This is a genomic window from Halomonas koreensis (assembly GCF_031451675.1).
GTDB lineage: Bacteria > Pseudomonadota > Gammaproteobacteria > Pseudomonadales > Halomonadaceae > Halomonas > Halomonas koreensis.
The window spans coordinates 112,471-198,874 of sequence record NZ_JARWAK010000007.1 but is presented as its reverse complement, the minus strand read 5'-3'; the positions used below and the strand labels follow the sequence as shown (position 1 = coordinate 198,874).

Here is an 86,404-nt window from a genome sequence, read left to right as displayed (position 1 = left end):
AGGTGCTGCGCCGCCAGCTGCGCGATGAGGATCCCCGGCAGGGCGACGCCTGACCGGGCGGATCGGTTGCCCAAGACGCCATCGTGTTCAGCAAGGTGCTGCGCCGCCAGCTGCGCGATGAGGATCCCCGGCAGGGCGACGCCTGACCGGGCGGATCGGTTGCCCAAGACGCCATCGTGTTCAGCAAGGTGCTGCGTCGCCGGCGGCGCGATGAGGGGCCCCGGCAGGGCGACGCCTGACCGGGCGGATCGGTTGCCCAAGACGCCATCGTGTTCAGCAAGGTGCTGCGCCGCCAGCTGCGCGATGAGAAGCCACGTCAGGGCGACGCCTGACCGAGCGGCAGGCGCGTGACGGGCGGCCATTGGCCGCCGGCTCGCTCCCGGCGTTACAATGGCCGATCCGCATCGCCGCCGCGGTGCGGATCGTCGCCGTTTCCCTGATCGATCATCGGAGCCCTCGAGTCCGCCGTGAGTACCCTGACCCCAGCCCCCGACGCGCCTTCCGCCGATGCCGCCGCCCTGGATGCCCTCAGGGGCGAGCTCGAGGACGCGTTGCTGCGCGACGCGCCCCGCCTGCGCAAGCGGCTCGACGGCCTGGCCCGGCGCTGCCGCCAGGGCAAGCCGGTGGATCGGGGGCTGGCCGAGGTGCGCCGCGAGGTCGAGCGCTCCCGCGCCCGGGTCGAGGCCCGGGCGGCGCGCCCGGTCACCCTGACCTATCCCGAGGAGCTGCCGGTCGCCGAGCGCCGCGAGGACATCCTCGAGGCCCTGCGCGATCACCAGGTGGTGGTGGTGGCCGGCGAGACCGGCTCGGGCAAGACCACCCAGCTGCCCAAGCTGTGCCTGGAGCTGGGGCTCGGCCGGCGCGGACTGATCGGCCATACCCAGCCGCGGCGGCTGGCCGCCCGCTCGGTGGCCACCCGCCTGGCCGAGGAGATGGCGGTGCCGCTGGGCGAGCAGGTCGGCTACCAGGTGCGCTTCACCGACCACACCGATGACGCCACCCTGGTCAAGCTGATGACCGACGGCATCCTGCTGGCCGAGACCCGCCACGACCCGGACCTGCGCCGCTACGAGGCGATCATCATCGACGAGGCCCACGAACGCAGCCTCAACATCGACTTCCTGCTCGGCTACCTCAAGCGCCTGCTCGACCGGCGCCCCGACCTCAAGGTGATCATCACCTCGGCGACCATCGACGTGGAGCGCTTCGCCGAGCACTTCGCCCTGCCGGGAGAGGACGGCACGCCGAAACCGGCGCCGGTGGTCGAGGTCTCGGGGCGCACCTACCCGGTGGAGGTACGCTACCGCCCGCTGACCCGGGAGGCCGAGGACGAGGAGGACCGCACCCTGCAGGACGGCATCCTGCATGCCGTGGAGGAGATCCAGGCCGCCGAGCGCGAGAAGGGCTGGTTCCACGGCCCCCGGGACATCCTGGTGTTTTTGCCCGGCGAGCGCGAGATCCGCGAGGCCGCCGACACCCTGCGCCGGGCCGAGCTGCGCGACACCGAGATCCTGCCGCTCTACGCCCGGCTGTCCAACGCCGAGCAGAACCGGGTCTTCGCCCCGCACCGCGGCCGGCGCATCGTGCTCTCGACCAACGTCGCCGAGACCTCGCTGACGGTGCCCGGCATCCGCTACGTGATCGATCCCGGTCTGGTGCGCATCAGCCGCTACAGCTACCGCGCCAAGATCCAGCGCCTGCCGGTGGAGCCGGTCAGCCAGGCCAGCGCCGATCAGCGCAAGGGCCGCTGCGGCCGGGTGGCCGAGGGCCTGTGCATCCGCCTCTACGACGAGGAGGACTACCTCGGCCGGCCCGAATTCACCGATCCCGAGATCCGTCGCACCAACCTGGCCTCGGTGATCCTGTCGATGCTGTCGCTGAAGCTCGGCGACATCCAGGCCTTCCCCTTCGTCGACCCGCCCGACTCGCGCTTCGTCACCGACGGCTTCCGGCTGCTGTTCGAGCTCGGCGCGGTGGACGCCGGCCAGCGCATCACGCCGCTCGGCCGCAAGCTGGCGCGCCTGCCCATCGACCCGCGCCTGGCCCGCATGCTGCTGGCCGGGGCCGAGCAGGGGGGGCTGCGCGAGGTGCTGATCGTGGTCTCGGCGCTGGCCATCCAGGATCCGCGGGACCGCCCGGCGGAGAAGCGCCAGGCCGCCGACCAGGCCCACCGCCGCTGGCAGGACCCGGACTCCGACTTCGTGGCCCTGCTCAACCTCTGGCACGGCTTCGAGGCCGCCCGGGAGGAGCTGTCCGGCAACCGGCTGCGGCGCTGGTGCAAGGACAATTACCTGAACTACCTGCGCCTGCGCGAGTGGCACGACACCTTCCGCCAGCTGCGCCAGCTGCTGCGCGACATGGACATCGAGGTGCCGCCCCCGTCCCCGCGGCCCGCCGCCGGGGACGACGGCGAGGCCGCCAGGCAGGCTCGCCGCGAGAGCGCCGTGCGGCTGCACAAGGCGCTGCTGCCGGGGCTGCTCTCGCACCTCGGCCACTTCCTGGAGAACCGCGAGTACCAGGGCGCGCGCAACCGCAAGTTCATGATCCATCCGGGCTCGGGGCTGGCCAAGAAGACGCCGAAATGGGTGATGGCCTTCGAGCTGGTCGAGACCTCGAAGCTGTTCGCCCGCACCGTGGCCAGGCTCGATCCGGCCTGGATCGAGCCGCTGGCCGGCCACTTGGTCAAGCGCAGCTACAGCGAGCCGCATTGGGAGATGAAGCGCGCCCAGGTGGTGGCCTTCGAGCAGGTGACGCTGTTCGGCCTGGCGATCGTCAGTCGGCGCAAGGTGCACTACGGCCCGATCGCCCCCCAGGAGGCCCGGGAGCTGTTTATCCGCCGGGCGCTGGTGGAGGGCGAGTTCAGGACCCGCGGCGAGTTCTTCGCCCACAACCGGGCCCTGGTGGAGGAGGTCGAGGACCTGGAGGACCGGGCTCGCAAGCGCGACATCCTGGTCGACGAGGAGGCGCTGTTCGACTTCTATGACGCGCGCATTCCCGAGGACGTGGTCAATGGCAAGGGCTTCGAGGCCTGGCGCAAGCAGGCCGAGCGCGACGACCCGGATGTGCTCAAGTTCGACCGCGCCGCGCTGCTGGCCCGGGAAGCCGAGGAGGTCACCCAGGCCGACTACCCGGACGAGCTGGTCGTCAACGGCGTGCGCTATCCGCTGAGCTACCACTTCGCCCCCGGCGCCGACGACGACGGCGTGACCCTGACGGTGCCGGCGGCGATGCTGCCGCAGCTGTCGGCGGGGCGGCTGGAATGGCTGGTGCCGGGGCTGCTGCGCGAGAAGTGCATCAGCCTGATCAAGTCGCTGCCCAAGTCGATTCGCCGCCAGGTGGTGCCGATCCCCGACTGGGTGGACGCCGCCCTGCAGGCCATGACCCCGGACGACACCCCGCTCACCGAGGCGCTGGGCGAGTTCCTGCGGGTCAAGACCGGGGTGCGGCTCACGCCCGACGACTGGCGGCTCGAGGCGCTCGAGCCGCACCTGGTGATGAACCTGCGGGTGGTCGACCACGAAGGCCGTGAGCTGGGCCAGGGTCGCGACATCCGCGCCCTGGAGCGGCGCTTCGAGGCCGCCGCCGGGGAGGGCGCCCGGGCGCTCGCCGCCGAGGCTAGCGAGGCCGAGAGCCTCGACACCCTGCCCGAGGCGGCGCTGCCCGAGTCCCGGGTGACCACCCAGGCGGGCATTCGCGTGGAGGCCTATCCGGCGGTGGTGCCCGAGGGCGAGGCGCTCAAGGTGGAGCTCTTCGACCATCCCGACAAGGCTCGGGAGGCCCACCGGCGCGGCGTGGTGCGCGCGGCCATGGCGCGGCTGCCCGACCAGGTGCGCGCCATCGAGCGCCTGGCCGGGCTCAAGCCCTGCGCGCTGCTGTTCGCCAAGGTGGGCAGCCAGCGCCAGCTGGCCGATGACGTGGTCGCCGCCGCCTTCCGCCAGGTGGTGGCGGTGGAGCCGCTGCCGCGCTCCCGGGAGGCCCTGGAGGCGCGGCTCGAGGCGACCCGGGCGGACCTGGTGCCGCGTGCCGAGGCGCTGCTCGCGACCCTCAAGCAGGCCCTGGAGGGCCACCTGGCGGTGACCAAGGCGTTGAAGGGCAACCTGAACCTGTCCCTGGCGCTGGTTTACAGTGATCTCAAGGCCCAGATGCAGCGCCTGGTGCACCCCGGCTTCGTCAGCGAGGCCGGCGAGTGGCTGGCGGAGTATCCGCGCTACATGGAGGCGGCGCAGATCCGCCTGGAGAAGGCGCCCCGGGAGCGCATGCGCGATCAGATGCACATGCAGACCCTGCAGGACTTCGAGGCGCGCCTGGCCGCCCGCCGCGAGAGCGAGCGGCGCGGCGAGGTGGAGGACCCGGCGCTGGTCGAGTTCGGCTGGTGGATCGAGGAACTGCGCGTCTCGCTGTTCGCCCAGCAGCTGGGCACCCGGATGCCGGTGTCGGCCAAGCGCCTGGAGAAGCGCTGGCAGGAGCTGACGGGGCGCGCCTGAACACAGGCCCGCCGTGGCGGGCCAAAGGGAGACCATCGAGCATGACCGACGTGGTGATCACCGGCACGGGGCTCTACACGCCGCCCCACGCCATCGACAATGCCGCCCTGGTGGCCGGCTTCAATGCCTGGGTGGAAGCCGAGAACGCCCGGCGCGCGGCGGCCGGCGAGCCGGCGACGCTCGAGCCCTCGAGCAGCGACTTCATCGTCAAGGCCTCGGGCATCCACAGTCGCTACGTGCTGGACGCCGAGGGCATCCTCGACCCCGAGCGCATGCGGCCCCGGTTGCCGGCCCGCGACAACGACGCGCCCTCGATCCAGTGCGAGATGGGCCTGGCCGCCGCCCGGCAGGCCCTGACGACGGCCGGCGTCGAGGCCGGGGAGATCGACCTGGTGATCGTCGCCTGCTCCAACCTGGAGCGCGCCTACCCGGCGGTGGCCGTGGAGCTGCAGGCGGCGCTGGGCGCGGGCGGCCACGCCTACGACATGAACGTCGCCTGCAGCTCGGCGACCTTCGCCATCGACGCCGCCGCCAACGCCATCCGCGCCGGCGGGGCGCGCCGCGCCCTGGTGGTCAACCCGGAGATCTGCTCGGCGCACCTCAACTTCCGCGACCGCGACAGCCACTTCATCTTCGGCGATGCCTGCACGGCGCTGGTGCTGGAGGACGCCGATGGTGCCCGGGCCGGCGGCCTCGAGGTGCTGGGCACCCGGCTCGTCACCCGCTTCTCGAACGCCATCCGCAACAACGCCGGCTTCCTCAACCGGGTCACCGACAGCGATCCCCTGGCCGCGGACAAGCTGTTCGTCCAGGAGGGGCGCCGGGTGTTCAAGGAGGTCTGCCCGATGGTGGCGGCGCTGATCGGCGAGCACCTCGCCGAGCTGTCGCTGAGCGGCGACGACCTGTCGCGGCTATGGCTGCACCAGGCCAACCGGCACATGAACGACCTGATCGCCCGCCGGGTGCTGGGCCGCGCGCCGGCGCCCGACGAGGCACCGGTGATCCTGGATCGCTATGCCAACACCAGCTCCGCCGGCTCGATCATCGCCCTGCACCTGCATCACGCGGACCTGGCGCCGGGCGCGCTCGGGGTGGTGTGTTCCTTCGGCGCGGGCTACAGTGCCGGCAGCGTCGTCGTGAGGCGAGGCTGATCCCGATGGACAACGAACATGATGCGTAGGGAGACCGCTCGAGCAATGACTCCGTTTATTCCGACCCGCCAGGCCGGACGCGGCCTGGCGGCGCTGTGTGCCCTCGGCCTGCTCACGGGCTGTGCGACGACCGGGACCGGCGAGCGCTCCCACCCCGACGACCCCTGGGAAGGCTTCAACCGCGGGGTCTTCGCCTTCAACGAGACCGTGGACCGCTATGCCGTGAAGCCGGCGGCCCAGGGCTACCGGTTCGTGACCCCGGACCCGGTGGAGACCGGCATCGGCAACTTCTTCTCCAACCTCGGCGAGGTGAGCAACGCCCTCAACAGCCTGCTGCAGGGCAAGGGCGCCAATGCCGGCATCGCTTCCGGCCGCTTCCTGATCAACTCCACGGTCGGCGTGCTGGGCCTGTTCGACGTGGCCACGCGCCTGGACCTGGTCGGCCGCGAGGAGGACTTCGGCCAGACGCTCGCCACCTGGGGGGTGGGCGAGGGGCCCTATCTGGTGCTGCCGCTGCTGGGCCCGAGCACGGTGCGCGACACCGCCGGGCTGCCCGTGGACTGGTACACCGATCCGGTCTCGCACGTGGAGGACGACACCGTCCGCTATTCGCTGCGTGGCCTGGAGATCGTCGACACCCGGGCCGGCCTGCTCGACCAGGAGCAGCTGATCCGCGGCGATCGCTACAGTTTCATCCGCGACAGCTGGCTGCAGCGGCGGCGCTTCGAGGTCAACGACGGCGAGCTGGGCGAGGATCCCTTCGCCAGCGACGACTTCGACCTCGAGGGCGCCGATTTCGATGACGCCTTCGCCGAATGAGGCCCTGACAGCATGCCTGGAGCCAACGAGCTGGTCGGCCTGATCGATGTGCCCGGCCCCGAGCGCGACGCCCTCGCCCAGACCATCGCCCGGGACGGCCTGGCGGTGGTGGCCGTGTCGTGTCCCGACGAGCTGCCCCGCGACGCCGCCCTGGTGGTCGCCCATGCCCGGGCGGTGCCGCCCGAGGACTGGGCCGGGCTGGCGCGTCGCCTGCCGACCCTGGTGGTCAGCGACGATCGCCAGGACAGCGACCTGCTCCAGGCGGTGGATGCCGGCCTGGTCGACTACGTGGTCGAGCCGCGCCGCCATGGCCACCTGCTGAGGCGCATGATCCGTCGGGTGATCGACCTCAATCGCCTGGCCCGGGAGCGCGAGCACGACCGGGAGCGGCTGTCCGAGCTCAACGAGCGGCTCGAGACGCACCTGGCCATGCTGCGCCTGGACCAGCAGGCCGGCGGCCAGATCCAGCGCAAGCTGCTGCCCCCGCGCCCCCAGACGGTGGGCGGGGTGCACTGCGACTACTGGCTGGCGCCGTCGCTGTACCTGTCCGGGGACTTCCTCGACTTCCAGCGCTTCGACGAGCGCTACACGCTGTTCTACTTCGCCGATGTCTCCGGGCACGGGGCGTCCTCGGCCTTCGTCACCGTGCTGCTCAAGTACCTCTCCAACCGCTGGCAGCACGAGTGGGACGGCCAGCATCCGGAACGCCTGGCCCCGCGCTGGCTGGGCGAGCTCAACCGCGAGCTGCTGGACACCGGCATCGGCAAGCACGCCACCCTCTTCGTGGGCGTGATTGACCGGGAGCACCGCTATCTCCACTATTCGCTCGGTGCCCAGCTGCCCATGCCGCTGCTGGTGGCCGACGGCCGGGTCGCGCCACTGAGCGGCGAGGGCATGCCGGTGGGGCTGTTTCCCGGGGTGGAGTTTCCGCAGCTGGGCTGTCCGCTGCCCGACGCCTTCCGGCTCTGGCTGTGCTCCGACGGCATCCTGGAGTGCCTGCCCGGCGAGACCCTGGAGGCGCGGCTCGCCGAGCTGGAGCGGCGCGTGCTGGCCAGCGATTCCGTCGAGGCGCTGCGCGACGGACTTGCCCTGGGCGACAAGATTTCCGACGATGATCGAGAGATCGCCGAGAATGGCCCTGGCCACGACGAGCTGCCCGACGACCTGACGATCATGATGTTGAGCGGATTTGGCAATGATGATGCATGAGGGCCGCATCAAGGCGGCGTTCGACTCCGGGGTCTTCGTCCTCAAGCTGTGCGGCGACGTGCGGCTCACGCTCTGCGCCACCCTCGACACCCAGGCGCAGCGGCTGGCCGAGACCCCGGGCCTGGAGGCGGTGATGGTGGACCTACGCGAGGCCACCAACGTCGACTCCACGGCGCTGGGCTTCCTGGCCAAGGTGGCCATGGCCCTGAAGGGGCGCCTGCGGCAGCCGCCGACCATCGTGGTGGACAATCCCGACGTGCGGCGCATGCTCGACGTCATGGGCTTCGCCCACTACTTCACCCTGGTGGAGTCCCCGCTCACCGAACCCCACGAGCTGCGCGACCTGCCGGAGGTGCCCGCCGACGAGGCGGGCCTGCGCCATCGCATCCTCGAGGCGCATCGCATCCTGATGCACATGAATGAGCACAACCGTGAGCAGTTCCAGCCGCTGGTCGAGATGCTCGAGGCCCAGGAGGCCGACGACGCCCAGCGACGCTGAGCCGGGCCGCGGCGGGGGAGGGCGCCGCGGGCGGCCTCCCCCCGCGCCTCACCCCTGGCGGAGCTCGCCCAGCAGGGTCTCCAGCTTGCGCTGATCGGCCATGAACTTGCGGATCCCCTCGGCCAGCTTCTCGGTGGCCATGGCGTCCTCGTTGAGCGCCCAGCGGAAGTCGGCCTCGCACTGCGGCTCCGGCGCCCGGGTCTCGGCGCCCAGCGGCGTCAGGCGGCGCTCCAGGGTGCCCTCGCTCTCGGCCAGCTCGCCGAGCAGCGCCGGCGAGATGGTCAGCCGGTCGCAGCCGGCCAGCGCCTTGATCTCGCCGCTGTTGCGGAAGCTCGCGCCCATCACGATGGTCTCGTAGCCGTGGCCCTTGAAGTGCTCGTAGATGCGCTTGACCGATCGCACGCCGGGGTCCTTGTCGCCCTCGAAGTCGGCCTCGGGCTCCCGGGCCCGGTGCCAGTCGAGGATGCGGCCCACGAAGGGCGAGACCAGGGTCACGCCGGCGTCGGCGCAGGCCCGGGCCTGGTCGAGGTTGAACATCAGCGTCAGATTGGTGTGGATCCCCTCGCGCTCCAGGACCCGGGCGGCCTGGATGCCCTCCCAGGTGGCGGCCAGCTTGATCAGGATGCGGCCCGGGTCCACGCCGTGGGCCTGGTAACGCTCGATCAGCGAGCGCGCCCGGTCCAGCGAGGCCTGGGTGTCGAACGACAGCCGGGCGCTGACCTCGGTGGACACGTAGCCGGGCACCAGGGCGCTGATCTCGCTGCCGATCTCCACCGCCACCGCATCCAGGGCGTCGTCGAGGTCGGTGGCCTGGCGGGCGATCTCGGCCAACCGCTCACGGCGGCCGTCCAGCTGGGCGGCCTGCAGGATCAGCGAGGGGTTGGTGGTGGCATCGGTCGGCTGGAAGCGACGGATCGCCTCGATGTCGCCGGTGTCCGCCACCACGGTGGTCATGCCTTTGAGTTGCGTCAGCAGGTCGTCTGCCATGGGTCGGGAGTCCTCCGTCGAATCCGACCTCCACTCTAGCAAGCCGGACGGGGCGAACATAGTCGCGACCCGGCAGCGATCGCCCGCTTGCGTTACCATTAGCGTCCTACTGGACATCCTTTCGGAGGCAGCTTGACTCTCGACGCACGCCGCGTGGCCTTCCTGGTCGCCGCCAACACCGCCCTGGCGCCCTTCGCCATCGATGCCTACCTGCCGGCGATGCCGGCCCTGGCGGCCTCGGTGGGCGCCAGCATCCATCATACCGAGCTGTCGATCAGCCTCTTCCTGCTGGGCTTCGCCCTGGGCCAGCTGTGCGGCGGGCCGCTGTCCGATCGGCTGGGCCGGCGGCCGGTGCTGCTCACGGGGCTGGTGATCTTCCTGCTCGCCAGCCTGATGATCCTGCGCGTGGACGCGCTGTCGGAGCTGCTGGCCTGGCGCTTCGTCCAGGCGCTCGGCGGCGGGGCCTGCGTGGTCAACTCGGCGGCCATCGTCCGCGACTGCTTCAGCGGGCGCGAGGCGGCCAAGGTGATGTCGACCATGGCCATGATCCTGATGTTGGCGCCGCTGGTGGCGCCGGCGGTGGGCAGCGGCCTGCTGTACCTCGCCGACTGGTGGCTGATCTTCGTCTTCCTGGCCGCCTATGCGGCCTTCCTGCTGTGGTTGATGGGCACCCGGCTGCCGGAGACCCGGGCCGCCGACGCGCCGGTGGCATCGCCGCGCCAGGTGCTGCGCAACTACGCCAGCGTGCTGCGCCACCGGGAGGGCATGGGCTATGTCTTCTCGGTGGCGGCGACCTTCTCGGGCATGTTCGCCTTCATCACCGCCTCGCCCTTCCTGTACATGACCCATTACGGGGTCTCGCCGGCGATCTATCCGCTGCTGTTCGGCGCCAACGTGGTGGTCATGGCGCTCTCCAACCGGGTCAACATCCGCCTGCTGCGCCGGCGCACGCCCCAGCAGAACATGCGCCTGGGGCTCGGCGTGCAGTTCGGCGTGGCCCTGTGCCTGGTGGCCCTGGTGGCCACTGGGCGGGACTCGCTGGTCACGGTGGTGCCGCTGATCATGCTGTTCATGGGCATGGTGGGGCTGATCACCCCCAATGCCATCGCCTCGCTGCTCGAGCACTTCAGCCATATGAGCGCCACCGCCACGGCGCTGCTGGGCTGCGTCCAGTTCAGCTGCGGGGCGCTGGCCGGTGTGGTGGTCAGCGCCTTCGAGATCGACAGCGCCTGGCCCATGGTGCTGACCATGCTGAGCGTCTCGCTGGCCGGCAACCTGGCCCTGCGCGGCCTGGTGGGGCGGGCCGGGCGCGAGGGGGCCGCCTCGACGCCGGGCTAGTCGGGGCCGGTTCGGGGAGAGGCGCCCCCTGTCATGAAGCTGTCATTTTCATGGGGCATCTTGTGTCTCGCGAAGGATGATCACTTCCCTGAACAGGAGCTCTCTCCATGAACCGCATCCTCAAGACCACTGTCATCGCTGCCGCCGTCATGGGCGTGGCCGGTGTCGCCCAGGCCCGCGACCAGGTTCGCATCGTGGGTTCCAGCACCGTCTATCCGTTTGCCAGCTACGTGGCCGAGGAGTTCGGCGCCACCACCGATTACCCGACCCCGGTCATCGAGTCCACCGGCTCCGGTGGCGGCCTGCGCCTGTTCTGCAACGGCGTCGGTGACGACACCCCGGACATCACCAACGCCTCGCGCCGCATGAAGCCCTCCGAGTTCGAGCGTTGCGAGGAGAACGGCGTCACCGACATCACCGAGGCCTTCATCGGCTACGACGGCATCGCCTTCGCCCAGTCCAACGCCAACCAGGCCATGGACGTGACCCGCGAGCAGATCTTCCTGGCCCTGGCCGCCCAGGTGCCGGTGGATGGCGAGCTGGTCGACAACCCCCACACCCAGTGGAGCGACATCGACGCTTCCCTGCCGGATCGCGAGATCGCCGTCTACGGTCCGCCCACCACCTCCGGCACCCGTGACGCCTTCGAGGAGCTGGTGATGGAAGCCGCCTCCGAGGACATGGCAGCCTACGGCGGCGAGGGCTACACCGACATCCGCACCGATGGCGCCTTCATCGACGCCGGCGAGAACGACAACCTGATCGTCCAGCGCCTGGCCGAGAACACCGACGCCTTCGGCATCTTCGGCTACTCCTTCCTCGAGGAAAACGCCGACACCCTGATCGGCTCCAGCATCGACGGCGTCGAGCCGACCCCGGACGCCATCGGCAGCGGCGAATATCCGGTGTCCCGCTCGCTGTTCTTCTACGTTAAGAACCAGCACGCCGACGACGTGCCGGCCATGTATGACTATGCCGAGATGTTCATGAGCGAGCAGATGATCGGTGACCTGGGCTACCTCAAGGGCATCGGCCTGATCCCGGCTCCCGAGGACATGCGTGCCGAGGCCCGCAGCGCCGTGGAGAGCCACGAGCCGCTCGAGCTGGCCGACCTGAAGTAAGCGGGGCACGCAGTCCGTCCCCACCGGCCGGCAACCGAGGTTGCCGGCCGGCGCGCGTTCCGGCAGGGAGGCCGACAGGACGCCCCTGCGGATCCATTCCTTCGAGAGACACCTATGCAGACCAACCAATTTCTCGCCCTGTTCTGCGGCACCCTGCTGGTGCTGGGTCTGATAGCCTTCTTCCTGGGCCGGGCCAAGGCCGCCAAGGTGCGCGCCGCCGGCACGGCCATGTACGCCCAGCCCGACCAGTACGGCTGGTTCAGCGTGCTGTCCACCGCCGGTCCGGCCGTCCTGGTGGGGGCGGTGGGCGCCTTCTTGATGCTGCTGCTGGGCGCCGAGATTCCGCCGCTCTACCTGCTGGCCGCCAGCCTGGTGGTGGCCTGCGCGGGGCTCGTCACCGGCATGCGCCTGGTGCGTCCCGACTTCCATGCGCGCAAGGCCATCGAGCGGGTCATCCGCTTCATCCTGGCCGGCGCCGCCCTGATCTCGATCTTCACCACCTTCGGCATCCTGCTGTCGATCGTCGGCGAGGCGCTGCGCTTCTTCCAGATGCAGAGCTTCTGGGACTTCATCACCGGCACCACCTGGAACCCGGGCGCCAGCTTCCTCGAGGCCGCCGGGCGCGCCGAGGAAGGCGCCAGCGCCGCCCAGTTCGGCTCGGTGCCGCTGTTCGCCGGCACCTTCATGATCACCGCGATCGCCATGCTGGTGGCCATCCCCATCGGCCTGCTGGCGGCGATCTACATGGCCGAGTTCGCGCCCCGCCGGGTGCGCACCCTGGCCAAGCCGGTGCTCGAGGTCCTGGCCGGGATTCCCACCGTGGTCTACGGCTTCTTCGCCGCCATCACCGTGGCGCCGATCATCGTCGACGTGGCCGGTGTCTTCGGCCTGGACGCCTCCTTCAACAACGCCCTGGCTCCCGGCGTGGTCATGGGCATCATGATCATCCCCTTCATCTCCTCGCTGTCCGACGACGTCATCAACTCGGTCCCCGACAGCATGCGCCAGGGCTCGCTGGCGCTGGGGATGACCAAGGCCGAGACCATCCGCGACGTGGTGGTGCCGGCGGCGCTGCCGGGCATCATCTCGGCCTCGCTGCTGGCGGTTTCCCGGGCGCTGGGCGAGACCATGATCGTGGTCATGGCGGCCGGCATGCGCCCCAACCTGACCGCCAATCCGCTGGAGGACATGACCACCGTCACGGTGCGCATCGTCGCCGCCCTGACCGGCGACCAGGAGTTCGCCAGCGCCGAGACGCTCTCGGCCTTCGCCCTGGGCCTGGTGCTGTTCGTGGTGACCCTGTCGCTGAACCTGGTCTCGGTGATCATGATTCGCCGCTTCCGGGAAAAGTACCGGATCAACAACCTCTAACGCCTTGGAGCCAACACCATGAGCCAATCCTTCGACGAGATCAGCGCCCAGCTCCGGGGTCGTCATCGCAAGTCCGCCCGCCTGAAGTGGATCTCCATGGGGGCCCTGGGCCTGGCCGGCCTCTTCCTGGTGCTGTTCTTCGCCGACATGCTGGTCAAGGGCCTGCCGGCCTTCCAGCAGGCCCAGATCCAGGTCGAGGTCGACTACAACGAACGCGCCGCCGAGCTGCCCCTGGCGGCGGTGAACGAGGACGTGCGGCCGCTGGTCAGCCGCGGCTACCTGCGCCTGATCCCCGGGCGCATGGAGGACAGCCCCGAGCTGCTCGGCACCAGCCGCCTGGAGTGGGTGCTCGCCGACGGCCAGGTCGACCAGTACCTCAAGGGCCATCACAGCAAGCTGAGCGGCGCCGAGCAGGCGGTGGTCGATCGCCTGGCGGAGCAGGGACGCGCCGAGCTGCGCTTCAACACCACCTTCTTCACCAGTGGCGACTCCAAGATGCCCGAGCTCGCCGGTATCGCCTCGGCGGCCATGGGCACGATGATGACCCTGCTGGTGACCCTCGCCGTGTCCTTCCCGATCGGCGTGATGACGGCGGTATATCTCGAGGAGTTCGCCCCCGACAACCGCTTCACCCAGCTGATCGAGATCAACATCAACAACCTGGCGGCGATTCCCTCGATCCTGTTCGGCCTGCTGGGGCTGGCGATCTTCATCAACTTCTTCGGCGTGCCGCGCTCCTCGCCGGTGGTCGGCGGCCTGACGCTGGCGCTGATGACCCTGCCGGTGATCATCATCGCCACCCGCACGGCGCTGCGCAGCGTGCCGGACTCCATCCGCCACGCCGCCTTCGGGGTGGGCTGCTCGCGCTGGCAGGTGGTCCGCGACCACGTCCTGCCGCTGGCCCTGCCGGGGATCATGACCGGCTCGATCATCGGCCTGGCCCAGGCCATGGGCGAGACCGCGCCGCTGATCATCGTCGGCATGGTGGCCTTCATCCCCGACGTCACCGCCTCCCTCACCGAGGCCGCCACCGTGCTCCCGGCGCAGATCTTCACCTGGGCGGGCGAGCCGGACCGGGCCTTCATCGAGAAGACCTCCGGCGGCATCCTGGTGCTGCTGGCCGTGCTGATCACCCTCAATGCCACCGCGGTGGTGCTGCGCAAGAAATTCGAACGTCGCTGGTAAGCCCGGCGGCCCGACACAGGAACTGCCATGATGAATATTCACGTTGCCGAGCGGAGCATCCCTGCCATGACTGGACACAGTGCCGGCGCCCCGGCGGCCGGCGCCCCGGTGACCCGCAACGAGGACGCCCACCACGAACTCTCGATCCGGGTCCGCGACCTCAATCTCTGGTACGGAGACACCCAGGCCCTCAAGGGCATCGACATCGATGTCTACCAGAAGAACGTCACCGCGCTGATCGGCCCCTCGGGCTGCGGCAAGTCGACCTTCCTGCGCTGCCTGAACCGCATGAACGACCTGATCCCCGGCGTGCGCCTCGAGGGCCTGGTGGAGATGGACGGCCGCGACGTCAACGAGGCCAGGATGGACGAGGTGGCGCTGCGCCGCCGGGTGGGGATGGTCTTCCAGAAGCCCAACCCCTTCCCCAAGTCCATCTACGACAACGTGGCCTATGCCCCGCGCATGCACGACCTGGTCAGCCGCAAGGCCGACGCCGACGAGCTGGTGGAGCGCGCCCTGCGTGACGCCGGCCTCTGGGAGGAGGTCAAGGACAAGCTGCACCAGCCCGGCACCTCGCTGTCTGGCGGCCAGCAGCAGCGCCTGTGCATCGCCCGGGCCATCGCCGTGCAGCCCGACGTCATCCTGATGGACGAGCCGACCTCGGCCCTGGACCCGATCTCCACGGCGACCATCGAGGACCTGATGGACAAGCTCAAGCAGCAGTTCACCATCATCACCGTGACCCACAACATGCAGCAGGCGGCACGGGTGGCCGACTACACGGCCTTCTTCCACCTGGGCGAACTGGTCGAGTACAACGACACCCAGACGATGTTCTCCAACCCGGCCACCAAGAAGGCCGAGGACTACATCACCGGGCGTTACGGCTAAGGACCGTCGGCGGTCCCGTGGAACGGGGAGGCGAGCGATCGCCTCCCCGTTCGCGTTTGCAGCCCCGTCACCGGGCCGTCATCTGTCTCGAGTATATATGAAATACCATATATACTCGGGAGCCGGCGACATGGCCAGGCGACGCGTCCTCTTCCTGTGCAATGCCAATTCGGCCCGCTCGCTGATGGGCGAGGCGCTGCTGAGGCACCTGGCCGGCGAGCGGTTCGCGGCCTTCAGCGCCGGCACCGAGCCCGACAGGCCCCAGGCGCTCGCCCTGGCGGCCTTGAGCAAGCCGGGGGTACCGACGGAAGGTCTGGCTAGCCAGTCGCTGGACGACGTCGCCGGTGAGCACTTCGACGCGGTGATCGTGCTGTGCGACAAGGCGCGGCAGGCCTGTCGCGACTGGCAGGGCAGCAGCGACGAGCATCTTTACTGGGATATCCGCGACCCGCGCCTGGTCGGGCGCGAGAACGCCTACGAGCAGGCGCTTCAAGAGATCCGACGGCGCCTGCTGCTGTGGCTGGATGCCCAGCGCTGAACCGGTCGGGTCGTCCATCCACGCAACCACGAAGAGGCCCCCATGACCCTACGCATCGGCATCAATGGCTTCGGCCGCATCGGCCGTCTCGTGCTACGCAGCCTCTGGCCCCATGTGGAGGCCGGCGAGGTCGAGATCGGCGGCATCAACGACCCGGGCGGCGACGCGGCCACCTTCGCCCACCTGCTGGAGTTCGACTCGGTCCACGGGCGCTGGGAGCCGGGCCGCGGCATCCGCGCCGAGGCCGATGCCCTGATCATCGACGGCCGGCGCATCCCCTTCGGCGCCCATGCCGAGCCGGCCGCCTGCGACTGGTCGGCCTGCGACCTGGCCATCGAATGCTCCGGCAAGATGAAGACCAGGCAGACGCTGCAGGCCTACCTGGATCAGGGCGTCGAGCGGGTGGTGGTCTCGGCGCCGGTCAAGGAAGCGGGCGTGCTCAACGTGGTGATGGGCGTCAACGACGATCGCTACGACCCCGCCGTCCATCGGATCGTCACCGCCGCCAGCTGCACCACCAACTGCCTGGCGCCGGTGGTCAAGGTGATCCTCGAGACCTTCGGCATCCGCCACGGCTCGATGACCACGGTGCATGACATCACCAACACCCAGGTCATCCTCGATGCCCCCAGTTCTCCAGGCAAGCCCGACCTGCGCCGCTCACGGGCCTGCGGCATGAGCCTGATCCCCACCACCACCGGCTCGGCCAGGGCGATCACCGCCATCTTCCCGGAACTCGAGGGCAAGCTGAACGGCCACGCCGTGCGCGTGCCCCTGGCCAATGCCTCGCTCACCGACATGGTCTTCGAGCTCGAGCGCGAGGCGACCGCGGAGGAGGTCAATGCCGCCCTGAAGGCCGCCGCCGAGGGCCCGCTTGCCGGCATCCTCGGCTATGAGGAGCGCCCGCTGGTGTCCATCGACTACCGCACCGACCCGCGCAGCGCCATCGTCGACGCGCCCTCGACCATGGTGGTGAACGGCACCCAGCTGAAGCTCTATGCCTGGTATGACAACGAGTGGGGCTACGCCAATCGCACCGTGGAGCTGGCGCTGAAGGTGGCCCGTGGCTGACGCAAGCGCGCTCGCCGGTCGCCTGCGGGCCCTGCCCTTCGAGGTGCGCCAGTACCTGCTGGTCACCGGCAACTACTGGGCCTTCACCCTCACCGACGGCGCCCTGCGCATGCTGGTGGTGCTGCACTTCCACCGGCTGGGCTACTCGCCGCTGGAGGTGGCCATGCTGTTCCTCTTCTACGAGGCCTTCGGCGTGATCACCAACCTGGTGGGGGGCTGGCTGGGCGCGCGCCTGGGGCTCAACCGCACCATGAACATCGGCCTGGGCCTGCAGATCGTCGCCCTGAGCATGTTGATGGTCCCCGCCGCGGCCTTGTCCGTGCCCTGGGTGATGGCCGCCCAGGCGCTGTCGGGCATCGCCAAGGACCTCAACAAGATGAGCGCCAAGAGCGCGGTCAAGGTGCTGGTGCCCAAGGACGGCCCGAGCGCCGGCGGCGCCCTGTATCGCTGGGTGGCGCTGTTGACCGGCTCCAAGAATGCCCTCAAGGGCGCCGGCTTCTTCCTGGGCGGCCTGCTGCTGACGCTGATCGGCTTCCGGGGCGCGGTGATCGCCATGGCGCTGATGCTGGCGGCGGTGCTCGGGCTGTCGCTGATGCGGCTCCGGGCCGACCTGGGGCGTCAGAAGCGCAAGCCGGCCTTCACCGAGGCGTTTTCCTCCTCAAAGGCGATCAACGTGCTGGCGGCGGCGCGGCTGTGCCTGTTCGCCGCCCGGGACGTGTGGTTCGTGGTGGCCCTGCCGGTGTTCCTGTATGACCAGCACGGCTGGAGCCACTGGACGGTGGGGGGGCTGCTGGCCCTGTGGGTGATCGGCTACGGCGGCGTCCAGACCCAGGCGCCTCGGTTGACCGCACGCCTCGGCGCCGGCCCCCGGGGCGTCACCGCGGGGCTGGCGGCGCTGCTGGCCGGTTTGCCGGCGCTGCTCGCGCTGCTGCCGCTGGCCGAGGTGGCGTGGCTGGTCATCGGCCTGCTGGCCTTCGGCGTGCTCTTCGCGGTCAACTCCAGCTGGCACAGCTACCTGATCGTGCGCTTCGCCCGTGCCGACGGGGTCTCCCTGGACGTGGGCTTCTACTACATGGCCAATGCCATGGGCCGGCTCGCGGGCACGCTGCTCTCGGGCGGGGTCTACCAGCTATACGGGCTCGCCGCCTGCCTGTGGATCTCCGCGGCGCTGGTGGCGGCCAGCGCGCTGATGGCCCTGGCGCTGCCCCGGGAGGCGACCTGATGCCGGCGGACCCGAGGGCGGGCGACAATGGCGGCCCGACGCGAGGAGACGAGTGCGTGACGTCACCGGCCCCCGTCCAGGTCTTCAAGTGCCTGGCCGACGACACCCGCCTGATGCTGATGCTGTTGATCCGCCAGCAGGGGGAGCTCTGCGTCTGCGAGCTGACCGCCGCCCTCGAGCTCTCCCAGCCGAAGGTGTCCCGGCACCTGGCGCAGCTGCGTCGCTGCGGCCTGCTCGGTGACCGCCGGGCGGGGCAGTGGGTGCATTACAGCCTGGCCGAGGACCTTCCCGACTGGGTGGGGGCGACGCTGGCGGCGGCCGCCGAGGGCGAGCGAGCCCGGCTGGTGCGTCTAGAGCGGCGGCTGGCGGGGATGGGCGCCCGTCCGGAGCGGCGCACGGCGCTCTGCTGAACCAGTTCGCTTTGGCCCACGCGCTCCCGTCGAGACGCGGCGGTCACCGGATGCCCCGGGGGCGAGGTTGATGGCTGCCGGCCGGCAGCCCCTCAGGCGGCGGGGAAGCGGTCGCGGGTGGCGTTGGCGATGCGCACCAGGGCGAGCATGACCGGCACCTCCACCAGTACGCCCACCACCGTGGCCAGCGCCGCCCCGGACTGCAGGCCGAACAGGGCGATGGCGGCGGCCACGGCGAGCTCGAAGAAGTTGCTGGCGCCGATCATCGCCCCGGGCGCGGCCACGCAGTGGGGCACCTTCCAGAACTTGGCCCAGCCGTAGGCGAGGAAGAAGATCAGGAAGGTCTGGACGATCAACGGCACCGCGATCAAGGCGATATGCAGCGGCGCCTCGAGGATCACCTCGCCCTGGAAGGCGAACAGAAGCACCAGGGTGATGATCAGCCCGATGGGCGTGATGGGGCCGATGCGTTTCATGAAGACATGGTCGTACCATTCCACGCCGCGGCGGGCGATCAGCGCACGGCGGGTCACGACGCCGGCCGTGAGCGGGATCACGATGTAGAGCACCACCGACAGGGCCACGGTGTCCCAGGGCACCCGGATGTTCGAGACGCCCAGCAGGAAGACCACGATGGGAGCGAAGGCGAACAGCATGATCAGGTCGTTGAGCGAGACCTGCACCAGGGTGTAGGCGGCGTCGCCGCGCGTCAGGGTGCTCCATACGAAGACCATGGCGGTGCAGGGCGCCGCGCCCAGCAGGATGGCGCCGGCCAGGTACTGCTGGGCCAGCGCCTCGGGAATCCAGGGGCGGAACACCACCATCAGGAACAGCCAGGCGATGGCGAACATCGTGAAGGGCTTGATCAGCCAGTTCACCGCGGTGGTGATGAACAGCCCCTTGGGCTGGCGGCGCACGCCGAGCACGGCGGCGAAGTCGATCTGGGCCATCATGGGGAAGATCATGGCCCAGATCAGCAGCGCCACCGGGATCGAGACCTGTGCCACCTCGAAGCGCGACAGGGTTCGGGGAACGATCGGCGCGAGTTGGCCCAGCAGCACGCCGGCGACGATGGCCAGCGCCACCCACAGCGACAGGAAGCGCTCGAACCGTCCCATGTCGGCGGACGCGGTCTGGGGAGAAGCCTCGGGGGCAGTGGTCATGGGGTGACTCCCGTGGGATCGCATGTCGGGCGGCACCGGCGTCATCGACGCGAGGCCTGGATCGGGAATATATATGCAAAGCCATATATACACAATGCGCCGGCCCCGGGGGCTGGTATGATCGGTGACCGTCGAGTCACACGAAGGAGGCCGTCTTGCCCGCCACGGATGCCCTACGCCTCGAGGCTCTCGCCATCGGGGCTCTCGAGGCGATCGACCTGACCCTCGCCCCCGGCGAGATCCTGTGTCTCTCCGGCGCCAGCGGGGCGGGCAAGACCCGCCTGCTGCGGGCTATCGCCGACCTGGAGCCGCACGGCGGGCGGGCCTGGCTGGGCGAGGTGGCCCAGGAGGACGTGCCGGGCCACGAGTGGCGTCGGCTGGTGCGGTTGGTGCCGGCGGAGAGCCAGTGGTGGAGCGAGCGGGTGGGCGATCACTTCCCGGCGGGAAATGCCCCCGGACTGGCGGCGCTGGGCTTCGACGGGGCGGTCCTCGACTGGCCGGTGAGCCGGCTGTCCTCCGGGGAGCGGCAGCGCCTGGCGCTGTCGCGGGCCCTGTCGCCGGCGCCCGGAGCGCTACTGCTGGATGAGCCCACCGCCAACCTGGACGACGCCACGACCCGGCGGGTGGAAGCCTGGCTGGCGTCGGCCATCCGCCAGGGCGGCTGGCCGACGCTCTGGGTCGCCCATGCGCCGGCGCAGATCGCCCGGGTCGCCACCCGGCACTTCGAGCTCGTCGATGGTCGCCTGCGCCAGGCGGAGGAGGGGCCATGCAGGTGATCCCGCTAGCCTGGTGGCAGCTGGCGCTGGCCGCCCTGCTGGTGGTGGCGCTCGCGGCCTGCACCGCGGCCGCCCGTCTGGGCATGGGGCGCAGCCTGCTGGTCGCCGCCGCGCGCACCACGATCCAGCTGGCCCTGGTGGGGCTGGTGCTGGAGGCGCTGTTCGCCGCCGCGCGCCTTCACTGGGTGGCGCTGATGGCGCTGGGCATGCTGCTGATCGCCGGCCGCGAGGTGGTGGCCCGCCAGAAGCGTCGCCTGCGAGGCGGCTGGGCCTTCGGGGTCGGCACCCTGGCGATGTTCCTGTCGTCGTTCAGCGTGGCGGTGCTGACGCTGACCGTGATCATCGGTCCCGAGCCCTGGTATCGCCCCCAGTACGCCATCCCCCTGCTGGGCATGATGCTCGGCAACACCATGACCGGCGTGGCCCTGGCGCTGGATCGCCTGACCGACGGCGCCTGGCAGCAGCGGGCGGTGATAGAGAACCGCCTGATGCTCGGCCAGAGCTGGCGGGAAGCGATCGGCGAGATCCGCCGCGAGGCCATGCGCAGCGGCCTGACCCCGGTGATCAACGCCATGGCCGCCGCCGGGGTGGTCAGCCTGCCGGGGATGATGACCGGCCAGATCCTGGCCGGCTCGCCTCCCGCCCTGGCGGTGAAGTATCAGATCCTGATCATGTTCGCCATCACCCTGGGCACCGGCTTCGGCACCCTGGCGGCGGTGGCACTGGCCAGCCGGCGCCTGTTCGACGGCCGCGAGCGGCTGCGCCTCGAGCGCCTCTCGGCGCCCCGGACATGAGCGCGCCCGCCGTCGAGGCGGGCGCGGAGGGGGGAGCGGGCGTCAGTCGACCAGTTCGACCGCCACCGCGGTGGCCTCGCCGCCGCCGATGCACAGGCTGGCGATGCCGCGCTTGCCGCCCTTGGTGCGCAGGGCATGGATCAGGGTGGCGATGATCCGCGAGCCGGTGGAGCCGATGGGGTGGCCCTGGGCGCAGGCGCCGCCGAAGACGTTGACCTTGTCGTGGGGCAGGCCCAGGTCGTCCATGGCCATCAGGGTGACCACGGCGAAGGCCTCGTTGATCTCGAACAGGTCGACGTCGTCCACGCCCCAGCCGAGCTTGGTCATCAGCGTCTCGATGGCGCCCACCGGGGCGATCGTGAACTCGCTGGGGTGGCGCGAGTGGGTGCTGTGGCCCAGCATGCGGGCGATGGGCTTGGCGCCGGCGCGCTCCGCCGCGGCCTGGCTGGCCAGGATCAGCGCCGAGGCGCCGTCGGAGATGGAGCTGGCGTTGGCGGCGGTGATGGTGCCGTCCTTGGCGAAGGCCGGTCGCAGGGTGCGGATCTTGTCGAGCCGGGCCTGGAAGGGCTGTTCGTCGTGCTCGACCACGCTGTCGCCCTTGCGGCCGGACACCGTGACCGGGGCCATCTCGGCGGCCAGGTGGCCGGCGTTGGTGGCCTCCATGGCGCGCTCCAGCGAGGCGATGGCGAAGTCGTCCAGGCGCTCGCGGGAATAGTCGCGGCGGGTGGCGATCTCCTGGGCGAAGCCGCCCATCAGCTGGCCGGTCTCGGCGTCCTCCAGGCCGTCCAGGAACATGTGATCCTTCAGCTCGCCATGGCCCAGCCGATAGCCGCTCCGGGCCTTGGGCAGCACATGGGGCGCGTTGGACATGGACTCCATGCCCCCGGCCAGCAGGATCTCGCCGGCGCCGGCGCGGATCAGGTCATGGGCCAGCATGGTGGCCTTCATGCCCGAGCCGCACAGCTTGTTGACGGTGGTGGCGCCCACGGCGTCGGGAATGCCGGCCTGGCGCATGGCCTGGCGGGCCGGGCCCTGCTTGACGCCGGCGGGCAGCACGCAGCCCAGGATGCCCTCGTCGATGGCATCGGCGGCGAGGCCGGCCCGCTCGATGGCGGCGCGGATGGCGGTGGCGGCGAGCTCCGGTGCGGCGAGGCTCGACAGGCTGCCCAGCAGGCCGCCCATGGGGGTGCGGGTCGCGGAGAGGAAGACGATGTCCTGGGACTGGCTCATGGGATTCTCCCTGGTCGGTACTTGTGATTGTGGATGGGCCCCGGTGTCGCGTTGACCTGCCGGCGGGGCTATGGTTTTCTCAGGGTCAACCAAGCAAGCGCTAGTGTAAACGTCGATGAATGTAATGAATGACTCGCCGCGCCGCAAGGAACTCACCCGCCAGGCCGCGCAGCTCTTCGTCCAGGAGGGCTTCGATCGGACCACGGTGCGCATGCTGGCCCAGGAGATGGGCATCAAGTCGGGCAGCCTCTTCCATCATTTCCGCGACAAGCAGGAGATCCTCGCCGCGGTGATCGAGGCGGGCACCGAGAATGCCCTGAGCCTGGCGCGCGCCGCCCTCGACCACTGCGACAGCGATCCCGAGGCGAGGTTGCATGCCATGGCGCGGGCCCACCTGGAGACCCTGCTCACCGATCGCAACGCCCATGTGGTGGCCCTCTACGAGTGGCGCCGCCTCGACCCCGAGGCTCGGGCGCACCTCAGCCACCTGCGCGATGCCTACGAGGCGCTGTGGGAGACGGTGATCGACGAGGCCCTGGCCGCCGGCCTGATTCGCGGCGATCGCTTCCTGGTCTCGCGCTTCGTGATGGGCGCCCTGAACTGGACGGTGCGCTGGTACGACCCGGACGGCGAACGCTCCCCGGAGGACCTGGCCCGGGAGCTGGTCGCCATGATCTCCCGTACCGGCGGCTGAGATCGTCCCCCTCAAGGCCCGCCGGCCGGCGGGCTCGACCATCGTCTAGCCGTTTCCCGCTTCCCAGCCCTTGCCCCGTTCCGTCGAAGCCTCTAGCTTGTACCTAGCGCTTGTTAGGTTGACGCTTACGTCAACGACATCCCGCCACCGGAGGGCGGGTCGCGAGCGCCCCGCGCTGGCCGACAGCCGATTGCCGACAACAAGCACAAGAGGTCGCCGGACCCGAGGGGCCGGGGCCGATCAGCAGAGAGGCAGCTTATGAGCACAACCCAGAGCCTTCCCGACTATCGCGCCTATCTCGAGCGCTTCTCCATCGAGGACGTCATCGCCCGGCTGGACGATGGCCACGATGGCAAGCTCAATGCCTTCGAGGCCTGCTGCGGCCGCCACCTGCGCCAGGGACGTGGCGAGCGGGCGGCCCTGGTGCAGGAGGACACCCGGGGCCGGGTCACCACCCTGAGTTACGCCGAGCTGGCCGCCGAGAGCGAGAAGCTGGCCGGCTGGTTCGCCAGTCGCGGGCTGGGGGAGGGCGACCGCATCGCCTGCATGCTGCCGCGCTCTCCTCAGCTGCTGATCGCGGTGCTGGCCACCTGGCGGATCGGCGCCGTCTATCAGCCGCTGTTCACCGCCTTCGGTCCCGACTCGGTGGACTTCCGGCTGGGGCGCGCCGACACCCGGCTGGTGATCACCGATCGGGACAATCGCGGCAAGTTCGACGGCCTGGAAAGTTGCTCGCCGGTGCTCGCCGTGGGCGGACCGGACGACGCGCACGGCGACGACCTGGACTGGGAGGCCGCCCTGGCCCATGCGCCCATCGCCGGCGAGCCGCCGCGTCAGGCCCCCGAGGCGCCCTTCCTGCAGATGTTCACCTCCGGCACCGTCGGCAAGCCCAAGGGCGTGGCCGTGCCGCTGTCGGCGATGCCGGCCTTCGCCCTCTATATGGAACTGGCCATCGGGCTGGAGGACGCGGACCGCTTCTGGAACATGGCCGACCCGGGTTGGGCCTACGGCCTCTACTACGCCATCGCCGGCCCGCTGCTGCTGGGCGTGACCACCCACTTCTGCGAGGCCGGTTTCAGCGCCGAGGGCGCCCTGGCCTTCATGCAGCGCCACCGCATCACCAACTTCGCCGCCGCGCCCACCGCCTACCGGCTGATGAAGGCCTCGGGGCTGTTCGACGACGCCCACCGGAGCCTCGAGCTGCGCCGCGCCAGCTCCGCCGGCGAGCCGCTCAACACCGAGGTGGTGACCTGGGTGGAAAGCGCCCTGGGTTGCCCGGTGATGGACCACTACGGCCAGACCGAGACCGGCATGACCTGCTGCAACCATCATGCCTTGGACCATCCCAAGCACCTGGGGGGCATGGGGGTGCCGATACCCGGCTACCGGCTGGCGATCCTCGATGCCGAGTACAAGGAGCTGCCTCCGGGCGAGCCCGGCGTGCTGGCGGTGGACATCGCCAACTCCCCGGCGCATTTCTTCGCCGGCTACACTTGGCAGGAGAAGCATCCCTTCGCCGAGGGCTACTACCTCACCGGCGACGTGGTGATGCGCAACGAGGACGGCAGCTTCCAGTTCGCCGGCCGCGACGACGACATCATCACCACCGCCGGCTACCGGGTGGGCCCCACCGACGTGGAGAACTCCGTGCTCACCCATCCGGCCGTGGCCGAGTCCGCCGCCGTCGGCCAGCCCGACGAGATCCGCGGCGAGATCATCAAGTCCTACGTGGTGCTGCGCGAGGGCGTCGAGCCCAGCGACGCACTGGCCGACGAGATCCGCCGGCAGGTTCGCGAGCGTCTCTCGACCCACGCCTTCCCCCGGGTGATCGAGTTCGTCGACACCCTGCCCAAGACCCCCAGCGGCAAGATCCAGCGCTTCAAGCTGCGCGCGGACGCCGCCGACAAGGCGGAGACCCCTGCCGCCCCATGATCGTGGAGATCCATCGATGCAAGTGAAGGACAACACCTTTCTGATCACCGGCGCCGCCTCCGGACTGGGCGCGGCCACCGCCGAGCGCCTGGTGGCCGGCGGCGGCCGCGTGGTGCTGTGCGACCTCAGCGACGCCGTGGAGGGCCATGCCGAGCGTCTGGGCGAGGCCGCCCGGGCCGTGCGCGGCGACGTCACCTCGGCCGACGACATCCAGGCCGCGGTGGATGCCGCCGTCGCCCTGGGCGGCGAGCGGGGCCTGGCCGGGGTGGTGCACTGCGCCGGCGTGGTCAGCGTGGCCAAGGTCCTCGACCGCGAGGGCCATCCCGCCGACCTGGAGGCCTATGCCCGCACCGTGCAGATCAACCTGGTGGGCACCTTCAACGTCATGCGCCTGGCCTCGGCGGCCATGGCGGGCAACGCCCCGGGCGAGGACGGCGAGCGCGGGGTGCTGATCAACACCGCCTCGGTGGCCGCCTTCGACGGCCAGGTGGGGCAGTGCGCCTACAGCGCCTCCAAGGCCGGCGTGGCGGGCATGAGCCTGCCGGCGGCCCGGGAACTGTCGCGCCACGGCATCCGGGTGATGGCGATCGCCCCGGGCGTCTTCGAGACGCCGATGATGAGCGATATCCCCGACGACGCGGTGGCGGCGCTCTCCGCCGCGGTGCCCTTCCCCAAGCGGCTGGGCAAGCCCGACGAGTTCGCCCGCCTGGCCGAGCAGATCGTCACCAACCCCATGCTCAACGGCGAGGTGATCCGCCTGGACGGCGGCATCCGCATGCAGTAACCGCAGGAACGAGGTTCGAGGAGCGAGGTTCAAGGCGAAACTTGCCCTTCGTCCCTCGTCCCTCGTCCCTCGTCCCTCGTCCCTCGCCCCTCGCCCCTCGCCCCTCGCCCCTCGCCCCTCGCCCCTCGCCCCTCGCCCCGGAATAAAACAAACGCTTGACTGCTGGCGGTGGGTGGCGCTAATTTCAAACACATGTTTGAAAGCGGCCGCCGCCGCCCCGCGATTCCGAGGAGAGACGAGATGCCCGATTACCAGGCCCCGCTGCGCGACCTGCGTTTCGTGATGGACGAGCTGCTGGACTACCCGGCCCACTACGCGCGCCTGCCCGGCGGCGAGGAGGCCGATCCGGAGGTGGTCGCGGCGATCCTGGAGGAGGGCGGGCGCTTCGCCCGTGAGGTGCTGGCGCCGCTCAATCTCAGTGGCGACCAGGAGGGCTGCCGCCTGGAGGGCGGCGAGGTCAAGGCGCCCAAGGGCTTCAAGGAGGCGTATCGGCAGTACGTGGACGGCGGCTGGCCGGGCCTGGCCGCGGACCCGGCCCATGGCGGCCAGGGCCTGCCGCATTCGCTGGCCATGGCGCTCAACGAGATGATCGCCTCCGCCAACCTCGCCTGGGGCATGTACCCGGGCCTCTCCCACGGGGCCGCCGACGCCCTGCGCCATCACGGCACCGACGACCAGAAGGCGACCTACCTGGCCAAGCTGGTGGAAGGCGTCTGGACCGGCACCATGTGCCTGACCGAGCCCCATTGCGGCACCGACCTGGGGCTGATCAAGACCCGTGCGGTGCCGACCGACGGCGATGCCTACGAGATTTCCGGCACCAAGATCTTTATCTCCGCCGGGGAGCACGACCTGGCCGAGAACATCGTTCACCTGGTGCTGGCCAAGCTGCCCGACGCCCCCGAGGGCTCCAGGGGGATCTCGCTGTTCGTGGTGCCCAAGTACCTGCCGGACGAGGCGGGCCGGCCGGGCGAGCGCAATGGGGTGAGCTGCGGCGCCCTGGAACACAAGATGGGCATCCACGGCAACGCCACCTGCGTGATGAACTTCGACGGCGCCCGGGGCTTCCTGGTCGGCGCGCCCCACAAGGGGCTGGCCTGCATGTTCACGATGATGAACGCGGCGCGCATCGGCGTCGGCATCCAGGGGCTGGGGCTGGCCGAGACCGGTTTCCAGAACGCCTTGACCTATGCCCGGGACCGCCTGCAGATGCGCTCGCTGGCCGGCGCCAAGGCCGCCGACAAGCCCGCGGATCCGATCATCGTCCATCCGGACGTGCGGCGCATGCTGCTGACCCAGAAGGCCTTCGCCGAGGGCGGCCGAATGCTGGTGCTCTACACCGCCCAGCTGGTCGACGTGGTGGAGCAGGGCGGGGATCCCGCCGAGCGGGAGCGGGCGGAGACGCTGCTCGGCCTGCTGACGCCCATCGTCAAGGCCTTCCTCACCGAGACGGGGTTCGAGGCCACCAACGAGGCGGTGCAGGTCTTCGGCGGGCATGGCTACATCCAGGAGTGGGGCATGGAGCAGCTGGTCCGCGATGCCCGCATCACCCGCCTCTACGAGGGCACCACCGGCATCCAGGCCCTGGACCTGCTGGGACGCAAGATCCTGACCAGCCAGGGCGAGACCCTGAAGGTCTTCACCAAGGAGATCCACAAGTTCTGCCAGGCCGAGCAGGCCACCCCGGGCATGGCCGAGTTCGTGCGCCCGCTGGCCAAGCTCAACGCCGAGTGGGGCGAGCTGACCATGGGCGTGGGCATGAAGGCCATGAACGATCGCGAGGAGGTGGGCGCGGCCAGCGTCGATTACCTGATGTACGCCGGCTACGTGACGCTTGCCTACCTCTTCGCCCGGGCGGTCCGTCAGGCGCGGGCGGCGCTGGAGGCCGGCACCGGGGAGGCGGCCTTCTACCGCACCAAGATCGCCACCGCGCGCTTCTACTTCGAGCGGCTGCTGCCGCGGACCCGGGGCCACCGGCAGGCTATCGAGGCCGGCGGCGATTCGCTGATGGCGATCTCCGCCGACGACTTCGGCCTGGGCTTCGAGCCCTGAGGCCCGGCATGCCCTCGACCCGGCCGGCGTGGCCGGAAGGCCCGCGGCGGATGCCGGTCCGCCGCTCTCTTGTCATGAGGGCGGCGGGGCGTCACGAGGACGCGAGGGCCTGAGCCCCGTCACCAAAGTCGATATTGACGCCGGGCCTGGCTCGGTTACGATTCGTTACGTGTCGCGGGCCTCGGCGCGCGACCGTGAATCTCGGAGCACAGCCGGCACGCGTCACCTCGCCCCTGTCCTCTAGCGACATCGAGTGGCGGCCCGGACGCGTCGGGCCCGGCGCGGGACCGATATCATGCGACAAGCGATCTGGAACCGGCTCGCTCGGCCGGACGCCGGCGAGGCCTCCCTCAGCGAGGATCTGCAGAGCCTGCTGTATAGCCTGCGGCGCCATCTCGGCATGGACGTCGCCTTCATCTCGGAATTCTGCGAGGGGCGACGGGTGCTGAGGGTGGTGGATGCGGGCGGCAGCGCGGAATGCCCCAAGCAGGGACACTCCGATCCCCAGGAGGCGAGCTACTGTCGGAAGATCGTCGATCACGACCTGTCCGGGATCATTCCCGACGCCTCCCTGCACCCCGTCACCCGCGCCATGCCGGTGACGCGGGAGCTGAACATCGGCGCCTACCTCGGGGTTCCACTGCAGGATGCCTCGGGCGAGGTGTTCGGTACCTTCTGCTGCTATCGCCACCTGCCCGACGCCTCCCTCGACCGGCGAGACCTGGCGCTGCTGCGCATCGTCGCCGATATCGCCGGCCGGCAGATCGAGAAGCGGTTTCGGGAGCGCCGGGAGGAGGATGCGATCCTGGCGCGGATCGAGCAGGTCCTCGAGCGGGAGGCGGTCGCCATCGTCTATCAGCCCATCTATCACCTCGGCCAGCGACGGGTGGTGGGCTACGAGTCCCTGGCCCGCTTCAGCGCCGAGCCGTATCGAACGCCGGATGTCTGGTTCGCCGAGGCGAGGCGAGTGGGGGCCGGCGAGCGGCTGGAGATGCTGGCCCTGAGGCAGGCCCTGGCCGCGCTGGAGGCCTTCCCCGAGTCGCGCTACCTGGCCTTCAACGTCTCGCCCGACCACGTCATCAGCGGGGCGGTGGCGCGTGCCCTGGCGGGGCGCGAGTCGTCGCGCATCGTGCTGGAGGTGACCGAGCATGACCGGATCGAGGACTACGCCGCCTTCCGGGAGGCCGTGGCGCCGCTTCGCGCGCGGGGCGTGCGCCTGGCCATCGACGACGCCGGGGCGGGGTACGCCTCCTTCCAGCATATCCTCGAGCTGGACGCCGATATCCTCAAGCTCGATATCAGCCTGATCCGCGAGCTCCACCGGGACCGGCGCCGTCGCGCCCTGGCCGCGTCGCTGATTGCCTTCGCCCGGACGATCGGCTGCGAGGTCATCGCCGAGGGCGTGGAGTGTCGGGAGGAGCTCGAGACCCTCCGGGAACACGGCGTGAACAAGGTCCAGGGCTACCACATCGGCCGGCCCATGCCGCTGGAGGCGGCGCTGGGCTTCGCCCCGGCGGACGGCTGAGGCGCTATTTCCACTTGATGTTGCAGCCCATGGAAGGCTTCTGGTCCGGGCTCGGCGAGCGGTCCGCCAGCACGGCGTCGGCGGCGGCCCGCAGGTCCTCGCCGGTCACCGGGGTATCCTTGCTGGGGCGACTGTCGTCGAACTGGCCGCGGTAGGCGAGCCGATGGTCCCGGTCGAAGAGGAAGAAGTCCGGGGTGCAGGCGGCCTGGAAGGCGCGGGCGACCTCCTGGGTCTCGTCGACCAGGTAGGGGAAGGTGTAGCCCCGCGTCCGGGCCTCCTCGACCATCCTCTCGGGGCGGTCGTCCGGGTGAGCCTGGAAGTCGTTGCTGTTGATGCCGACCACCGCCAGGCCCTTGGCCTGGTATTCCCGGGCGAAGGCCGCCAGGGCATCCGCGACGTGCTTGACGAAGGGGCAATGGTTGCACAGGAAGATCACCAGCAGCGGCTGGCCGAGGTAGTCGTCGCTGCCCGTCTCCCGGCCCTCGGCGTCCGGCAGGCGGAAGGGCGGCAGCGGGCTGCCCAGCGCGAGCATGCGGGAAGGGGTGAGCGTCATGGGGAACCTCCGGATCGCGGGGTGGCTACCCTTCAGCCTATCAGAGCGGCGGCGGCCGGCGGCGATCGCGGGGCGTCAGGCATAGCCCAGGGCCTCGCGGAGTCGCCCGGCATGCCGGGCGACCCAGTCGGGATCGATGGGCCCCCAGTCGCGGATCACGTAGTGGCCGATGTTGTGGCGCTGGCCGGGCTCGGGCTCGAACTCGCAGCGGATATCCAGCTCGGCCAGGGCGGCGAGGGTATCCTGGGCGGTGCGTCGGGGCATGCCGGTGGCGGCGGTGATGGCCGGCACGCTGGCGGTGCCGCTGGCGATCAGGTGCGCCACGTACAGGCGTCGATAGAAGCTGGTCTGGGTCTTGCTGAGGGGCATGGGCGTGGTCCTGGGCCGTCGATGTTCCCAGAGGCTGACATCCCCGGCCCCGGGATGCCAGCCGGGCCCTCAGCCTTCCAGGAACCAGGCCTTCATGGTGCCGGTGATGCAGCGCATGTCGTCTTCGCCGGTGATGTAGGCCGGCATGGTGTATAGCCAGCGCCCGAAGGGTCGCAGCCAGACGCCGCGCCGGCGAGCGAAGTCGGCCGCTCCCGTCAGGGAGGCGGCGTCGTGGACCTCGATCACCGCCGTGGCGCCCAGCACCCGCACGTCGGCCACCTCCGGATGGTCGCGCAGCGCCGCGTCGTCGCGGAGTTCCTCGCGCAGCACGCCGTTGAGCGCCTGGATGCGGCCCAGGTAGTCGTCCTCCTCGAACACCGCCAGGCTCTCCAGCGCCACCCGGCAGGCCAGCGGGTTGCCCATGAAGGTCGGGCCGTGCATGAAGGCGTGCAGCTCGCTGTCGCCGATGAAGGCGTCGTGGATCCGGTCGGTGGCCAGCGTCGCGGCATGGCCCAGGTAGCCGCCGGTGAGCCCCTTGGAGAGCACCATGATGTCCGGGGTCACGTCGGCGTGGTCGGCGGCGAACATCCGGCCGGTGCGCCCGAAGCCGGTGGCCACCTCGTCGAACACCAGCAGTACGTCGAACTCGTCACACAGGGCCCGGGCGCCGCGCAGGTAGTGGGGCGAGGTCATGTTGAGGCCGCCGGCGGCCTGCAGCAGCGGTTCCATCAGCAGCGCGCCGATCTCGTGATGGTGCGCCTCGAGCACTTCGCGCAGGGCGTCGAGGTCGGCCTGCACTTCGGCCTCGTCGGCGTCGTAGGGGGCGGTCGGCGCGGGGGCGAAGTGATGGCGGGGCAGGAAACCGGTGAACAGGGAGTGCATCCCTTCCTCCGGATCGCAGACGGCCATGCAGCCCGCGGTGTCGCCATGGTAGGCCTTCATCAGCGTCAGCATGCGGTGCTTGGCCGGCTTGCCGCGCAGGTAGTGGTACTGCACGGCCATCTTCATGGCCACCTCCATGCCCACCGAGCCGCTGTCGGAGAAGAAGACATGGTTCAGGCCCGCCGGCGTCACCCGAACCAGCTCCCGAGCCAGGCGGTCGGCGGGCTCGTGGGTGAGGCCGCCGAGCATGACGTGGCTCAGGGTGTCCGCCTGGCGCTGGATGGCCTCGACCAGGCGCGGGTGACGATAGCCGTGGATCATGCACCACCAGGAGCAGGTGGCGTCGAGCAGCGACTCGCCGCCGTCCAGCGTGAAGCGGGGGCCGTCGCCGCCGACCACCCGGGGGGCCGGCGCCTGGGTCTTGAGATGGGCGTAGGGGTGCCAGAGGGGGGACGTCATCGGGCCTCCTGGATCATGGGTGGGCGTCGGCGCCCCACCTTACATGTAAACCGCATTGCGGCGAAAGTGTTTACAAGAAGGGCGTCATGGCGCGCGGCCGGGCCCTCGGGTAAGGTGAGCCGGGACTAGGCAAACTCGAATGAGGCTCGGGGCGTGGCAGGGAACGCAGGACATCGCGCGGCGCAGGGCGCCGTCGCCTCGTGGGAGGCCGATTACCTCGCCGCCCTGGCGCTGGGCGGCCGGGCCCTGATGGAGGCCGACAACTGGGCGGAAGGCGTGGACCGGCTGCTGGCCGAGATCGGTCGAGTCACCGGCGCCAGCCGGGTCTGGGTGTTCCAGCTGCTCGAGTTCCAGGAGCAGGCCGTCATCCAGGACTATGTCTTCGAATGGGCGGCCTCGCCGGCCTATCGCCAGCTCCGACAGCGCCGTTTCCGCTTCTTTCGCTCCGGCTTCGGGGATCCGGCCTATCGCCGCCTGGTGGAAGCGCGCCGCAACGGCGAGCGGCACGACATCTGCGTGCCGTCGATGCCCGAGGGCCCGTTGCGGCGCCACCTGGAGAGCCAGGGCATCCGCTCCATGGCCACGGTGCCGCTGTTCGTGCACGGCGAATGGTGGGGCACCCTGGGCATCGACGACTGCGAACGCGCCATCTCCTGGGCCGGCCCGGGACTCGATCTGCTGTCGGCGGCGGGGCAGCTGATCGCCGCCGCCCTCTATCGCCACCAGCTGTGCAGCCGCTCAAGGCAGCTCGAGCTCTTCCATCAGGTCGCCGACTGCGGGGTCTGGGAGGTGGCGTTGAACAACGGGCGCGTCTGGTGCTCCCGCGCCCTCAAGGTCCAGCTGGGCTACCCGGCGACCTACCCGCGCATTCCGTTGCGGCGCATGCTGGCCCGGCTGCATGGCGACGATCGGCGGCGCCTGTGGCAGGAAGTGCGCGACTGCCTGGCGGGGCGCCGGCGCCAGTGCCGGCTGGATGTGCGCCTGGTGCGGGGCGGTCAGACGGCGTGGTACGAGATCCTGGCCGACCTGCGGCAAGACGCATCGGGCCGCCCCCTGACCATCGCCGGCATCCTGGTCGACATCCGCCGCCGCAAGCAGGACGAGGAGCGGGCGAGGGTCGCGGCGGAGTCGGATGCCCTGACCGAAACCCTCAATCGCCGCGGCCTGCGCCACTGGCTCGAGGCCCGGGCCGAGGCGGCGCCGGTCCACCTGGTGTTGCTGGATGTCGATCACTTCAAGGCGATCAACGACCGCCATGGCCATCCGGCGGGTGACGAGCTGCTGAGCCTGCTCACCCGCCGGCTCCGCCATGAGCTGCGCGAGGGCGACGGCCTGGCGCGCCTCGGCGGCGAGGAGTTTGCCGTGCTGGTCGAGCGTCGCGACGATGCACAGGTGATGGCCCTGGCCGAGCGACTGCGGCGGGTCGTCGTCGACGCCCCCTTCCACTTTCGGCTTCCCGGCCAGGGCGCCGCGCTGTGCGTCGAGGCCTCGGTCAGCCTGGGCGTGGCGCGGCTGCCCGACACGGGAGAGTCGCTTGCCCGCCGCGAGGCCCTGGCCCTGGCACGGGCGGACGAGGCGCTCTATGCCGCCAAGCAGGCCGGACGCAATCGCGTGCACAGCCACGCCGGCGTGTCCGACTCGCCGGCCATGGAGGCTACCCGGCGCTGAGCGCCGCCCTCCCGGGAGCCTCTCAGGCCCGCCATGGCGCCGCTCGGGGCTTGCGACGGCGTGACGCCGCTGGCATGATATGGGCCCTGTTCGGGCAACCGCCCGCTGCGTCGGTGGTGGAATTGGTAGACACGCGAGGTTTAGGTCCTCGTGCCTCCGGGTGTGTGGGTTCGAGTCCCACCCGACGCACCATGCTCATCGCCGCTTCCCCTCCCGGCCCGTCGATCGCGACCGGCGCGGCGACGTCCCGCCCACCGAGGCATCCCGACACTCCCCGCTGAGACGCGCCTCCCCCCTGCGCGAGCTGCGTGCCCTTGGGCCGCCGATGGCCTCGTCGCCTCCTCCCGTCCCGACATCGCCCCGTGCGACGCTCGGCTCAGCGCCCGTCGGCGTCGGGCAGCACCAGGTGTCCCGTGGCGGCCTGCGCCCGGGCCGCCGGCGATTCGCCCGACAGGCGCGGGATCACCCCCAGGCAGGGCGCCTTCAGGCTCGCCGCCAGGGTGTCGAGGTTGTCCCGGTAGAGGGCCTCGTCGGCGGCGAAGTCGGGATCGATCAGGTTGCCCGCCCAGCCGGCCAGGCGCAGGCCGTCGGCCCGCACCGCCTCGGCGGTGAGCCGGGCATGGCTCAGGCAGCCCAGCTTGAGCCCGATCACCAGGATCACCGGCAGTTCGAGGCGCACCGCCAGCCCGGCGAGGTCCTCGGCGTCGTTGAGGGGCACGCGCCAGCCGCCGGCGCCTTCGACCAGGGTCAGGTCGCGGCCCTCGGCCAGCGGGCCGGCGAGGTCATCGGCCAGCGCCGCCAGGCTTGGCGCCTCGCCGGCGCGTCGCGCGGCCAGGTGGGGCGCGATGGCCGGCGCATAGGCGCAGGGGTTGATCGTCGCATAGGCGGTGTCCGGCACGCTCTGGGCCTGGAGGGTCAGGGCGTCGACGTTGCGCAGCCCCGCCGGGGTCGCCTCGCAGCCGGAGGCCACCGGCTTGAGGCCCAGGGTGGTCAGCCCCCGCCGCCGGGCCAGGGCCAGAAGGCCGCTGGCCACCAGGGTCTTGCCGGCGTCGGTGTCGGTGCCGGTGACGAAGTAGGCGGACATCTCAGCGCTCCAGTGTCAGGGTCAGCAGGTGATAGGAAACCGGCAGGCCCGCAGGGGTGCGCAGGGCCTCGTAGCGGCGCCGGGCGCGCGCGACGTCGGTCCGGGTGAGGCGTGCCCCGGGGCGTGCCACCTGGGCGCCCACGCCCTTGATCGAGGCCATCACCGCCTGCAGATCCGGGTAGTGGAAGCGTTCCAGGCGCGACTCGACGGCCACGCCGGCGAAGCCGGCCCGATGCGCGGCCAGCCGGTGTCGGGCGGCATCGCGGAAGCCGAGCAGGCCTGCCGGCCGCGCCCAGGCGCGGCCGACCTCGTCGAGGGTGCCGGGCCCCAGGGTGTTGATCAGCGCGCGGCCGCCGGGGCGCAGCACCCGATGCAGCTCGCCGAGCACCGCCTCCAGGTCGGGGCACCACTGGATCGCCAGGTTGGAGACCGCCAGGTCGATCCCGGCCGTCGCCAGCGGCAGGGCCTCGGCATCGGCGCACAGCCAGCGGATCGTCGTGCCGTGACGGCGGCGCGCCTCCTCGAGCATGCCCGGTGCCAGGTCGAGCCCGGTGACCGCATCGCCGCCCGCGTAGCGGCGCGCCAGCTCGGCGGTCATCTCGCCGGGCCCGCAGCCCAGGTCCAGCACCCGCTCGGCGCGCGCCGGCAGCCCCGCCAGCAGGCGTTCGCCCATGGCCTGCTGGGCCCGGGCGCGCGCCTGGTAGTGGGGGGCGGCTCGGGAGAAGGCGTGGGCGACGCGGTCGCGCCAGTCGCGATCGGAGCGGCTCGGCTCGGCGCTCGGCAGGGCGGTCATGACGGGGTCTCCTGCACGGTCGGACGGCGCTCGGGGGCGGCGGCGATGGCGGCCAGCGCGCCGGCCAGCGCCTGCGGCTGACTGAGCATCGGCGCATGGCCGGCGTCGGCGATCCGCCGGTCGGCCCCGGCGCGGAGGGCGGGGGTCAGCAGCGGGTCGGCCTCGCCGGCCAGCCGGTGTACCGGGCAGGGCGCCGCGGCGAGCCGACGCGTGTTGTCGAGCCGGGCGAGCTGGGCGAGCCCCGCGGCCAGGGTGGTGGTCGGGGCGGGCGCCTGCTCCCCGAGCAGCGTCAGCAGGCGGCGGTGCGCCGCCCGGGGGGCGGGCTCGCCGCGCAGCTGCCAGCGCAGGAAATGCGCCCGGGTGGCGTCCGGGTCGCGGCGGAAGGCGCCGCGGAAGGTGGCGAGGGCCGCCTCGTCGACGCCCTCGGGGTGGCAGAAGCGCGCGTCCATGCCCAGCAGCACCAGGGCCCGGGGGGCCGGTAGCCGGTCGAGCAGGGCGCCGGCCAGCAGCCCGCCCAGGGACCAGCCGACCCAGACGGCGTCGGCGGGCAGGTCGTCGGCCATGGCCTCGGCCAGGGCGCCCAGGGCGGCCGGGTCGCGGAGCTCGGGGCGGGCGCCATGGCCCGGCCAGTCCGGGGTCCGGACCTCGACCGCCTCGGGCCAGTGGTCCGCCAGGTCGCGCCAGATGCGGGCGTCGCAGCCCCAGCCGGCGAGCAGCACCAGGCGACGCCGGGACGTCGGTTCGCTCATGCGTGCTCCTCCCGGCGACAGGCGGCCAGCCCCTCGAGCAGGGCGTCCAGGGCGTCGTCGTCGTGGCCCGCGGAGAGCGTGATGCGCAGTCGCGCCTCGCCCCGGGGCACCGTCGGCTCGCGGATGGCGCCGACCCGCAGCCCGGCGTCGCGCAGGCGTGCGGCCCAGCGCAGGGTCCGCGCGCCGTCGCCCAGCAGGATCGGCTGGATCGGCGTGGCGGAGTCGGCCAGCGGCAGCTCGAGGGTGGCGGCCTCGCGGCGAAAGCGCGTGATGCGTGCCTGCAGCCTGGCTCGGCGCTCCGGCTCGGCGGCGAGGAGGTCCAGGGCGGCCAGGGTGGCCGCCGCCACGCCCGGCGGCTGGGCGGTAGTGTAGACGTAGGGCCGGGCGAACTGGATCAGGTGCTCGATCAGCGCCTCGTCGCCGGCCACGAAGGCCCCGGCGCTGCCCAGCGCCTTGCCCAGGGTGCCGACCAGCACCGGCACCTCGTCGACGCCGTGGGCCCGGCCCGCGCAGCCGTCGCCGTGCTCGCCGAGCACGCCCAGGCCGTGGGCGTCGTCGATCATCAGCCAGGCGGCATGCGCGCGGCAGGTCCGGGCCAGGCCGGCGATGTCGGCGACGTCGCCGTCCATGCTGAAGACGCCGTCGCTGACCACCAGCCGCGGGGCGTCATGCGGGGCGCGGGCCAGCAGGCGCTCGAGGTCGGCGAGGTCGCGATGATGGAAGCGCCGCGAGGGGGCGCCGGCGAGCCGGGCGCCGTCGAGCAGCGAGGCATGGTTGAGGCGATCCTGGAAGACCGGGGTATACCGGTCGCACAGCGCCTGCAGGGTGCCCAGGTTGGCCATGTAACCGGTGGAGAACAGCAGCGCCCGGGGCCGGCCTGTGAGCGCGGCCAGGCGCCGCTCGAGGGCCTCGTGGACCTCCAGGTGGCCGCACACCAGGTGCGAGGCGCGGGCCCCGGCGCCACAGCGCCGGGCCGCCTCGGCCTGAGCCTCGGCCAGTCGCGGGTCGGCGGCCAGGCCCAGGTAGTCGTTGCCGGCGAAGTCGCGCAGCGCCTCCGCGGGCGACAGGGTGGGCCGGGTGCGCCACAGGCCACGGGCCCGGTGGCTGGCGGCCCGCTCGGCCAGACGCTGCGACCAGGGGGCGGTCATGGCCTCAGGCCCCGGCGGCGTCGTAGAACAGCTCGCTGCCCTGGCGGTCGCGGATGGCGGCGTCCAGGGCGGCCTCGGCGCCGGCGTCGTCGGCGCAGGTCTCGCGGCGCTCCGGGTGCAGGCCGAGCTTGTCGAACAGCGCCCGGTCGCGCTCCACCTGGGGGTTGCCGGTGGTCAGCAGGGTGTCGCCGTAGAAGATCGAGTTGGCGCCGGCCAGGAAGGCCATGGCCTGGGTCGACTCGTCCATCTGCTCGCGGCCGGCGGAGAGCCGCACATGGCTCTTCGGCATCAGGATGCGGGCCACGGCGATGGCGCGGATGAAGTCCAGCGGGTCCAGGTCCTCGACGTCCTCCAGCGGGGTGCCGGGGACCTTGACCAGCATGTTGATGGGCACCGATTCGGGATGCGGCTCGAGGCGCGCCAGCTCCTGGAGCAGGGCGGCGCGATCGCGGGGCGCCTCGCCCATGCCGAGGATGCCGCCGGAGCAGACCTTCATGCCCGCCTCGCGGACGTTGGCCAGCGTCTCCAGGCGGTCGGCGTAGGTGCGGGTGGTGATGATCTCGCCGTAGTAGTCCGGCGAGGTGTCGAGGTTGTGGTTGTAGTAGTCGAGGCCGGCGTCGGACAGTCGTCGGGCCTGCTCGGTGTCGACCATGCCCAGGGTCATGCAGGTCTCGAGGCCCAGCGCCTTGACCCGGGAGACCATCTCCATCACCACCTGCAGGTCCTTCTCCCGGGGGCTGCGCCAGGCCGCGCCCATGCAGAAGCGGCTGGCGCCGGCCGCCTTGGCGGCCCGGGCCTGTTCCACCACCTTCTCGATCTCCAGCAGCTTCTCCTTGTCGAGCCCGGTGTTGTAGTGGCCGGACTGCGGGCAGTACTTGCAGTCCTCCGGGCAGGCGCCGGTCTTGATCGACAGCAGGGTCGACACCTGGACGGCATTGGGGTCGAAGTGGGCCCGATGCACCTGCTGGGCGCGGAACAGCAGGTCGTTGAAGGGCAGCGCGAACAGCGCCTGGATCTCCTCCAGCGTCCAGTCGTGGCGAACGCCGCCGACGGCGTCTAGGGTCAGGTCATCCAGGGGCGTTGCGGAGGCATGGGCAGGCATGGCGGGCTCGCTTTTGGTCAACTGGTCGCGAATATCGAGGTTGACCGATAGGGTACGGGGACGCGTCGGCATGTCAACCGTCGGGCATGCCGAGGTTGACGGCTGGCTGCGCCGGATGCTGCCCGGGCGCTGCGCCTTCTGCCTCGGCCCCTGCCAGGGCGGCGCGCCCTGGTGTCGGCCCTGCCTGGCGGCGCTGCCCTGGAACCGGCCGGCCTGTCCGGGCTGTGCCGAACCCCAGCCGGGCCAGGCGCGGGGGCGGATGTGCGGCCGCTGTTTGCGGCACCCGCCGGCCTTCGATGCCGCCCGGGTGCCGCTGCGCTACGAGGCCGAGATCGCCGTGCTGATGCGCCGCTTCAAGTTCCAGGCCTCGCCCCGGGCCGGCGGCGTGCTCCTGGCGTTGCTGCTGGAAGGCCTGTCGAACGCGCCGCGCCCGGAGGCCCTGGTGGCGGTCCCCCTGCACCCGCGGCGGGCGAGGGCGCGGGGCTTCGATCAGGGACGCTGGCTGGCCGAGCGCCTGGCACGGCGGCTGGGGGTGCCGCGCCGGCGAGCCGAGCGATGCCGCGACACGCCGAGTCAGCGCGGGCTCGACCGCCGCGGCCGGCGGGGCAACCTGCGCGGCGCCTTTCGGGTGGCCGGGCCGCTGCCGCGGCGGGTGGTCCTGCTCGACGACGTGATGACCACCGGCGCGACCCTGGACGCCCTGGCGCGGGCCTGCCGCCGGGCGGGGGCCGAGGAGATCGAGGCCTGGGCCCTGGCGCGCACGCCCGCCCGGCTCTGGTAGCATGCGGGCTCGACGATCGAACAGGAGCGCCCATGCACGACGCCATCCATCCCTTCGCCCGTCTCGACCCCGCCCGGGTGGTGGCGGCGGTGGAGTCGCTGGGCTTCTGGCTGCCCGGCGAGCCCTTCGCCCTGAACAGCTACGAGAACCGGGTCTACCTGGTCCACGACGACGAGCGGCGACGCTGGGTGGTCAAGTTCTACCGTCCCGAGCGCTGGGCGGATGCCCAGATCCAGGAGGAGCACGACTTCCTGGCCGAGCTGGCGGACGAGGGCGTGTCGGTGGCCGCCCCCTGGCGCGACGCCGCGGGCGCCAGCCTGCATCACCACGACGGCTTTCGCTTCGCGGTCTTTCCCCAGCTGCCTGGCCAGGCGCCCGAGCTGGAATCCCCCGAGCACCTGTTCGCCCTGGGCGAGGTGATCGGCGCGGTGCACGCGGTGGGCGAGCGCCGGGCCTTCGCCCAGCGTCGGACGCTGGCGCCGGCGGCCATGGCCGAGGAGGCCGTGCAGGGGGTGCTGGACAGCGGCCGGCTGGACGCCCGCCAGCGCCGGGCCTACGCGCGGGTGAGCGAGGCGCTGCGCGAACACCTGGCCGACGGTGCCGTGGAGCGGGCGAGCTTCCTGCGCGCTCAGGGAGACTGCCACCTGGGCAACCTGCTGGGCCGCGACGGCCACTTCGCCCTGGTGGACTTCGACGACTGCCTGATGGCGCCGGCGATCCAGGACCTGTGGATGCTGTTCACGGCCCAGGACGAGGGCGAGCGCCAGATGCAGCTGTCCGAGGTGATCGAGGGCTACGAGCAGCACCGCGACTTCGACCGGGCCGAGCTGGCGCTGGTGGAGCCGCTGCGGACCCTGCGGTTGCTGCGCCACAGCGCCTGGCTGGTCGATCGCTGGGAGGATCCGGCCTTTCCCCGCGCCTTCCCCTGGCTGGTGGACGCCGGTTACTGGGACAGCCACATCCGCCAGCTCGAGCAGCAGCGCCAGGCGCTGGAGGCGGCCCCGCGCTGGCTGGCCGGCGGCCCCTGAGGGGGGAGCGGGACGCCGGTCGGCGCCCCCGCGGGCTACTCGCCGGCGGCCTCGGCGCCTTCCTCGCCGTGCCGGCGGCGGCGCTCGTTGATCTCGGCGGAGGGGTTGGCCTGCTGCTCGATGCTCACGGGCCGGGTCAGGGTCAGCACGAAGCGGTCGTCCGGCGTCAGCCGGCAGCGGTCGGCGTCGCAGGCGGCGATGCCGAAGTCGCCGTCGGTGTCGTAGGCGCCGGCGGTGAGTTCGCCGCTGTAGATCTCGCTGTCGCCGCCCTCGGCTTCGATGCAGGTCAGGGCCTCGGTGGTCACGCGGATGCGGTCGCCGTCGCGCTGGGCGTCGCCGACCACCACGCAGTAGTCGGGCAGGTCGTGCGATCCCCGGCCATCGGCCACGGGATGCATGACCACGTCATTCAGGCGCGGGGTCTCGGCGTCGAGCACGAGCTCGTCGACCAGCGCCATCTCCACGCGGGCATCGGCGGGCAGCGACAGGGTGTCGGCCGCGGCCAGGCCGGGCAGCGTCAGGGCGGTGGCCATCAGCAGCAGGGTAGGGGTCTTGATCATGTCGGGTCTCGGCAGGCTTGGGCACTGGCATGAAACTGGTCTCAACTCTACCACAGGCCGCGTCGGCGAGCAGCCGGCCCGGCGGCTGGCCGCGCGCGACATTCTGTCACTGCGCGGGCGGCGGCGAGACTGCGTCCGGCCGGGGCTTGCGCTAGAATTGGGGCTTCCCTGGCATCTCTCCTTGTACAAAAAAGAAATTTTGCATAATTTAAGTATAAGGGTGTGTGGCCGGGCCATCGCCGACGCACCGACATAACGACTCTGCATGGGGCCTGACCATGACCGAACATCTCGCCAATCACTATCGCCGCATCATCGAGGAGCTGGGGGAGAACCCCGACCGCGAGGGGCTTCGCGATACCCCGAAGCGGGCCGCCAAGGCCATGCAGTTCCTCAACCACGGCTATCACCAGTCCCTGGAGGAGATCGTCAACGGCGCGGTCTTCGAGTCGGATACCGACGAGATGGTGCTGGTCAAGGACATCGAGCTCTACTCGATGTGCGAGCACCACCTGCTGCCCTTCATCGGCAAGTGCCATATCGCCTACCTGCCCCGCGGCAAGGTGCTGGGGCTGTCCAAGTTCGCGCGCATCGTCGACATGTACGCCCGGCGCATGCAGATCCAGGAGAACCTGACCCGCCAGATCGCCGAGGCGGTGCAGCAGGTCACCGAGGCCCGCGGCGTGGCCGTGGTCATCGAGGCGCGCCACCTGTGCATGATGATGCGCGGCGTCGAGAAGCAGAACTCCAGCATGACCTCCTCGGTGATGCTCGGCGCCTTCCGCGAACTGCAGAGCACCCGCCAGGAATTCCTGACCCTGGTCCACGGCCGCTGAAGGAGATCGAGATGCCATTGCATGCCCTGGGCGACGAACACCTCGACCACGACCTGGCGACGATCCGCATCAAGGATCTGCGCCTGCGCACCCACGTCGGCATCAAGGAGGAGGAGATCCAGAATCGCCAGGACGTGGTGATCAACGCGGTGATCCGCTACCGGGCCGACAAGGCGGTGGCCTTCAACCACATCGAGGAGGCCCTCAACTACCGGACCATCACCAAGCGGGTGATCGCCCACGTGGAGGACAACCGCTTCCTGCTGCTGGAGCGCATGACCCGGGAGGTGCTCGACCTGATCATGAGCTTCGATCAGGTGCTCGCCGCCCAGGTGGAGATCGACAAGCCGCATGCCCTGCGCTTCGCGGACTCGGTGTCGATCACCCTGTCCGACTCCCGGGAGGCGCGTCGCCCGGCCTGAGTCCGGGGGCGGTACGGTTGGCGCGCCGGGGCCCTTGCGCTTAGCATGAGGATCAACCCTCATCACGAGCCCCACGCCAGGAGTCGACCATGGAAGCCCTGAAGGAAACCCAGCTCTACTGTCCCTTCGCCTATATCGACGGGAGCTGGGTCGCCGCCGACAGCGGCGAGCAGATCGAAGTGATCAACCCGGCCGACGGCGAGACGATGGGCAACGTCCCGCGGCTGGGACGCGCCGAGACCGAGCGGGCCATCGACGCCGCCGACGCCGCCCTGCCGGCGTGGCGGGCCCTGACCGCCCAGGAACGGGCCGACATCCTGATGAAGTGGCACGACCTGATGCTCGAGCATCGGGACGACCTGGCGATGATCATGACCCACGAGCAGGGCAAGCCGGTCAAGGAAGCGGCCGGGGAAATCGCCTACGCGGCCAGCTTCCTGCGCTGGTTCGCCGAGGAGGCGCGGCGGGTCTATGGCGAGACGGTGCCCGCCGCCAAGCCGCACCAGCGGATCCTGGTGACCAAGCAGCCGGTGGGCGTGGTGGGGGCCATCACCCCCTGGAACTTCCCGGCGGCGATGATCACCCGCAAGGCCGGCGCCGCCCTGGCGGCCGGCTGCACCGTGGTGGTCAAGCCGGCCAGCCAGACGCCGTTCTCCGCCACCGCCCTGGCGCTGCTGGCCGAGCGGGCCGGGGTGCCGCGCGGGGTGTTCAACGTGGTGCCGGGGCGCGCCTCGGAGATCGCCGCGGCGCTCACCGAGTCCTCCGCGGTACGCAAGATCACCTTCACCGGCTCCACCGAGGTGGGGCGTGAGCTCATGGCCCAGGCTTCCCGCCACGTGCAGAAGATCTCCCTGGAGCTCGGCGGCAACGCCCCCTTCATCGTCTTCGAGGACGCCGACCTGGACGCCGCCGTGGAGGGCGCCATGGCGGCCAAGTTCCGCAATGCCGGCCAGACCTGCGTGTGCACCAACCGCTTCCTGGTGCAGTCCAGCGTGGTCAACGCCTTCTGCGAGAAGCTGGCGGTGGCCATGAACAGCGAGCTCAAGGTGGGGGCCGGCACCGAGGCGGACGTCAACATCGGGCCGCTGATCGACGACCGGGCGGTCGCCAAGGTCTCCGAGCACGTCCAGGACGCCGTGGACCACGGCGCCGAGCTGCTGTTGGGCGGGCATCCGCACCCGCTGGGCGGCAACTTCTTCACACCGACCCTGATCAGCGATGCCAACGCCAGCATGAAGGTGGCCAGCGAGGAGACCTTCGGTCCCCTGGCGGCGGTCTTCCCCTTCGAGGACGAGGAGGACGCCGTGGCGATGGCCAATGACACCGAGTACGGCCTGGCCTCCTACTTCTACTCCCGGGACCTGGGGCGAGTCTGGCGCGTCGCCGACGCCCTGGACTACGGCATGGTGGGCATCAACACCGGGCTGATCTCCAACGCCGCCGCGCCCTTCGGCGGGCTCAAGGCCTCCGGCCTGGGTCGCGAGGGCGGCCACCAGGGTATCGAGGAGTTCCTCGAGACCAAGTACCTGTGCATCGATCTGGGATCGTAGGTTCGAGGTTCGAGGTTCGAGGTTCGAGCGGAAGCGGCAAGAGCGGTGCTTTACGCCTGGAAGCCGGAAGCGTAAAGAACAACACCCCTGCAGCCTGGCTGCAGGGGTGTTGACGTTTCGGGGTGCGAGCTTATGCTGCCTCGCGCCTCGCGCCTCGCGCCTCGCGCCTCGCGCCTCGCGCCTCGCGCCTCGCGCCTCGCGCCTCGCGCCTTAGTGCCTGAAGTGGCGCATCCCGGTGAACACCATGGCGATGCCGGCCTCGTTGGCGGCGTCGATCACCTCCTGGTCGCGCATCGAGCCGCCGGGCTGGATGACCGCGGTGATGCCGGCCTCGGCGGCGGCGTCGATGCCGTCGCGGAAGGGGAAGAAGGCGTCGCTGGCCATCACCGAGCCGGGCACCGAGAGGCCCTCGTCGGCGGCCTTGATGCCGGCGATCCTGGCGGAGTAGACGCGGCTCATCTGGCCGGCGCCGACGCCGATGGTCTGGCCGTCCTTGGCGTAGACGATGGCGTTGGACTTGACGTACTTGGCGACCTTCCAGGCGAAGGCCAGGTCGCGCATCTCCTGCTCGGAGGGCACGCGCTCGCTGACCACGGTGAGCTCGTCGCGGCCGACCATGCCCAGGTCGCGATCCTGGACCAGCAGGCCGCCGGTGACGCGCTTGAGGTCGTGGGCGTGCTGCCGCTCGCCGGGCCAGTGGGCGCCGATATCGAGCAGGCGCACGTTCTTCTTCTCGGCGACGATCTCGGCGGCCGCGGCCTCGACCCCGGGGGCGATGATCACCTCGACGAACTGGCGGTCGATGATGGCCCGGGCGGTCTCGGCGTCCAGCGCCCGGTTGAAGGCGATGATGCCACCGAAGGCGCTGGTGGGGTCGGTGGCGAAGGCCTTGTCGTAGGCCTCGACGGGGCGGGCGCCCACCGCCACGCCGCAGGGGTTGGCGTGCTTGACGATCACGCAGGCGGTGTCGGTGAAGCCCTTGACGCATTCCAGGGCGGCGTCGGTGTCGGCCACGTTGTTGAACGACAGCGGCTTGCCCTGCAGGGTCTCGGCGGTGGCGACGCTGGGCTCGCGGCAGTCCGGCTCCACGTAGAAGGCGGCGGACTGGTGCGGGTTCTCGCCGTAGCGCATGGCCTGCTTCTTGACGAACTGCAGGTTGTAGGTGCGCGGGAAGCCGGCCTCGCCGCCGGGAGCCCGCTGGCCGAGATAGTCGGCGATGGCGGCGTCGTAGCCGGCGGTGTGCTCGAAGGCCTTCACCGCCAGGTCGAAGCGGGTGGCCTGCTGCATGCCGCCCCGGGCGACTTCCTCGAGCACCCGCTGGTAGTCGCCGGCGTCGACCACGATGGTGGTGTAGGCGTGGTTCTTGGCGCAGGCGCGGACCATGGTCGGGCCGCCGATGTCGATGTTCTCGATGGCGTCCTCGAGGGTGCAGTCGGGGCGCGCCACGGTGGCCGAGAAGGGGTAGAGGTTGACCACCACCATGTCGATGGCGGCGATGTCGTGCTCGGCCATCACCGCGTCGTCCTGGCCGCGCCGCCCCAGGATGCCGCCGTGGATCTTGGGATGCAGGGTCTTGACGCGGCCGTCCATGATCTCGGGGAAGCCGGTGTGCTCGGAGACCTCGGTGACCGGGATGCCGTTTTCCTGCAGCAGGCGGAAGGTGCCGCCGGTGGAGAGCAGCTCGACACCCTGGTCGCTGAGGCCGCGGGCGAAGTCGACGATGCCGGTCTTGTCGGAGACGCTGATCAGGGCGCGACGGACCGGGGGGGTGGTGGAGGCTTGGGACATGAGCGTCACTCTGTTGCGGGCGTGGACAAGGAGGTCGGACGAGAGCGCGCGAGGGCGCCAAGAGGCGCCCTCGCGAGGGTCAAATCAGGCCGTAGTGCTTGAGCTTCTTGCGCAGGGTGCCTCGGTTGAGGCCCAGCATCTCCGCGGCGCGGGTCTGGTTGCCCTGGGCGTGCTCGAGGACCGCGGCGAGCAGCGGCGCCTCCACCTCGGCCATCACCATGGCGTGGAGGTCGGTGACGTCGCCGCCGTCGAGGTGCGCGAAGTAGCGGCGCATGGCGTTGTCGACGGCTTCGCGCAGCGGCATGTCGCCGGCGGCGGGGGCGGTCCGTTCGGCGAGCTCGCGGGCGTCCAGCTCGGGGTTGGGATCAAGGGCTTGGCTGCTGGTCATGCGGCACAGGTTCCGTCCGGCGTCACGGCCCGGGCGACACGGTCGGCGGCCGTGGCGGGGTCGTGACGAAAGAGTTCGTCGATGAAGCGGCACTGGGCAGCGGGGCTGTCCAGGCCATTGAAGGTGGCACGCAGGGCGCGGCGGGCGGCATCATCGAGGCGGGCGTCGCCGGCCAGGTACCAGCCGAGATGCTTGCGGGCGATGCGCACGCCCATGTGCTCACCATAGAAGTCGTGCAGGGCGACCAGGTGGCCGCGCAGCGCCGAGGCACGTTCGGCGTCGTCGGGCGCGGCCAGGCGGCGGCCGTGCTGCAGGTAGTGGTCGATCTCGCGGAAGATCCAGGGATTGCCCTGGGCGCCGCGGCCGATCATCACCGCATCCGCTCCAGTATAGTCGAGGACCCGGCGGGCCTTCTCGGGCGAGTCGATGTCGCCGTTGGCGAAGACCGGCAGGTCCACCGCCGCCTTGATGGCGGCGATGGTGTCGTACTCCGCCTCGCCGCCGTAGCGCTGCTGGCGGTGGCGGCCGTGAACCGCCAGGGCCTGGATGCCGGCGTCCTCGGCCAGCCGGGCCACCCGCACACCGTTGTTGCTCTCGGCGCACCAGCCGGTGCGGATCTTCAGCGTCACCGGCACCTCGACCGCGGCCACCACCGCCTCGAGGATCTCGGCCACCAGGGCCTCGTCCCGCAGCAGGGCCGAGCCGGCGGCCTTGTTGCAGACCTTCTTGGCCGGGCAGCCCATGTTGATGTCGATGATCTCGGCGCCCATCTCGGCGTTGAGGCGCGCCGCCCGGGCCAGCATTTCGGCGTCGCCGCCGGCGATCTGCACCGCGCGGGGCCCCGGCTCGCCGCGGTGGTCCATGCGCAGCCGCGACTTGCGGGTGTGCCACAGGCTGGGATCCGAGGTCACCATCTCGCCCACCACCAGGCCCGCCCCCAGCCGGCGGCAGAGCGCGCGGAAGGGGCGATCGGTGACGCCGGCCATGGGAGCCAGGATCACCCGGTTGGGGAGGCGATGGCGGCCGATGCGCGGCAGGGGGCGAGAGTCGGTCATGATCGGGATCGATGGCTCGAAGGGGGACATATCATACGCCCCCCGAGGGATTGGGTGAAGCCGGTCGAGGGTCGCGTCAGTCGGGGCGGCCTTCCGCGGGGCGGCCTTCCGCGGGGCGGCCTTCCGCGGGGCGATGCCCGGTGAGCCGCACCCAGCCCTCGCGCACTGCCGGCTCGTCCATGACCAGCCCCTGATCGCGATAAGCCTCGAGGACCTCCTCGGCCTGGGCCTCGAGGATGCCCGACAGCGCCAGCCGCCCGCCCGGCGCCACACGGCCGGCGATCTCGCCGGCCAGCTCGATCAGCGGCCCGGCCAGGATGTTGGCGATCACCAGCGGGAAGCGCGCCGAGGCCTCCAGCTGCTCCGGGTAGCAGAGCCGGAAGTCGGGCTCCGCCACGCCGTTGCGCTCGGCGTTGTCGCGGCTCGCGGTGAGGGCCTGGGGATCGATATCGGTGCCGGTCGCGGCCGCGGCGCCGAGCTTGAGGGCGGCGATGGCCAGGATGCCCGAGCCGCAGCCCACGTCGAGGGTCTGGCGATCCGCCAGCTCGCCGGCCACCGCCAGGCCGTCGAGCCACTCCAGGCACAGGGCGGTGGTGGGATGGGTGCCGGTGCCGAAGGCCAGGCCGGGGTCCAGGAGCAGGTTGACGGCGTCGGCGTCGGGGACCTCGTGCCAGCTGGGCACGATCCACAGCCGCTGACCCATCTTCAGGGGCTGGAAATCGTCCATCCAGGCCCGCTCCCAGTCGCGGTCGTCGAGCAGTTCGTGGTCGATCGTGGGGCAGGGCTCGCCGGGCATGGCCTCGGCCCAGGCGGCGGCCAGGCGCTCGAGCATGGCCGGCAGGCCCTCGAGGTCGTCGTAGAGGCCGGTGAGCACCGTCTCGTCCCACAGCGGGGTGGTGCCGCGCTCGGGCTCGAACAGCGGGTCGTCCTGGGCGTCCTGGAGGGTGATGGCGGTGGCGCCTTCGGCCAGCAGCAGGTCTTCGAGCAGCTCGGCCTGTTCCGGGGCGATGTGCGCCTTGAGTTGCAGCCAGGGCATGATGACTCCCGGGAATCGCGTGGGGAAACGACGGCGGGGCGGTCAAGCCGCCCCGCGCCGGTGGAGTATCGGCCGGGCTTAGGAAAGCGCTGATTTATGCCGCGAGCGAAGATAGATTGACTGCCGCCGGAACGGAAATACCGGAGTTTACACGCCAGTAAATGAGGATATTGAGTACCGCCGGTAGCCAAGATATCGAGCGCAGCAATAAATCAGGGTTTCCTCAGAGCCCGAGCTTCTTCTCCAGGTAGTGAATGTTGACGCCGCCCTGCTGGAAGTAGCCGTCGCGGACCAGATCCTTGTGCAGGTCGGTGTTGGTCTTGATGCCCTCGACCAGCAGCTCGTCCAGGGCGATGCGCATCCGCGTCAGGGCCGTCTCGCGGTCGTCGCCCCAGGTGATCAGCTTGCCGATCAGCGAATCGTAGTGCGGCGGCACCGAGTAGCCGGTGTAGACGTGGGAGTCCATGCGCACGCCCAGCCCGCCGGGCGGGTGGTAGAGCGTGACCTTGCCGGGGGAGGGCATGAAGGTCCGGGCGTCCTCGGCGTTGATGCGGCACTCGAAGGCGTGGCCGTTGAGCTCGATGTCCTCCTGGCGTACCGACAGCGGCAGGCCGGAGGCGATGCGCAGCTGCTCGCGGACGATATCGACCCCGGTGACCATCTCGGTGACCGGGTGCTCGACCTGGACCCGGGTGTTCATCTCGATGAAGAAGAACTGGCCGTCCTCGTAGAGGAACTCGAAGGTGCCGGCGCCGCGGTAGCCGATCTTGAGGCAGGCGTCGGTACACGCCTTGAGCACCTGGGCGCGAGCGTCCGGATCCAGGGCCGGCGCGGGAGCCTCCTCGATCACCTTCTGATGGCGACGCTGCAGCGAGCAGTCCCGGTCGAAGAGGTGGATGGCGTTGCCCTGGCCGTCGGCCAGCACCTGCACCTCGACGTGGCGCGGCTTCTCGAGGAACTTCTCCATGTAGACGGTGCCGTCGCCGAAGGCCGAGTGGGCCTCGGTGCGGGTCACGGTCACCGCGGAGAGCAGGTGGCCCTCGGTGTGGACCACGCGCATGCCGCGCCCGCCGCCGCCGGCGGCGGCCTTGATGATCACCGGGTAGCCGATGCGCCGCGCGGTGGCCAGGATCTCGCCCTCGTCGTCGCCCAGCGGGCCGTCGGAGCCGGGGACGGTGGGCACGCCGGCCTCCTTCATGGCCTCGATGGCGCTGACCTTGTCGCCCATCAGGCGAATGGTCTCGGCCCTGGGGCCGATGAAGGTGAAGCCGGAGCGTTCCACCTGCTCGGCGAAGTCGGCGTTCTCGGACAGGAAGCCGTAGCCCGGGTGGATGGCGCTCGAGTCGGTGACCTCGGCTGCGCTGATCAGCGCCGGGATGTTGAGGTAGGACTGCGCCGAGGAGGCGGGGCCGATGCACACGGCCTCGTCGGCCAGGCGCACGTGCATCAGCTCGCGGTCGGCCTGGGAGTGAACCGCGACCGTGCGAATGCCCAGCTCCTTGCAGGCGCGCAGGATGCGCAGGGCGATCTCGCCGCGGTTGGCGATGAGAACCTTGTCCAGCATGATGGGGTCCGCCAAGTGGGTGAAAAGATCAGGAGATGACGACCATCGGCTGCTCGAACTCGACCGGCTCGCCGTCCTCGACGAGGATCGCCTCGATGACGCCGTCACGGTCGGCTTCGATCTGGTTCATCATCTTCATCGCCTCGACGATGCAGATGGTCTCGCCCTTCTTGACGCTCTGGCCGACCTCGGCGAACGGCTTGGCGCCCGGGGCGGGGGCGCGGTAGAAGGTGCCCACCATGGGCGAGAGCACCTCGTGGCCCTGGTAGCCGGGGCTCGGGTCGGCGGCCGGCTCGGCCGGGGCGGCGGCCTGCGGGGCCGGGGCGGCCGGCTGGGCGGGCGCCGGTGCTGCCGGCCAGCCGGCGGCCGGCGCCTGGGGATAGGCCGTGCCGTTGGGGTGGCGGCTGATGCGCACCGATTCCTCGCCTTCCTGGATCTCGATCTCGCTGATGTTCGACTCTTCCAGCAGCTCGATCAGCTTCTTGACCTTGCGGATATCCATATGACGTCGTCTCGATGGGGTGGGTTCGGGGGTGTCGGCCGGCGCTGTCAACCTCGGCCAACTCACCATAGATCGCGGCAAGATGCCGTGTCTTACCGCCTCTATCGGCCTTGAAAGCGATGTCGGCGGAGTTTGCCGAAAATCGATCTCGATGTCCAGCGGCGGCATCCGCCGCCGCTCAGCCGCGGCCGTCCGCGAGCCAGTCCTGAACGCCCCGGAGATGGCGCGCCAGGCCGTCGGCGTTCACCTCGCCCTGGATGCGGGCATCGCGCAGTTCCCGACCGTCGTCGAAGAATAGCAGGCTCGGCGGGCCGAACAGCGCGTAGCGCTCCAGCAGGGTGCGGCTGGCGGGCCCGGAGTCGGTGACGTCGACCTCGATGCGCGTGAAGTCGTCCAGCGCCTCGGCCACGGCCGGGTCGGGGAAGACCTCGCGCTCCATCACCTTGCAGGAGATGCACCAGTCGGCGGTGACGTTGACGAAGGCGGGGCGCGTGGTCTCGGCGAGCGCCGTGTCCAGACCCCGGAGGCTGGTCACCCGCCGGGCGTCGGCGGCGGCGTCGCTGCCCGGCGTCGCCGACGGGGGCGGGCCCGCCAGGGGGCGCAGCGGATCCTGGCCGCCCCGGGAGGCGCCGATCACCAGGCTGACGCCCCAGACCAGCAGCAGGATGCCGGCGGCCTGACGCACCCGGGGCCAGCCCTGGGGCTGATTCCAGGTGAGGGCGCCCAGGGCCAGGGCCGTGCCGATGGCCAGCGCCGCCCACAGCAGCAGGGCGGCCGGCGCCGGGATCAGCCGCTCGATCAGCCACACGGCGATGCCCAGCATCAACACGCCGAAGGCCGCCTTGACGCCGCCCATCCAGGCGCCGGTGCGCGGCAGCAGGCTCGGCCCGAAGGTGCCGACCAGCAGCAGCGGCACGCCCATGCCCAGGGCCAGGGCGAGCAGGGCGGCGCCGCCCATCAGGGCGTCGCCGGTGGAGGAGATGAACACCAGGGCGCCGGCCAGCGGGGCCGAGACGCAGGGCGAGACCACCAGCACCGAGAGGGCGCCGGCCACGGCCAGGCCCGCCGGCCCGCTGCGCTGAGCCCGGGCCTGCCAGGCGTCGATGCGGGTCGCCAGTCCCGGCGCCAGGCGCATCTCGAAGGCGCCGAACAGGGCCAGGGCGAAGACGGTGAACAGCCCCGCGAAGCCGATCAGCACCGGCGCCGACTGCAGGCGCGCCTGGAGGTTCAGGCCCGCCCCGAACAGGCCCATCAGTACCCCGACCGTGGCGTAGGTCAACGCCATGCCGGCCACATAGCTGGCCGAGAGCGCCAGGGCCCGGGGGCGACCGGGCTGCTGGCCGACGATGATCGACGACAGGATCGGCACCATGGGCAGCACGCAGGGGGTGAAGGTCAGGCCCAGGCCGGCGAGGAAGAACAGCCCGAGCACCCAGGGGACGCTGGCGTCGCGCATCAGGGCGCTGAAGCGGCCGTCCTCGCTGCGCGGCGCGCCGGTTGCCGCCGGCTCGCTGGAAACGGTGGTCCGCTCGCCCGCGGCGAGATCGGCGAAGGCCGCCGGTGCGGGCCCCTCGGGGGCCTCCAGGGCGACCGTCTCCGGGGGGTAGCACAGCCCGGCGTCGGCGCAGCCCTGGAAGGTCAGGGTCAGCGGCAACGGCCCCGTGGCCTCGCCCTCCAGAGGCACGGTGAAGACCGTGCGGTCGTAGAAGACCCGGACCTCGCCCAGGAACTGGTCGGTCTTGGCCTCGCCGGCCGGCAGTCGCGGCTCGCCGAGCGTCACGCCGGCGGCGTCGCTGGCCAGTGCGAAGCGATGGCGGTACAGGTAGTAGCCTTCGGCGTTCTCGAAGCCGACCACCAGGGTCTCGCCGTCGTGCCAGGCGCTGGGCTGGAAGGCCTCGTTCACCGGCAGGAAGTCGGCCCCGTCGTCGCCGAACCATTGCGCCTGGGCGGCCAGGGGCAGCAGCAGGAGGAAGGCGAACAGGGCGAGCAGGCGGCGGGCTGGCAACACGGGGCATCCTTTCATCGGCGTCGACACGGGGCGCGTTTGTGACTCCTGGACGGCGCTGGGGTTCCGCGCCCGGTGTCGCTATGATCAGAGGTCAGCATATCGCAGCGACGGGACGCTGTGCATGCCCGCGGTCGAACGACGGGGCGTGCCGTCGCGATCGGGCTCATCATCGTCAGGGACACGGAACATGAGGAAGCGACAGGCGACCGAGAAGCGTCGCAAGCGGGTCGAGGCGCTGGAGCGTCCGCAATACGGCTGGATCTGGAAGCCGCTGCTGTGGCTGGCGGGGCTCTACCTGCTGACGACCGTCGGCCTCGGCATCTGGTGGAGCCGCCCCCCAGCGGTGGTGCCGTCGCCGGCCGAAGACGCGACCGCGCCGGGCAGTCAGGCGCCGGCCGCCCTGCGCGGGCTGGTCACGACCCTGCTCGACAAGCCGGGTGGCTATCTGCGCAACGATATCGCTCCGCCGGGCCTGTGGCTGGACAACATGCCGGCCTGGGAGCTCGGCGTGCTCCACCAGGCCCGGCGGCTGGGGCGGGCGCTGCCGGCGGTGACCGGCGACGAGGCGGCGGCGTTCGAGGCGGTGCGCGCGCGCCTGGAGGGTGACGGGGACGACTGGTTCTATCCCTCCACCGAGCATCGCCTGGAGCAGGCGCGGGTCGCGCTGACGGGGTACCTGGAAGCCGCCGACGGGGCCGCGGCCCCGGGCGGTGTCGCCGGGCTGGCGCCCTGGCTGTCCGGGGTGGCGGACGATCTGGACGAGCTGGGGCGGCGGCTCTCGGCCAGCGTCGGCAACCCCGAGGCCCTGGCCGATCTCGACCTCGAGGCCCAGGGGCTGCCCCGGGAGACGCCCTGGTATCGCGTCGACAACGTCTTCTTCGAGGCCCGTGGCCAGGCCTGGGCGACGGTGCGGCTGCTCGAGGCCGTGCGGCGCGATCGCCGCCAGGCCCTCGAGCGTGCCGGGCTGCTGCCTCGCTGGGAGGCCCTGGAGGCCGAGCTCTCGCGCAGCCAGCGACGGCTGTGGAGCCCGGTGGTGCTCAACGGCTCCGGCTTCGGCCTGTTCGCCAATCATTCCCTGGTGATGGCCAATCACGTGCTGCGGGCCCGGGATCTGGCCCGGGCACTGGCCGACGCCAGCGGTGCGGCCGAAGACCGGGGGGCGGTGGCGCCGGCCGAGGAGGTGGGAGCGGCAGCCCCGGAAACGACGTTTGAGCCCGAGGAGACGGCGTCAGCGGCCGAGGCCTCCGGGGAGGGCGTTCCGGCATCATCGGCCGAGGGGGCCGAGGGGGCCGAGGGGGCCGAGGGGGCCGAGGCGGCCGAGTCGGCGTCGGCCGCGACGCCTTCGGCGGGGGAGGCGGACGAGGCCGGCCTCTCGGCCCCCGCCTCGCCCTGAGGGCGGAACGCGAAGGGGCTGCCCCGGCGGGCGGCCCCCGATGACAGGCTCCGCAGGCGCTTCAGGCCTTGTCGTGGGCGGCGGCGGCCTTCTCGATGGCCTTGCGGGCGGCCTCGACGCCTTCCCAGGACTCCACCTTGACCCACTTGCCCTTCTCGAGATCCTTGTAGTTCTCGAAGAAGTGGGCGATCTGCTGACGCAGCAGCTCGGGCAGGTCGGTGACTTCCTGGACGTCGTCGTACAGGCTGGACAGCTTGGGATGCGGCACGCACACCAGCTTGGCGTCCTCGCCGGCCTCGTCGGTCATGTTGAGGATGCCCACCGGGCGGGCTCGGATGACGCTGCCCGGCTGCACCGGGTAGGGCGTCACGACCAGGGCGTCGAGGGGGTCGCCGTCGTCGGCCAGGGTGTGCGGGATGAAGCCGTAGTTCGCCGGGTAGAACATCGGCGTGGCCATGAAGCGGTCGACCAGCAGGGCGCCCATGTCCTTGTCGATCTCGTACTTGACCGGGGTGTGGTTGGCCGGGATCTCGATCGCCACGTAGACGTCGTTGGGCAGATCCTTGCCGGCGGGAATGTTGTCGAAGTTCATCAGCGGATCCTTCTCTGGCGGGTGACCGGGTCGGGTGGAAAATCCGGCGAATTATACGAGCCGTCCCGGGCGATTACCAATCCGACCTTGGGGGCTGCGCGCGCTCGGCCTGCGGCTTTGGTGGACGAGCCAGGGCCCGGCCCGAGGGTGTATCATGGCGTGCCGGAAGCGGGCCTGCCGGGCCCGGCAGGCATCGCCGACACAAGGAGCGCGTCTTGGCATCTCCCCAGCTGTCATTGAGTCATGGTCAGGCCTTCGTGGCGCCGGAGCGTCGCCGGCATCGCAGCTCGATGGCGGTGCGCCTCCCCGAGGCTCCGCTGCTGGCGGCCAAGGGGGCCTGCGCGCTGATCAGCGACTCCACCTCCCGCAATCCGCTGGCCAAGCAGGCCGGCGACCTGAGCGTCCAGGGCTTTCTGGCCGACTACTTCTCGACGCCCGACCATTGGGACGTCAAGGCCTCGGCGACCCGGGTGCTGCGGGCGCTGAACGGCTGGTGCTTCGGCCAGAGCCGCCAGGTCAGCGACGGCGGCTATGTCAGCTCGCTGTCGGCGATGGTCTACCGCGACCAGCAGGCGCACCTCTTCCACATGGGCGACACCCTGGTGTTTCGCCTGCGCGGCGCGGAGTTCGAGCAGCTCACCCGGGATCACGTCACCGACCTGGGCGGCTATCGCTACCCGTCCCGGGCGCTGGGCATGGACGCCAGCCTCGACATCGACTACGCGAGCCTGCCGCTCAAGCAGGGCGATATCTTCCTGTTCACCACCCAGGCGGTGCGCGGCACCCTGATGCCCTCGGACTACGTGCGGCTGATCCGCCAGGATGCCAGCGACCTTGACGCCGCCTGCGACCGGCTGGCCCAGACCGCCGCGGAGCGGGCCCGGGAACGCGGCTACGGGGGCGATCAGTTCTGCTTCCAGCTGGTGCGCATCGACGCCCTGCCCGAGGCCCGGCCCGACCACCCCGGCAAGGCCTACGGCGACCTGCCGATCCCGCCGGAGCTGGACGTCGGCGAGCGGCTCGACGGCCTGGAGGTGCTCGAGGTGCTGTCGCGCACCGCCCAGTCCCGGGTCTACCGGGTGCGCGACGTGCACGGCGGCCGCGAGATGGTCATGAAGGCGCCGAGCCCGGAACTCTCCAGCCGCAACGCCTATCTGGAGCACTTCCTGCTCCAGCAGTGGATCGTCGAGCGGGTCCATTCGCCCTTCGTGGTGCGGGTCATGGAGCCCTCCCGGCCGCGGCGCTACCTCTACTACCTGATGACCCACGTGGCGGGGGAGACCCTGAGCGAGTGGGTGCATCGCCACCCCCGGGCCGGCCTGTCGCAGCGGCTGGATATCGCCATGCAGCTGGGCAAGGCCGTCCAGGCCCTGCACCACCGGGATCTGCTGCATCAGCGGGTGCATCCCGACAACGTGCTGATCGATCGCCATGGCCAGGTGGTGCTGGCCGACCTCAGCGCCTGCCACCTGCGGGACGTGGACGGCCACCGGCGCTCCCGGGGGCTGCTGCGCCAGGTGGGGCTGACCGAGCACAGCGCGCCGGAGTATGCCCTGGACGACGAGGTCGGCCGGCGCAGCGACCAGTACTCGCTGGCCTCGGTGGTGTACTGGCTGCTCACCGGGGCGCTGCCCTTCGATCGGCCGGTCAAGGACCTGGTCCGGCACACCGACCTGGAGCGCCTGCACTATCGCAGTGCGCGGTCGCTCAACCCCGAGGTGCCCCCGGCCCTGGACGCGGCCCTGCGCCGGGCGCTGTCGCCGCAGCGGGCGCTGCGCTTCCGGCGGCTCACCGAGTTCCTGCAGGCCCTGCGGGCGCCCGAGGCGACCCCGCGCCGGGAGCCGGTCCGGCTCTGGCAGGCGGTGGCGGCGGTGCTGGCGCTGCTGCTGGCGCTCTCCTGGTTGCTGCGCTAGGCCCGGCGGGCGGGGAGGGGCGTAAGGAGCCCTCGACCCTCGACCCTCAGATCTCGAAGGTCGGCAGCTTGCGCTCCACCTTGTGCAGCGCCAGGCGGGCCACCTTGGGCAGGCCGCCCTCGAAGGGGGGGAAGTCCTCGCCCTGGATCAGCGGCGCCAGGTAGCGGCGGCACTCCTCGGTGATGCCGAAGCCGTCCTCGCGGATGAAGTCGCGGGGCATGAACTTCTCGCGGTTGGCCACCTCGGCCAGCGGGGCGGCCTCCACGGTCCAGTCATAGGGGGCGTCGGCGGTGCGCTTGATGGCCGGCATCTTGGCGTTCTGGCCGTCCAGCGCCAGCTCCACCGCCTTCTCACCCACCGCGTAGGCCTGCTCGACGTCGGTCTTCGAGGCCAGGTGGCGGGCGGCGCGCTGCAGGTAGTCGGCCACCGCCCAGTGATACTTGTAGCCCAGGTCCTGCTTGATCATGCCGGCGAGCGTCGGCGCCACGCCGCCCAGCTGGCGGTGGCCGAAGGCGTCGGTGTTGCCCGAGTCGGCCAGGAAGGTGCCGTCCTCGTAGCGGGCGCCCTCGGAGACGACGATCACGCAGTAGCCGTATTCCTGGACCGAGGCCTCGACCCGCGCCATGACCGCGGCGCGGTCGAAGGCCACCTCGGGGAAGATCACCAGGTGGGGCGGCTCGCCCTCGCCGCGGCCGGCCAGCGCGCCGGCGGCGGCGATCCAGCCGGCATGGCGCCCCATGACCTCCAGCACGAACACCTTGGTGGAGGTGGCGCACATCGAGGCGATGTCCAGTGAGGCCTCCAGGGTCGAGGTGGCGATGTACTTGGCCACGCTGCCGAAGCCCGGGGAGTTGTCGGTGATCGGCAGGTCGTTGTCCACGGTCTTGGGCACGTGGATGGCGGTCAGCGGATAGCCCATGGTCTCCGACAGTTGGGAGACCTTCAGGCAGGTGTCGGCGCTGTCGCCGCCGCCGTTGTAGAAGAAGTAGCGGATGTCATGGGCGCGGAAGACCTCGATCAGCCGCTCGTACTGGGCCCGGTGGGTCTCGATGTCCTTGAGCTTGTAGCGGCAGGAGCCGAAGGCACCGGCCGGGGTATGGCGCAGCGCCGCGATGGCCTCGTCGCTCTCCTGGCTGACATCGATCAGGTCCTCGGTCAGGGCGCCGATGATGCCGTTGTGGCCGGCGTAGACCTTGCCGATGCGGTCGGAATGGCGGCGGCAGGCCTCGATGACGCCGCAGGCGCTGGCGTTGATCACGGCGGTGACGCCGCCGGACTGGGCGTAGAAGGCGTTGTGCTGGGCCATGGGGCTATCCTGTTGCTGGTCGCGTCGAGGGGCGTCGCGGGGGACGCATTCGATGGGGTATCGGTTCCGGGAAAGGCCGCGATTCTAGCGTATCCCCGGGCCGGCTGCACCCCGTGGGCCGGGCGCTGGAGCGGCCACGGGCGCCGTGCTAGGCTGCCGCTTTCGCCGGGCGCCGGAGGCAGGCCCCGGCCGACCTCAACGGCAGCGGAGTTGGCATGCACCTTCACATCCTCGGCATCTGCGGCACCTTCATGGGCAGCCTGGCCCTGCTCGCCCGGGAACTGGGGCATCGGGTCAGCGGCTCGGACGCCGGCGTCTATCCCCCCATGAGCACCCAGCTCGAGGCCGCCGGGATCGCCCTGAGCGAGGGCTACTCGGCCGAGCACCTGGCGCCGTGTCCCGACCTGGTGGTGATCGGCAATGCGCTGTCCCGCGGCAACCCAGAGGTGGAGGCGGTGCTCGACCGGGGGCTGCCCTATGTCTCCGGGCCCCAGTGGCTGGCCGAGCACGTCCTGCCCGGCCGCCGGGTGATCGCCGTGGCCGGCACCCACGGCAAGACCACCACGGCGAGCCTCGCCGCCTGGCTGCTGGAGTCGGCGGGGCTGTCGCCGGGCTTTTTGATCGGCGGCGTGCCGCGCAACTTCGGCGTCTCGGCGCGGCTGGGGGCACCGGACGCGCCCTTCGTGGTGGAGGCCGACGAGTACGACACCGCCTTCTTCGACAAGCGCTCCAAGTTCGTCCATTACCGCCCCGAGATCGCGGTGCTGGGCAACCTGGAGTACGACCATGCCGACATCTTCCCCGACCTGGCGGCCATCGAGCGCCAGTTCCACCACCTGGTGCGCACCGTGCCGGGCAAGGGGCGGCTGCTGGTCGCCGACGGCGAGCCGGCCCTGGAACGGGTCCTGGCCCAGGGCTGCTGGACGCCGGTGCAGCGCTTCGGCGGCGCCGCCGACAGCGACTGGCGGCTGGTCCTCGAGCGCGAGGACGCCAGCCGCTTCCGGGTCGAGCACGGCGAGGCCGACGCGGTGGTCGACTGGGGCCTGACCGGCGACTACAACGCCCGCAATGCCCTGGCCGCCCTGGCCGCCGCCGATGCCTGCGGCGTCGACCTGGCGCGGGCCTGCGCGGCCCTGGCCCGTTTCGAGACGCCGCGGCGGCGCCAGGAGGTGCGCGGCGAGGTGGCCGGCATCCAGGTGATCGACGATTTCGCCCACCACCCGACCGCCATCGCGGCGACGCTGGCGGGGCTGCGGGCCGCCACCCCCGCGGGGCGGCTGCTGGCGGTGGTCGAGCCACGCTCCAACACCATGCGCCTGGGGACCCTGCGCGAACGCTTGGCCGACAGCGTGGCCGGCGCCGCGGCCGCCTACTGGTATCGGCCGCCGGAGCTCGACTGGGCGCTGGCCTCGGTGGTCGAGGCCGCCGGCCTGCCGGGGGGCGAGTACGACGACCTGGACGCCCTGGTGGCGGCGGTGGTCGCCGAGGCCCGGCCCCGGGATCGCATCGTGGTGATGTCCAACGGCGGCTTCGGCGGCATCCACGAGCGGCTGCTGGCCGCCCTGGAGGTGGCCCATGGCTGAGGCCTTCGGCGCCCCGGTCACCGTGGCGCTGACCGGCGCCTCGGGGGCCCAGTACGGCCTGCGGCTGATCGAGGCCCTGGTGGCCGCCGACCGCGAGGTCTGGGTGATGATCTCCAAGGCCGCGCATCTGGTGATCGCCACCGAGACAGAAGCCGAGCTGCCGGCCCGCCCCGAGCGCCTGGCCGAGGCGCTGGCCGAGCGCAGCGGGGCCCGGCCCGGGCAGATCCGCTGCTTCGGCCGCGAGGACTGGATGGCCCCGGTGGCCTCCGGGTCCGGGGCCAGCTCGGCGATGGTGATCTGCCCCTGCTCCACCGGCACGCTCTCGGCGGTGGCCTGCGGCGCCAGCAACAACCTGGTCGAGCGCGCCGCCGACGTGGCCCTGAAAGAGCGTCGCCAGCTGATCCTGGTGCCCCGGGAGACGCCGCTGTCGGCCATCCACCTGCAGCACATGCTCGACCTGACCCGGCTGGGGGCGGTGGTGATGCCGGCGGCGCCGGGGTTCTACCATCGGCCGGCCACGCTGGAGGACCTGGTCGACTTCATCGTGGCGCGGATCCTCAATCAGCTGGGCATCGCGCATCGCCTGATGCCTCGCTGGGGCGAATAGCCGCGCCGACTCTCGACGGCCAACGCGACAAGGAGGTCGCCCGGTGATCGAATTCTCGTTGCTGTCGGTCTTCGTGCCGACCTTCCTGCTGGTCTCGCTGACGCCGGGGATGTGCATGACCCTGGCCATGGTGCTGGGCATGACCCAGGGCGTGCGGCGGGCGCTGTGGATGATGGCCGGCGAGCTCCTCGGCGTCGGGCTGGTGGCGGTGGCCGCCGGCGCCGGGGTGGCCGCGCTGATGCTGCGCCAGCCGGCGCTGTTCGCGCTGTTCAAGTGGCTGGGCGGCGCCTACCTGGGCTACCTGGGGGTGATGATGTGGCGCTCCCGGGGCCGCATGGCGATCCCCGATGCCCTGGAGGACGTCGGCCGGGCCGGGCGTCGGGCGCTGGCCCTTCAGGGCCTGGTCACGGCGGTGGCCAACCCCAAGGGCTGGGCCTTCTTCATGGCCCTGCTGCCGCCCTTCCTCGATGCCGGCCGCCCCCTGGCGCCGCAGCTGGCGGGGCTGGTCGCGGTCATCCTGAGCATCGAGTTCGCCAGCCTGCTCGCCTATGCCGCCGGCGGCCAGACCCTGCGTCACCTGCTGGGCCAGGCGGACAAGGTCCGGCTGCTCAATCGCCTGGCGGGCACCCTGATGGTCGGCGTGGGACTCTGGCTGGCACTCGGCTGACCCGGCTCCGCCGGGAGCTATAAGCCATAAGCTGTAAGTCCCCGGCTTTGCCGGGAGCTGGAAGATCGTCCGCTTCGCGGTCGTAAGCTGGAAGCTCGAGGATAAACCCCTTGACTCGGCCTCTGGAGGTCGCATGTTGCCTTCCAGCTTCCAGCTTCCAGCTTCCAGCTTACGGCTTACGGCTTACGGCTTACGGCTTACGGCTTACGGCTTACGGCTTACGGCTTACGGCTTACGGCTTACGGCTTACGGCTTAAGGTTCCGCCCGGCTAGGCCGGCCCCAGCCAGGCGATCCGCGCGGCGACCAGCCCCACCGAGGCGGCGCACAGCATCGGCCAGGGGCAGGGGCGCAGCGTCTCGCGGGAGCGGCGCTGCCAGCTCAGCTGCACCAGGGCGCAGACCACCAGCCCGAGCAGGGCGCCGCCCACCAGGTCGCTCAGCCAGTGCACGCCCAGCACCAGGCGCGACAGCGCCATGGGCAGCACCAGGGCGATGGCGCCCCAGTAGGCCCAGAAGCGTCGCCGCAGGGGCAGCTCCCGGGCGACGAGGGCGGCCGCCAGCCCGAACAGCACCACGGCGGTGGCGGTGTGGGCGCTGGGGTAGGACAGCGAGTCCGCCAGATGCGGCGGGGCCGCCGGCCGGGCGCGGCCGATGACCGCCTTGCCCAGGGCGTTGAGGGCGGCGACGCCGAGCAGCCCACCGGCGAGGTGGCCGAGCGCGTCGGCGCGGCCGCGGGTCAGCCACCACAGGCCCCAGGGCAGGGTCAGCACGAGCACTCCGTAGAGGTCGCCGATGTCGGCCAGGCCGCGGCTCAGGCCCGTCAGGCCGGGGACGGCCAGGGCCTCGAGGGCGGCATGGAGTCGTCGGTCCATGGGCAGCGGGCCGTCGTGGTGCAGCACCAGCAGCGTCCAGGCCGAGAGGCCGGCCAGGGCGCCGAGCAGCAGCAGCCAGGTACCCAGCGGCGGCTCCCGGTCCGGAGACTGCGTCAGCCGGCGCCACAGCAGGCGGCCGCGGGGATGGCCGCGCAGCAGCCGGGCCAGGCCGCGGTAGACCAGGCCGTCGTGGTGAGTCTGGTGGCGCAGCCAGGAGAAGGCCAGGGCGAGGGCCACCACCAGCGCCCCCAGGGCCGCGAGCCAGGGCCGCAGGGCCTCGGGCAGGCCCGGCAGCCGCTCCCAGGTGCGCCCCAGCAGGTAGCCGGGCAGCACATAGGCCGGGGCCCACAGCGCCGCAGAGGCCAGGTTGGCCCAGGCGAAGGCGCGGGGCGGCATCTGCAGCATGCCGGCGATCAGCGGGACCACCGGGCGGACGGGGCCCACGAAGCGGCCCAGCAGCACCGACAGCGGGCCGTGGCGGCGGAAGAAGCGCGCGCCCCGGGCCAGCCATTCCGGATAGCGGGACAGCGGCCACCAGCCGGTGATGCGCTCGCGCTGGGCGCGGCCCAGCCAGTAGCTCAGCCCGTCGCCGGCCACGGCGCCGAGGAAGGCGGCGCCGGTGACGGCGACCAGGCCCAGCTGCTGATGGCCGGCCATGGAGGCGGCGGCGGTGATCAGCACCACGCCGGGCACCAGCAGGCCGACCAGGGCCAGGGACTCGGCCAGGGCGATGGCCGTGATCAGCATCAGCAGCAGCGTCGGGGAGGGCGTCAGCTGCTGGAGGAGGTCTGCCGGATGCAAAGAGGCTCTCCGTGTTCTGGGCGCATGGGTGAAGGGCCTGAACCATGGCGCCGCCCCGGGAGCCGGGGCCGCCACGCTCCCGGACCAAGCCGCTAGTCGGTCGCCAGGGTCTGGGTGGTCGCCTGCAGGCGTGCCACGAACGCCGGCCAGGGCTCGCCGGGGCGCGGCGCCGCCAGTCGCAGCCGCACCTCGAGGGGGCCGGTTTCCACCAGCACCCGCTGCGCCAGCGCCTGGGCCAGGCGCTGGCGCAGCAGCAGGGCGCCGCTCTCGGTGGTGTCGGGCAGGAGCAGCCAGAAGGCGGCGTCGTCCTCCCGCCCCAGGGCATCGAGGTCGCGGCATTGCTGGATGATCTCCCGGCAGGCGGCGTCCAGCATGGCCCGGCGAGCGGCGTCGCCGAACTGCTCGCGGGCCATGTCGAGCTGCGGCAGGTCGATCAGCAGCACCGCCAGTGGGCGCTCGAGCAGGCGGGCGCGCTCGAACTCGCCGTGCAGCCGCTCATGCAGGCTCGCGCGGGTCAGCGCCGGGCACTCCGTTTCCCAGGGGTCGGTGGCGCGCAGCAGCGCGCGCTGGCGCAGCCGGTCCCAGAGCGCCAGGGTGGCGACCGCGACCAGGGTCAGGTAGCCCGCGGCGAGGCCCGGCTCCGGCGCCCCCTCGCCGAGCAGGGCCAGCCAGACCGGCGTCAGCGCCAGGTTGAGCAGCACCGCCGGGCCCAGGGGCAGCAGCACCAGGGCCAGCACCGGCGGCAGGCCGATCCACAGGGTCGGGGCTCCGGCCCGGTCGGGCAGCTCCACGGCGATGAGCAGGAAGCCGCAGATCAGCGTCAGGTAGGCCGAGACCCGCGACGTGGCGGGCTCCGCGGCGGCGATCAGGGTGGCCACGGCCATCACCAGCGAGAGCAGGGCCGGCAGGGCGATGCGCTGATAGTGCCCCATCTGGTAGAACCACAGCGCCTGGCCGACCAGCAGCAGGGTGCCGACGCCCAGCACCAGCAGGAACAGGCGCGGCCGCGCCAGGCGACTATCCGGCATGATCGGCGACCTCCTTGATCTCCAGCGGTTGCGCCTGGCGGGCCAGGGCGCGGCGCTCGCGGCTCACGCTGCCCAGGCGCGGCAGGGCGACCACCCGGGCGCGCGCCCGATCGCCCAGGGCGTCCAGCAGGGCCTGGCGCCGCGCCGCGGCGCCCTGGGCATCGGGGCTGATCAGCAGCACGCCCAGGGTGCGGCGGTCCAGGCGATAGCAGTGCTCGAAGGCGCGGGTGAGGGCGCAGAGGCGCTCCGCCAGCGACCACAGCCGCCAGCGGCTGGTGCGCAGCAGCAGCAGCTCGACGTGCACCCTCTCCAGGCAGGCGCGCTGGCGCTCGCGCTGCACGTCCTGAGGCAGCTGCTGGCCGGGCCACAGCGGCAGGCCCGGTATCAGGCGCGCCCGGTGGCGGATGCGCCGGCGCATGGCCTGCAGGGCCAGCGACCGGGACAGTCCCAGCAGCATCAGTCCCGCCAGCAGCAGCCCGGCCAGCGCCCATTGCTCGGGCCCCAGCAGCTCGAGCAACTGCCACCAGCTGGCGGCGGCCAGCACCGCCGTGAGGCCGAGCATCCAGCGCGGCTGCGGCAGCATCAGCAGCACCGCCCAGGCCCAGAACCAGGTCAGGTGCCGCGCCGGGGTCACCCACAGCAGGGCGGCCAGCAGCAGGCCGGGCAGCAGCTGCCAGGGAATCGTCGCCGGATGGCGGTGGCTGAACTCCACCTGGGTGGCGGTCACCGCCAGCCAGAGCGCGGCGAGGCCCAGCAGCAGGGCGTCCTGGAGGGTCGCGGCGGTGCTGGCGAGATAGCCGGTGAGGCCGGCGGCCACCAGCAGGTTGGCGCGCATCAGGCCGACTTTGTACATGCTCTGCATGGTGTCTTAGTATGGGCTCCTTCCCGTTTCGACTCGAGCCTGGGGCCTGGCCTGACGCCGCGGCCCTCCTCATTGGAGACACTCTACGGCATGACAGCGCACGCCACACACTCCGACGACGCCATCGCCGACGTCGACGCCTACATGCAGCGTCTCGGGGGCCAGGCCCGCGAGGCCGCCACCCAGCTGCGCCGCTGCGAGACCGCGGCCAAGAACGCCGCCTTGCTGGCCATGGCCGCGCGGCTCGATCGCGCCCGGGACCGGGTGCTGGCGGCCAACGCCCGGGATCTCGAGCGCGGCCGGGACAACGGCCTCGACGCGGCCCTGCTGGATCGCCTGGCCCTGGACGCGGCCCGGCTGGACGCCATGATCGAGGGCCTCCATCAGGTGGCGGCCCTGCCGGACCCGGTGGGCGAGATCGACGGGCTTCGCGCCCGGCCGAGCGGCATCCAGGTCGGCCAGATGCGGGTGCCGCTGGGGGTGATCGGCATCATCTACGAATCCCGGCCCAACGTCACCCTCGAGGCGGCCAGCCTGTGCCTGAAGTCCGGCAACGCGGCCATCCTGCGCGGCGGTTCCGAGGCCCGCGAATCCAATGCGGCGATCGCCGAGTGCATCCGCGACGGCCTCGCCGACGGCGGCCTGCCGGCGGGCGCCGTCCAGGTGGTGGCGACCACCGACCGGGCCGCCGTGGGGCGGCTGATCCAGATGCCCGAGTTCGTCGACGTGATCATCCCCCGCGGCGGCAAGTCGCTGATCGAGCGCATCAGCCGCGAGGCCAGCGTGCCGGTGATCAAGCACCTGGACGGCGTCTGCCACGTCTATCTGGACGCCACCGCGGACCCCGAGAAGGCGCTGGCCATCGCCGTCAACGCCAAGACCCAGCGCTACGGCACCTGCAACACCATGGAGACCCTGCTGGTCGACGCCCCGGTGGCCGAGGGGCTGCTGCCGCGGCTGGCCGCCGCCTACGCCGAGCACGGCGTCGAGCTGCGCGGCTGCGAACGCACCCGGGCGATCCTCGCCGATGCCGCCCCGGCCGCCGAGGCCGACTGGGCCGCCGAATACCTGGCGCCGGTGCTGGCGGTGCGGGTGGTCGACGGCATCGACGCCGCCATGGCGCATATCGAGCGCTACAGCTCCCGTCACACCGATGCCATCGTCACCGAGAGCTATACCCTGGCCCGACGCTTCCTGGCCGAGGTGGATTCCAGCTCGGTGATGGTCAACGCCTCCACCCGCTTCGCCGACGGCTTCGAGTACGGCCTGGGCGCGGAGATCGGCATCTCCACCGACCGCCTGCATGCCCGCGGCCCGGTGGGCCTCGAGGGGCTCACCACCCGCAAGTACGTGGTCTTCGGCGACGGCCAGGTCCGGCAGTGAGCGGGGGGGCGCCCGCCCCCCGCATCGCCATGCTGGGGGGCACCTTCGATCCCGTCCATCTGGGGCATCTGCGCAGCGCCGTCGAGCTGCGCGAGGCCCTGGGGCTCGACCGCGTGCACATGATTCCCGCCGCCCGGCCGCCGCTGCGCGGCGAGCCCCGGGTGACGCCGGAGGAGCGCCTGACCCTGCTGCGGCTGGGGATCGGTGACACCCCGGGGCTGGTCGCCGATCCCCGCGAGCTCGAGCGCGACGGCCCCTCCTACAGCGCCGACACCCTGGCCGAGCTGCGCGCGGCCTATGGCGTCGAGGCGCGGCTGGTGATGGCGCTGGGGCACGATGCCTTCCTGCGCCTGGCCGACTGGCATGCGCCCGAGCGACTGTTCGCCGAGGCCCACCTGGTGGTGGTGGATCGCCCGGATCACGAGGCGGCGCTGCCCGAGCCCCTGGCCGAGCTGATCGCCGGCCGCGAGGTCGAGGACGCGGCGGCGCTGATGGCGGCGCCGGCCGGGGGGCTGCTGCGCCTGCGGCTGCCGTCGCGGATGGCGATCTCCGCCACCGCGGTGCGCCGCCGCCTGGCCGAGGGGCGCAGCGTGCGCTACCTGCTGCCCGAGGCCGTGGAGGCCCGGGCGCTGGCCCTCGGGCTGTATCGCCGGGGGGCGGAGGCGGGCGGCTGAGATTCCCGCCGCCGGGCGCTGCCAGCGCGCGCCTGAACCGGTACAATGGGAGGCATTCCATTTCCCGTTCAGAGGGGCTGATACGAAGGGTATGCACATCGACGCACTCAAGACGCTGGTGCTGGACGCACTGGACGAGCTCAAGGCCCGGGACGTGGCCGTTCTCGACGTGTCCTCGCTGACCAGCGTGACCGACCTGATGGTGGTCGCCAGCGGCACCTCCAACCGTCACCTGGCGGCGCTCTCCCAGAAGGTGATCCAGGCGGCCAAGGAGCAGGACGTGCCCCCGCTGGGCGTCGAGGGCGAGGCCGGCGCCGACTGGGTCCTCGTCGACCTGGGCCAGCTGGTGGTGCACATCATGCTGCCCGAGACCCGCGAGCTCTACGACCTGGAGCGCCTCTGGGCCGACCTGCCCGCCGACAACGCCGCCCTGGAGGAAGAGGCCCACGACGCCTCATGAGGGTACGACTGCTGGCCGTCGGCACCCGGATGCCGGACTGGGTGACCCGGGGCGTCGAGGAGTATCGCAAGCGCCTGCCCCGCGACTTCGCCCTGGAGCTCGAGGAGATCGCCCCGGGGCCCCGGGGCAAGAACGCCGACACCCGCCGCGCGGTGAGCCAGGAGGCCGAGCGCATCCGGGCCCGGCTCAAGGGCGACGAGCGCCTGGTGGCCCTGGAGGTCGGCGGCAAGGCCTGGAGCACCGAGCAGCTGGCTCGCCAGGCCGAGGACTGGCGCCTGGAAGGGCGCGACGTCGCGTTGCTGGTGGGCGGCCCGGACGGCCTGGACCCGGCCCTGTCCGCCGCGGCCGACCAGCGCTGGTCGCTGTCCCCGCTGACCCTGCCGCATCCGCTGGTGCGCATCCTGCTGGCCGAGCAGCTCTACCGGGCCTGGACCCTGATGGTCGGCCATCCCTACCATCGCTGAGCCCCGAGGTCTTCGCCGAGCATGCGCCCGCCACGCGACCCCCTGAAGAATCCCGAGCAGGAGCTGCGCGTCTTCCGCCTGCGCGCCTTGCTGGCCGTGGTGGTGGTGATCGTGCTCACCGCCCTGCTGTCCGGCCGGCTGGTCTACCTGCAGGTGGTTCAGCACGAGGTCTACAGCACCCGGTCCGAGAAGAATCGGGTGCGGGTGGAGCCGCTGCCGCCCACCCGGGGGCTGATCTACGACCGCAACGGGGTGCTGCTGGCGGAGAACCGGCCCACCTACAACCTGACCCTGGTCCGCGAGCGGGTCGACGACCTCGACGCCACCCTGTCGCTGCTGGTGGAGCTGCTCGACCTGCCCGAGGCGCGGCTGGAGGCCTTTCGCGAGCGCTCGCGCCAGCGCCAGCGGCCCTTCCAGCCGGCGCTGCTGATGAGCGACCTCGACGAGGAGCAGATCGCGCGGCTGGCGGTGAACCGCCACCGCCTGCCCGGCGTGGAGGTCGAGGCCCAGCTGCTGCGCTACTATCCGGATGCCGAGGTGATGTCCCATGTGCTGGGCTACGTGGTGGGGCGCATCAACGCCGAGGAGCTCGAGGGGCTGGATGCCGGGGACTATGCGGGGACCCACTTCATCGGCAAGACCGGCGTCGAGCGCTACTACGAGGATGCCCTGCACGGCCAGGCCGGCCTGCGCAAGGTGGAGACCAATGCCCGGGGGCGGGTGCTGCGCGAGCTGGGGCGCACCGACCCGGTGCCTGGCGAGACCCTGACCCTGACCCTCGACACCGGCCTGCAGCGCCTCGCCGTGGAGCTGCTCGACGGCCGCCGCGGCTCCATCGTCGCCATCGCCCCGCAGAGCGGCGAGATCCTGGCCATGGCCTCGGTGCCGGGCTTCGACACCAACCGCTTCGTGACCGGCATCGACGTGGCCTCCTACCGGGCGCTGCAGCAGGACATCGACCTGCCGCTGTTCAATCGCGCCATCCGCGGCAGCTATCCGGCGGGCTCGACGATCAAGCCGTTCATGGCCATCACCGGCCTCAAGGAGGGCGAGATCACCCCGGACGAGGTGATTTACGACCCCGGCTACTACCAGCTGCCCAACGACTCGCGGCGCTATCGCAACTGGCTTCGCTGGGGGCATGGCCGGGTCGACCTGGAGCGCGCGCTAGCGGTGTCCAACAACACCTACTTCTACTCCCTGGCCCATGACCTGGGCATCGACCGCATCCACGACAGCCTGTCGCGGTTCGGCTTCGGCCGGCGGGTGGCCGCCGACGTGGCCGGCGAGAGCTCGGCGTTGCTGCCGTCCCGGGAGTGGAAACGAGGGCGCTTCAACCAGCCCTGGTATCCCGGCGAGACCCTCTCGGTGGGCATCGGCCAGGGCTACCTGCAGATCACGCCCCTGCAGCTGGCCACCGCCACCGCGGTGCTGGCCAACCGGGGCGACTGGGTCAAGCCGCGCCTGGCGCTGGAGGTCGGCGACGAGCCGGTGCCCACCGAGCTGCCGGATACCCCGGCGGACATCGAGCTGGACAATCCCGGTTGGTGGGATCGCGTCTACTCGGGCATGGAGAAGGTCCTCTCGGGGCGCGAGGGGACCGCGCGGCGGGCCGGGGCGGGGCTCGAGTACCGCATGGCCGGCAAGTCGGGGACCGCCCAGGTGTTCTCGCTGGGCCAGGACGAGAAGTACAACGCCGAGGAGCTCAAGGAGCGGCTGCGGGATCACGCGCTGTTCATGGCCTTCGCGCCGGTGGAGGACCCGCGGATCGCCGTCTCGGTGATCGTCGAGAACGCCGGCGGCGGCAGCAGTCACGCCGCGGGCCTGGCCCGGGCGATGACCGATTACTGGTTGCTCGAGCGCGGGCACGGCGCGTCGCCGGACGCGGACGAGGCGGCAGCGACCCAGGGAGGCGACTAGCATGACGATGGTCGAACGGCTGCGCCGGGGGCGCCCGGTCAGGCCGCCCCAGAGCGGCATCTCGCGCCGGCGCAGCCTGTGGGAGCGCATCCACCTGGATCCCTGGCTGCTGGGCATGCTGCTGGTGCTGATGCTGGCCGGCCTGGTGGTGCTCTACAGCGCCAGCGGCCAGCGCCTGGAGGTCGTCATCGCCCAGGGCATCCGCTTCGGGGTCGCCATCACCGGGATGTTGATCATCGCCCAGTTCTCGCCGCCGACCCTGCAGCGCTGGGCGCTGCCCGCCTACCTGGCGGGGCTGGCGATGCTGGTCGCGGTGGAGATCATGGGCGACATGGGGATGGGGGCCCAGCGCTGGCTGGTGATTCCCGGCGTGGTGCGCTTCCAGCCCTCGGAGATGATGAAGCTGGCGGTACCGATGATGGTGGCGGCCTGGCTCAGTCGCCGCGAGCTACCCCCGCGCTGGCGCGACCTGGCGGTGTGCGCGGTGCTGATCGGGGCGCCGGTGCTGCTGATCGCCCGCCAGCCGGATCTCGGCACCTCGCTGCTGGTGGCCCTGGCCGCGGCCTTCGTGATCCTGCTGGCCGGGCTGTCCTGGCGCATCATCGCCCTGCTCGGGGCCCTGGCCGCGGCGGCCCTGCCGCTGCTGTGGATGAACATGCACGACTACCAGCGCCAGCGGGTGCTGACCTTCCTCGATCCGGAGAGCGACCCGCTGGGGGCGGGCTGGAACATCATCCAGTCGACCACGGCCATCGGCAGCGGGGGGCTGTGGGGCAAGGGCTGGCTGCATGGCACCCAGTCGCAGCTGGAGTTCCTGCCGGAGCGCCACACCGATTTCATCGTCGCGGTGCTCGGCGAGGAGTTCGGGCTGGTCGGGATGCTGGCTTTCCTGGCGCTTTACCTGCTGATCGTGTGTCGCGGCCTGTGGCTGGCCGGGGCGGCCCAGGAGACCTTCGGGCGGCTGCTGGCCGGCAGCATCATCCTGACCTTCTTCATCTATGTCTTCGTCAACGTGGGCATGGTCAGCGGCATCCTGCCGGTGGTCGGCGTGCCGCTGCCGCTGGTCAGCTACGGGGGCACCTCCAGCGTGACCTTGCTGGCCGGTTTCGGTATTCTCATGGCCATTCATTCGCACCGCCGCCTGCTGCCCCGCTAGGGCGGCGACGAGAGGATTCAGGGAGAGACGCAATGACGGTGACGACCTCGCCTCGGGGACGCAGGACGCTGACCCTGGCGCTGGGAGGGCTGCTGGCCTGGCTGGCCGTGGGAGCCGATGCCGCGGATTTCGACCCCGCTCGGGGCGAGGTCCGCAGCCTGGTCGACGAGGTGGCCCAGCGCGGCGTCGAGCGCGGTTGGCTCGAGCGGGCCCTGGGCCGCGCCGAGTATCGCCAGGAGGTGCTCGACGCCATGTCCGGCGCCGCGGAGTACCACCTGGTGTGGCACGAGTATCGCGACATCTTCCTCGGCGAGGCCCGGGTCGACCAGGGCGTCGCCTTCATCGAGGCCCATGCCGAGGCCTTCGCCCGGGCCGAGGCCGAATACGGCGTGCCCGCCGAGATCATCGCCGCCATCCTCGGCGTCGAGACCCGCTACGGCGAGGTCACCGGCGATCATCGGGTGCTCGACTCGCTGTCGACCCTGGCCTTCCATCACCCGCGTCGGGGCGAGTTCTTCCGCGGCGAACTGGCGGCCTTCCTGGAGATCGCCTATCGCCAGGACGTCGACCCGGCGAGCCTGGAGGGCTCCTACGCCGGCGCCATGGGCTACCCGCAGTTCATCCCCACCAGCTACCGGGCCTATGCGGTGGACTTCGACGGCGACGGCCGGCGGGACCTGTGGCACGATCCGGTCGACGCCATCGGCAGCATCGCCAACTACTTCGCCGAGCATCGCTGGCGGCCCGGCGCCCCCGTCTATCACCAGGCCGAGGGCCCGGCCACCCGGCCCGGCGCGGTGACCTTCAACGCGGCGCGCCCGCCGGGCACCAGCGTGGGCGAGCTCGCGGCGGTGGGCATCGAGAGCTCGGCGGGGCTGGCCGCCGGCACCGAGGTCATGCCGCTGGCGCTGACGATGGCCGACGGCTCGACCCGCTATCGCCTCGGCCGCGACAACTTCTACGTCATCACCCGCTACAACCACAGCTATCTCTACGCCATGGCCGTCACCGAGCTGGCCGAGGCCATCGCGGCCGCCCGGGGCGAGGCGGGCGACTGGTTCACGGCGACGGCCACCGAGGCGGAGGACGACACATGAGGGCATGCTGGCTCCCCCTGTTGAGCGCCCTGTGGCTGGCCGGCTGTGCCGGAGGCGGCGGCACCCCGCCGGTCGACGACGCCCCGGGGGAGGCGACCTCCGGCGGCGGCGAGCGCTATGCCATGGCCAGCGACGCCTATCCCCAGGAGCCGCCGGACGTGAGCACGGTGCCGGACGCCGAGCCCCGGGTGGAGCCGCGCTCCCGGGCGGGCAATCGTCCGACCTACGAGGTCTGGGGCGAGACCTACCATGTCCTGGACGATGCCAGCGGCTATGTGCGGCGCGGCACGGCCTCCTGGTACGGCAAGAAGTTCCATGGCTACGCGACCTCCAACGGCGAAATCTACGACATGTACAAGATGAGCGCCGCCCACCGCTCGCTGCCGCTGCCGACCTATGCCCGGGTCACCAACCTGGATAACCAGCGCTCGGTGATCGTGCGGGTCAACGATCGGGGGCCCTTCCACAGCGAGCGCGAGATCGACCTGTCCTATGCCGCCGCGGCGCGACTGGACATCCTCGAACGCGGCACCGGCCGGGTGCGGGTCGAGGCCATCGACCCGGCGGCCTGGCAGGCGCGGCGCGGCGAGTCAGAGCCCGAACCTGAGCCCGTGACCGCCGCGCCGTCTCGGGCGTCCGCGGCCGAGGCGGACGCCCCTCCGGCGCCGCGCGGCGCCGACGCCGTCTACCTGCAGGTGGCGGCGCTGGGCTCCGCCGACAGCGCCGGCGCCCTGCGGGCGCGGCTGCAGTCGGCGCTGTCCCGGCCGGTGCGGGTGAGCCGCGAGGCCGGCCTGCACCGCGTCCAGGTGGGGCCGCTGGCCGGCCGCACCGAGATCGCCCCCGTGCGCGGCGAACTGCGCCGCGCCGGGTTCGATGAAGCCTTCGTCGTCGAGGCGGCCGAGTGAATCGGCCCCCCGGCGTCCGTGTTCCGATGTATCCGATGAGACCGTCCCCATGAAAGTCCCGCGCTCGCTTCGTTTCCGCCGGCTGCTGCCGGTCCTGATGGTCTGCCTGTCGCTGGTGGCGTCGCCGTTGCTGGCCCAGACGCCCCAGCCCCAGCCGACGCCCCAGACGATGATCCCGGCGCCGCCGCGGCTGGCCGCCAGTTCCTGGATCCTGCTGGATGCCGATAGCGGCCGGGTGCTGGCCGAGCACCGTGCCGACGAGCGGCTGCCGCCGGCCAGCCTGACCAAGCTGATGACCGCCTACCTGGTCGAGCGCGAGCTCAACAGCGGCAACATCGCCCCGGACGACATGGTGCCGGTCAGCGAGAAGGCCTGGCGGACCGGCGGCTCGAAGATGTTCATCGAGGTCGGCGACCAGGTGCCGGTCAGCGAGCTGCTGCACGGCATCGTGATCGTCTCCGGCAACGACGCCAGCGTCGCCATGGCCGAGTACCTGGCCGGCGGCACCGAGCCGTTCGCCGACATCATGAACCAGCATGCCACCCGCCTGGGCATGACCAATACCCACTTCGTCAATCCCACCGGCCTGCCCCACGAGAATCACTACTCCTCGGCCCGGGACCTGTCGCTGCTGGCCCAGCACATCATCAACGACTATCCGCAGCACTATCAGATCTACCGCCAGAAGCACTTCAGCTACGGCGGCATCGACCAGCCCAACCGCAACCGCCTGCTATGGCGGGACGCCAGCGTCGACGGCCTCAAGACCGGCTGGACCGAGGCCGCCGGCTACTGCCTGGTCGCCTCCGCCGAGCGCGACGAGATGCGCCTGATCTCGGTGGTCATGGGGACCGGGTCCGAGGAGGCCCGGGCTCAGGAGACCCAGAAGCTGCTCAGCTACGGCTTCCGCTACTTCGAGACCCTCAAGCTCTACGACCAGGGCTCGGTGCTCAACACCCCGCGGGTCTGGGGCGGCGACCGCAACGAGGTCAAGGTCGGCGTGGACGAGGACGTCTTCATGACGGTGCCCCGGGATCGCCAGCAGGAGCTGACCGCCAAGCTGGACATCCGCGCCGACCTCACCGCGCCCATCGCCGCCGGCGAGCGGGTCGGGCAGATGCAGGTGCGCCTGGGCGACCGGGTGGTCGGCGAGCGGCCGCTGCTGGCGCTGGAGCCGGTGGAGGAGGGCGGCCTGTTCAAGCGCCTGTTCGACAAGGTCCAGCGCTTCTTCACCAACCTGCTCGGCGGCCTGCTCGACTGAGCCGCCTTGGTGGTCGGGGCGCCGGTGGCGTAGAATGGCGGCGACAAGCTTCCAGATGGGTGTGGGATGAACGACAAGACCCTTCGCGACCTGCGCCGGCCCGCCGGCAACGCCGACGACAAGGCGCCGACGATCACCTTCCCCTGCGACTATCCGGTCAAGGTCGTGGGGGATGCCGCCGAGGACTTCACCGCCATGGTCTGCCAGGTGGTGACCCGGCACGCGCCCGATTTCGACGCCGCCGCCGTCCGCGTGGTGCCGAGCCGCAACGGCCGCTTCCAGTCGGTGCGCCTGACCCTCAGGGCGACCGGCGAGGAGCAGCTCCAGGCACTGTTCGCCGACCTCAAGGCCACCGGCCGCGTGCACATGGTGGTCTGAGGTGGAGCCGCTGCGGGTCCATCGCCTGGGGCGTCGCCCCTACGAGCCGGTGTGGCAGGCCATGCGCGAGCTCACCGACACGCGGGACGCCGGGACCCCCGACCAGCTGTGGCTGGTCGAGCATGATCCGGTCTTCACCCAGGGGCGGGCCGGCAAGCCGGAGCACCTGCTGGTGCCCGGCGACATTCCCGTGGTGCAGACCGATCGCGGCGGCCAGGTCACCTACCACGGCCCCGGCCAGGTGGTGCTCTATCCGCTGCTCGACGTGCGGCGCGCCGGCCTCGGGGTGCGCGACCTGGTCAGCGCCCTCGAGAATGCCGCCATCGACCTGCTCGCCGCCCACGGCGTCGAGGCGCGGGCGCGGCCCGACGCCCCGGGGGTTTATGTGGGCGAGGCCAAGATCGCCTCGCTGGGCCTGCGGATCCGCCGCGGGGCCAGCTTCCACGGCATCGCCCTCAACGTCGATGCCGACCTCGCGCCGTTCGAGCGGATCAATCCCTGCGGCTATGCCGGCATGCCGATGACCCGCCTGGCCGACCTGGCGCCCGAGGTGCCGGATAGCTCGGCGGTGGCCCTCGAGCTCGCCGAGTGCCTCGCCCGCCGGCTGGATCGGACGCTGCGCCTCGCCGACGGCTGAGCGCGCCTGATGGACGCCGCAACGCAGGACGCCGGCCCTCGGGCCGGCGTCTCTCGTCACGGGGCGGCGTCGCGGCCTCAGCCGACGTTGCGCGCCGGGATGCGGTTGGGGTCCGCGGCCTGCGGCTGGCCGGGTACCTCGGCGGGGGAGGCGAGCTCCAGGCCCAGGTTGTTGTTCTCGAACACCCGGTCGGCCCGATAGCTGGAACGCACCAGGGGGCCGGACGGCACCTCCATGAAGCCCTTCGCCAGCCCCTGCTGGCGATAGCGCTCGAACTCCTCCGGCGTGACCCAGCGCTCCACCGGCAGGTGGTGGCGGGTCGGGCGCAGGTACTGGCCGAGGGTGACGATGTCGACGCCGATGGCGCGCAGGTCGTCGAAGGTCTGCAGGATCTCTTCCTCGGTCTCGCCGAGGCCCAGCATCAGGCTGGTCTTGGTGATGATGTCGGGGCGGTGGCGCTTGGCGTGGGCCAGCACGTCGAGGGTCTTGCGGTAGCCGGCGCGGGGGTCGCGGACCCGGCGGGTCAGGCGCTCCACGGTCTCGACGTTCTGGGCGAAGACCTCCAGGCCGGAGTCCGCGACCCGCTCGATGGCGCTGGGGGCGCCGTCGAAGTCCGGGGTCAGGGCCTCCACGGCCACCTCGGGGGTGCGGGCCTTGATGGCGCGAATGCAGGCGGCATAGTGGGCGGCGCCGCCGTCGGGCAGGTCGTCGCGGTCCACCGAGGTCAGCACCACGTAGCGCAGCCCCATCAGCTCCACCGACTTGGCGGTGTTCTCGGGCTCCTCGGCGTCGAGCCAGCCCTTGGGGTTGCCGGTGTCCACGGCGCAGAAGCGGCAGGCGCGGGTGCACACCGAGCCCATCAGCATGATGGTGGCGGTGCCGTTGCTCCAGCACTCGCCCATGTTGGGGCAGTGGGACTCGGCGCAGACCGTGCTGAGGCGATGCTCGGCGACGTTCTTCTTCACGGCATCGAAGCGCTCGCCGGCGGGGATCTGGGCGCGCAGCCACTTCGGCTTGCGGCCCGGCGACGGGCCGTCCTCGAGCCGTTGCTTGCCGGCCTTGATGCCATCCTTGATGGCGGTCGCGCCGTGTTCGTTGCGGTACTTCTCGCCGCTGGACACGGGCTTGCTGGTGTTGTCGCTCATGAGCTGGCGCCCCTCCACTCGGCGGCCGCCGGCTGTCCGGGGCGGCCTGTCTCGAATCTAGCCGGGTAAAATAGCATATTCCCGCCTGGCCTGGACAGGCGCGCTCAGGGCGGGGCCTCGGGCAGGCAGGCCACGCCGTGGCTGGGCAGCGGGGCGGGGCGGGTCGCGAAGTGGTCGTGCAGTTCGTCGAGATGGCGGCCGACGAAGCGCAGGAAGAGCTCGGTGACCGGGGACGGGAAGCGCTCGCGATGGTAGACCGTGCACCAGGGATGGCGCAGCGGGAAGCCGGGCAGGTCGAGCCGCGCCAGCAGCCCGGCCTCGAGCTCGAGACGCACCGCCAGGCGCGGCAGCACGGCGACCCCCAGCTGCGCCATCACGCCCTGCTTGACCGCCTCGTTGGTGCCCATCTCGATGGTGTGCGGGAGGGCCACGGCCTGGGCCTCGGCCAGCTCCTCCAGGGCGCCGCGCACCCCGGAGCCCGGCTCGCGCATCAGCAGGTAGTGGCGGGCCAGGTCCGAGAGGGTCGGCGCCTCGGCGTCGAGCAGCGGATGGCCCGGCCACACCACCGGGATCATCTCGTTGTCGAGGATCGGCGTGGCCACCAGCGCCTCGTCCTCGGGCACCCGGGCCATGATCACCAGGTCGTCGCGGCGCTCCGCCAGCCGCTCCAGGGCCTGGGCGCGATTGCAGACCCGCAGGCGCAGCTGGACGTTGGGGTAGTGGGCCCGGAAGCGCGCCAGCAACTGGGGCACGATGTACTGGGCCGTGGACACCGCGGCCAGGTTGAGCTCGCCGGTGATGGTGCCGTCCAGGTCCGAGAGGCTCATCTGCAGGCGCGACACCTGGCCGAAGATGGCCTGGGTGGAGGCCGCCAGGGCATCCGCGGCGGGCAGGGCATGCAGGGTGCGTCCGGCGTACTTGAACAGCGGATGCCCCAGGGCCTGCTCGAGCTGGCGGACCTGGGCGCTGACCGCCGGCTGGGTCAGGCCCAGGGTCTCGGCGGCCCGCGAGTAGGAGTGGCGCTCGTAGACGGCGCGGAATACCTGCAGCTGGCGGAAGGTCAGGCGGTTGAGCAGCGTGGGGGTGGTCATGGGGTCGTCCGTTGCGGCGGCGCGGCGGCGCCGGCGTGTCTGCCTCCATGCTAGCACCCGGGCCGACGCCCGGGCCATCGGCGCCGTGCGAGCCGCGGGGCTCGCGGCGGCGTCGATCCTGGGTTATATTGCAATGCAGCATGGCGGCGCCCCGCCGGCCGTCTCCCTTGCCATGGCCATCCATGGAGTGATCCCGATGTTGTCCCTGATGCCGACCCCGCCGCCCGCGGTCCTGTCCTGCCTCGATCCCTTCGGGTTCGGGCGCGCCGCCCTCGACTACTGGCGCGACAGCCTGGAGCGCGGCACCCTCTACCTGGACGTGATGCGCCAGCGCGGCAACCAGTACCTGGAGCACCTGGAGCGCACCAAGCCCAACGTGCTCGGCTTCGACGCCGAGGTGCTGCTCGACGGCCGCAGCCTGCCGCGGCCCGTCAACTACGAGCTGATGCGGGTGCTGCCCCCCGAGGGGGTGGAGACCGACCCCTTGATGCGGCCCTTCGTGGTCGTCGACCCCCGCGCCGGCCACGGGCCGGGGATCGGCGGCTTCAAGTCCGACAGCGAGCTGGGCGTGGCGCTGCGCGCCGGGCACCCCTGCTACTTCATCGGCTTTCTGCCCTATCCGGAGCCGGGGCAGGGGGTCGAGGACGTCGTGGAGGCGGAAGTGGCCTTCCTGCGCCACGTCATCTCGCGGCACCCGGAGACCGCCGAGAAGCCGATGGTGGTGGGCAACTGCCAGGCCGGCTGGCAGATCATGATGGCCGCGGCCCTGGAGCCGGACGTCTTCGGGCCCATCCTGATCGCCGGGGCGCCGCTGTCCTATTGGGCGGGGGAGCGCGGCCACGCGCCGATGCGCTATACGGGCGGGATGACCGGCGGCAGCTGGGTGACCGCGCTGCTCGGCGACCTCGGCGCCGGGCTCTTCGACGGCGCCTGGCTGGTGCAGAACTTCGAGCGCCTGAACCCCGCCAATACCTGGTGGGATAAGCAGTACCGCCTCTATGCCAACGTCGACACCGAGGCCCGGCGCTACCTGGACTTCGAGCGCTGGTGGGGCGGCCATGTGGTGCTGGGCGGGCGCGAGATCCAGTACATCGTCGACAACCTCTTCGTCGGCAACCGGCTGTCGACGGCCCAGCTGGTGACCGCCGACGGGCGGCGCATCGACCTGCGCAACCTGCGCTCGCCGGTGGTGGTGTTCTGCTCACGCGGCGACGACATCACCCCGCCGCCCCAGGCGCTGGGCTGGGTGCGGGACCTCTACGAGGACACCGACGACATCGTCGCCAACGAGCAGACGATCGTCTACTGCGTCCACGACTCCACCGGCCACCTGGGGATCTTCGTGTCCGGCAGCGTGTCGCGCAAGGAGCACGCCGAGTTCACCGCCAACATGGATTACATCGACGTGCTGCCGCCGGGCCTCTACGAGACCGCGATCTCCCGGGCCGAGGACCGCCCCGACGCCGAGCTGATCGAGCGCGACTACCTGCTCGAGTTCCAGCGCCGCAGCGTCGAGGAGCTGGGGCGCGAAATCCAGCACCGGCCCGACGATGATCGCCGCTTCGCCGCCGTGGCGCGGATCTCGGAGATCAACCTGGGGCTGTACCGCTACTTCGTCCAGCCCTGGGTGCAGGCCCTGGCCACGCCCGAGTCGGCGCGCTGGATGCGCCGGCTGCATCCCAATCGCATGGGCTATCGCCTGCTCTCGGACCGCAACCCCCTGATGGTGCCGGTGCCCGTGCTGGCCGACCGGGTGCGCCGCGAGCGTCATGCGGTGGGCGAGGACAACGTCTTTCGCGCCCTGGAGGGCGTGGCCTCGAGCCAGATCAGCCGCGGCCTGGAGGCCTGGCGGGAATGGCGCGATCGCAGCACCGAGCGGCTCTTCCTCGACATCTACGGCCAGCCGCTGCTCCAGGCGCTGGTGGGGTTGGCGGGCGACGCCCATGTGCACCGCCGCCGGCCGGGGGCCGAACCCGAGCACCGGCGCTTCGTGCAGCGCCGTCGCGAGGAGGTCCGCGCCCGGGTGGCCGAGGGCGGCAGTCATGAGGCGGTGATGCGCTCGGTGATCCACGTGCTGGGCGGGGCGCCGGCCACCGATGGCCGCAACTTCCAGCGCCTGCGGGCCTCGCGGGCCGAGCTGGAGCCGGACCTGCGCCTGGCCGACTTCAAGGACCTGGTGCGCGAGCAGTTCTTCATTCTCGAGCTGGATCGGGAGGCCGCCCTGGCGGCGATCCCCGAGCTGCTGGCGGGCCAGTCGGCGGCCGAGATCGACGCCCACCTGGCGCACATCGAGCACGTGCTGGCGGCCAGCGGCGATCTCGGCGATCATGCCGCCCAGCGCTTCGCGGGGATCCGCCGCCTGTTCGAGCGGGCCAAGCCCGCTGCCGACGGCTGACCCCGGCACGCCGCGCGATCCACGCGCCCTCGTCGGCAACCCCGGCGGGGGCGCGCTCGCGAGGGCCCCTTGCCGGGCGACGGCCGGCGGTCTAGGGTCAAAGGCCCGACGCGGCCGCGACTGGCGTGTCGGACGGCGCTGGGGTAGGGTAAGCGCATTTTTCACCCGCCATCGGGTGGCCGATATGGTTCGACGCGGGCCCAGCGCCCCGCGCCACAGATCTTTGGAGCACTATGGGCAAGTCACTGGTCATCGTCGAGTCGCCCGCCAAGGCCAAGACGATCAACAAGTACCTCGGCAACGACTACATCGTGAAGTCGAGCGTGGGGCACATTCGTGACCTGCCGACCAGCGGCTCGGGCAAGGCGGCCTCGGATCCCAAGGAGCGTGCCCGCCAGGCCGCGGCGACGCGCAAGATGTCCGCCGACGAGAAGGCCGCCTACCGCAAGCGCAAGGCACGCGAGCAGCTGATCCGGCGCATGGGCATCGATCCCGAGCACGGCTGGGAGGCGAACTACGAGGTGCTGCCCGGCAAGGAGAAGGTGGTCGCCGAGCTCAAGAAGCTGGCCGACAAGGCCGACGCCGTCTATCTCGCCACCGACCTGGACCGCGAGGGGGAGGCCATCGCCTGGCACCTGCGCGAGACCATCGGCGGCGACGCGTCCCGCTATCGGCGGGTGGTGTTCAACGAGATCACCAAGAACGCCATCCACGAGGCCTTCGAGGATCCCGGGCAGCTCAACATGCCGCGGGTCGAGGCTCAGCAGGCCCGGCGCTTCCTGGATCGCGTCGTCGGCTTCATGCTCTCGCCGCTGCTGTGGGCCAAGATCGCCCGGGGGCTGTCCGCCGGTCGCGTGCAGTCGGTGGCCATGCGCCTGATCGTCGAGCGCGAACGCGAGATCCGCGCCTTCGTGCCGGAGGAGTTCTGGGACGTCCATGCCGATCTGCGTCCGGGCGGCGAGCCCGAGGCCCCGCCGGTGCGCTTCGAGCTGGCGCGCCAGGACGGCCAGGCCTTCCGGCCGACCTCCGAGGCCGAGACGCTGGAGCGCATCGAGGGGCTCAGCAAGGCGTCGCTTTCGATCACCTCGCGCGAAGACAAGCCCACGCGGTCGAAGCCGAGCGCGCCCTTCATCACCTCGACCTTGCAACAGGCCGCCAGCGGCCGGCTGGGCTTCTCGGTGAAGAAGACCATGACCCTGGCCCAGCGCCTCTACGAGGCGGGCTACATCACCTACATGCGGACCGACTCCACCAACCTCTCCCGCGAGGCGGTGGAGGGCGTGCGCGAGTTCATCGGCGAGGAGTACGGGGCCCGCTACCTGCCCGAGGCGCCGAACCGCTACTCCAGCAAGGAGGGCGCCCAGGAGGCCCACGAGGCCATCCGTCCCTCGGATGTCAAGCGCCGGGCCACCGACCTGGCCGGCATGGAGCGCGACGCCGAGCGCCTCTACGAGCTGATCTGGCGCCAGTTCGTGGCCTGCCAGATGACCCCCGCCGAGTATCTCTCCACCACCCTGACCGTGGCCGCCGACGGCTTTGAACTGCGCGCCAAGGGCCGGGTGCTGAAGTTCGACGGCTACACCCGGGTGATGAAGCCCATGGGCCGCAAGGACGAGGACCAGTCGCTGCCCGACCTGGCCGAGGGCACGCCGCTCGACCTCGTGGCCCTGGATCCCCGGCAGCACTTCACCAAGCCGCCGGCCCGCTACACCGAGGCGAGCCTGGTCAAGGAGCTGGAGAAGAAGGGCATCGGCCGGCCTTCCACCTACGCGGCCATCATCTCGACCATCCAGGACCGTGGCTACGTCAAGCTCGAGAATCGGCGCTTCTACGCCGAGAAGCTCGGCGACATCGTCACCGAGCGGCTCAAGGAATCCTTCCCGGACCTGATGGACTACTCCTTCACCGCCCGCATGGAGGACAGCCTCGACGAGGTGGCCGAGGGGCAGCGCCGCTGGCGCGAGCTGCTCGACGCCTTCTATGCCGAGTTCCGCGAGGAGCTGGCCGAGGCCGAGAGCGAGGACGGCATGCGGCCCAACCAGCCGGTGCCCACCGACATCGACTGCCCCAGCTGCGGGCGCAAGATGCAGATCCGCACCGCCTCCACGGGCGTGTTCCTGGGCTGTTCCGGCTATAACCTGCCGCCGAAGGAGCGCTGCAAGACCACCATCGACCTGCTGCCCGGCGACGAGGCGGTGGCCGCCGACGCCGACGAGGACGCCGAGACCGACGCCCTGCGGGCCAAGCATCGCTGCCCGGAATGCGGCACCGCCATGGACAGCTACCTGATCGACGAGACCCGCAAGCTGCACATCTGCGGCAACAGCCCCGACTGCGCGGGCTACGAGGTCGAGCAGGGCAAGTTCCGCATCAAGGGCTATGACGGGCCGACCATCGAGTGCGACAAGTGCGGCAGCGAGATGCAGCTCAAGTCCGGGCGCTTCGGCAAGTACTTCGGCTGCACCAGCGAGACCTGCAAGAACACCCGCAAGCTGCTCAAGAGCGGCGAGGTGGCGCCGCCCAAGATGGATCCCATCCCCATGCCGGAGCTGGCCTGCCAGAAGGTCGACGACCACTATGTGCTCCGCGACGGCGCCAGCGGCCTCTTCCTGGCGGCCAGCAAGTTCCCCAAGAACCGCGAGACCCGGCCGCCGCTGGTGGTCGAGCTCAAGGCCCACGCCGAGGAACTGCCGGACAAGTACCGCTACCTGCTCGACGCCCCGGAGGCGGATCCGGACGGCCGTCCGGCCCAGATCCGCTTCTCGCGCAAGGCCAAGGCCCAGTTCCTGATGACCGAGGACAACGGCAAGGCCACGGGCTGGCGGGCCACCTTCGACGGCGCCAAGTGGCAGGTGGAGGACAAGCGCAAGTGACCCCGCGAGCCCGCACCAACCAGCTGCTGTATCAGGCCGAGCTGCTGCTGGCGGCCCCCGCCGGCGACGACGAGCACGCCGAGGCCCGGCGCATGGCCGGGGAGGAGGGGGCGCTGGCCCTGCTGGAACTGGCCCTGGAGTCGTTGCTGCGCGAGGTCACCGAGCACGCCGGCCTCGAGCGCCACGACTGGCGCGAGCTGCTGGGCCCGGACGGGCCGGCGCTGGCCGAGCTGGAGCGGCTGCGCGGCCTGGCCGGGCGGTCCGACAGCTGGCTGGCCAGACTGCTCGGCCGGATCGAGGCGCTGCACGCTTCCGAGGGGGTGGCCCGCCGTACCGGCGGCGCCGCCCGGGGGCTGATCGCCGTGGGCAGCGCCGCCGCCCTGGGCGAGGAGCTGCGGGACTGCCTGGCCGCGGCCAAGCGCGAGATCGCCGAGCTGCGCCAGACCAGCGAGGAGTGGTAGCCGCCGGCCGCGGCTAGCCGCGGTCGTTCCAGTGTCGCTGCATCTCCAGGAAGGTCAGCGACGCCGACCAGGTGATCAGCATGAAGCCGGTCAGCGACTCGGTGCCCATCAGCAGGCGCAGGGCTCCCTCCGGGAAGACATCGCCGTAGCCCAGGGTGGTATAGGTGATCGCCGACAGGTAGACATAGTCCAGCCCGCTCGTCATGGGAGTGCCGGCCACCGCCCCCGAGGTGGTGCCCTCCAGCCACCAGGCCGCCAGGCCGAACAGCCAGATCTCCGCCACGTGGGCCGCCAGCAGCCCGAGCATCAGGCCCAGGAAGCGCCGCCGCCGCGAGGGCGAGGTGCGCCGCATCCGCCGGCTCAGCACGCTGGACACCTCGAAGTGCAGCAGCACGCAGGCCACGACCAGCGCCAGGGTCGTGGCGGCGACGAGCAGGTGATCGAGATCCGGAAAGGCGTCGTTCACTGGCGTCTCCTTGACGGGGCGAGGTGCGGGCTTGATGCAGGTCAAGCCCGCGCCCCGCGGCTGTCGACTAGGATACCAGTAGCGGCGCCGCCCGCGGGTGCCGATGTCCGAGTCAGCAGGGGGGATCCGTGATGCGCTTTCATCAGGTCAAGGAATTGGTGCGCTGGGCGGCCGATTACCACGGTCGGCTCGAGGCCGCCTACACCGGGCTTGCCGGCGACGCCGGCGACCGGGAACGCATGGCCCTGGAGTACCTCGCCGATCACGAACGCCGCATGCAGGCGGAGCTGGAGGCCTATTTCGGCGACGGCGACGATCATCGCCGAGTGCTGGAGACCTGGTTCGACGATCCGGCCGATTTTCCGCACCCGCCGGTCCTCGAACGCTTCCCGGCGAGCCTGCCCGAGGGCGGCGTCGAGGCGCTGCTCTCGCTGGCGCTGACCCAGCACCGCACCCTGCAGGACCTGTATCGCCATCGGGCCGAGCAGGCCGTCGGCCGCGAGGAGCGCGACTTCTTCGAGGCCCTGGTGCAGGGCGAGGATGCCGAGGTGCGACGGCTGGCCCGCGACATGCAGCGCCTGGAGGCCTATTGATCGGCCGTCGCCGATCGGCGACGCCTCAGGCGAGCGGGCCTGACAGGAGAAGCGGGATGCGCTATAACGGCGTCCTCGTTATCCTGTCGCCTTCCCTGTCGAGACGTTGATGCCGATGTCCCCCCTCTCCCGACGCCGCTTCGGCCTGATGGCCCTGAGCCTGCCATTCTGGTCGACCGCCGCCGCTTCTCCCTCCGCCTTGATGACGGACCTGCTGGCCCGCGCCTCGCGGCCTCGTAGCCCCGACGAGCTCTGGGTGAGGGTCGACGATCGTCAGGCCGAGCTGGGCATCTTCCGGGGCACGCGTGCGGTGGAGCGCTTCTCGCCGGTATCCCTGGGACGAGGGGGCGCCAGGCCCCAGCGGGTGAGGGGGGATCGGACCACGCCCCTGGGCGAGTTTCGGGTCACGCGCTTCAACTTCGACAGCAAGTACCATATCTTCGTCGGGCTGGACTATCCCACCCCGACCCACGCCCGACTGGCGCTGGAGGCCGGGGTCTACAGCCAGCAGGACTACGATGACTACTTCGCCTACTACCGGCGCCACGGCGTGCCGCCGCAGGAGACCGCCCTGGGCGGCTATATCGGCATCCACGGCGTCGGCGTGGCGGATCCCGATATCCATCGACGCTTCCACTGGACCAACGGCTGCGTCGCCGTCACCGATCCTCAGGTGGAGACCCTGTCGTCGATGATCGACATTGGCACGCGGGTCGTCATCCGCTAGGCTTTATATGCGCTAAGGACGTTCTAGTCGGTGACAAGCGTCGTCTCGCGATACGACAGCGGCGCTAGACGTTTTCGACACGCAGCAAGCGTCTTGCTGCAGATAGGACCTGCCCTGCAGGAAGCCTGTTCAGACAGGCATCATCAACGCAGTACCAAGGAAGACCCAAGGAGAACACCATGACCCTCAAGACTACTCTGAAGCTGTCCGCCGCTGCCGCCTCCCTCGCCGTTCTGGCCGGCTGTGCTTCCTCCAGCGCCCTGGAAGAAGTCCGCATGACCGCCGAGTCCGCCCAGGCCGACGCCGCCGAGGCTCGCAGCATCGCCACCCAGGCGCAGAACACCGCGAACCAGGCGCAGCGCGACGCTCAGGCGGCCCTGCAGATGTCCCAGCAGAACCGCGAAGAGATGAACCGCATGTTCGAGCGTTCCATGCGCAAGTAAGGCGTCCTCGCTGCATGCCGGGCCCGTCGGCCCGGCAGTGCGTTCGCCGACCACCCCTCCTCGGAGGGGTGGTTTTTTTTGCATGCCAGCGCTCCCCTCCGCCATGCCCTTCCGGGAGAGTCCCCGGAAATCCGGGCCCCTCCCGTGTCCGAAGGTGTCGTGAAACCGCGGTCATATGACGCCTTTCGCGTAAGAGATCTCGGATACTCGCGTCGTTCTTCGTCTCCTCTTCGTGTAGGAGCTCTTTAATATCAATGGCTTGGAATTTCCTGTAGGAAAATTGCCACGCTGTCGCCCGCGCCGGTCCCGACATAGGCTCCCGGTGTCAGTTGAGGCATGGAAGACGCCGCTGTCTTGCCATGCCGGCTCCGGACACAAAAGAGAGGTAGCGACGATGGCAGGGAATAGCTCACTCCGTACGACACTCTTTCCGCTGGCCGCACTCGTGCTGGCCATTTCGCTGGTCGGCTGCAGCGGCAGTTCCACCAAGTCCCAGCCTCTCGACGGCGGCAGCGACGGCGGCGTCCAGGATGGCGGGGGCGGTGACGGCTCCGGGGGCGATGACGGTGCCGGGGGCGATGACGGTGCCGGAGGCAATGACGGCTCCGGGGACGCCGCGACCACCACGGAGGGCGTGACCCAGGACACGGCGTCCATCACGGGTGGCACCGGCGACAGCCTGACGGCCCTCGGCGGCACCATCCAGCGGGTCGACGCGCCCCTGGTCGATGGGGTCACCGACGGTAGCGGCCAGGTGCTCAAGGATCTGGGCGATGGCGTCAACCTGCTCTCCGACGGGCTGAATGACGGTCTCGGCGGCCTCAGCACCAACGACAACGCCCTGGGCACGACGCTGGGCGGTGCCACGGGGCTGGTCTCCCAGGCTGGCAAGGCCGTCAGCAGTGCCGGCGGTATCGTCGAGGGGTTGGGCTCGCTGCCGGTCCTGATGCAGGTGGAAGACGGTACCGGCGTGCTGGCCAGCCTGGGCGGTACGGTCGACCGGCTCGGCGTCACCGTCACCGCCCTCGGTGACAGCCTGAGCGTGGCCTTCACCCGCGAGGGCGGCCATCTGGCCGGCCTGACGACCGAGCTGACCGGCGTGGTCCGGCCGCTGGTCGTCAACCTCGAGGGCACCACGCGGCGCCTCGGCAGCGTGCTGGTCATCGGCCCCGTGGGCAGCGGCCTGCTGGATCGGGCGGGCGGTGCCGTCATGGTGCTCGGCGAGCGCCTGACGGACGGCGGCGTCCAGCTGGCCGGGCTCGGCGATCTCGTGACCTCGACCGGGCGCCTGGTGGCGGATGCCGGGGGGCTGCTCGACGGTGGCGGCGGTCCGGATGCCGATCTGACCGGCGGCCTGCTGGCCGCCCTCCAGGGCGAGGGAGGCCTGGAGGCCGGCCTGCTGCTGTCCGGTGAAGGCGAAGGCGGGCTCGATCTCTCGCTGACCGGTGGCCTGCTCGTTGACGAGCGCGGGGCGCTTCTCGGCGGCGACGGGCTGCTGGCCGCCGGACTGATCGGCGAGGGCGGCCTGCTGGCCGATCCGGTGGCCGTCCTGGGGGATCTGCAGGGCGGCGTGCTGACCGGCGAAGGCGGACTGCTCGGCGGCGTGACCGGGGGCCTGCTGGGGGGAGACGACGGCCTGCTCGGTGGCGAGGGTGGGCGTCTCGCCGGTGAAGGCGGCCTGCCGGTCAGCGTGACCGGCGGGGTGCTCGGCGGCGATGCGGGCCTGCTGGACGGCGACGGCGGATTGCTTGGCGGCGTGACCGGCGGGGCACTCGGTGGCGATGCGGGCCTGCTGGGTGGCGTCACCGGCGCGGTGGACGGCGTGACCGGCGAGGCACTCGGCGGCGATGAAGACCTGCTGGACGGCGACGGCGGATTGCTTGACGGCATGACCGGCGGGGCACTCGGTGGCGATGCGGGCCTGTTGGGCGGCGACGGCGGCCTACTGGGTGGCGTCACCGGCACGGTGGACGGCGTGACCGGGGGCCTGGTCGGCGGCGATGAGGCCGACGGCGACGACGGCCTGGTCGGTGGCGTGACCGATACCGTCGACGGCCTGGCCGGCGGTCTCCTGGGAGGCGAGGGCGGGCTGCTGTAAGCCATCCGCGGGATCCTGGCCCGTCGGTCGGCAGGCGGCATGCGCCGCCTGCCGTTGCGTTGATTAGAGTTGATTCGGGGCAGGTGCGCTGTACTATTCTGAAGTCAGCTTACGAATATGTAAGTCACCTTCGGATTGTGCGGCCGACTCGACAATAACAAGCGGCGTTGCGGCCGCCCCCCGGACTCGCAAGCAGGGAATCGAGCATGTTGCCAAGGTCAGGCAGAGCGATATCGTGGCGAGGCGCCGTGCCACGGGCACGGGTGGCGGCGATGTTGCTGGTGGCGAGCGCCGCCACGGCGAGCGAGCCGCCTGCCATCATCGACGAGCGTCGCCCGACGCTGTCTCCCCCCATCGAGGACGCGCTGGATCGCGGCCGTCAGCCCGTGGCTGTCGAACTCCCGGGCACGCTGGATCGCCTCGACGCCGAGACTCGGGTGTCGGTGTCCCGCGTGCGGATCCAGGGCGGCAACGCCTTCGACCTGGAAACGCTGAGCGCTCCCCTCCGGCCGCTGGTCGGCCAGCGAGTCAGCGTCGAGCGCCTGGTCAGGGCCGTCGAACGCATCACCCGCCGCTACCAGG

The 86,404-nt window shown here is 71.2% G+C and carries 79 protein-coding genes and 1 tRNA gene (1 of these 80 cut by a window edge); 52 read left to right on the top strand and 28 right to left on the bottom strand.

Features of this window, described 5'->3' with window-relative positions; all coding sequences use genetic code 11:
- Positions 1–362, bottom strand: a 362-nt coding sequence (locus QC818_RS10100) for a hypothetical protein (protein WP_309652728.1), incomplete at its 3' end; no start/stop codon positions are given.
- 105 nt (positions 363–467) lie between these two features.
- Here QC818_RS10100 and hrpA point away from each other — a divergent pair.
- From hrpA to QC818_RS10075, 5 genes are read left to right on the top strand one after another with little or no spacing between them, the layout of a single operon-like run.
- Positions 468–4,484: an ATP-dependent RNA helicase HrpA gene (gene hrpA / locus QC818_RS10095; RefSeq protein WP_309652727.1), complete on the top strand. Its 4,017-nt coding sequence runs from the start codon at positions 468–470 to the stop codon at positions 4,482–4,484.
- A gap of 41 nt (positions 4,485–4,525) precedes the next feature.
- On the top strand, positions 4,526–5,635 hold the full coding sequence (locus QC818_RS10090) for a beta-ketoacyl-ACP synthase III (RefSeq protein ID WP_309652726.1): 1,110 nt from the start codon (positions 4,526–4,528) through the stop codon (positions 5,633–5,635).
- Positions 5,636–5,680: 45 nt separating this feature from the next.
- Positions 5,681–6,454 carry an MlaA family lipoprotein gene (locus QC818_RS10085; protein WP_309652725.1) on the top strand — a complete coding sequence of 258 codons (774 nt, stop codon included), beginning with the start codon at positions 5,681–5,683 and terminating at the stop codon, positions 6,452–6,454.
- Between the two features lie 12 nt (positions 6,455–6,466).
- Positions 6,467–7,663: a PP2C family protein-serine/threonine phosphatase gene (locus QC818_RS10080; RefSeq protein WP_309652724.1), complete on the top strand. Its 1,197-nt coding sequence runs from the start codon at positions 6,467–6,469 to the stop codon at positions 7,661–7,663.
- Positions 7,650–8,162 carry an STAS domain-containing protein gene (locus QC818_RS10075; protein WP_309652723.1) on the top strand — a complete coding sequence of 171 codons (513 nt, stop codon included), beginning with the start codon at positions 7,650–7,652 and terminating at the stop codon, positions 8,160–8,162. Before QC818_RS10080 ends, QC818_RS10075 begins: the two co-directional genes overlap by 14 nt.
- Positions 8,163–8,210: 48 nt before the next feature.
- On the opposite strand, the gene tal is transcribed toward QC818_RS10075, so the two are convergent.
- Complete coding sequence (gene tal, locus QC818_RS10070; protein WP_309652722.1) at positions 8,211–9,149, bottom strand: transaldolase; 939 nt, start codon at positions 9,147–9,149, stop codon at positions 8,211–8,213.
- A 132-nt stretch (positions 9,150–9,281) separates the two neighbouring features.
- Here tal and QC818_RS10065 point away from each other — a divergent pair, with 132 nt between their 5' ends.
- The 9 genes from QC818_RS10065 (at position 9,282) to QC818_RS10025 (ending at position 18,296) form a co-directional block, all read left to right on the top strand.
- The gene (locus QC818_RS10065; protein WP_309652721.1) at positions 9,282–10,487 is read left to right on the top strand and encodes a multidrug effflux MFS transporter; all 1,206 of its coding nucleotides are present in this window, start codon (positions 9,282–9,284) and stop codon (positions 10,485–10,487) included.
- 107 nt (positions 10,488–10,594) lie between these two features.
- The gene (locus QC818_RS10060) at positions 10,595–11,608 is read left to right on the top strand and encodes a PstS family phosphate ABC transporter substrate-binding protein (RefSeq protein ID WP_309652720.1); all 1,014 of its coding nucleotides are present in this window, start codon (positions 10,595–10,597) and stop codon (positions 11,606–11,608) included.
- 114 nt (positions 11,609–11,722) lie between these two features.
- The gene (gene pstC, locus QC818_RS10055) at positions 11,723–12,979 is read left to right on the top strand and encodes a phosphate ABC transporter permease subunit PstC (protein ID WP_309652719.1); all 1,257 of its coding nucleotides are present in this window, start codon (positions 11,723–11,725) and stop codon (positions 12,977–12,979) included.
- Between the two features lie 18 nt (positions 12,980–12,997).
- Positions 12,998–14,164, top strand: a complete 1,167-nt coding sequence (gene pstA / locus QC818_RS10050) for a phosphate ABC transporter permease PstA (RefSeq protein WP_309652718.1) — start codon at positions 12,998–13,000, stop codon at positions 14,162–14,164.
- Between the two features lie 66 nt (positions 14,165–14,230).
- Positions 14,231–15,055, top strand: coding sequence for a phosphate ABC transporter ATP-binding protein PstB (pstB, locus tag QC818_RS10045; RefSeq protein ID WP_374710077.1), 825 nt, complete (start codon positions 14,231–14,233; stop codon positions 15,053–15,055).
- A 130-nt stretch (positions 15,056–15,185) separates the two neighbouring features.
- Positions 15,186–15,593: an arsenate reductase ArsC gene (locus tag QC818_RS10040; protein ID WP_309652717.1), complete on the top strand. Its 408-nt coding sequence runs from the start codon at positions 15,186–15,188 to the stop codon at positions 15,591–15,593.
- Positions 15,594–15,635: 42 nt separating this feature from the next.
- Positions 15,636–16,664 (top strand): ArsJ-associated glyceraldehyde-3-phosphate dehydrogenase, encoded by a 1,029-nt coding sequence (locus QC818_RS10035; RefSeq protein WP_309652716.1) that lies wholly within the window; start codon positions 15,636–15,638, stop codon positions 16,662–16,664.
- On the top strand, positions 16,657–17,886 hold the full coding sequence (gene arsJ, locus QC818_RS10030; protein WP_309652715.1) for an organoarsenical effux MFS transporter ArsJ: 1,230 nt from the start codon (positions 16,657–16,659) through the stop codon (positions 17,884–17,886). Before QC818_RS10035 ends, arsJ begins: the two co-directional genes overlap by 8 nt.
- 113 nt (positions 17,887–17,999) lie before the next feature.
- Entirely contained in the window at positions 18,000–18,296 is a 297-nt protein-coding gene (locus QC818_RS10025) for a metalloregulator ArsR/SmtB family transcription factor (protein WP_374710079.1), read from the top strand.
- A gap of 92 nt (positions 18,297–18,388) precedes the next feature.
- On the opposite strand, the gene arsB is transcribed toward QC818_RS10025, so the two are convergent.
- Entirely contained in the window at positions 18,389–19,459 is a 1,071-nt protein-coding gene (gene arsB, locus QC818_RS10020) for an ACR3 family arsenite efflux transporter (RefSeq protein WP_309652713.1), read from the bottom strand.
- Positions 19,460–19,614: 155 nt separating this feature from the next.
- Between arsB and QC818_RS10015 the strand changes: the two genes are divergently transcribed.
- Entirely contained in the window at positions 19,615–20,235 is a 621-nt protein-coding gene (locus tag QC818_RS10015; RefSeq protein ID WP_309652712.1) for an ABC transporter ATP-binding protein, read from the top strand.
- Positions 20,226–21,029 (top strand): ABC transporter permease, encoded by an 804-nt coding sequence (locus tag QC818_RS10010; RefSeq protein ID WP_309652711.1) that lies wholly within the window; start codon positions 20,226–20,228, stop codon positions 21,027–21,029. Before QC818_RS10015 ends, QC818_RS10010 begins: the two co-directional genes overlap by 10 nt.
- Positions 21,030–21,071: 42 nt before the next feature.
- Here QC818_RS10010 and QC818_RS10005 read toward each other — a convergent pair whose 3' ends face one another.
- Positions 21,072–22,259, bottom strand: a complete 1,188-nt coding sequence (locus tag QC818_RS10005; protein WP_309652710.1) for an acetyl-CoA C-acyltransferase — start codon at positions 22,257–22,259, stop codon at positions 21,072–21,074.
- 124 nt (positions 22,260–22,383) lie between these two features.
- On the opposite strand from QC818_RS10005, the gene QC818_RS10000 reads away from it, so the two are divergent.
- From QC818_RS10000 to QC818_RS09980, 5 genes are all read left to right on the top strand, one after another.
- Positions 22,384–22,953 carry a TetR/AcrR family transcriptional regulator gene (locus QC818_RS10000; RefSeq protein WP_309652709.1) on the top strand — a complete coding sequence of 190 codons (570 nt, stop codon included), beginning with the start codon at positions 22,384–22,386 and terminating at the stop codon, positions 22,951–22,953.
- Between the two features lie 258 nt (positions 22,954–23,211).
- Positions 23,212–24,885, top strand: coding sequence for an AMP-binding protein (locus tag QC818_RS09995; RefSeq protein WP_309652708.1), 1,674 nt, complete (start codon positions 23,212–23,214; stop codon positions 24,883–24,885).
- A 16-nt stretch (positions 24,886–24,901) separates the two neighbouring features.
- Entirely contained in the window at positions 24,902–25,669 is a 768-nt protein-coding gene (locus QC818_RS09990) for an SDR family NAD(P)-dependent oxidoreductase (RefSeq protein ID WP_309652707.1), read from the top strand.
- 240 nt (positions 25,670–25,909) lie between these two features.
- Positions 25,910–27,721 carry an acyl-CoA dehydrogenase C-terminal domain-containing protein gene (locus QC818_RS09985; RefSeq protein WP_309652706.1) on the top strand — a complete coding sequence of 604 codons (1,812 nt, stop codon included), beginning with the start codon at positions 25,910–25,912 and terminating at the stop codon, positions 27,719–27,721.
- Between the two features lie 295 nt (positions 27,722–28,016).
- Entirely contained in the window at positions 28,017–29,246 is a 1,230-nt protein-coding gene (locus QC818_RS09980; protein ID WP_309652705.1) for a sensor domain-containing phosphodiesterase, read from the top strand.
- A gap of 4 nt (positions 29,247–29,250) precedes the next feature.
- On the opposite strand, the gene QC818_RS09975 is transcribed toward QC818_RS09980, so the two are convergent.
- The 3 genes from QC818_RS09975 to bioA all read right to left on the bottom strand — a co-directional run bounded on the left by QC818_RS09975 (position 29,251) and on the right by bioA (position 31,509).
- The gene (locus QC818_RS09975) at positions 29,251–29,799 is read right to left on the bottom strand and encodes a thioredoxin family protein (protein ID WP_309652704.1); all 549 of its coding nucleotides are present in this window, start codon (positions 29,797–29,799) and stop codon (positions 29,251–29,253) included.
- 75 nt (positions 29,800–29,874) lie between these two features.
- Positions 29,875–30,168 (bottom strand): winged helix-turn-helix domain-containing protein, encoded by a 294-nt coding sequence (locus QC818_RS09970; RefSeq protein WP_309652703.1) that lies wholly within the window; start codon positions 30,166–30,168, stop codon positions 29,875–29,877.
- A gap of 69 nt (positions 30,169–30,237) precedes the next feature.
- Positions 30,238–31,509 (bottom strand): adenosylmethionine--8-amino-7-oxononanoate transaminase, encoded by a 1,272-nt coding sequence (gene bioA, locus QC818_RS09965; RefSeq protein ID WP_309652702.1) that lies wholly within the window; start codon positions 31,507–31,509, stop codon positions 30,238–30,240.
- Positions 31,510–31,662: 153 nt separating this feature from the next.
- Between bioA and QC818_RS09960 the strand changes: the two genes are divergently transcribed.
- Both QC818_RS09960 and QC818_RS09955 read left to right on the top strand, forming a co-directional pair.
- Positions 31,663–33,177: a sensor domain-containing diguanylate cyclase gene (locus QC818_RS09960; RefSeq protein WP_309652701.1), complete on the top strand. Its 1,515-nt coding sequence runs from the start codon at positions 31,663–31,665 to the stop codon at positions 33,175–33,177.
- 107 nt (positions 33,178–33,284) lie between these two features.
- Positions 33,285–33,369, top strand: a tRNA-Leu gene (locus QC818_RS09955).
- A gap of 184 nt (positions 33,370–33,553) precedes the next feature.
- Here the strand turns inward: QC818_RS09955 and bioD are convergent.
- From bioD to bioB, 5 genes are read right to left on the bottom strand one after another with little or no spacing between them, the layout of a single operon-like run.
- A complete protein-coding gene (gene bioD, locus QC818_RS09950) occupies positions 33,554–34,261 on the bottom strand; it encodes a dethiobiotin synthase (protein WP_309652700.1) in 708 nt (235 codons plus the stop codon).
- 1 nt (position 34,262) lies between these two features.
- Positions 34,263–35,054 carry a malonyl-ACP O-methyltransferase gene (locus QC818_RS09945; RefSeq protein ID WP_309652699.1) on the bottom strand — a complete coding sequence of 264 codons (792 nt, stop codon included), beginning with the start codon at positions 35,052–35,054 and terminating at the stop codon, positions 34,263–34,265.
- Positions 35,051–35,803 (bottom strand): alpha/beta fold hydrolase, encoded by a 753-nt coding sequence (locus QC818_RS09940; RefSeq protein ID WP_309652698.1) that lies wholly within the window; start codon positions 35,801–35,803, stop codon positions 35,051–35,053. Before QC818_RS09940 ends, QC818_RS09945 begins: the two co-directional genes overlap by 4 nt.
- Complete coding sequence (gene bioF, locus QC818_RS09935) at positions 35,800–36,951, bottom strand: 8-amino-7-oxononanoate synthase (RefSeq protein WP_309652697.1); 1,152 nt, start codon at positions 36,949–36,951, stop codon at positions 35,800–35,802. Before bioF ends, QC818_RS09940 begins: the two co-directional genes overlap by 4 nt.
- A 4-nt stretch (positions 36,952–36,955) precedes the next feature.
- Positions 36,956–38,053 carry a biotin synthase BioB gene (gene bioB, locus QC818_RS09930; RefSeq protein ID WP_309652696.1) on the bottom strand — a complete coding sequence of 366 codons (1,098 nt, stop codon included), beginning with the start codon at positions 38,051–38,053 and terminating at the stop codon, positions 36,956–36,958.
- A 70-nt stretch (positions 38,054–38,123) separates the two neighbouring features.
- Between bioB and QC818_RS09925 the strand changes: the two genes are divergently transcribed.
- The gene (locus tag QC818_RS09925) at positions 38,124–38,834 is read left to right on the top strand and encodes a ComF family protein (RefSeq protein WP_309652695.1); all 711 of its coding nucleotides are present in this window, start codon (positions 38,124–38,126) and stop codon (positions 38,832–38,834) included.
- 32 nt (positions 38,835–38,866) lie between these two features.
- Entirely contained in the window at positions 38,867–39,862 is a 996-nt protein-coding gene (locus QC818_RS09920; protein ID WP_309652694.1) for a serine/threonine protein kinase, read from the top strand.
- Between the two features lie 35 nt (positions 39,863–39,897).
- Here the strand turns inward: QC818_RS09920 and QC818_RS09915 are convergent, their stop codons facing one another.
- Entirely contained in the window at positions 39,898–40,422 is a 525-nt protein-coding gene (locus QC818_RS09915) for a hypothetical protein (protein WP_309652693.1), read from the bottom strand.
- 278 nt (positions 40,423–40,700) lie between these two features.
- Here QC818_RS09915 and folE point away from each other — a divergent pair, with 278 nt between their 5' ends.
- The 3 genes from folE (at position 40,701) to QC818_RS09900 (ending at position 43,230) form a co-directional block, all read left to right on the top strand.
- Positions 40,701–41,258 (top strand): GTP cyclohydrolase I FolE, encoded by a 558-nt coding sequence (gene folE, locus QC818_RS09910; protein WP_309652692.1) that lies wholly within the window; start codon positions 40,701–40,703, stop codon positions 41,256–41,258.
- Between the two features lie 11 nt (positions 41,259–41,269).
- On the top strand, positions 41,270–41,680 hold the full coding sequence (gene folX / locus QC818_RS09905) for a dihydroneopterin triphosphate 2'-epimerase (protein WP_309652691.1): 411 nt from the start codon (positions 41,270–41,272) through the stop codon (positions 41,678–41,680).
- Positions 41,681–41,769: 89 nt separating this feature from the next.
- Positions 41,770–43,230 (top strand): NAD-dependent succinate-semialdehyde dehydrogenase, encoded by a 1,461-nt coding sequence (locus QC818_RS09900; RefSeq protein WP_309652690.1) that lies wholly within the window; start codon positions 41,770–41,772, stop codon positions 43,228–43,230.
- A 210-nt stretch (positions 43,231–43,440) separates the two neighbouring features.
- Here QC818_RS09900 and purH read toward each other — a convergent pair whose 3' ends face one another.
- The 7 genes from purH to dsbD form a co-directional block, all read right to left on the bottom strand.
- Complete coding sequence (gene purH / locus QC818_RS09895) at positions 43,441–45,018, bottom strand: bifunctional phosphoribosylaminoimidazolecarboxamide formyltransferase/IMP cyclohydrolase (RefSeq protein ID WP_309652689.1); 1,578 nt, start codon at positions 45,016–45,018, stop codon at positions 43,441–43,443.
- A 79-nt stretch (positions 45,019–45,097) separates the two neighbouring features.
- Positions 45,098–45,406, bottom strand: a complete 309-nt coding sequence (gene fis / locus QC818_RS09890; protein WP_374710076.1) for a DNA-binding transcriptional regulator Fis — start codon at positions 45,404–45,406, stop codon at positions 45,098–45,100.
- Complete coding sequence (gene dusB / locus QC818_RS09885) at positions 45,403–46,461, bottom strand: tRNA dihydrouridine synthase DusB (RefSeq protein WP_309652688.1); 1,059 nt, start codon at positions 46,459–46,461, stop codon at positions 45,403–45,405. The genes fis and dusB overlap by 4 nt, the downstream gene beginning before the upstream one ends.
- 76 nt (positions 46,462–46,537) lie before the next feature.
- Complete coding sequence (gene prmA, locus QC818_RS09880; protein WP_309652687.1) at positions 46,538–47,497, bottom strand: 50S ribosomal protein L11 methyltransferase; 960 nt, start codon at positions 47,495–47,497, stop codon at positions 46,538–46,540.
- 223 nt (positions 47,498–47,720) lie between these two features.
- Positions 47,721–49,061: an acetyl-CoA carboxylase biotin carboxylase subunit gene (accC, locus tag QC818_RS09875; protein ID WP_309652686.1), complete on the bottom strand. Its 1,341-nt coding sequence runs from the start codon at positions 49,059–49,061 to the stop codon at positions 47,721–47,723.
- A gap of 28 nt (positions 49,062–49,089) precedes the next feature.
- Entirely contained in the window at positions 49,090–49,563 is a 474-nt protein-coding gene (gene accB, locus QC818_RS09870; protein ID WP_309652685.1) for an acetyl-CoA carboxylase biotin carboxyl carrier protein, read from the bottom strand.
- 178 nt (positions 49,564–49,741) lie between these two features.
- On the bottom strand, positions 49,742–51,571 hold the full coding sequence (gene dsbD, locus QC818_RS09865) for a protein-disulfide reductase DsbD (RefSeq protein ID WP_309652684.1): 1,830 nt from the start codon (positions 51,569–51,571) through the stop codon (positions 49,742–49,744).
- A gap of 187 nt (positions 51,572–51,758) precedes the next feature.
- Here dsbD and QC818_RS09860 point away from each other — a divergent pair, with 187 nt between their 5' ends.
- Positions 51,759–52,964: a DUF2333 family protein gene (locus QC818_RS09860; RefSeq protein WP_309652683.1), complete on the top strand. Its 1,206-nt coding sequence runs from the start codon at positions 51,759–51,761 to the stop codon at positions 52,962–52,964.
- Between the two features lie 61 nt (positions 52,965–53,025).
- On the opposite strand, the gene ppa is transcribed toward QC818_RS09860, so the two are convergent.
- Entirely contained in the window at positions 53,026–53,556 is a 531-nt protein-coding gene (ppa, locus tag QC818_RS09855) for an inorganic diphosphatase (protein WP_309652682.1), read from the bottom strand.
- 215 nt (positions 53,557–53,771) lie between these two features.
- Here ppa and QC818_RS09850 point away from each other — a divergent pair, with 215 nt between their 5' ends.
- Positions 53,772–55,469, top strand: a complete 1,698-nt coding sequence (locus QC818_RS09850; RefSeq protein WP_309652681.1) for a protein kinase domain-containing protein — start codon at positions 53,772–53,774, stop codon at positions 55,467–55,469.
- A gap of 46 nt (positions 55,470–55,515) precedes the next feature.
- Here the strand turns inward: QC818_RS09850 and QC818_RS09845 are convergent, their stop codons facing one another.
- Positions 55,516–56,775, bottom strand: a complete 1,260-nt coding sequence (locus tag QC818_RS09845; RefSeq protein WP_309652680.1) for a 6-phosphofructokinase — start codon at positions 56,773–56,775, stop codon at positions 55,516–55,518.
- Between the two features lie 215 nt (positions 56,776–56,990).
- Between QC818_RS09845 and mpl the strand changes: the two genes are divergently transcribed.
- Genes mpl through QC818_RS09830 form a run of 3 tightly spaced genes read left to right on the top strand, consistent with a single transcriptional unit; the run spans position 56,991 to position 59,632 of the window.
- Complete coding sequence (gene mpl / locus QC818_RS09840) at positions 56,991–58,358, top strand: UDP-N-acetylmuramate:L-alanyl-gamma-D-glutamyl-meso-diaminopimelate ligase (protein ID WP_309652679.1); 1,368 nt, start codon at positions 56,991–56,993, stop codon at positions 58,356–58,358.
- Positions 58,351–58,965, top strand: coding sequence for a flavin prenyltransferase UbiX (locus QC818_RS09835; protein ID WP_309652678.1), 615 nt, complete (start codon positions 58,351–58,353; stop codon positions 58,963–58,965). The genes mpl and QC818_RS09835 overlap by 8 nt, the downstream gene beginning before the upstream one ends.
- Before the next feature lie 43 nt (positions 58,966–59,008).
- Entirely contained in the window at positions 59,009–59,632 is a 624-nt protein-coding gene (locus tag QC818_RS09830) for a LysE family translocator (protein ID WP_309652677.1), read from the top strand.
- Positions 59,633–59,901: 269 nt separating this feature from the next.
- Here QC818_RS09830 and QC818_RS09825 read toward each other — a convergent pair whose 3' ends face one another.
- The 3 genes from QC818_RS09825 to QC818_RS09815 form a co-directional block, all read right to left on the bottom strand.
- Positions 59,902–61,305, bottom strand: a complete 1,404-nt coding sequence (locus QC818_RS09825; protein ID WP_309652676.1) for a bifunctional DedA family/phosphatase PAP2 family protein — start codon at positions 61,303–61,305, stop codon at positions 59,902–59,904.
- A gap of 92 nt (positions 61,306–61,397) precedes the next feature.
- Complete coding sequence (locus QC818_RS09820) at positions 61,398–62,333, bottom strand: diguanylate cyclase domain-containing protein (RefSeq protein ID WP_309652675.1); 936 nt, start codon at positions 62,331–62,333, stop codon at positions 61,398–61,400.
- On the bottom strand, positions 62,323–63,186 hold the full coding sequence (locus QC818_RS09815) for a hypothetical protein (protein ID WP_309652674.1): 864 nt from the start codon (positions 63,184–63,186) through the stop codon (positions 62,323–62,325). The genes QC818_RS09820 and QC818_RS09815 overlap by 11 nt, the downstream gene beginning before the upstream one ends.
- Positions 63,187–63,285: 99 nt before the next feature.
- Between QC818_RS09815 and QC818_RS09810 the strand changes: the two genes are divergently transcribed.
- The 11 genes from QC818_RS09810 (at position 63,286) to lipB (ending at position 73,530) form a co-directional block, all read left to right on the top strand.
- Positions 63,286–64,578, top strand: coding sequence for a glutamate-5-semialdehyde dehydrogenase (locus tag QC818_RS09810; RefSeq protein ID WP_309652673.1), 1,293 nt, complete (start codon positions 63,286–63,288; stop codon positions 64,576–64,578).
- 29 nt (positions 64,579–64,607) lie between these two features.
- Positions 64,608–65,252: a nicotinate-nucleotide adenylyltransferase gene (gene nadD / locus QC818_RS09805; protein ID WP_309652672.1), complete on the top strand. Its 645-nt coding sequence runs from the start codon at positions 64,608–64,610 to the stop codon at positions 65,250–65,252.
- Positions 65,253–65,343: 91 nt separating this feature from the next.
- Positions 65,344–65,712 (top strand): ribosome silencing factor, encoded by a 369-nt coding sequence (gene rsfS / locus QC818_RS09800; protein WP_309652671.1) that lies wholly within the window; start codon positions 65,344–65,346, stop codon positions 65,710–65,712.
- On the top strand, positions 65,709–66,176 hold the full coding sequence (gene rlmH / locus QC818_RS09795; protein WP_309652670.1) for a 23S rRNA (pseudouridine(1915)-N(3))-methyltransferase RlmH: 468 nt from the start codon (positions 65,709–65,711) through the stop codon (positions 66,174–66,176). The genes rsfS and rlmH overlap by 4 nt, the downstream gene beginning before the upstream one ends.
- 21 nt (positions 66,177–66,197) lie before the next feature.
- The gene (mrdA, locus tag QC818_RS09790; protein WP_309652669.1) at positions 66,198–68,096 is read left to right on the top strand and encodes a penicillin-binding protein 2; all 1,899 of its coding nucleotides are present in this window, start codon (positions 66,198–66,200) and stop codon (positions 68,094–68,096) included.
- Between the two features lies 1 nt (position 68,097).
- The gene (gene rodA / locus QC818_RS09785; RefSeq protein ID WP_309652668.1) at positions 68,098–69,252 is read left to right on the top strand and encodes a rod shape-determining protein RodA; all 1,155 of its coding nucleotides are present in this window, start codon (positions 68,098–68,100) and stop codon (positions 69,250–69,252) included.
- 32 nt (positions 69,253–69,284) lie between these two features.
- Complete coding sequence (gene mltB, locus QC818_RS09780; protein WP_309652667.1) at positions 69,285–70,349, top strand: lytic murein transglycosylase B; 1,065 nt, start codon at positions 69,285–69,287, stop codon at positions 70,347–70,349.
- Positions 70,346–71,254, top strand: coding sequence for a septal ring lytic transglycosylase RlpA family protein (locus QC818_RS09775; RefSeq protein WP_309652666.1), 909 nt, complete (start codon positions 70,346–70,348; stop codon positions 71,252–71,254). Before mltB ends, QC818_RS09775 begins: the two co-directional genes overlap by 4 nt.
- A gap of 49 nt (positions 71,255–71,303) precedes the next feature.
- Positions 71,304–72,515, top strand: a complete 1,212-nt coding sequence (locus QC818_RS09770) for a D-alanyl-D-alanine carboxypeptidase family protein (RefSeq protein WP_309652665.1) — start codon at positions 71,304–71,306, stop codon at positions 72,513–72,515.
- Between the two features lie 66 nt (positions 72,516–72,581).
- On the top strand, positions 72,582–72,893 hold the full coding sequence (locus tag QC818_RS09765) for an HP0495 family protein (protein ID WP_309652664.1): 312 nt from the start codon (positions 72,582–72,584) through the stop codon (positions 72,891–72,893).
- 1 nt (position 72,894) lies between these two features.
- Positions 72,895–73,530, top strand: a complete 636-nt coding sequence (lipB, locus tag QC818_RS09760; protein ID WP_309652663.1) for a lipoyl(octanoyl) transferase LipB — start codon at positions 72,895–72,897, stop codon at positions 73,528–73,530.
- A gap of 77 nt (positions 73,531–73,607) precedes the next feature.
- Here lipB and lipA read toward each other — a convergent pair whose 3' ends face one another.
- Complete coding sequence (gene lipA, locus QC818_RS09755; RefSeq protein ID WP_309652662.1) at positions 73,608–74,675, bottom strand: lipoyl synthase; 1,068 nt, start codon at positions 74,673–74,675, stop codon at positions 73,608–73,610.
- A gap of 104 nt (positions 74,676–74,779) precedes the next feature.
- Positions 74,780–75,766: a LysR family transcriptional regulator gene (locus QC818_RS09750; RefSeq protein ID WP_309652661.1), complete on the bottom strand. Its 987-nt coding sequence runs from the start codon at positions 75,764–75,766 to the stop codon at positions 74,780–74,782.
- Between the two features lie 196 nt (positions 75,767–75,962).
- Between QC818_RS09750 and QC818_RS09745 the strand changes: the two genes are divergently transcribed.
- The 3 genes from QC818_RS09745 to QC818_RS09735 all read left to right on the top strand — a co-directional run bounded on the left by QC818_RS09745 (position 75,963) and on the right by QC818_RS09735 (position 81,495).
- Positions 75,963–78,161, top strand: coding sequence for a DUF3141 domain-containing protein (locus QC818_RS09745; RefSeq protein WP_309652660.1), 2,199 nt, complete (start codon positions 75,963–75,965; stop codon positions 78,159–78,161).
- Positions 78,162–78,394: 233 nt separating this feature from the next.
- Entirely contained in the window at positions 78,395–81,034 is a 2,640-nt protein-coding gene (topA, locus tag QC818_RS09740; RefSeq protein ID WP_309652659.1) for a type I DNA topoisomerase, read from the top strand.
- Positions 81,031–81,495, top strand: a complete 465-nt coding sequence (locus tag QC818_RS09735) for a DUF6586 family protein (protein ID WP_309652658.1) — start codon at positions 81,031–81,033, stop codon at positions 81,493–81,495. The genes topA and QC818_RS09735 overlap by 4 nt, the downstream gene beginning before the upstream one ends.
- Positions 81,496–81,508: 13 nt before the next feature.
- Here the strand turns inward: QC818_RS09735 and QC818_RS09730 are convergent, their stop codons facing one another.
- Positions 81,509–81,961 (bottom strand): ion channel, encoded by a 453-nt coding sequence (locus QC818_RS09730; protein WP_309652657.1) that lies wholly within the window; start codon positions 81,959–81,961, stop codon positions 81,509–81,511.
- Between the two features lie 131 nt (positions 81,962–82,092).
- Between QC818_RS09730 and QC818_RS09725 the strand changes: the two genes are divergently transcribed.
- The 5 genes from QC818_RS09725 to QC818_RS09705 form a co-directional block, all read left to right on the top strand.
- The gene (locus QC818_RS09725) at positions 82,093–82,554 is read left to right on the top strand and encodes a 2-hydroxyacyl-CoA dehydratase (RefSeq protein WP_309652656.1); all 462 of its coding nucleotides are present in this window, start codon (positions 82,093–82,095) and stop codon (positions 82,552–82,554) included.
- A 115-nt stretch (positions 82,555–82,669) separates the two neighbouring features.
- Complete coding sequence (locus tag QC818_RS09720) at positions 82,670–83,281, top strand: L,D-transpeptidase family protein (RefSeq protein WP_309652733.1); 612 nt, start codon at positions 82,670–82,672, stop codon at positions 83,279–83,281.
- 179 nt (positions 83,282–83,460) lie between these two features.
- Entirely contained in the window at positions 83,461–83,724 is a 264-nt protein-coding gene (locus QC818_RS09715) for an Lpp/OprI family alanine-zipper lipoprotein (RefSeq protein ID WP_097789543.1), read from the top strand.
- A gap of 445 nt (positions 83,725–84,169) precedes the next feature.
- On the top strand, positions 84,170–85,822 hold the full coding sequence (locus tag QC818_RS09710; protein WP_309652655.1) for a collagen-like triple helix repeat-containing protein: 1,653 nt from the start codon (positions 84,170–84,172) through the stop codon (positions 85,820–85,822).
- Between the two features lie 248 nt (positions 85,823–86,070).
- Positions 86,071–86,404, top strand: the 5' end (the start) of a protein-coding gene (locus QC818_RS09705; protein WP_309652654.1) for a ShlB/FhaC/HecB family hemolysin secretion/activation protein. The gene runs 1,373 nt beyond the window's last position; the window shows 334 of its 1,707 coding nt (coding positions 1–334); the start codon lies at positions 86,071–86,073; its stop codon lies beyond the right edge, outside the window.

Coding starts and splice junctions, on each gene's coding strand:
- rlmH (WP_309652670.1), top strand. CDS start 65,709: ATGAGGGTACGACTGCTGGCCGTCGGCACCCGGATGCCGGACTGGGTG.
- folE (WP_309652692.1), top strand. CDS start 40,701: ATGACCGAACATCTCGCCAATCACTATCGCCGCATCATCGAGGAGCTG.
- QC818_RS09725 (WP_309652656.1), top strand. CDS start 82,093: ATGCGCTTTCATCAGGTCAAGGAATTGGTGCGCTGGGCGGCCGATTAC.
- bioA (WP_309652702.1), bottom strand. CDS start 31,509: ATGACGTCCCCCCTCTGGCACCCCTACGCCCATCTCAAGACCCAGGCG.
- pstA (WP_309652718.1), top strand. CDS start 12,998: ATGAGCCAATCCTTCGACGAGATCAGCGCCCAGCTCCGGGGTCGTCAT.
- bioF (WP_309652697.1), bottom strand. CDS start 36,951: ATGACCGCCCCCTGGTCGCAGCGTCTGGCCGAGCGGGCCGCCAGCCAC.
- QC818_RS10035 (WP_309652716.1), top strand. CDS start 15,636: ATGACCCTACGCATCGGCATCAATGGCTTCGGCCGCATCGGCCGTCTC.
- lipA (WP_309652662.1), bottom strand. CDS start 74,675: ATGAGCGACAACACCAGCAAGCCCGTGTCCAGCGGCGAGAAGTACCGC.
- QC818_RS09845 (WP_309652680.1), bottom strand. CDS start 56,775: ATGGCCCAGCACAACGCCTTCTACGCCCAGTCCGGCGGCGTCACCGCC.
- QC818_RS09720 (WP_309652733.1), top strand. CDS start 82,670: ATGTCCCCCCTCTCCCGACGCCGCTTCGGCCTGATGGCCCTGAGCCTG.
- QC818_RS10040 (WP_309652717.1), top strand. CDS start 15,186: ATGGCCAGGCGACGCGTCCTCTTCCTGTGCAATGCCAATTCGGCCCGC.
- folX (WP_309652691.1), top strand. CDS start 41,270: ATGCCATTGCATGCCCTGGGCGACGAACACCTCGACCACGACCTGGCG.
- QC818_RS09925 (WP_309652695.1), top strand. CDS start 38,124: ATGTCAACCGTCGGGCATGCCGAGGTTGACGGCTGGCTGCGCCGGATG.
- QC818_RS09835 (WP_309652678.1), top strand. CDS start 58,351: ATGGCTGAGGCCTTCGGCGCCCCGGTCACCGTGGCGCTGACCGGCGCC.
- prmA (WP_309652687.1), bottom strand. CDS start 47,497: ATGCCCTGGCTGCAACTCAAGGCGCACATCGCCCCGGAACAGGCCGAG.
- QC818_RS09765 (WP_309652664.1), top strand. CDS start 72,582: ATGAACGACAAGACCCTTCGCGACCTGCGCCGGCCCGCCGGCAACGCC.
- pstC (WP_309652719.1), top strand. CDS start 11,723: ATGCAGACCAACCAATTTCTCGCCCTGTTCTGCGGCACCCTGCTGGTG.
- dusB (WP_309652688.1), bottom strand. CDS start 46,461: ATGACCGACTCTCGCCCCCTGCCGCGCATCGGCCGCCATCGCCTCCCC.
- arsB (WP_309652713.1), bottom strand. CDS start 19,459: ATGACCACTGCCCCCGAGGCTTCTCCCCAGACCGCGTCCGCCGACATG.
- QC818_RS09985 (WP_309652706.1), top strand. CDS start 25,910: ATGCCCGATTACCAGGCCCCGCTGCGCGACCTGCGTTTCGTGATGGAC.
- QC818_RS09980 (WP_309652705.1), top strand. CDS start 28,017: ATGCGACAAGCGATCTGGAACCGGCTCGCTCGGCCGGACGCCGGCGAG.
- rsfS (WP_309652671.1), top strand. CDS start 65,344: ATGCACATCGACGCACTCAAGACGCTGGTGCTGGACGCACTGGACGAG.
- fis (WP_374710076.1), bottom strand. CDS start 45,406: ATGACCAGCAGCCAAGCCCTTGATCCCAACCCCGAGCTGGACGCCCGC.
- QC818_RS10025 (WP_374710079.1), top strand. CDS start 18,000: ATGCTGATGCTGTTGATCCGCCAGCAGGGGGAGCTCTGCGTCTGCGAG.
- QC818_RS09945 (WP_309652699.1), bottom strand. CDS start 35,054: ATGACCGCCCTGCCGAGCGCCGAGCCGAGCCGCTCCGATCGCGACTGG.
- QC818_RS10085 (WP_309652725.1), top strand. CDS start 5,681: ATGACTCCGTTTATTCCGACCCGCCAGGCCGGACGCGGCCTGGCGGCG.
- pstB (WP_374710077.1), top strand. CDS start 14,231: ATGACTGGACACAGTGCCGGCGCCCCGGCGGCCGGCGCCCCGGTGACC.
- QC818_RS09995 (WP_309652708.1), top strand. CDS start 23,212: ATGAGCACAACCCAGAGCCTTCCCGACTATCGCGCCTATCTCGAGCGC.
- tal (WP_309652722.1), bottom strand. CDS start 9,149: ATGGCAGACGACCTGCTGACGCAACTCAAAGGCATGACCACCGTGGTG.
- QC818_RS09770 (WP_309652665.1), top strand. CDS start 71,304: ATGAAAGTCCCGCGCTCGCTTCGTTTCCGCCGGCTGCTGCCGGTCCTG.
- QC818_RS09940 (WP_309652698.1), bottom strand. CDS start 35,803: ATGAGCGAACCGACGTCCCGGCGTCGCCTGGTGCTGCTCGCCGGCTGG.
- nadD (WP_309652672.1), top strand. CDS start 64,608: ATGCTGGGGGGCACCTTCGATCCCGTCCATCTGGGGCATCTGCGCAGC.
- QC818_RS10080 (WP_309652724.1), top strand. CDS start 6,467: ATGCCTGGAGCCAACGAGCTGGTCGGCCTGATCGATGTGCCCGGCCCC.
- topA (WP_309652659.1), top strand. CDS start 78,395: ATGGGCAAGTCACTGGTCATCGTCGAGTCGCCCGCCAAGGCCAAGACG.
- QC818_RS09975 (WP_309652704.1), bottom strand. CDS start 29,799: ATGACGCTCACCCCTTCCCGCATGCTCGCGCTGGGCAGCCCGCTGCCG.
- purH (WP_309652689.1), bottom strand. CDS start 45,018: ATGTCCCAAGCCTCCACCACCCCCCCGGTCCGTCGCGCCCTGATCAGC.
- accC (WP_309652686.1), bottom strand. CDS start 49,061: ATGCTGGACAAGGTTCTCATCGCCAACCGCGGCGAGATCGCCCTGCGC.
- QC818_RS10090 (WP_309652726.1), top strand. CDS start 4,526: ATGACCGACGTGGTGATCACCGGCACGGGGCTCTACACGCCGCCCCAC.
- accB (WP_309652685.1), bottom strand. CDS start 49,563: ATGGATATCCGCAAGGTCAAGAAGCTGATCGAGCTGCTGGAAGAGTCG.
- bioD (WP_309652700.1), bottom strand. CDS start 34,261: ATGTCCGCCTACTTCGTCACCGGCACCGACACCGACGCCGGCAAGACC.
- bioB (WP_309652696.1), bottom strand. CDS start 38,053: ATGCCTGCCCATGCCTCCGCAACGCCCCTGGATGACCTGACCCTAGAC.
- QC818_RS10010 (WP_309652711.1), top strand. CDS start 20,226: ATGCAGGTGATCCCGCTAGCCTGGTGGCAGCTGGCGCTGGCCGCCCTG.
- QC818_RS10060 (WP_309652720.1), top strand. CDS start 10,595: ATGAACCGCATCCTCAAGACCACTGTCATCGCTGCCGCCGTCATGGGC.
- QC818_RS09745 (WP_309652660.1), top strand. CDS start 75,963: ATGTTGTCCCTGATGCCGACCCCGCCGCCCGCGGTCCTGTCCTGCCTC.
- QC818_RS10000 (WP_309652709.1), top strand. CDS start 22,384: ATGAATGACTCGCCGCGCCGCAAGGAACTCACCCGCCAGGCCGCGCAG.
- QC818_RS09775 (WP_309652666.1), top strand. CDS start 70,346: ATGAGGGCATGCTGGCTCCCCCTGTTGAGCGCCCTGTGGCTGGCCGGC.
- QC818_RS09990 (WP_309652707.1), top strand. CDS start 24,902: ATGCAAGTGAAGGACAACACCTTTCTGATCACCGGCGCCGCCTCCGGA.
- QC818_RS09915 (WP_309652693.1), bottom strand. CDS start 40,422: ATGATCAAGACCCCTACCCTGCTGCTGATGGCCACCGCCCTGACGCTG.
- QC818_RS09810 (WP_309652673.1), top strand. CDS start 63,286: ATGACAGCGCACGCCACACACTCCGACGACGCCATCGCCGACGTCGAC.
- QC818_RS10075 (WP_309652723.1), top strand. CDS start 7,650: ATGATGATGCATGAGGGCCGCATCAAGGCGGCGTTCGACTCCGGGGTC.
- QC818_RS09750 (WP_309652661.1), bottom strand. CDS start 75,766: ATGACCACCCCCACGCTGCTCAACCGCCTGACCTTCCGCCAGCTGCAG.
- QC818_RS09860 (WP_309652683.1), top strand. CDS start 51,759: ATGAGGAAGCGACAGGCGACCGAGAAGCGTCGCAAGCGGGTCGAGGCG.
- QC818_RS09820 (WP_309652675.1), bottom strand. CDS start 62,333: ATGCCGGATAGTCGCCTGGCGCGGCCGCGCCTGTTCCTGCTGGTGCTG.
- rodA (WP_309652668.1), top strand. CDS start 68,098: ATGACGATGGTCGAACGGCTGCGCCGGGGGCGCCCGGTCAGGCCGCCC.
- QC818_RS09715 (WP_097789543.1), top strand. CDS start 83,461: ATGACCCTCAAGACTACTCTGAAGCTGTCCGCCGCTGCCGCCTCCCTC.
- QC818_RS10005 (WP_309652710.1), bottom strand. CDS start 22,259: ATGAGCCAGTCCCAGGACATCGTCTTCCTCTCCGCGACCCGCACCCCC.
- mrdA (WP_309652669.1), top strand. CDS start 66,198: ATGCGCCCGCCACGCGACCCCCTGAAGAATCCCGAGCAGGAGCTGCGC.
- QC818_RS09815 (WP_309652674.1), bottom strand. CDS start 63,186: ATGTACAAAGTCGGCCTGATGCGCGCCAACCTGCTGGTGGCCGCCGGC.
- ppa (WP_309652682.1), bottom strand. CDS start 53,556: ATGAACTTCGACAACATTCCCGCCGGCAAGGATCTGCCCAACGACGTC.
- QC818_RS09920 (WP_309652694.1), top strand. CDS start 38,867: ATGCACGACGCCATCCATCCCTTCGCCCGTCTCGACCCCGCCCGGGTG.
- QC818_RS09900 (WP_309652690.1), top strand. CDS start 41,770: ATGGAAGCCCTGAAGGAAACCCAGCTCTACTGTCCCTTCGCCTATATC.
- mltB (WP_309652667.1), top strand. CDS start 69,285: ATGACGGTGACGACCTCGCCTCGGGGACGCAGGACGCTGACCCTGGCG.
- mpl (WP_309652679.1), top strand. CDS start 56,991: ATGCACCTTCACATCCTCGGCATCTGCGGCACCTTCATGGGCAGCCTG.
- QC818_RS09970 (WP_309652703.1), bottom strand. CDS start 30,168: ATGCCCCTCAGCAAGACCCAGACCAGCTTCTATCGACGCCTGTACGTG.